The 102084-nt window shown below is 60.4% G+C and carries 100 protein-coding genes and 1 pseudogene; 58 read left to right on the forward strand and 43 right to left on the reverse strand.

Going from position 1 to position 102084, the window contains the following annotated elements:
- Positions 1 to 96: 96 nt before the first annotated feature.
- The 3 genes from gatB to gatC are packed head-to-tail and all read right to left on the reverse strand — an operon-like array spanning position 97 to position 3308.
- On the reverse strand, positions 97 to 1542 hold the full coding sequence (gatB, locus tag J1D76_RS20230) for an Asp-tRNA(Asn)/Glu-tRNA(Gln) amidotransferase subunit GatB (RefSeq protein ID WP_421140115.1): 1446 nt from the start codon (positions 1540 to 1542) through the stop codon (positions 97 to 99).
- Between the two features lie 10 nt (positions 1543 to 1552).
- Entirely contained in the window at positions 1553 to 3004 is a 1452-nt protein-coding gene (gene gatA / locus J1D76_RS20235; protein WP_421140116.1) for an Asp-tRNA(Asn)/Glu-tRNA(Gln) amidotransferase subunit GatA, read from the reverse strand.
- Positions 3005 to 3020: 16 nt separating this feature from the next.
- Positions 3021 to 3308, reverse strand: coding sequence for an Asp-tRNA(Asn)/Glu-tRNA(Gln) amidotransferase subunit GatC (gene gatC / locus J1D76_RS20240; protein ID WP_007901429.1), 288 nt, complete (start codon positions 3306 to 3308; stop codon positions 3021 to 3023).
- Positions 3309 to 3519: 211 nt separating this feature from the next.
- Here gatC and mreB point away from each other — a divergent pair, with 211 nt between their 5' ends.
- The 8 genes from mreB to tldD all read left to right on the forward strand — a co-directional run bounded on the left by mreB (position 3520) and on the right by tldD (position 14705).
- Positions 3520 to 4557 carry a rod shape-determining protein MreB gene (mreB, locus tag J1D76_RS20245; protein WP_002555108.1) on the forward strand — a complete coding sequence of 346 codons (1038 nt, stop codon included), beginning with the start codon at positions 3520 to 3522 and terminating at the stop codon, positions 4555 to 4557.
- 143 nt (positions 4558 to 4700) lie between these two features.
- A complete protein-coding gene (gene mreC, locus J1D76_RS20250) occupies positions 4701 to 5810 on the forward strand; it encodes a rod shape-determining protein MreC (RefSeq protein WP_421140224.1) in 1110 nt (369 codons plus the stop codon).
- A complete protein-coding gene (gene mreD, locus J1D76_RS20255) occupies positions 5810 to 6301 on the forward strand; it encodes a rod shape-determining protein MreD (protein ID WP_421140117.1) in 492 nt (163 codons plus the stop codon). The genes mreC and mreD overlap by 1 nt, the downstream gene beginning before the upstream one ends.
- A gap of 32 nt (positions 6302 to 6333) precedes the next feature.
- Positions 6334 to 6930, forward strand: a complete 597-nt coding sequence (locus J1D76_RS20260; RefSeq protein ID WP_421140118.1) for a Maf family protein — start codon at positions 6334 to 6336, stop codon at positions 6928 to 6930.
- 57 nt (positions 6931 to 6987) lie between these two features.
- Complete coding sequence (rng, locus tag J1D76_RS20265) at positions 6988 to 8445, forward strand: ribonuclease G (RefSeq protein ID WP_007970246.1); 1458 nt, start codon at positions 6988 to 6990, stop codon at positions 8443 to 8445.
- A gap of 75 nt (positions 8446 to 8520) precedes the next feature.
- Positions 8521 to 12324 carry a YhdP family protein gene (locus J1D76_RS20270; protein WP_421140120.1) on the forward strand — a complete coding sequence of 1268 codons (3804 nt, stop codon included), beginning with the start codon at positions 8521 to 8523 and terminating at the stop codon, positions 12322 to 12324.
- Between the two features lie 71 nt (positions 12325 to 12395).
- Positions 12396 to 13250: a carbon-nitrogen hydrolase family protein gene (locus tag J1D76_RS20275; protein ID WP_421140225.1), complete on the forward strand. Its 855-nt coding sequence runs from the start codon at positions 12396 to 12398 to the stop codon at positions 13248 to 13250.
- Between the two features lie 12 nt (positions 13251 to 13262).
- Positions 13263 to 14705, forward strand: a complete 1443-nt coding sequence (gene tldD, locus J1D76_RS20280) for a metalloprotease TldD (protein ID WP_421140121.1) — start codon at positions 13263 to 13265, stop codon at positions 14703 to 14705.
- A 48-nt stretch (positions 14706 to 14753) separates the two neighbouring features.
- On the opposite strand, the gene yjgA is transcribed toward tldD, so the two are convergent.
- Positions 14754 to 15278 carry a ribosome biogenesis factor YjgA gene (gene yjgA, locus J1D76_RS20285; RefSeq protein WP_421140122.1) on the reverse strand — a complete coding sequence of 175 codons (525 nt, stop codon included), beginning with the start codon at positions 15276 to 15278 and terminating at the stop codon, positions 14754 to 14756.
- A gap of 108 nt (positions 15279 to 15386) precedes the next feature.
- Here yjgA and pmbA point away from each other — a divergent pair, with 108 nt between their 5' ends.
- Entirely contained in the window at positions 15387 to 16733 is a 1347-nt protein-coding gene (gene pmbA / locus J1D76_RS20290) for a metalloprotease PmbA (RefSeq protein WP_421140123.1), read from the forward strand.
- Between the two features lie 110 nt (positions 16734 to 16843).
- On the opposite strand, the gene J1D76_RS20295 is transcribed toward pmbA, so the two are convergent.
- The 10 genes from J1D76_RS20295 to J1D76_RS20340 all read right to left on the reverse strand — a co-directional run bounded on the left by J1D76_RS20295 (position 16844) and on the right by J1D76_RS20340 (position 23913).
- Complete coding sequence (locus tag J1D76_RS20295; RefSeq protein WP_421140125.1) at positions 16844 to 17116, reverse strand: HPr family phosphocarrier protein; 273 nt, start codon at positions 17114 to 17116, stop codon at positions 16844 to 16846.
- Positions 17117 to 17131: 15 nt separating this feature from the next.
- Positions 17132 to 17989 carry an RNase adapter RapZ gene (gene rapZ, locus J1D76_RS20300; protein ID WP_421140126.1) on the reverse strand — a complete coding sequence of 286 codons (858 nt, stop codon included), beginning with the start codon at positions 17987 to 17989 and terminating at the stop codon, positions 17132 to 17134.
- Positions 17990 to 17991: 2 nt separating this feature from the next.
- Positions 17992 to 18456: a PTS IIA-like nitrogen regulatory protein PtsN gene (gene ptsN / locus J1D76_RS20305; protein WP_421140127.1), complete on the reverse strand. Its 465-nt coding sequence runs from the start codon at positions 18454 to 18456 to the stop codon at positions 17992 to 17994.
- Between the two features lie 12 nt (positions 18457 to 18468).
- Positions 18469 to 18777: a ribosome hibernation-promoting factor, HPF/YfiA family gene (gene hpf, locus J1D76_RS20310; protein WP_007941242.1), complete on the reverse strand. Its 309-nt coding sequence runs from the start codon at positions 18775 to 18777 to the stop codon at positions 18469 to 18471.
- A 74-nt stretch (positions 18778 to 18851) separates the two neighbouring features.
- Positions 18852 to 20345, reverse strand: coding sequence for an RNA polymerase factor sigma-54 (locus tag J1D76_RS20315; protein WP_421140128.1), 1494 nt, complete (start codon positions 20343 to 20345; stop codon positions 18852 to 18854).
- Between the two features lie 229 nt (positions 20346 to 20574).
- On the reverse strand, positions 20575 to 21300 hold the full coding sequence (gene lptB / locus J1D76_RS20320; protein WP_421140130.1) for an LPS export ABC transporter ATP-binding protein: 726 nt from the start codon (positions 21298 to 21300) through the stop codon (positions 20575 to 20577).
- Positions 21300 to 21848: a lipopolysaccharide transport periplasmic protein LptA gene (gene lptA, locus J1D76_RS20325; protein ID WP_421140131.1), complete on the reverse strand. Its 549-nt coding sequence runs from the start codon at positions 21846 to 21848 to the stop codon at positions 21300 to 21302. Before lptA ends, lptB begins: the two co-directional genes overlap by 1 nt.
- On the reverse strand, positions 21835 to 22407 hold the full coding sequence (gene lptC, locus J1D76_RS20330; protein WP_421140132.1) for an LPS export ABC transporter periplasmic protein LptC: 573 nt from the start codon (positions 22405 to 22407) through the stop codon (positions 21835 to 21837). The genes lptA and lptC overlap by 14 nt, the downstream gene beginning before the upstream one ends.
- A 7-nt stretch (positions 22408 to 22414) precedes the next feature.
- Positions 22415 to 22939: a KdsC family phosphatase gene (locus J1D76_RS20335; RefSeq protein WP_421140133.1), complete on the reverse strand. Its 525-nt coding sequence runs from the start codon at positions 22937 to 22939 to the stop codon at positions 22415 to 22417.
- Positions 22939 to 23913: a KpsF/GutQ family sugar-phosphate isomerase gene (locus J1D76_RS20340; protein WP_421140134.1), complete on the reverse strand. Its 975-nt coding sequence runs from the start codon at positions 23911 to 23913 to the stop codon at positions 22939 to 22941. Before J1D76_RS20340 ends, J1D76_RS20335 begins: the two co-directional genes overlap by 1 nt.
- 274 nt (positions 23914 to 24187) lie before the next feature.
- Between J1D76_RS20340 and J1D76_RS20345 the strand changes: the two genes are divergently transcribed.
- The 10 genes from J1D76_RS20345 (at position 24188) to hisC (ending at position 32130) form a co-directional block, all read left to right on the forward strand.
- Positions 24188 to 24997, forward strand: a complete 810-nt coding sequence (locus J1D76_RS20345; RefSeq protein ID WP_008001295.1) for an ATP-binding cassette domain-containing protein — start codon at positions 24188 to 24190, stop codon at positions 24995 to 24997.
- Complete coding sequence (gene mlaE, locus J1D76_RS20350; RefSeq protein ID WP_421140135.1) at positions 24997 to 25794, forward strand: lipid asymmetry maintenance ABC transporter permease subunit MlaE; 798 nt, start codon at positions 24997 to 24999, stop codon at positions 25792 to 25794. The genes J1D76_RS20345 and mlaE overlap by 1 nt, the downstream gene beginning before the upstream one ends.
- Entirely contained in the window at positions 25794 to 26261 is a 468-nt protein-coding gene (gene mlaD, locus J1D76_RS20355) for an outer membrane lipid asymmetry maintenance protein MlaD (RefSeq protein WP_421140136.1), read from the forward strand. Before mlaE ends, mlaD begins: the two co-directional genes overlap by 1 nt.
- 11 nt (positions 26262 to 26272) lie before the next feature.
- Positions 26273 to 26914, forward strand: coding sequence for an MlaC/ttg2D family ABC transporter substrate-binding protein (locus J1D76_RS20360; protein WP_421140137.1), 642 nt, complete (start codon positions 26273 to 26275; stop codon positions 26912 to 26914).
- Positions 26911 to 27216 carry an STAS domain-containing protein gene (locus J1D76_RS20365; RefSeq protein WP_421140138.1) on the forward strand — a complete coding sequence of 102 codons (306 nt, stop codon included), beginning with the start codon at positions 26911 to 26913 and terminating at the stop codon, positions 27214 to 27216. The genes J1D76_RS20360 and J1D76_RS20365 overlap by 4 nt, the downstream gene beginning before the upstream one ends.
- Before the next feature lie 114 nt (positions 27217 to 27330).
- On the forward strand, positions 27331 to 27570 hold the full coding sequence (locus J1D76_RS20370) for a BolA family protein (RefSeq protein ID WP_421140140.1): 240 nt from the start codon (positions 27331 to 27333) through the stop codon (positions 27568 to 27570).
- 22 nt (positions 27571 to 27592) lie between these two features.
- A complete protein-coding gene (gene murA / locus J1D76_RS20375) occupies positions 27593 to 28858 on the forward strand; it encodes a UDP-N-acetylglucosamine 1-carboxyvinyltransferase (protein ID WP_421140141.1) in 1266 nt (421 codons plus the stop codon).
- Positions 28859 to 28986: 128 nt separating this feature from the next.
- Complete coding sequence (gene hisG, locus J1D76_RS20380) at positions 28987 to 29622, forward strand: ATP phosphoribosyltransferase (RefSeq protein ID WP_007970278.1); 636 nt, start codon at positions 28987 to 28989, stop codon at positions 29620 to 29622.
- A gap of 127 nt (positions 29623 to 29749) precedes the next feature.
- A complete protein-coding gene (gene hisD / locus J1D76_RS20385; protein ID WP_421140143.1) occupies positions 29750 to 31075 on the forward strand; it encodes a histidinol dehydrogenase in 1326 nt (441 codons plus the stop codon).
- Positions 31076 to 31077: 2 nt separating this feature from the next.
- Positions 31078 to 32130: a histidinol-phosphate transaminase gene (hisC, locus tag J1D76_RS20390; RefSeq protein WP_421140144.1), complete on the forward strand. Its 1053-nt coding sequence runs from the start codon at positions 31078 to 31080 to the stop codon at positions 32128 to 32130.
- Between the two features lie 84 nt (positions 32131 to 32214).
- Here hisC and algW read toward each other — a convergent pair whose 3' ends face one another.
- On the reverse strand, positions 32215 to 33375 hold the full coding sequence (gene algW, locus J1D76_RS20395; RefSeq protein ID WP_421140145.1) for a Do family serine endopeptidase AlgW: 1161 nt from the start codon (positions 33373 to 33375) through the stop codon (positions 32215 to 32217).
- Between the two features lie 103 nt (positions 33376 to 33478).
- On the opposite strand from algW, the gene J1D76_RS20400 reads away from it, so the two are divergent.
- The 3 genes from J1D76_RS20400 to cysN all read left to right on the forward strand — a co-directional run bounded on the left by J1D76_RS20400 (position 33479) and on the right by cysN (position 37318).
- The gene (locus tag J1D76_RS20400; RefSeq protein WP_421140146.1) at positions 33479 to 34237 is read left to right on the forward strand and encodes a Nif3-like dinuclear metal center hexameric protein; all 759 of its coding nucleotides are present in this window, start codon (positions 33479 to 33481) and stop codon (positions 34235 to 34237) included.
- A gap of 255 nt (positions 34238 to 34492) precedes the next feature.
- Positions 34493 to 35410 (forward strand): sulfate adenylyltransferase subunit CysD, encoded by a 918-nt coding sequence (gene cysD, locus J1D76_RS20405; protein WP_007970286.1) that lies wholly within the window; start codon positions 34493 to 34495, stop codon positions 35408 to 35410.
- A 9-nt stretch (positions 35411 to 35419) separates the two neighbouring features.
- On the forward strand, positions 35420 to 37318 hold the full coding sequence (cysN, locus tag J1D76_RS20410; RefSeq protein WP_421140148.1) for a sulfate adenylyltransferase subunit CysN: 1899 nt from the start codon (positions 35420 to 35422) through the stop codon (positions 37316 to 37318).
- A gap of 154 nt (positions 37319 to 37472) precedes the next feature.
- Here cysN and J1D76_RS20415 read toward each other — a convergent pair whose 3' ends face one another.
- The 3 genes from J1D76_RS20415 to J1D76_RS20425 all read right to left on the reverse strand — a co-directional run bounded on the left by J1D76_RS20415 (position 37473) and on the right by J1D76_RS20425 (position 40866).
- Positions 37473 to 38378 (reverse strand): acyltransferase, encoded by a 906-nt coding sequence (locus tag J1D76_RS20415; RefSeq protein ID WP_421140149.1) that lies wholly within the window; start codon positions 38376 to 38378, stop codon positions 37473 to 37475.
- Complete coding sequence (gene pta / locus J1D76_RS20420) at positions 38379 to 40478, reverse strand: phosphate acetyltransferase (RefSeq protein WP_421140150.1); 2100 nt, start codon at positions 40476 to 40478, stop codon at positions 38379 to 38381. It lies immediately after the preceding gene.
- A 61-nt stretch (positions 40479 to 40539) separates the two neighbouring features.
- A complete protein-coding gene (locus J1D76_RS20425) occupies positions 40540 to 40866 on the reverse strand; it encodes a DUF3565 domain-containing protein (RefSeq protein WP_421140151.1) in 327 nt (108 codons plus the stop codon).
- Here J1D76_RS20425 and J1D76_RS20430 point away from each other — a divergent pair.
- The 3 genes from J1D76_RS20430 to J1D76_RS20440 all read left to right on the forward strand — a co-directional run bounded on the left by J1D76_RS20430 (position 40835) and on the right by J1D76_RS20440 (position 43223).
- Positions 40835 to 41320 carry an FKBP-type peptidyl-prolyl cis-trans isomerase gene (locus tag J1D76_RS20430; protein ID WP_007942189.1) on the forward strand — a complete coding sequence of 162 codons (486 nt, stop codon included), beginning with the start codon at positions 40835 to 40837 and terminating at the stop codon, positions 41318 to 41320. The genes J1D76_RS20425 and J1D76_RS20430 overlap by 32 nt on opposite strands.
- A 124-nt stretch (positions 41321 to 41444) precedes the next feature.
- Positions 41445 to 41927 carry a glutathione peroxidase gene (locus J1D76_RS20435; protein ID WP_421140153.1) on the forward strand — a complete coding sequence of 161 codons (483 nt, stop codon included), beginning with the start codon at positions 41445 to 41447 and terminating at the stop codon, positions 41925 to 41927.
- Positions 41928 to 42119: 192 nt separating this feature from the next.
- A complete protein-coding gene (locus J1D76_RS20440) occupies positions 42120 to 43223 on the forward strand; it encodes an NADH:flavin oxidoreductase (protein WP_421140154.1) in 1104 nt (367 codons plus the stop codon).
- A 99-nt stretch (positions 43224 to 43322) separates the two neighbouring features.
- On the opposite strand, the gene J1D76_RS20445 is transcribed toward J1D76_RS20440, so the two are convergent.
- On the reverse strand, positions 43323 to 44522 hold the full coding sequence (locus tag J1D76_RS20445; protein ID WP_421140156.1) for a glycosyltransferase family 4 protein: 1200 nt from the start codon (positions 44520 to 44522) through the stop codon (positions 43323 to 43325).
- A gap of 37 nt (positions 44523 to 44559) precedes the next feature.
- Positions 44560 to 45312, reverse strand: coding sequence for a sulfate transporter CysZ (gene cysZ, locus J1D76_RS20450; protein WP_421140157.1), 753 nt, complete (start codon positions 45310 to 45312; stop codon positions 44560 to 44562).
- Between the two features lie 314 nt (positions 45313 to 45626).
- Between cysZ and trxB the strand changes: the two genes are divergently transcribed.
- A complete protein-coding gene (gene trxB / locus J1D76_RS20455; protein ID WP_421140159.1) occupies positions 45627 to 46583 on the forward strand; it encodes a thioredoxin-disulfide reductase in 957 nt (318 codons plus the stop codon).
- A 166-nt stretch (positions 46584 to 46749) separates the two neighbouring features.
- On the opposite strand, the gene J1D76_RS20460 is transcribed toward trxB, so the two are convergent.
- The 7 genes from J1D76_RS20460 to J1D76_RS20490 form a co-directional block, all read right to left on the reverse strand.
- Positions 46750 to 48000 (reverse strand): aspartate aminotransferase family protein, encoded by a 1251-nt coding sequence (locus J1D76_RS20460; protein WP_421140160.1) that lies wholly within the window; start codon positions 47998 to 48000, stop codon positions 46750 to 46752.
- Between the two features lie 222 nt (positions 48001 to 48222).
- Positions 48223 to 48561: a HopJ type III effector protein gene (locus J1D76_RS20465; RefSeq protein WP_421140162.1), complete on the reverse strand. Its 339-nt coding sequence runs from the start codon at positions 48559 to 48561 to the stop codon at positions 48223 to 48225.
- Entirely contained in the window at positions 48554 to 48850 is a 297-nt protein-coding gene (locus J1D76_RS20470; protein WP_421140163.1) for a DUF1244 domain-containing protein, read from the reverse strand. The genes J1D76_RS20465 and J1D76_RS20470 overlap by 8 nt, the downstream gene beginning before the upstream one ends.
- 98 nt (positions 48851 to 48948) lie before the next feature.
- A complete protein-coding gene (gene folX, locus J1D76_RS20475; protein WP_421140164.1) occupies positions 48949 to 49320 on the reverse strand; it encodes a dihydroneopterin triphosphate 2'-epimerase in 372 nt (123 codons plus the stop codon).
- Positions 49321 to 49322: 2 nt separating this feature from the next.
- The gene (gene folE / locus J1D76_RS20480; protein WP_421140166.1) at positions 49323 to 49883 is read right to left on the reverse strand and encodes a GTP cyclohydrolase I FolE; all 561 of its coding nucleotides are present in this window, start codon (positions 49881 to 49883) and stop codon (positions 49323 to 49325) included.
- Between the two features lie 20 nt (positions 49884 to 49903).
- A complete protein-coding gene (folM, locus tag J1D76_RS20485; RefSeq protein WP_421140167.1) occupies positions 49904 to 50614 on the reverse strand; it encodes a dihydromonapterin reductase in 711 nt (236 codons plus the stop codon).
- 178 nt (positions 50615 to 50792) lie between these two features.
- Positions 50793 to 51362, reverse strand: coding sequence for an antibiotic biosynthesis monooxygenase (locus tag J1D76_RS20490; RefSeq protein WP_421140168.1), 570 nt, complete (start codon positions 51360 to 51362; stop codon positions 50793 to 50795).
- A gap of 227 nt (positions 51363 to 51589) precedes the next feature.
- Here J1D76_RS20490 and J1D76_RS20495 point away from each other — a divergent pair, with 227 nt between their 5' ends.
- Complete coding sequence (locus tag J1D76_RS20495; RefSeq protein WP_421140169.1) at positions 51590 to 52543, forward strand: MerR family transcriptional regulator; 954 nt, start codon at positions 51590 to 51592, stop codon at positions 52541 to 52543.
- Positions 52544 to 52546: 3 nt separating this feature from the next.
- Here J1D76_RS20495 and J1D76_RS20500 read toward each other — a convergent pair whose 3' ends face one another.
- Both J1D76_RS20500 and J1D76_RS20505 read right to left on the reverse strand, forming a co-directional pair.
- A complete protein-coding gene (locus J1D76_RS20500; RefSeq protein WP_421140170.1) occupies positions 52547 to 53152 on the reverse strand; it encodes a hypothetical protein in 606 nt (201 codons plus the stop codon).
- A 72-nt stretch (positions 53153 to 53224) separates the two neighbouring features.
- A complete protein-coding gene (locus J1D76_RS20505) occupies positions 53225 to 53683 on the reverse strand; it encodes a PAS domain-containing protein (RefSeq protein WP_421140171.1) in 459 nt (152 codons plus the stop codon).
- 101 nt (positions 53684 to 53784) lie between these two features.
- Between J1D76_RS20505 and J1D76_RS20510 the strand changes: the two genes are divergently transcribed.
- The 8 genes from J1D76_RS20510 to J1D76_RS20545 all read left to right on the forward strand — a co-directional run bounded on the left by J1D76_RS20510 (position 53785) and on the right by J1D76_RS20545 (position 64170).
- Entirely contained in the window at positions 53785 to 54240 is a 456-nt protein-coding gene (locus tag J1D76_RS20510) for a flavodoxin (protein ID WP_421140172.1), read from the forward strand.
- A 228-nt stretch (positions 54241 to 54468) separates the two neighbouring features.
- Positions 54469 to 55251 (forward strand): class II aldolase/adducin family protein, encoded by a 783-nt coding sequence (locus J1D76_RS20515; protein ID WP_421140173.1) that lies wholly within the window; start codon positions 54469 to 54471, stop codon positions 55249 to 55251.
- Positions 55251 to 56153 carry an alpha/beta fold hydrolase gene (locus tag J1D76_RS20520; protein ID WP_421140174.1) on the forward strand — a complete coding sequence of 301 codons (903 nt, stop codon included), beginning with the start codon at positions 55251 to 55253 and terminating at the stop codon, positions 56151 to 56153. The genes J1D76_RS20515 and J1D76_RS20520 overlap by 1 nt, the downstream gene beginning before the upstream one ends.
- Positions 56154 to 56435: 282 nt before the next feature.
- Complete coding sequence (locus tag J1D76_RS20525; RefSeq protein ID WP_421140175.1) at positions 56436 to 57347, forward strand: SDR family oxidoreductase; 912 nt, start codon at positions 56436 to 56438, stop codon at positions 57345 to 57347.
- A gap of 465 nt (positions 57348 to 57812) precedes the next feature.
- A complete protein-coding gene (locus J1D76_RS20530; RefSeq protein WP_421140177.1) occupies positions 57813 to 59603 on the forward strand; it encodes a DUF1302 domain-containing protein in 1791 nt (596 codons plus the stop codon).
- A 23-nt stretch (positions 59604 to 59626) separates the two neighbouring features.
- A complete protein-coding gene (locus J1D76_RS20535) occupies positions 59627 to 60997 on the forward strand; it encodes a DUF1329 domain-containing protein (RefSeq protein ID WP_421140178.1) in 1371 nt (456 codons plus the stop codon).
- Positions 60998 to 61138: 141 nt separating this feature from the next.
- Positions 61139 to 63694, forward strand: a complete 2556-nt coding sequence (locus J1D76_RS20540; protein ID WP_421140179.1) for a LuxR C-terminal-related transcriptional regulator — start codon at positions 61139 to 61141, stop codon at positions 63692 to 63694.
- A 152-nt stretch (positions 63695 to 63846) separates the two neighbouring features.
- On the forward strand, positions 63847 to 64170 hold the full coding sequence (locus J1D76_RS20545; RefSeq protein WP_421140180.1) for a hypothetical protein: 324 nt from the start codon (positions 63847 to 63849) through the stop codon (positions 64168 to 64170).
- 175 nt (positions 64171 to 64345) lie between these two features.
- Here J1D76_RS20545 and J1D76_RS20550 read toward each other — a convergent pair whose 3' ends face one another.
- Positions 64346 to 65140: an IclR family transcriptional regulator gene (locus tag J1D76_RS20550; RefSeq protein WP_421140182.1), complete on the reverse strand. Its 795-nt coding sequence runs from the start codon at positions 65138 to 65140 to the stop codon at positions 64346 to 64348.
- A gap of 165 nt (positions 65141 to 65305) precedes the next feature.
- On the opposite strand from J1D76_RS20550, the gene hmgA reads away from it, so the two are divergent.
- From hmgA to maiA, 3 genes are read left to right on the forward strand one after another with little or no spacing between them, the layout of a single operon-like run.
- Positions 65306 to 66610: a homogentisate 1,2-dioxygenase gene (gene hmgA, locus J1D76_RS20555; RefSeq protein ID WP_421140183.1), complete on the forward strand. Its 1305-nt coding sequence runs from the start codon at positions 65306 to 65308 to the stop codon at positions 66608 to 66610.
- Positions 66611 to 66613: 3 nt separating this feature from the next.
- A complete protein-coding gene (gene fahA, locus J1D76_RS20560) occupies positions 66614 to 67918 on the forward strand; it encodes a fumarylacetoacetase (RefSeq protein WP_421140185.1) in 1305 nt (434 codons plus the stop codon).
- Positions 67919 to 67930: 12 nt separating this feature from the next.
- Entirely contained in the window at positions 67931 to 68566 is a 636-nt protein-coding gene (maiA, locus tag J1D76_RS20565) for a maleylacetoacetate isomerase (RefSeq protein WP_421140186.1), read from the forward strand.
- Between the two features lie 115 nt (positions 68567 to 68681).
- Here the strand turns inward: maiA and J1D76_RS20570 are convergent, their stop codons facing one another.
- Positions 68682 to 69485 carry a SirB1 family protein gene (locus J1D76_RS20570; RefSeq protein WP_421140187.1) on the reverse strand — a complete coding sequence of 268 codons (804 nt, stop codon included), beginning with the start codon at positions 69483 to 69485 and terminating at the stop codon, positions 68682 to 68684.
- 182 nt (positions 69486 to 69667) lie between these two features.
- Between J1D76_RS20570 and J1D76_RS20575 the strand changes: the two genes are divergently transcribed.
- Positions 69668 to 70687, forward strand: a complete 1020-nt coding sequence (locus tag J1D76_RS20575; RefSeq protein ID WP_421140188.1) for a Glu/Leu/Phe/Val dehydrogenase dimerization domain-containing protein — start codon at positions 69668 to 69670, stop codon at positions 70685 to 70687.
- A gap of 165 nt (positions 70688 to 70852) precedes the next feature.
- Here J1D76_RS20575 and J1D76_RS20580 read toward each other — a convergent pair.
- A pseudogene (locus J1D76_RS20580) lies at positions 70853 to 71110 on the reverse strand (YebG family protein); the annotation flags it as partial.
- Between the two features lie 306 nt (positions 71111 to 71416).
- Between J1D76_RS20580 and J1D76_RS20585 the strand changes: the two are divergent.
- Entirely contained in the window at positions 71417 to 71917 is a 501-nt protein-coding gene (locus J1D76_RS20585; protein WP_421140189.1) for a phosphate-starvation-inducible protein PsiE, read from the forward strand.
- Here J1D76_RS20585 and J1D76_RS20590 read toward each other — a convergent pair.
- Together J1D76_RS20590 and J1D76_RS20595 are read right to left on the reverse strand one after the other, a co-directional pair.
- Complete coding sequence (locus J1D76_RS20590) at positions 71914 to 72231, reverse strand: DUF3509 domain-containing protein (protein WP_421140190.1); 318 nt, start codon at positions 72229 to 72231, stop codon at positions 71914 to 71916. The genes J1D76_RS20585 and J1D76_RS20590 overlap by 4 nt on opposite strands.
- Before the next feature lie 309 nt (positions 72232 to 72540).
- Complete coding sequence (locus J1D76_RS20595) at positions 72541 to 73917, reverse strand: L-serine ammonia-lyase (protein WP_421140192.1); 1377 nt, start codon at positions 73915 to 73917, stop codon at positions 72541 to 72543.
- A 136-nt stretch (positions 73918 to 74053) separates the two neighbouring features.
- Here J1D76_RS20595 and J1D76_RS20600 point away from each other — a divergent pair, with 136 nt between their 5' ends.
- The 5 genes from J1D76_RS20600 to J1D76_RS20620 all read left to right on the forward strand — a co-directional run bounded on the left by J1D76_RS20600 (position 74054) and on the right by J1D76_RS20620 (position 80023).
- Complete coding sequence (locus J1D76_RS20600; RefSeq protein WP_421140193.1) at positions 74054 to 75001, forward strand: LysR substrate-binding domain-containing protein; 948 nt, start codon at positions 74054 to 74056, stop codon at positions 74999 to 75001.
- 213 nt (positions 75002 to 75214) lie between these two features.
- Positions 75215 to 75622 carry an HPF/RaiA family ribosome-associated protein gene (locus tag J1D76_RS20605; protein WP_421140194.1) on the forward strand — a complete coding sequence of 136 codons (408 nt, stop codon included), beginning with the start codon at positions 75215 to 75217 and terminating at the stop codon, positions 75620 to 75622.
- Between the two features lie 183 nt (positions 75623 to 75805).
- Positions 75806 to 76390, forward strand: a complete 585-nt coding sequence (locus J1D76_RS20610; protein ID WP_421140196.1) for an RNA polymerase sigma factor — start codon at positions 75806 to 75808, stop codon at positions 76388 to 76390.
- Positions 76387 to 77376, forward strand: coding sequence for a FecR family protein (locus tag J1D76_RS20615; RefSeq protein WP_421140197.1), 990 nt, complete (start codon positions 76387 to 76389; stop codon positions 77374 to 77376). The genes J1D76_RS20610 and J1D76_RS20615 overlap by 4 nt, the downstream gene beginning before the upstream one ends.
- Before the next feature lie 217 nt (positions 77377 to 77593).
- On the forward strand, positions 77594 to 80023 hold the full coding sequence (locus tag J1D76_RS20620; protein WP_421140199.1) for a TonB-dependent siderophore receptor: 2430 nt from the start codon (positions 77594 to 77596) through the stop codon (positions 80021 to 80023).
- Between the two features lie 117 nt (positions 80024 to 80140).
- Here the strand turns inward: J1D76_RS20620 and J1D76_RS20625 are convergent, their stop codons facing one another.
- The gene (locus tag J1D76_RS20625) at positions 80141 to 81016 is read right to left on the reverse strand and encodes a helix-turn-helix domain-containing protein (protein ID WP_421140200.1); all 876 of its coding nucleotides are present in this window, start codon (positions 81014 to 81016) and stop codon (positions 80141 to 80143) included.
- 151 nt (positions 81017 to 81167) lie between these two features.
- Between J1D76_RS20625 and J1D76_RS20630 the strand changes: the two genes are divergently transcribed.
- A complete protein-coding gene (locus tag J1D76_RS20630; RefSeq protein ID WP_421140201.1) occupies positions 81168 to 82070 on the forward strand; it encodes a DMT family transporter in 903 nt (300 codons plus the stop codon).
- 23 nt (positions 82071 to 82093) lie between these two features.
- Here J1D76_RS20630 and J1D76_RS20635 read toward each other — a convergent pair whose 3' ends face one another.
- Both J1D76_RS20635 and J1D76_RS20640 read right to left on the reverse strand, forming a co-directional pair.
- A complete protein-coding gene (locus J1D76_RS20635; protein ID WP_421140202.1) occupies positions 82094 to 82603 on the reverse strand; it encodes a DUF2165 family protein in 510 nt (169 codons plus the stop codon).
- Between the two features lie 185 nt (positions 82604 to 82788).
- The gene (locus J1D76_RS20640; RefSeq protein WP_421140203.1) at positions 82789 to 83763 is read right to left on the reverse strand and encodes a 2-hydroxyacid dehydrogenase; all 975 of its coding nucleotides are present in this window, start codon (positions 83761 to 83763) and stop codon (positions 82789 to 82791) included.
- 194 nt (positions 83764 to 83957) lie between these two features.
- Between J1D76_RS20640 and J1D76_RS20645 the strand changes: the two genes are divergently transcribed.
- The gene (locus J1D76_RS20645) at positions 83958 to 84197 is read left to right on the forward strand and encodes a hypothetical protein (protein ID WP_421140204.1); all 240 of its coding nucleotides are present in this window, start codon (positions 83958 to 83960) and stop codon (positions 84195 to 84197) included.
- 145 nt (positions 84198 to 84342) lie between these two features.
- On the opposite strand, the gene J1D76_RS20650 is transcribed toward J1D76_RS20645, so the two are convergent.
- The 5 genes from J1D76_RS20650 to norR form a co-directional block, all read right to left on the reverse strand.
- A complete protein-coding gene (locus tag J1D76_RS20650; RefSeq protein WP_421140205.1) occupies positions 84343 to 85092 on the reverse strand; it encodes a YkgJ family cysteine cluster protein in 750 nt (249 codons plus the stop codon).
- Between the two features lie 83 nt (positions 85093 to 85175).
- Positions 85176 to 85502 (reverse strand): hypothetical protein, encoded by a 327-nt coding sequence (locus J1D76_RS20655; protein ID WP_421140206.1) that lies wholly within the window; start codon positions 85500 to 85502, stop codon positions 85176 to 85178.
- Between the two features lie 135 nt (positions 85503 to 85637).
- A complete protein-coding gene (locus J1D76_RS20660; RefSeq protein ID WP_421140226.1) occupies positions 85638 to 86096 on the reverse strand; it encodes a GNAT family N-acetyltransferase in 459 nt (152 codons plus the stop codon).
- 27 nt (positions 86097 to 86123) lie between these two features.
- Positions 86124 to 87026, reverse strand: coding sequence for a chemotaxis protein CheV (locus J1D76_RS20665; protein ID WP_421140208.1), 903 nt, complete (start codon positions 87024 to 87026; stop codon positions 86124 to 86126).
- Positions 87027 to 87299: 273 nt separating this feature from the next.
- Entirely contained in the window at positions 87300 to 88850 is a 1551-nt protein-coding gene (gene norR / locus J1D76_RS20670; protein ID WP_421140209.1) for a nitric oxide reductase transcriptional regulator NorR, read from the reverse strand.
- 156 nt (positions 88851 to 89006) lie between these two features.
- Between norR and hmpA the strand changes: the two genes are divergently transcribed.
- The 7 genes from hmpA to cyoE all read left to right on the forward strand — a co-directional run bounded on the left by hmpA (position 89007) and on the right by cyoE (position 96654).
- A complete protein-coding gene (gene hmpA, locus J1D76_RS20675) occupies positions 89007 to 90188 on the forward strand; it encodes an NO-inducible flavohemoprotein (protein ID WP_421140210.1) in 1182 nt (393 codons plus the stop codon).
- 265 nt (positions 90189 to 90453) lie between these two features.
- Positions 90454 to 90963 (forward strand): disulfide bond formation protein B, encoded by a 510-nt coding sequence (locus J1D76_RS20680; protein WP_421140211.1) that lies wholly within the window; start codon positions 90454 to 90456, stop codon positions 90961 to 90963.
- An 841-nt stretch (positions 90964 to 91804) separates the two neighbouring features.
- A complete protein-coding gene (cyoA, locus tag J1D76_RS20685; protein ID WP_421140213.1) occupies positions 91805 to 92749 on the forward strand; it encodes a ubiquinol oxidase subunit II in 945 nt (314 codons plus the stop codon).
- Between the two features lie 3 nt (positions 92750 to 92752).
- Entirely contained in the window at positions 92753 to 94783 is a 2031-nt protein-coding gene (cyoB, locus tag J1D76_RS20690) for a cytochrome o ubiquinol oxidase subunit I (protein ID WP_421140214.1), read from the forward strand.
- A gap of 3 nt (positions 94784 to 94786) precedes the next feature.
- Positions 94787 to 95413 carry a cytochrome o ubiquinol oxidase subunit III gene (locus tag J1D76_RS20695; RefSeq protein WP_421140215.1) on the forward strand — a complete coding sequence of 209 codons (627 nt, stop codon included), beginning with the start codon at positions 94787 to 94789 and terminating at the stop codon, positions 95411 to 95413.
- Positions 95414 to 95755: a cytochrome o ubiquinol oxidase subunit IV gene (cyoD, locus tag J1D76_RS20700; RefSeq protein WP_421140216.1), complete on the forward strand. Its 342-nt coding sequence runs from the start codon at positions 95414 to 95416 to the stop codon at positions 95753 to 95755. It begins immediately after the preceding gene.
- A gap of 11 nt (positions 95756 to 95766) precedes the next feature.
- A complete protein-coding gene (cyoE, locus tag J1D76_RS20705; protein ID WP_421140217.1) occupies positions 95767 to 96654 on the forward strand; it encodes a heme o synthase in 888 nt (295 codons plus the stop codon).
- A 262-nt stretch (positions 96655 to 96916) separates the two neighbouring features.
- Here the strand turns inward: cyoE and J1D76_RS20710 are convergent, their stop codons facing one another.
- Positions 96917 to 98335 carry a PLP-dependent aminotransferase family protein gene (locus tag J1D76_RS20710; protein WP_421140218.1) on the reverse strand — a complete coding sequence of 473 codons (1419 nt, stop codon included), beginning with the start codon at positions 98333 to 98335 and terminating at the stop codon, positions 96917 to 96919.
- 148 nt (positions 98336 to 98483) lie between these two features.
- On the opposite strand from J1D76_RS20710, the gene J1D76_RS20715 reads away from it, so the two are divergent.
- The 4 genes from J1D76_RS20715 to J1D76_RS20730 all read left to right on the forward strand — a co-directional run bounded on the left by J1D76_RS20715 (position 98484) and on the right by J1D76_RS20730 (position 102017).
- Positions 98484 to 99584 (forward strand): hypothetical protein, encoded by a 1101-nt coding sequence (locus J1D76_RS20715; protein ID WP_421140219.1) that lies wholly within the window; start codon positions 98484 to 98486, stop codon positions 99582 to 99584.
- Between the two features lie 42 nt (positions 99585 to 99626).
- Complete coding sequence (locus tag J1D76_RS20720; RefSeq protein ID WP_421140220.1) at positions 99627 to 100907, forward strand: ATP-grasp domain-containing protein; 1281 nt, start codon at positions 99627 to 99629, stop codon at positions 100905 to 100907.
- A 48-nt stretch (positions 100908 to 100955) separates the two neighbouring features.
- Positions 100956 to 101450 (forward strand): RidA family protein, encoded by a 495-nt coding sequence (locus tag J1D76_RS20725; RefSeq protein ID WP_421140221.1) that lies wholly within the window; start codon positions 100956 to 100958, stop codon positions 101448 to 101450.
- Positions 101451 to 101531: 81 nt separating this feature from the next.
- On the forward strand, positions 101532 to 102017 hold the full coding sequence (locus J1D76_RS20730) for a cupin domain-containing protein (RefSeq protein WP_421140222.1): 486 nt from the start codon (positions 101532 to 101534) through the stop codon (positions 102015 to 102017).
- The last annotated feature ends 67 nt before the right edge of the window (positions 102018 to 102084 follow it).

The following is a 102084-nucleotide window of genomic DNA, read 5'->3' on the forward strand; positions in this document are numbered from 1 at the left end:
GTGTGTCAGCTGCACCGATGTCGACTGACACTCCATCGCGAGCAGGCTCGCTCCTACAAGGTTTTGAGCCAGGCTTAAAAACCGGCTCCATTTCTATCAGCCTTCGAGCTTGCTTTTCAGCAATTCGTTCACTTGCTGCGGGTTGGCCTTGCCTTTGGAGGCTTTCATGGCCTGGCCGACGAAGAAGCCGAACATCTTGCCGCGCTTGGCTTCGTCTGCGGCGCGGTATTGCTCGACTTGCTCAGCGTTGGCCGCAAGCATTTCGTCCAGCACCGCCGAGATGGCGCCGGTGTCGGTCACTTGCTTGAGGCCACGCTTGTCGATGATCTCGTCCGCGCTGCCTTCGCCGTTGGCCATGGCTTCAAACACCACCTTGGCGATCTTGCCAGAGATGGTGTTGTCCTTGATGCGCAGCAGCATGCCGCCCAGAAGGTCTGCGGAAACTGGCGACTGTTCGATGTCCAGGCCTTGCTTGTTGAGCAGGCTGCCCAACTCGACCATCACCCAGTTCGCCGCCAGTTTCGCGTCGCCGCTGATGCTCGCGACCTGTTCGAAGTAATCGGCTTGCTCGCGGCTGGTGGCCAGCACGTTGGCGTCGTACGCCGACAGGCCGAACTGGTCCTGGAAGCGCTCACGTTTTTGCGGTGGCAGTTCCGGCAGGGTGCCACGCACGTCGTCGAGGAAACTGTTCTCGATGACCACCGGCAGCAGGTCCGGATCGGGGAAGTAACGGTAGTCGTTGGCTTCCTCTTTGCTGCGCATCGGACGGGTCTCGTCCTTGTTCGGATCGTACAGGCGAGTCTGCTGGATCACCTTGCCGCCGTCTTCGATCAGTTCGATCTGACGCTGGATTTCGCTGTTGATCGCCTTCTCGATGAAGCGGAACGAGTTGACGTTCTTGATCTCGCAGCGGGTGCCGAACTCGACCTGGCCTTTCGGACGGATCGATACGTTGCAGTCGCAACGCAGCGAGCCTTCGGCCATGTTGCCGTCGCAGATGCCCAAGTAACGCACCAGCGCATGGATCGCCTTGACGTAGGCCACGGCTTCCTTGGCGCTGCGCATGTCCGGCTCGGAAACGATTTCCAGCAACGGCGTGCCTGCACGGTTCAGGTCGATGCCAGTGGCGCCGTTGAACTCTTCGTGCAGGCTCTTGCCAGCGTCTTCTTCCAAGTGCGCGCGGGTGATGCCGACGCGTTTGACCGTGCCGTCTTCGAGGGCGATGTCCAGGTGGCCCTTGCCGACGATCGGCAATTCCATCTGGCTGATCTGGTAGCCCTTCGGAAGATCCGGGTAGAAGTAGTTTTTGCGGGCGAACACGTTGTGCTGGCCGATCTCGGCGTCAATCGCCAGGCCGAACATCACCGCCATACGCACCGCTTCCTGGTTCAGCACCGGCAGCACGCCGGGCATGCCCAGGTCGATCAGGCTGGCCTGGGTGTTTGGCTCGGAGCCGAACGTGGTGGAACTACCGGAAAAGATTTTCGACCGGGTGGTGAGCTGGGTATGAATCTCCAGCCCGATCACGACTTCCCATTGCATGTGTGTCTCCTCAGAAGCCGGTTGGGGTGCGGGTGTGCCAGTCAGTGTTCAACTGATACTGGTGCGCAACGTTGAGCAAGCGGCCTTCCTGGAAGTACGGGGCGAGCAGTTGCACGCCCACCGGCAAACCGTCGACAAAACCGGCCGGCATCGACAGGCCCGGCAGGCCCGCGAGATTGGCGGTGATGGTGTAGACGTCTTCCAGGTACGCAGCGACCGGGTCGCTGTTCTTGGCGCCCAGCTTCCAGGCCGGGTTCGGCGTGGTTGGGCCGAGGATGATGTCGACCTCTTTGAAGGCGGCCATGAAGTCGTTCTTGATCAAGCGACGGATCTTCTGCGCCTTGAGGTAGTAGGCATCGTAGTAACCGGCGGACAGCGCATAGGCACCGACCATGATCCGGCGCTGCACTTCCGCGCCGAAGCCTTCACCACGGGAACGCTTGTACAGGTCGATCAGGTTGACCGGGTTTTCGCAGCGATAGCCAAAACGCACGCCGTCAAAACGCGACAGGTTGGACGAGGCTTCCGCTGGCGCGATCACGTAGTACGCAGGAATCGCGTGCTGCATGTTCGGCAGGCTGATTTCCTTGATCACGGCGCCGAGCTTTTCCAGCGCCTTGACGCTGTTGTGGATCAGCTCGGCGATGCGTGGATCAAGACCGGCGCTGAAATATTCCTTCGGCACGCCGATGCGCAGGCCTTGCAGCGAGCCGTTGAGGCTGGCGCTGTAGTCCGGCACGGGCTCGTCGATGCTGGTGGAGTCGTTCGGGTCGAAGCCGGCCATGCCTTGCAACAGGATGGCGCAGTCTTCGGCGGTGCGCGCCATTGGGCCGCCCTGGTCGAGACTGGAGGCATAGGCAATCATGCCCCAGCGCGAAACACGACCGTACGTCGGTTTCAGGCCGGTCAGGTTGGTCAGGGCCGCGGGCTGACGAATGGAGCCGCCGGTGTCCGTGCCGGTGGCCGCTGGCAACAGACGAGCGGCAACCGCCGCCGCCGAACCGCCGGACGAACCGCCCGGCACGTGTTCCAGGTTCCACGGGTTTTTCACCGCGCCGTAGTAGCTCGACTCGTTGGCCGAACCCATGGCGAATTCGTCCATGTTGGTCTTGCCCAGGGTCACGGCGCCGGCAGCGGCCAGCTTGGCAACCACGGTGGCGTCGTACGGAGCTTTGAAGTTGTCGAGCATCTTCGAGCCGCAGCTGGTGCGAATGCCCTGGGTGCAGAACAGGTCTTTGTGGGCGATCGGCGCGCCAAGCAGGGCGCCGCTCTCACCGTTGGCCCGGCGGGCGTCAGCGGCTTTCGCCTGCGTCAGCGCCAGGTCTTCAGTGAGGCTGATGAAACTGTTGAGCTGCGGATCGAGCTGGGCGATGCGCGCCAGCAGGACTTTGGTCAGCTCTTCGGAGGAAAACTTTTTATCGGCGAGTCCGCGGGCGATCTCGGCCAGAGTCAATTGATGCATTGCAGGCTCTTTCCCTTTAGTCGATGACTTTCGGAACCAGGTACAGGCCGTTTTCGACCGCTGGTGCGATGGACTGGTAGGCCTCGCGGTGATTGGTCTCGGTCACGACGTCTGCGCGCAGGCGCTGGCTGGCTTCCAGTGGGTGGGCCAGCGGCTCGATACCGTCGGTATTGACCGCCTGCATTTCGTCGACCAGCCCGAGAATGCTGTTGAGGGCCGAAGTGATGTGTGGAAGATCGGCATCATTGAGGCCAAGACAGGCCAGATGAGCGATTTTTTCCACGTCGGAGCGTTCTAGCGCCATTGGGATTCTCCAGTGGAAAACAAAACGGACGGCGTCCGTGTGTTAGATTGTCGGAACACTACCGCACTTCTACGGTCATAAGGCCGCGATTGTGGGGCTTGGTGCACAGAAAAGCGGCCAATTTAACATATTGGCGCCTTGCCCAAAATCCCTGTCGTTGTTAGAGTTTGCCGCACTTTTTTACCCACGCGTTGCCTAGGGTCCCTTTCCCATGTTCAAGAAACTGCGTGGCATGTTTTCCAGCGATCTTTCCATTGACCTGGGCACTGCCAACACCCTTATTTACGTGCGCGAGCGCGGTATCGTCCTGAATGAGCCCTCCGTTGTGGCCATTCGGACACACGGTAACCAGAAAAGTGTCGTTGCTGTCGGCACCGAAGCCAAGCGCATGCTCGGCCGTACACCGGGCAACATTGCTGCCATTCGTCCGATGAAGGACGGCGTGATCGCCGACTTCAGCGTGTGCGAAAAGATGCTGCAGTACTTTATCAACAAGGTTCACGAAAACAGCTTCCTGCAGCCTAGCCCTCGCGTGTTGATCTGCGTTCCGTGCAAATCCACCCAGGTTGAGCGTCGTGCCATCCGTGAATCGGCCCTGGGCGCCGGTGCCCGTGAAGTGTTCCTGATCGAGGAGCCAATGGCCGCTGCGATCGGTGCCGGCCTGCCAGTTGAAGAAGCTCGCGGTTCGATGGTCGTCGATATCGGTGGCGGTACTACGGAAATCGCGCTGATCTCCCTGAACGGTGTGGTTTATGCCGAATCCGTGCGCGTTGGCGGTGACCGCTTCGACGAAGCGATCATCACCTACGTGCGTCGCAACTACGGCAGCCTGATCGGTGAATCCACCGCCGAGCGCATCAAGCAGGAAATCGGCACCGCCTACCCGGGCGGCGAAGTTCGCGAAGTCGACGTTCGTGGCCGTAACCTGGCCGAAGGCGTTCCACGCGCATTCACCCTGAACTCCAATGAAGTGCTGGAAGCTCTGCAAGAGTCCCTGGCCACCATCGTTCAGGCCGTGAAAAGCGCCCTGGAGCAGTCGCCGCCGGAACTGGCGTCCGACATCGCCGAGCGTGGCCTGGTCCTGACCGGTGGTGGTGCATTGCTGCGTGACCTCGACAAGTTGCTGGCCCAGGAGACTGGTCTGCCGGTGATCGTTGCCGAAGACCCGCTGACCTGCGTTGCTCGCGGCGGTGGCCGTGCATTGGAAATGATGGATAAACACACCATGGACCTGCTTTCCAGCGAATAAGTCGCCGGAATGCCTCTATGCTGTTGAGCGCGCAGGCGGCACTTTGCAGTGCTGCCTGTTCGCGTTTATCTTCTGTCAGTCTGCATCCAGGCCGGTTTGCTGCCGTATGAAAAAACACAACATTTGCCTGGGAGGAGCGGCTTATTAAACCGCTTTTCACCAAGGGCCCTTCATTGGGCGTGCGCCTGTTGGTGCTGGTCGTGCTATCGGTCGCGCTGATGGTGGTCGATGCCCGCTTCAGTCTGCTCAAGCCTGCACGCAGCCAGATGTCGCTGGTGCTGATGGATGCCTACTGGATCACTGACCTGCCCGGTCGTTTGTGGGAAGGCGTTGCCAGCCAGTTTGGCAGCCGGACCGAACTCGTCGCCGAAAACGAAAAACTCAAGAGTGAAAACCTGCTGTTGCAGGGGCGCATGCAGAAGCTTGCCTCCCTCACCGAGCAGAACGTTCGGCTGCGCGAGTTGCTCAACTCCTCGGCACTGGTCAACGAAAAGGTCGAAGTGGCCGAGTTGATCGGCATGGACCCGAACCCCTTCACCCATCGCATCATCATCAACAAGGGTGAGCGTGACGGCGTGGTCCTCGGCCAGCCGGTACTCGATGCCCGTGGCCTGATGGGGCAGGTGGTGGAGCTGATGCCTTATACCTCCCGTGTCCTGTTGCTGACCGACTCCACCCACAGCATTCCGGTCCAGGTGAATCGTAACGGTCTGCGCGCGATTGCCAGCGGCACCGGCAACCCGGAGCGCCTGGAACTGCGTCACGTGGCGGACACCGCCGACATCAAGGAAGGTGACTTGCTGGTCAGCTCCGGTCTCGGTCAGCGTTTCCCGGCGGGTTACCCGGTGGCGACGGTCAAGGAAGTGATCCACGATTCCGGCCAGCCTTTTGCCATCGTCCGCGCGGTACCGACGGCTGCCTTGAATCGCAGCCGTTACCTGCTGCTGGTGTTCAGCGACACCCGAACCCCGGAAGAACGCGCCAACGATGCAGCCCAGGCCCAGGAAAGCCTGGATGCGCAGGGCGGTGGGCCGATCATTCCGGCCACGGTGCCGAAACTGGTCAACCCGGTAGCCCCGGCTGTACCGGCCGCTGCCCCGGCGGCGCCTGTCCCGGCAACCGCTGCGCCGGCAAAACCAGCTGCCACGCCAAAGCCCGCGGCCACTAAACCGCCAGCCACCAAGCCCGCTGCTGCGAAGCCTGCCGCCAAGCCGCCGGCCTCCGCGCCGGCCACTCCTGTGGGAAGAGAATAATGGCCGGTGTAAAAGCCTCCCGAAACGGCTGGATGGTCTGGCTGACGTTTGTCATCGGCTTGCTGCTGAGCGTTTCTCCCTTGCCGCAATTCATGGAAATCCTGCGTCCGCTGTGGCTCGGCCTGCTGCTGGCCTTCTGGGCGCTGGCCATGCCGCAAAAGGTCGGCATGGTCACCGCGTGGTGCCTGGGCCTGGCCGAGGACGTGCTCTACGGTACGTTGCTGGGGCAGAACGCGTTGATCCTGACCCTCATCACCTACCTGGTACTAGCGCTGCAGCAACGCCTGCGGATGTTTCCGATGTGGCAGCAGAGCCTGGTGATCCTGGTGATTTTCGGTCTCGCCCAGTTGGTCCAGCTATGGCTCAGCGCCTTGACCGGTAATCGTCAACCGACGTTGGCGCTGGTCTTGCCGGCGCTAGTCAGTGCGCTGCTCTGGCCTTGGGTCAGCTATGGTTTGCGTGGATTGCGTCGGCGCTACAAAATCAATTAAATCGCTCAAGCATTAGACAGGGAGAGGTCTTGATGAAACGGTTGTACCTCGCCTCTGGCTCGCCACGCCGGCGTGAATTGCTCACGCAGATCGGCGTTCCGTTCTGCGCCGTCAGTGCGGACATCGACGAAACCCCTTCACCTCAAGAATCCCCATCGGCCTATGTCGAGCGTCTGGCGCGCGGCAAGGCCGAGGCCGGGCGCGGCGCTGTCGTGTCCGATGTACCGTTTTGCGTGCTCGGCGCCGATACCGCCGTGGTCCTCGGCGGAAAAATTCTCGGCAAACCGGTTGATCAAGCTGACGCGTGCGCCATGCTGATGATGTTGTCCGGTGGCGAGCATGACGTCCTGACGGCGATTGCCGTACTCGATGGCGAACGTTGCGAGTCCCGGGTGGTGACCAGTCGGGTGCGCTTTCGGGATATCGCCCGTGAAGAGGCCGTGGCCTACTGGGCCAGTGGCGAGCCACGGGACAAGGCGGGTGGATACGGAATTCAAGGACTGGGTGCGGTGTTTGTCGCCGGGCTCAATGGAAGTTATTCGGCGGTGGTTGGACTGCCGCTTTGCGAAACCGCGGAACTGCTCGGCCATTTCGGCATACCCTGTTGGCAACCCCGGAACGCAGACTAAGCAACGTTCTGAACAGATGCGGCCATTATCGTGAACATGCCTGAACGAGACCCTGCCATGAGTGAAGAGATCCTGATCAACATCACGCCGATGGAATCGCGCGTGGCGGTGGTCGAAAACGGTGTGCTGCAAGAGGTCCATGTCGAGCGCACGCAAAAGCGCGGGATCGTCGGCAACATCTATAAAGGCAAAGTCGTGCGGGTATTGCCCGGGATGCAGGCGGCCTTCGTCGACATCGGCCTGGACCGTGCCGCGTTCATTCATGCTTCGGAGATTTCCCTGCGCGAGGGCCCGGCGGTCGAGAGCATCAGTGCCCTGGTGCACGAGGGCCAGAGCCTGGTGGTGCAAGTGACCAAGGACCCCATCGGTTCCAAGGGCGCACGCCTGACCACTCAGTTGTCGATCCCTTCGCGCTACCTGGTGTACATGCCACGCACGGCGCATGTCGGCATTTCCCTGAAGATCGAAGACGAAGCCGAGCGCGAACGCCTCAAGCAAGTGGTCACCGATTGCGTGGCCAAGGAAGGCATCAAGGAAGCCGGCGGTTTCATTCTGCGTACTGCGGCCGAAGGTGCCGGTGCTGATGAAATCCTCATGGACATCCGCTACCTGCGCAGGCTGTGGGATCAGATCAGCGCCCAGATCAAAACCATCAGCGCGCCCAGCGTGATCTACGAAGACCTCGGCCTGGCATTGCGCACCCTGCGTGACCTGGTCAGCCCGAAAATCGAAAAGATCCGCATCGATTCCCGGGAAACGTTCCAGAAAACAACGCAGTTCGTCGCCGAATTGATGCCGGAGATTGCCGATCGTCTGGAACATTACCCGGGTGAACGGCCGATTTTCGACCTGTATGGCGTCGAGGACGAAATCCAGAAAGCCCTTGAACGAAAGGTCCCGCTGAAGTCCGGCGGTTATCTGGTGGTCGATCCGGCGGAAGCCATGAGCACCATCGACGTCAATACCGGTGCGTTCGTCGGCCATCGCAACCTCGAAGAAACCATCTTCAAGACCAACCTCGAAGCTGCGACGGCCATCGCTCGTCAACTGCGCCTGCGCAACCTCGGCGGGATCATCATCATCGACTTCATCGACATGGAAGATGAAGAGCACCAGCGCCAGGTGCTGCGCACGCTCGAGAAGCAACTGGAGCGCGATCACGCCAAGACCAACATCATTGGTATCACCGAGCTGGGCCTGGTGCAGATGACCCGCAAGCGCACCCGCGAAAGCCTTGAGCAGGTGCTGTGCGAGCCATGCAATGCCTGCCAGGGGCGTGGCAAGCTGAAGACGCCGGAAACCGTTTGCTACGAAATCTTCCGCGAAATCCTGCGTGAGGCTCGCGCCTATCAGGCGGAAGGCTATCGTGTATTGGCGAACCAGAAAGTCGTCGACCGCCTGCTCGATGAAGAGTCGGGTAACGTCGCCGAGCTGGAAGGGTTTATCGGGCGCACCATTCGGTTCCAGGTGGAAACCATGTATTCCCAGGAACAATACGACGTGGTGTTGCTCTGATTCGCCACGGTTTGCTTGTTCCTGAACGGCTGGCCTCAGCTTTTTGCATGATTTTTACCATGGGAGCCACCTGACATGGACCGTCTGACACGCATTCTGGCCGCACTGATCCGTTGGGGTCTGGGCCTGTGCGCGTTGGTTTTGGTACTGATGGCGCTCTATGTCAGCCTGGGTCGGGAGCTGGCGCCGCTGGTGGCCGAGTACCGTGCCGATATCGAGACCAAGGCCAGCGAAGCCTTGGGCATGCCGTTGCAGATCGGCGAACTCGAAGGCAGCTGGAGTGGTTTCGCCCCTATCCTGAGGGTGCATGACGTGACCCTCGGAGAAGGTGCCAATGCCTTGCACCTGGAACAGGTGCGCGTGGTGCCAGACCTTTGGGCCAGCCTGTTGGCTCGACAGGTGCGCATCGCTCATCTGCAACTCAGTGGCCTGAGGATCAGCCTCAAGGAAGGCGACGACGGTCAATGGGTGCTCGAAGGCTTGCCGGTGCAAGAGGATCAACCGACCGATCCGGAACAGTTGCTCAATCGCATGCAGATGATCCAGCAATTGTCGGTGCTCGACAGCCAGGTGACCTTGCAGCCGTTTGCACAGTCGCCGCTGACCCTGACCTACGTTGGCCTGAACCTGCAAACCGGGGCAACCCGGCAGCGCCTCGATGCGCGGCTGACCCTGCCTGACGGCCAGCCGGTGGCCATGAGCCTGCGCACGCGAATCCGTGCCAGCGAATGGAAGGATGCGAAAGCCGAGGTGTACCTGAGCCTGCCGCAAAGCGACTGGTCGAAATGGTTGCCCGAGCGCGTCAGCCAGGAGTGGAATTTCTCAGAGATCAAGGCGGGTGGCGAACTGTGGGCGACCTGGGACAAGGGCACCTTGCAAAGCGCGGCGGTGCGCTTGAATGCGCCAGAACTCAAGGGTGCCTATGCCGACCGCAAGCCGGTGCAGATCAACAACCTGGCATTGAACGGCTACTTCCAGCGCAGCGCCAAAGGCATGCAGGTGACCCTCGATTCGCTGGCGATGAACCTTGGCGAAACCCGCTGGGAGACGCATCTGCAGGCCACGCAAAGTGCGGCCACCGAGAAATCCGAAGCGCTCTGGCACCTGCAAGCCGACCGCATCGATCTCACGCCGCTGACCCCGTTGCTCAATGCGCTGGCACCGTTGCCGGAAGGCTTTGCCACGGTCGTCGAGCGGCTGAAAGTCAGGGGTGGCCTGCGTAACGTGCTGGTGGACTTTCGCCCCAACGCCACCGACGACAGCAAGTTCGGCTTTGCCGCCAACCTCGACCAGGTCGGCTTCGACGCCTATCACGGGGCGCCGGCGGCGCGAAATGTCAGCGGCAGCATCAGCGGCGACCTGGGCCACGGCGAACTGCGCATGGACAGCAAGGATTTCTTGTTGCACCTGGATCCGATCTTCGCCAAGCCGTGGCAGTACCTGCAGGCCAATGCACGGCTGACGTGGAAGCTCGACAAGCAGGGCTTCACCCTGATCGCGCCGTACCTGAAGGTGCTGGGTGAAGAAGGCAAGATTGCCGGCGACTTCCTGATTCGCCTGCACTTCGATCACACCCAGGAAGACTACATGGACCTGCGGGTCGGCATGGTCGATGGCGATGGTCGGTACACCGCCAAGTACCTGCCGGCGGTCCTCAGCCCGGCGCTGGACGAATGGTTGCGCACCGCGATCCTCAAGGGCGCCGTCGACCAGGGCTTCTTCCAGTATCAAGGCTCACTGAGCCACGATGCCAAGGACGTTGATCGCAGCATCAGCCTGTTCTTCAAGGTTCACGATGCCGAACTGGCCTTCCAGCCGGGCTGGCCTCATGTCAGCAAGGTCAGCGGCGACGTGTTTGTCGAAGACAGCGGCGTGCGCATCCTGGCGAGCACGGGCCAATTGCTCGACACCCAGGTCAGCGATGTCTACGTCAACATTCCCCATGTGCCTGCCGGGCAAAACGTGCACTTGTTCCTCGATGGCGGCTTTGCCGGCGGTCTGGGCGACGGCCTGAAAATCCTCCAGGATGCGCCGATCGGCACTGGGCCTACTTTTGCCGGTTGGGAAGGCGAGGGTGAGTTGCAAGGCAAGTTGAAACTGGATATCCCACTGGCAAAAGGCGAGGAGCCGAAGATTCTCGTTGACTTCAAGACCGCCAAGGCACGCTTGAAGCTGGCCGATCCCGTGCTGGAACTGACCCAGCTCAAAGGTGATTTCCGTTTCGACAGCGCCAAGGGCCTGAGCGGGCAAAACATTAGCGCCCGGGCGTTCGACAAGCCGGTTACCGCGCAGATTTTTGCCGATGGCAGCCCGGGTAAACTGAACACTCGCGTCAATGCGTCGGGACAGGTCGAGGTCAAGAAGCTGACCGACTGGCTGAAAGTGACGCAGCCGCTGCCGGTGAGCGGCGTGATCCCGTATCAACTGCAACTGACATTAAATGGTGCCGACAGCCAATTGCAGGTCAACTCCAACCTCAGGGGCGTGGCCATCGATTTGCCTGCACCGTTCGGCATGACCGCCGATACCGGGCGCGACACGACGTTTCGCATGACCTTGCAGGGCGACGAGCGGCGCTATTGGGTCAACTATGGGGATTTGGCGAACTTCACGTTCGCAGCGCCCGCCAACAACTTTGCCGACGGTCGCGGTGAGTTGTTCCTCGGTAATGGCGAGGCCGTGTTGCCGGGCGCCAAAGGCCTGCGGGTGCGCGGACTGCTGTCGGAACTGGACGTTGGCCCATGGAAGGATCTGGTGGATAAATACGCCGGCCAGGATCCGGGTGGCAGTGCCAAACAGTTGCTCAGCAGCGCCGATTTCCAGGTGGGCAAGCTCAGCGGTATTGGCACCACCCTCGATAAAGTCTCGATCCAGTTGGCGCGCAAGCCTTCCGCCTGGTCGCTTCAACTCGACAGCCAGCAGATCAAGGGCAGTGCCAACCTGCCCGATTCCAAAGCCACCCCGATCACCATCAACCTGCAAACCGTGCGCCTGCCCGCACCGGACCCGGCAGTGCAGGCCGATGAAAATGCGCCGGACCCGCTGGCGTCGGTGGACCCGACAAAAATCCCGGCCGTGGACCTCACCATCAACCAGCTGTTCCAGGGCAAGGACCTGGTGGGTGGCTGGTCGCTGAAGATACGTCCGACGGCCAAGGGCATCGTGTTCAATTCGCTGGACCTGGGGCTCAAGGGCATGCTGCTGGTGGGCAGCGGTGGCTGGGAAGGCGTGCCCGGCGCCAGCAACAGCTGGTACAAGGGGCGCATCAGCGGCAAGAACCTGGCCGATGTGCTCAAGGGCTGGGGGTTTGCGCCGAGCGTGACCAGCCAGAACTTCTACATGGATGTCGATGGACGCTGGCCGGGGTCTCCAGCGTGGGTCGCGACCAAGCGTTTCTCCGGTACGCTCGATGCGACGCTCAATCAGGGCCAGTTCGTCGAGGTCGAGGGCAGTGCCCAGGCATTGCGAGTGTTTGGATTGCTCAACTTCAACTCCATAGGCCGGCGCCTGCGCCTGGACTTCTCCGATTTGTTCGGCAAAGGCCTGAGCTATGACCAGGTCAAAGGGCTGCTGGTCGCGACCAATGGCGTGTATGTCACCCGTGAGCCGATTCGGTTGACCGGGCCGTCGAGCACCATTGAACTGGACGGCACCCTGAACATGGTGGCCGACCAGATCGACGCGAAACTGATGGTGACCTTGCCGGTGACCAATAACCTGCCGATTGCCGCGTTGATCGTCGGCGCGCCGGCAGTCGGTGGGGCGCTGTTCCTGATCGACAAGCTGATCGGTGACCGGGTCTCCCGTTTCGCCAGCGTGAAGTACACCGTCAAAGGGCCGTGGAAAGAACCGAAGATCACCTTCGACAAGGCTTTTTGAGAACCTTTTTGAAAAGGCACTCGGCAAGCCTATGGAGTAGCATGGCCCGCATACGATTCCAGGAGTGCGCCATGTCTGTAGCGGTGATTCAAATGGTCAGCCAGAGCGATGTACTGGCCAATCTGGCCCAGGCCCGTCGATTGCTCGAACAAGCGGCCGCTGGCGGTGCGAAGCTAGCGGTCTTGCCGGAAAACTTCGCCGCCATGGGCCGGCGCGACATTGCCGACATCGGGCGCGCCGAGGCATTGGGCGAAGGGCCGATCCTGCCGTGGTTGAAACAGACCGCACGCGACCTCAAGTTATGGATTGTGGCCGGCACCTTGCCGCTGCCACCGGCAGATCAGCCGACGGCGAAAGTGCATGCCTGTTCGTTGCTGGTCGATGACCAGGGCGAAACGGTGGCGCGCTACGACAAGCTGCACTTGTTTGACGTCGACGTGGCGGACAATCGTGGCCGTTATCGTGAATCCGATGACTATGCTTATGGCAACGGTGTGGTGGTGGCGGATACGCCGGTCGGCCGGGTTGGCCTGACAGTCTGCTATGACCTGCGCTTCCCCGAGCTGTACAGCGAGTTGCGCGTAGCGGGTGCGGAACTGATTACCGCCCCTTCGGCCTTCACGGCGGTGACCGGCGCGGCGCACTGGGACGTGCTGATTCGTGCGCGGGCCATCGAGACGCAATGCTACGTGCTTGCGGCGGCCCAGGGCGGGACGCATCCGGGACCGCGGGAAACCTTCGGGCATGCCGCCATCGTCGACCCGTGGGGTCGCGTGCTGGCGCAACAGGATCAAGGCGAGGCCGTGCTGCTGGCCGAACGCGATAGCAGCGAACAGGCGTCCATCCGGGCGCGGATGCCGGTGTCCAGTCACCGGCGCTTTTTCTCGCAGGGCGCCCAGCGACCTGCATCAGAAACACGAATTTAAGGCGTAAAGCATATGAGCGAGTTGTTGTCCTCAGTCAGTGAACACCTGTTGGCGCCCGGTGGCGTCACGATCGAGAGCCTGCAAGGCGTGCTCGGTGATTTGGCCGGGCCGGGCATCGATGCCGCCGACCTGTATTTCCAGGGGCAGATTTCCGAGTCCTGGGCGCTCGAAGACGGCATCGTCAAGGAAGGCAGCTTTAACCTGGACCAGGGCGTGGGCGTGCGTGCGCAGTCGGGCGAAAAAACCGGGTTCGCCTACAGCAATGCCATCACCCTGGAAGCCCTGGGTGCGGCGGCACGTGCCGCTCGTTCGATTTCCCGGGCCGGACAGAACGGCACCGTCCAGGCTTTCACCAGCCAGGATGTCGCGCAGCTGTATGCGCCGGACAATCCCCTGGAAGTCCTGACCCGTGCCGAGAAAGTCGACTTGCTCAAGCGCGTCGACGCCGCCACCCGTGCCCTCGACCCGCGCATCCAGCAAGTCACCGTGAGCATGGCCGGTGTCTGGGAGCGAATTCTGGTGGCATCCACCGACGGTGGCCTGGCGGCGGATGTGCGCCCGCTGGTGCGTTTCAACGTCAGCGTGATCGTCGAGCAGAACGGTCGTCGCGAGCGCGGCGGTCACGGCGGTGGTGGTCGGACCGATTACCGTTATTTCCTCGGCGAAGATCGCGCCATGGGCTATGCCCGTGAAGCGTTGCGCCAGGCCCTGGTCAATCTTGAAGCGATTCCGGCGCCGGCCGGTACGCTGCCGGTGGTGCTCGGTTCGGGCTGGTCGGGCGTGCTGCTGCACGAAGCGGTCGGTCATGGCCTGGAAGGCGATTTCAACCGCAAGGGCAGTTCGGCCTACAGCGGGCGCATGGGCGAGATGGTCGCCTCCAAGCTGTGCACCATCGTCGATGACGGCACACTGGCCGGTCGTCGTGGCTCGTTGAGCGTCGATGACGAAGGCACGCCGACCGAATGCACCACGCTGATCGAAAACGGTGTCCTCAAGGGCTACATGCAGGACAAGCTCAACGCCCGCTTGATGGGCGTGGCGCGTACCGGTAACGGCCGTCGCGAATCCTACGCACACCTGCCGATGCCGCGCATGACCAACACCTACATGCTGGCCGGCGAAAGCGATCCGCAAGAAATCATTGCCTCGGTGAAACGCGGCATCTACTGCGCCAACCTCGGCGGCGGTCAGGTCGATATCACCAGCGGCAAGTTCGTGTTTTCCACCAGCGAAGCGTACCTGATCGAGGACGGCAAGATCACCGCGCCGGTCAAGGGTGCGACCCTGATCGGTAACGGGCCGGAAGCCATGAGCAAGGTGTCGATGGTCGGTAACGACCTGTCACTGGACAGCGGCGTGGGCACGTGCGGCAAGGATGGGCAGTCGGTGCCGGTGGGTGTCGGCCAGCCAACGTTGAAGATTGATGCGATCACCGTGGGTGGCACGGGGTCGTAAGAGGTGAAGCTGCGGGTGAGCTGCGAGGCAGCTCACCCGATTCGAGAATTAACGCAGACCGCGTTGAGTCTCGTCCAGCTCACGGATGTACTTGAAGATTTTACGGCTGGAAGCAGGAGGCTTGTTTTGCGCAACCTCGTGCTGGGCCTGACGGATCAGGGAGCGCAATTGCTGGCGGTCCGCGTCCGGGTATTCGGTGACGAATTTTTCCAGGGTTGCATCGTCGCCACCGATCAGACGGTCGCGCCAGCGTTCCAGGTTGTGGAAGCGTTCGTTGTATTGACGGGTGGAGGCATCGAGTTGATCGAGCAGAACCAGAATCGCGTCAGTGTCCTGATCGCGCATCAGTTTGCCGATGAACTGCAGGTGCCGTTTACGCGCGATGTTCGCGGTGTGCTTGGGCGCTTCGGCCAGGGCCCGGCGCATGGCGTCGGTTAAAGGCAGTTTTGCCAGCAAGTCAGGCTTGAGTGTTGTGAGGCGCTCGCCAAGGTCAACCAGAGCATGCAGCTCGCGTTTGACCTGGGATTTGCTTTTTTCTCCCGTATCGAGGGAGTCGTCGTAAGAATCAACCATGGTGGCAGTCCGCTAAGAAACGCCGCCATGATAACCAGTCGGGGGCCGCTTGTCCGGCCCGGTCGCTCGATGACCGTTACCGAAAGCAGAATTTGAGTGGAGAACAGCATGAGTGCAGTTGAAAGCGTCGGCCCACAAGCGTTGCCGGCACTGCAGGAACAAGTCGAGCAGATCATCGCTGAAGCCAAGCGCCAGGGCGCGAGTGCCTGTGAAGTGGCGGTGTCGCTGGAGCAGGGCCTGTCGACGTCGGTGCGCCAGCGTGAAGTCGAAACCGTCGAATTCAACCGCGACCAGGGTTTTGGCATCACCTTGTACGTTGGCCAGCGCAAAGGCTCGGCCAGCACCTCGGCCAGCGGTCCGGACGCCATTCGCGAAACCGTCGCCGCGGCACTGGCCATCGCCAAGCACACCTCGGAAGATGAAGCGTCGGGCCTGGCAGATGCCGCGCTGATGGCGCGCGATCTCCAGGATTTCGACCTGTTCCACGAATGGGACATCACCCCGGAGCAAGCCATCGAACAGGCGCTGGCCTGTGAGGCGGCAGCGTTTGCCGCTGACAGCCGGATCAAGAATGCCGACGGCACCACCCTCAGCACCCATCAGGGTTGCCGCGTGTATGGCAACAGCCACGGGTTTATCGGTGGTTACGCCTCGACGCGTCACAGCCTGAGCTGCGTGATGATCGCCGAAGCGGACGGCCAGATGCAGCGCGATTACTGGTACGACGTGAACCGCCAGGGCAATTTGCTGGCCGACCCGGTGAGCATCGGCCAGCGTGCGGCGCAACGGGCAGCGAGCCGTCTGGGCGCGCGTCCGGTGCCGACGTGCGAGGTGCCGGTGCTGTTTTCCGCGGAGTTGGCGGGTGGCTTGTTCGGCAGTTTCCTCTCGGCGATTTCCGGCGGCAGCCTGTATCGCAAGTCGTCATTCCTTGAAGGCACGCTGGGGCAAAAGTTGTTTCCGGAGTGGCTGACCATCGACGAGCGCCCTCACTTGATGAAAGCGATGGGCAGTGCGGCGTTCGATGGCGATGGCTTGGCGACCTACGCCAAACCGTTCGTCGAAAAAGGCGAGTTGGTGTCGTATATCCTCGGCACTTACTCCGGTCGCAAGCTCGGGATGCCGAGCACGGCCAACGCTGGCGGTGTGCACAACCTGTTCGTCACCCATGGGGATGAAGACCAGGCGGCCTTGCTGCGACGCATGGGGCGCGGGCTTTTGGTCACCGAGTTGATGGGGCAGGGGCTGAACATGGTCACCGGCGATTACTCCCGGGGTGCGGCGGGTTTCTGGGTCGAGAATGGCGAAATCCAGTTTGCGGTCCAGGAAGTGACCATCGCCGGCAACATGCGCGACATGTTCAAGCAGATCGTCGCCGTGGGTAATGACCTGGAACTGCGCAGCAACATTCGCACGGGTTCGGTGTTGATCGAGCGGATGACTGTAGCGGGCAGCTGATTCTCGGGGCTACACAAAAAAGGCGCGCCACCCATTGGGTGGCACGCCTTTTTTATTGGCTAAAACACAGTGCCTGTAGGAGCGAGCCACAAAAGCTCCCTCGGCAGCTGTTACTCGCCCTCGTCGAAGAAGTTGTTGATCAACGCCACCAGTGCATCCAGCGCTTCCTGTTCCTGCTCGCCTTCTGTGCTCAAGTGGATCGTGGTGCCCTTGCCCGCAGCCAGCATCATCATGGCCATGATGCTTTTACCGTCGACCATGGTCTCTGGTGTACGACCCGCGCGGATCTGGCAGGGGAACTGGCCCGCCACCCCAACGAATTTTGCAGAAGCACGGGCGTGCAGGCCCAGCTTGTTGATGATTTCGATTTCCAGAGCAGGCATCGCGGTGTGAATCCTTTAGCTGAGGTCGCGGTGGCGAACCTGGACGTTCTTCAGGGATTGTTGCAGCGTCCGCCCCAGACGTTCGGTCAGGTACACGGAGCGGTGATGGCCGCCGGTGCACCCGATGGCGATGGTGACATAGGCGCGGTTGCTGGCGGCAAAACGAGGCAGCCACTTTAGCAGGTATGAGGAAATGTCCTGGAACATCTCTTCGACGTCCGGCTGTGCCGCCAGATAATCGGCAACCGGTTGATCGAGCCCGGACTGCTCACGCAATTCCGGTTTCCAGTAGGGATTGGGCAGGCAGCGCACATCGAACACCAGGTCGGCGTCGACCGGCATGCCACGCTTGAAGCCGAAGGACTCCACGAGGAACGCCGTGCCCGGTTCAGGCTGATTCAGCAGGCGCAGCTTGATGGTGTCGCGCAATTGATACAGGTTCAGGCTGGTGGTGTTGATCTTCAGGTCGGCGAGGTCGGCAATCGGTCCGAGCAGGACGCTTTCGACGTTGATGGCCTCGGCCAGCGAGCGGTTGGCGTTGCTCAGCGGGTGGCGGCGACGGGTTTCCGAAAAGCGCTTGAGCAGGGTTTCTTCGTCGGCGTCCAAGTACAGGACATCGCACTGGATGTGCCGGGCGCGGACTTCTTCGAGCAGTTCGGGAAAGCGTGACAGATGGCTGGGCAGGTTGCGCGCGTCGATGGAAACGGCGACCAGCGGCTGCATCATTTCGGTATGGATCAACGCGCGTTCGGCCAGCTCGGGAAGCAGGCCGGCAGGCAGGTTGTCGATGCAGTAGTAGCCGTTGTCCTCAAGTACATTGAGGGCGGTACTTTTACCGGAGCCGGAGCGGCCACTGACGATGATCAAGCGCATGATTACTGACCGTTTTGCTCGTCCAGGACAACCTGATACAGGGCTTCATTGCTTTTGGCGCTACGCAGTTTGTCGCGTACATCCTTACGGTCGAGCATGCTGGCGATCTGGCGCAGCAGCTCAAGGTGCGCATCGGTAGCGGCTTGCGGGACCAGCAGGACAAACAGCAGGTCAACCGGTGCGCCGTCGATGGCGTCGAAATCGATAGGGGCGTCCAGGTGCATCAAGGCACTGATGGGCGACTCACAGCCTTTAAGGCGGCAGTGTGGAATGGCGATGCCGTTACCAAAACCGGTCGAGCCGAGTTTTTCACGGGCAATCAGCGCCTCGAAGACATCTTGCATCTCCAGCCCCGGCACTTCGCGGGCGATCAGATTGGCAATTTGTTCGAGGGCTTTCTTTTTACTGCCGCCCGGCACGTTCACGAGGGAACGGCCGGGGGTCAGGATACTTTCAAGTCGGATCATGGGTTGGGGGTGTTAACGACCGGTCGCGCCCTGAAGGAGGCTCTGGGTCTTTTCCTTATGCTTTTTGAGTTGTTTATCCAGCTTGTCGGTGAGTGCGTCGATGGCGGCATACATGTCGGTATGTTCCGCGTTGGCGACCACTTCATTCCCGGGAATATGCAGCGTGGCTTCGATTTTCTGCTTCAGCTTCTCGACGGTCATCGTGACCTGCACGTTGGTGATCTTGTCGAAATGTCGCTCCAATCGTTCGAGTTTTTCGCCGATGTAGGTGCGAAGAGGTTCGGTCACTTCCAGTTGGTGTCCACTGATGTTGACTTGCATACAGCTTCTCCTTCGTTGCCAGTGCATAAAGCGGCAGATCAGATGATCTGCCACTGGAACGCTGTGGCGTGGCCCTACATCAACCGCTTGCGTTCGCTCGAAGGCGCGATCCCGAGGGATTCGCGGTACTTGGCGACGGTGCGGCGAGCCACCTGAATGCCTTGTGCCTCCAGTAAACCAGCGATCTTGCTGTCACTCAACGGCTTTTTCTGATTTTCCGCGGCAACCAGTTTTTTGATGATCGCGCGGATCGCCGTGGACGAGCATTCGCCGCCTTCGGAGGTACTGACGTGACTGGAGAAAAAATATTTCAGTTCATAAATACCCCGGGGGGTGTGCATGAACTTTTGGGTGGTCACCCTCGAAATCGTCGATTCATGCATGCCGACTGCTTCGGCGATGTCATGCAGGACCAGCGGCTTCATGGCTTCGTCGCCATATTCGAGGAATCCGCGCTGATGCTCGACGATCTGGGTGGCCACTTTCATCAGGGTTTCGTTGCGGCTCTGCAGGCTCTTGATGAACCAGCGGGCCTCCTGCAACTGATTGCGCATGAACGTGTTGTCGGCGCTGGTGTCGGCGCGGCGCACGAAGCCGGCGTACTGGGCGTTGACCCGCAGCCGTGGCACCGACTCCTGGTTCAGCTCTACCAGCCAGCGTTCGTTGTCCTTGCGCACGATCACGTCGGGCACGACATATTCGGCTTCGGTGGACTCGATTTGCGAGCCTGGGCGCGGGTTGAGGCTCTGGACCAGCTCGATGACCTGGCGCAGCTCGTCTTCCTTGAGTTTCATGCGGCGCATCAACTGGCTGTAGTCGCGGCCGCCCAGCAGGTCGATGTAATCGGTGACCAGGCGCTTGGCCTCGGCCAGCCAAGGAGTCTTGGCTGGCAGCTGCCGCAGTTGCAGCAGCAGGCATTCACCCAGGTTGCGGGCGCCAATGCCGGCAGGCTCGAATTGCTGGATGCGGTGCAGGACGGCTTCGATTTCGTCCAGCTCGATGTCCAGTTCCGGGTCGAAGGCTTCGAGGATTTCCTCAAGGGTTTCGTCCAGGTAGCCCTGATTGTTGATGCAATCGATCAGGGTCACGGCGATCAGGCGATCGGTGTCGGACATCGGGGCCAGGTTCAGTTGCCACAGTAAGTGGCTCTGCAGGCTTTCGCCGGCCGAGGTGCGGGTGGTGAAGTCCCACTCGTCGTCATCGTTGCTGGGCAGGCTGCTGGCGCTGGTCTGGTAAACGTCTTCCCAGGCGGTGTCGACCGGGAGCTCGTTGGGAATGCGCTCGTTCCAGTCGCCTTCCTCGAGGTTATCGACCGTCGGGGCGCTTTCCTGGTAGGAGGGTTCCTGGATATCGGTATTGGGCTTTTGTTCGGCGTTGTCGGCCAGGGGGTCGGAATTGTCGAAGTCGTCGCCTTCTTCCTGGCGTTCGAGCATCGGATTGGACTCCAGGGCCTCCTGGATTTCCTGTTGCAGGTCCAGGGTCGACAATTGGAGCAGGCGGATGGCCTGTTGCAGCTGCGGTGTCATCGTCAGCTGCTGGCCCATTCTCAAGACTAGCGATGGTTTCATGGCAGGGGCTTAACACCTTATTCGCCGGCGCACATGCGCCATCCACTACAGGGCGCCGAAGCGCCAAACTTAAGCAAGTTATATGCCTGAAACTGAGGGGTTTGCCTAGACCGCTGTAACAATAAAAAGCTATAAAACTTTGTTGACACAAGGCCGTCATCGGCGGCGATGGATGTGCAGCGGGTACTCAAGGCGCGGCGTTCGGGCGATTGCCTGGACACCGTTGCACTTACAGGCGGAATTCGTGGCCCAGATACACTTCCTTCACCAGTTCATTGGCAAGGATGGTTTCCGCGTCGCCTTCGGCAATCAGTTGGCCGTCGTTGACGATGTAGGCGGTCTCGCAGATATCCAGGGTTTCACGAACGTTGTGGTCAGTGATCAACACGCCAATGCCTTTGGCCTTGAGGTGGTGGATGATCTGCTTGATGTCGCCGACTGAAATCGGGTCCACGCCGGCGAAGGGTTCGTCGAGGAGGATGAATTTCGGGTTGGTGGCCAGGGCCCGGGCGATTTCCACACGACGACGCTCGCCGCCGGACAGGCTCATGCCGAGGTTGTCGCGGATGTGGCTGATGTGGAATTCCTGCAATAGGCTTTCCAGTTCCTTGCGGCGGCCGGCCTTGTCGAGTTCCTTGCGGGTCTCGAGGATGGCCATGATGTTGTCGGCCACCGACAGCTTGCGGAAGATCGAGGCTTCCTGCGGCAAATAGCCGATACCGGCCTTGGCGCGGCCGTGCATCGGCTGGTGGCTGACGTCCAGGTCGTCGATCAGCACGCGGCCCTGATCTGCCTGCACCAGGCCGACGATCATGTAGAAGCAGGTGGTCTTGCCGGCGCCGTTCGGGCCGAGCAGGCCGACGATCTGACCGCTGTCGATGGACAGGCTGACGTCACGCACGACCTGGCGGCTCTTGTAGCTCTTGGCCAGATGCTGAGCTTTCAGGGTTGCCATTACTGCGCCTTTTTCTCGTCGGTTTTGCTTTTTGGCTGGATCACCATGTCGATACGCGGACGCGATTCCGTGACCTTGCTGCCCGTAGCGCGACCGGCGCTGGCGAGCTTCTTGACGGTGTCATAGACGATTTTCTCGCCCTGGGTGGTGTTGTTGTCCTTGTCGACAACCTTTGCCTTGTCGATCAGCACGACGCGGTTTTGCGTGGCGTGGTACTGGATGGTCACGCCCCAGCCCTGAACCGGTTTGGTGTCGCCAGCCGTTTGCAGTTGCTCGAAATAGGCGAGGTTGCCTACCGACGTGACAACGTCGATGTCGCCCGCCGGCGTACGGGTGATCGTGACGGTATTGCCTTTGACGATCATCGACCCCTGGGTAATGATCACGTCGCCTTTATAGGTGGCAATGCCTTGCTTGTCGTCCAGTTGGGCGTCGTCGGCTTGAATGCGGATAGGCTGCTCTTGATCGTTCGGCAGAGCCCAGGCGCTCACGCTTCCCAGTGCTGCGCCCAGACTGAGCAAAATCGGGAGGGTTTTAACGAGCCTCATACTGTCCTCTTACGTTCGATAGCAGGTGTATCCTGCTTTCTTTCAAATACGCCTTCATTCCCTTGCCAGTCGATACGCCGCCAGCGCCGTCGATTCTAACGTCTTGCTCGGTCTGCGCATATTGCTGCTGGGGGAACACGGTCATACGGGTACTGGTGATCAGGGTCTTGCGGTTTTTTTCGTCGAAGCGGGTGATGCGCACGTCGTCGATCAACTCGACTTGCGTGCCGTCCGGGTTGACCTCGCCACGCAGGCTCTGCACGTGCCACGGGAATTCGGTGCCGCGGAACACGTTCAGGTCAGGGTTGGTCAGCAAGGTCACTTCAGTGGCCTTGAGGTGCTCGACCTTGTCCGACGTCAAATCGTATTGCAGCCTGCCATCGGGCAGGTACTGCACGCTATGGGCGTTGGTGGCGTAGTAGTCGATCGCGCTCTCATCTACCACGGCAGCAGGCTTGTCGAGAAAGCGTTCCGGGCTGATGTTCCAGTAGCCGACCGCCGCGAATATCGCCGCGATGCAGGTGAACAGTAGTGTGTTGCGAAACTTTTTGCTCAGCATAGTGGGCTCACAGGTACGCTGCATTGGCCGCGTCGAGGCGGTCCTGGGCGCGCAGGATCAATTCGCAGAACTCGCGAGCGGCACCTTCGCCACCACGGGCGACGGTGATGCCGTGGGCGTGTTCGCGCACGAAGCTGGCGGCATTGGCCACGGCCATGCCCAGGCCGACGCGGCGAATCACCGGCAGGTCCGGCAGGTCGTCGCCGAGGTAGGCAACCTGTTCATAGCTTAGGTTGAGTTCGGCGAGCAGGCCGTCGAGTACCACCAGTTTGTCTTCGCGACCCTGAAAAAGATGCGCGATGCCGAGGTTCTTCGCCCGGCGTTCGACCACCGGGGTTTTGCGGCCGCTGATGATTGCGGTCTGTACGCCGGCCGCCATCAGCATCTTGATGCCCTGGCCGTCGAGTGTGTTGAAGGTCTTGAATTCGCTGCCGTCTTCGAGGAAGTACAGGCGGCCATCGGTCAGGACGCCGTCAACGTCGAATACTGCCAGCTTGATGTGTTTGCCGCGTTGCATCAGATCAGTGTTCATTACATTACTCCCGCACGCAGCAAGTCGTGCATGTTCAGGGCGCCGACGGGGCGGTCTTCGTTGTCGACCACCACCAGTGCGCTGATTTTGTGGTCTTCCATGATTTTCAGCGCTTCGGCGGCAAGCATCTCGGCGCGGGCGGTCTTGCCGTGGGCGGTCATGACCTCGTCGATGGTGGCGCTGTGGATGTCAATGCTGCGGTCCAGGGTGCGGCGCAAGTCGCCGTCGGTGAAGATCCCGGCCAGCTTGCCATCGGCTTCCAGGACAACGGTCATGCCCAGGCCCTTGCGGGTCATTTCCATCAGTGCATCTTTAAGCAGTGTGCCGCGCTGCACCTGAGGCAGATCTTTACCTTCGTGCATGACATTTTCCACCTTCAGCAGCAGGCGTCGGCCAAGGGCGCCACCGGGGTGGGAAAAGGCGAAGTCTTCGGCGGTGAAGCCGCGGGCTTCCAGCAGCGCCACGGCCAGGGCGTCGCCCATCACCAGCGCAGCCGTGGTCGAGGAGGTCGGTGCCAGGTTCAGCGGGCAGGCTTCGTGCTCGACGTGAACGTTGAGGTTGACCTCGGCGGCCTTGGCCAGCGCCGAACCCGGGTTGCCGGTCACGCTGATCAACTGGATGCCCAGGCGCTTGATCAGCGGCAGCAGGGTAATGATTTCATGGGTGGAGCCGGAGTTCGAGAGCGCCAGGATGATGTCGTCACGGGTGATCATGCCCATGTCGCCATGGCTGGCTTCTGCCGGGTGCACAAAAAAAGCCGTGGTGCCGGTGCTGGCCAGGGTCGCGGCGATCTTGTTGCCGATGTGCCCCGACTTGCCCATGCCGACCACGACAACGCGGCCCTTGCTGGCCAGAATCATCTCGCAAGCGCGTACGAAATCTGCGTCGATATGGGGCAGCAGGCCTTGTACGGCTTCTACCTCGAGGCGGATGGTGCGTTGTGCTGATTGAATCAGGTCGCTGGTTTGGCTCATGTCGGATCGTATAGCCCGGTGAAAAGGCGGCGATTATAGCGGTTATGATCGAATCCCTCACGCTAGTTCGTCGTGCATTGTCATTACTTGTTACCCGAAACCCTCTAGCCGGAGCTTTCAACCTGTAAAGCAGTTGAACATGCCTTGGCTTTGGCCTTGGGCGCGCAGCCTTTGCAGTGATATAGTTCGCCGCCAGTTCGGCCTGCCCGGGAGGGATGTGCTTTCGTCAGAAAGTCAGGCGTCCGAGTGAGAGGCTGCATCGCAAGGAGTTTAGATGAGTGCCGATAACGCCTACGCGGTCGAGCTGAAGGGACTGTCCTTCAAGCGCGGTGCGCGCAGCATTTTCAACAATGTCGATATCCGTATCCCGCGTGGCAAGGTCACCGGCATCATGGGGCCATCCGGGTGCGGCAAGACCACGCTCTTGCGCCTGATGGGTGCCCAGTTGCGGCCGACCAAGGGCGAAGTCTGGGTCAATGGACAGAACCTGCCCAAGCTATCGCGCAGCGATCTGTTCGATGCTCGCAAGCACATGGGTGTGCTGTTTCAGAGCGGCGCCCTGTTTACCGACCTCGATGTCTTCGAGAACGTCGCGTTTCCGCTGCGCGTCCACACGCAACTGCCCGAAGAAATGATCCGCGACATCGTCCTGCTCAAATTGCAGGCCGTTGGCTTGCGCGGCGCGATCGAGCTGATGCCCGACGAGCTGTCCGGCGGCATGAAGCGCCGTGTGGCCCTGGCCCGGGCGATTGCGCTCGACCCCCAGATCCTCATGTATGACGAGCCCTTCGTTGGCCAGGACCCCATCGCCATGGGCGTTCTGGTGCGCCTGATCCGTTTGCTCAACGATGCGCTGGGCATCACCAGCATCGTGGTCTCTCACGACCTGGCCGAGACCGCGAGCATTGCCGACTACATCTACGTAGTGGGCGACGGCCAGGTATTGGGGCAGGGCACGCCGGACGAACTGATGAATTCGGATGAGCCGCGTATCCGTCAGTTCATGACCGGTGAGCCTGACGGCCCGGTGCCGTATCACTTTCCAGCGACGGATTACCGCGCAGATCTTCTGGGGAAGCGCTGATGCGCAGAATTTCATTGATAGAGCGCGTGCGTCGCTTTGGCCAGGCCGCCATCGATGCGGTGGCGGTGTTCGGGCGTTCGACGCTGTTCCTGTTTCATGCCTTGCTCGGCCGTGGCGGCATCGGTGGCGGTTTCGGGTTGCTGGTCAAGCAGTTGCATTCGGTGGGCGTGATGTCCCTGGTGATCATCGTGGTCTCCGGGGTGTTCATCGGAATGGTGCTGGCCTTGCAGGGCTTCAACATTCTTTCCAGCTATGGTTCCGAGCAGGCTGTTGGGCAGATGGTTGCGCTGACCTTGCTGCGTGAGCTGGGGCCGGTGGTGACCGCGTTGCTGTTCGCCGGGCGTGCGGGTTCGGCGTTGACCGCCGAAATCGGCAACATGAAGTCCACCGAGCAGTTGTCCAGTCTCGAAATGATCGGTGTCGACCCGCTCAAGTACATCATCGCGCCCCGCTTGTGGGCCGGTTTCATTTCCCTGCCGGTGCTGGCGATGATTTTCAGCGTGGTGGGGATCTGGGGCGGCTCGTGGGTGGCAGTCGACTGGCTGGGGGTCTACGAAGGTTCCTACTGGTCGAACATGCAGAACAGCGTGACGTTCACCGACGATGTGCTCAACGGGATCATCAAAAGCGTCGTCTTTGCCTTTGTCGTGACCTGGATTGCCGTATTCCAAGGCTATGACTGCGAACCCACTTCCGAGGGGATCAGTCGTGCCACCACCAAGACCGTTGTGTATGCCTCGTTGGCTGTACTCGGCCTGGACTTTATTCTGACCGCCTTGATGTTTGGAGATTTCTGATGCAAAACCGCACCCTGGAAATCGGTGTCGGCCTTTTCTTGCTGGCTGGCATCCTGGCTTTGCTGTTGTTGGCGTTGCGGGTCAGTGGCCTGTCCCCGAGCCCGAGCACCGACACCTATAAACTTTACGCCTACTTCGACAATATCGCCGGTTTGACGGTCAGAGCCAAGGTGACCATGGCCGGTGTGACCATCGGCAAGGTCACGGCCATCGATCTGGATCGCGACAGCTTCACTGGTCGGGTAACCATGCAACTGGAAAAACGCGTCGATAATCTGCCGGTCGACTCCACTGCATCTATCCTCACCGCGGGCCTGTTGGGCGAGAAGTACATTGGTATCAGCGTGGGTGGGGAGGAGACCCTGCTCAAGGATGGTGGAACCATCCATGACACCCAGTCGTCGCTGGTCCTTGAAGACCTGATCGGTAAATTCCTGCTCAATACCGTTAGCAAAGACGCCAAATGAGGAGCTGTTAAATGATCTCTACCTTGCGACGTGGCCTGTTGGTACTGCTTGCGACGCTGCCGTTGGTGGCTAACGCCGTAGCGGCGCCTTCGGCGCATGACCTGGTCCAGGACACTACCAACCGGTTGCTCGACGACCTGAAGGCCAACAAAGAGAAGTACAAGCAGGATCCGGCCGATTTCTACGTCGCGCTCAATACCATCGTCGGGCCTGTCGTGGATGCCGAGGGTATTTCCAAGAGCATCATGACGGTCAAGTATTCGCACAAGGCTACGCCGGCGCAGATGAAGACCTTCGAAGAGAACTTCAAGAAGGGCCTGTTCCAGTTCTATGGCAATGCCTTGCTCGAATACAACAATCAGGGCATCACCGTGGATCCGGCCAAGGATGAGTCGGGCAACCGCACCAGCGTTGGCATGACGGTCAAGGGCAGCAATGGTGCGATCTATCCGGTGTCCTACACCATGGAAAAGATCAACGGCGAGTGGAAGCTGCGTAACGTGATCATCAACGGCATCAACATCGGCAAGCTGTTCCGCGATCAGTTCGCCGATGCCATGCAGCGCAATGGCAATGACCTGGACAAGACCATCAATGGTTGGGCCGGGGAAGTGGCCAAGGCCAAGGAATCCACCGAGAAACAAACCCAATGAGTGACTCGGCAGTCCGGATGGACGAATCTGGCGAGTTGCTCCTCAGCGGCGTGCTGGATTACCGCACCGGCCCTGGCCTGCGTGAGCAGGGCCGGGCGCTGATCAAGGCCAGCCAGGCTACGTCGCTGGTGGTCGATTGTTCGGCGGTGACCAAGTCCAGCAGTGTCGGTTTGTCGCTGTTGCTGTGCTTTATCCGCGATGCGCAGACGGCCGGCAAGGCCCTGAGCATCCGCGGGATGCCGGAAGACATGCGCGAAATCGCCCAGGTCAGCGAGCTGACCGAGCTGTTGGCGCATCCCTAATCCACATCTATACAGAAGCCCCCCGTCAGAGTCCTGCTTCGCGGGGTTCGCAGGCGCGGGGCTTTTTTGTATGATGTCCGACCCGTGCGCACAGGGCGCCGATTGAGGTTGAGCATGCAGGCCGTAGAAGTTAAGAGCTTTCTCGAAGGAAAGCTGCCCGGAACGAAAGTAGAAGTCGAGGGCGAAGGCTGCAATTTCCAGCTGAACGTGATTAGCGATGAACTGGCGGCATTGAGCCCGGTGAAGCGTCAGCAGCAGGTCTATGCCCATTTGAACCCGTGGATTACCGATGGCAGCATCCACGCGGTCACAATGAAATTTTTCAGCAGCGCGGCCTGGGCCGAGCGCACCTGAGCCCAAGGGCGTCGAGATTCTTATGGATAAACTGATTATTACCGGTGGCGTTCGTCTTGATGGCGAAATCCGCATCTCCGGGGCAAAGAACTCTGCCCTGCCGATCCTGGCCGCCACTTTGCTGTGCGATGGCCCGGTGACCGTGGCCAATCTGCCGCACCTGCACGACATCACCACCATGATCGAGCTGTTCGGCCGCATGGGCATTGAGCCGGTGATCGACGAGAAGCTCGCCGTCGAAATCGATCCGCGCACCATCAAGACCCTGATCGCACCGTACGAACTGGTTAAAACCATGCGTGCGTCGATCCTGGTGCTCGGCCCGATGGTTGCCCGTTTCGGCGAAGCCGAAGTCGCCTTGCCTGGTGGTTGCGCCATCGGTTCGCGTCCGGTTGACCTGCACATCCGTGGCCTGGAAGCCATGGGCGCGATCATCGACGTCGAAGGTGGCTACATCAAGGCCAAGGCGCCTGAAGGCGGCCTGCGCGGTGCGCAATTCTTCTTCGATACCGTCAGCGTGACCGGTACCGAGAACATCATGATGGCCGCGGCCCTGGCCAAGGGTCGCAGCGTCCTGCAAAACGCCGCGCGCGAACCGGAAGTGGTCGACCTGGCGAACTTCCTCAACGCCATGGGCGCCAAGGTTTCCGGCGCCGGCACCGACACCATCACCATCGATGGCGTCGAGCGTCTGCACACCACCACTTACAAAGTGATGCCAGACCGTATCGAAACCGGCACCTACCTGGTGGCCGCGGCAGTGACCGGCGGCCGTGTGAAGGTCAAGGACACCGATCCGACGATCCTCGAAGCCGTCCTGGAAAAACTCCGTGAGTCGGGTGCCGAAATCACCTGCGGCGAAGACTGGATCGAGCTGAACATGCACGGCAAGCGACCGAAAGCCGTCAACGTGCGCACCGCGCCGTACCCGGCGTTCCCGACCGACATGCAGGCGCAGTTCATCTCCCTCAACGCCATTGCCGAAGGCACGGGCGCTGTGATCGAGACGATCTTCGAAAACCGTTTCATGCACGTGTACGAACTGCACCGCATGGGCGCCAGGATCCAGGTCGAAGGCAACACCGCCATCGTCACCGGCACCGAGAAACTCAAGGGCGCGCCAGTGATGGCAACCGACCTGCGTGCGTCGGCCAGCCTGGTGATCTCGGCCCTGATCGCCGACGGCGACACCCTGATCGACCGCATCTACCACATAGACCGTGGCTACGAGTGCATCGAAGAGAAACTGCAAATGCTGGGCGCCAAGATCCGTCGCGTTCCGGGCTAGTTATTGCAGAGGGGGCACAGGGACGTGCCCATTGGTTTTGTTTCAAGTCGAGCCGGTTTCCGGCTCGATGTGTGTCCGGCGCCATTTGCGACCGGGCATGAGTACCTTGATAAGGACTGACGTTTCCCATGTTGACCATCGCACTGTCCAAGGGCCGCATCCTTGACGACACCTTGCCGCTTCTGGCTGAAGCGGGCATCGTGCCGACCGAGAATCCGGACAAGAGCCGCAAGCTGATCATCCCCACGACCCAGGACGACGTTCGCCTGCTGATCGTGCGTGCCACCGATGTGCCGACCTATGTCGAGCATGGCGCCGCTGACCTGGGCGTTGCCGGCAAAGATGTGCTGATGGAATACGGCGGCCAGGGCCTGTACGAGCCACTGGACCTGCAGATCGCCCAGTGCAAGCTGATGACCGCCGGTAAAGTCGGCGCGGTCGAGCCCAAGGGCCGCCTGCGCATCGCCACCAAGTTCGTCAACGTTGCCAAGCGCTACTACGCCGAACAGGGTCGTCAGGTCGACATCATCAAGCTGTATGGTTCGATGGAACTGGCACCGCTGATCGGACTGGCAGACAAGATCATCGACGTGGTCGACACCGGTAACACGCTACGGGCCAACGGCCTGGAGCCACAGGATTTCATCGCCGCCATCAGCTCCCGGCTGATCGTCAACAAGGCTTCGATGAAAATGCAGCACGCCCGTATCCAGGCGTTGATCGACACCCTGCGCAAGGCAGTGGAGTCTCGACACCGCGGCTGATTCACCTGCGCGACGTTGAGTCGCGCCCGTCTATCCGCCTCATAGCCAGAATTCTCAGGTGCCCAAGCGGAAACGACTGCTACGTTAGGGCGCCTGAGTTTTTTGCCAATCCTATGAGGCTCTCGCTATGACCGCACTGACTGCAATTCGCCGACTCAACGCTGCTGACCCGGATTTCGCGCATCATCTGGATCATCTGCTGAGCTGGGAAAGTGTGTCTGACGACTCGGTCAATCAGCGAGTGCTGGACATCATCAAGGCCGTGCGCGAGCGTGGCGATGCGGCATTGGTGGACTTCACCCGTCAGTTCGATGGCCTGGACGTGAAGTCCATGGCTGACCTGATCCTGCCGCGCGAGCGCCTGGAGCTGGCACTGACGCGCATTTCCGTCGAGCAGCGCGAAGCGCTGGAAGTTGCCGCTGCCCGTGTGCGCAGCTACCACGAAAAGCAGAAACAGGATTCCTGGAGCTACACCGAGGCCGACGGCACCGTGCTGGGCCAGAAAGTCACGCCGCTGGACCGCGCCGGCCTGTACGTACCGGGCGGCAAGGCGTCGTACCCGTCGTCGGTGTTGATGAACGCGATTCCGGCCAAGGTCGCTGGCGTCACCGAAGTGGTCATGGTCGTGCCGACCCCGCGCGGTGAAATCAACGAACTGGTATTGGCGGCAGCATGCATCGCCGGTGTCGACCGCGTGTTCACCATCGGTGGTGCCCAGGCCGTTGCCGCACTGGCTTATGGCACCGAAAGCGTGCCGCAGGTCGACAAAGTCGTCGGCCCGGGCAACATCTATGTCGCGACCGCCAAGCGCCACGTGTTTGGCCAGGTCGGTATCGACATGATCGCCGGCCCGTCCGAGATCCTCGTGGTGTGCGACGGCCAGACCGATCCGGACTGGATCGCCATGGACCTGTTCTCCCAGGCCGAGCACGACGAAGACGCCCAGGCGATCCTGGTCAGCCCGGACGCCGAGTTCCTCGACAAGGTCGCCGCGAGCATCGCCAAGCTGATGCCGACCATGGAGCGTGCCGCGATCATCGAAACCTCGATCAACGGCCGTGGTGCCCTGATCAAGGTGCGTGACATGGAGCAGGCCATCGAAGTGGCCAACCGCATCGCGCCAGAACACCTTGAATTGTCGGTTGCCGATCCACAGGCCTGGCTGCCGAAAATCCGCCACGCCGGGGCGATCTTCATGGGCCGTCACACTAGCGAGGCATTGGGTGATTACTGCGCAGGGCCCAACCACGTGTTGCCGACTTCCGGCACCGCGCGGTTCTCCTCGCCGCTGGGTGTGTATGACTTCCAGAAACGCTCGTCGATCATCTTCTGCTCCGAGCAGGGTGCGTCCGTTCTGGGCAAGACCGCTTCCGTGCTGGCCCGTGGCGAGTCGCTGACCGCCCACGCCCGCAGCGCCGAATACCGCATCGTTGACGACAAGCAGGTGAAATGAACATGAGTAAATTCTGGAGCCCATTCGTCAAGGATCTGGTGCCTTACGTGCCGGGCGAGCAGCCGAAACTGACCAAGCTGGTCAAGCTCAACACCAACGAAAACCCGTACGGCCCGTCGCCCAAAGCGCTGGCCGCCATGCAAACCGAACTGAACGACAACCTGCGCCTGTACCCGGACCCCAACAGCGACCTGCTCAAGCAGGCCGTCGCCACCTACTATGGCGTGCAGGGCAACCAGGTGTTCCTCGGCAACGGTTCCGATGAAGTGCTGGCGCACATCTTCCACGGTTTGCTGCAACACGATCAGCCGCTGCTGTTCCCGGACATCAGCTACAGCTTCTATCCGGTGTACTGCGGCTTGTACGGCATCCACTTTGACGCCGTGCCGCTGGACGAGCAATTCCAGATCAACCCGGCGGACTACGCCAAGCCGAACGGCGGGATCATTTTCCCCAACCCGAACGCACCGACCGGTTGCCTGCTGGCGCTGGAAGCGGTCGAGCAGATTCTCCAGGCCAGCCCGGATTCGGTGGTCGTGGTGGACGAGGCCTACATCGATTTCGGTGGTGAAACGGCGATCAGCCTGGTGGACCGTTACCCTAACCTGCTGGTCACCCAGACCCTGTCCAAGTCCCGCTCCCTGGCCGGTCTGCGGGTGGGCCTGGCGGTTGGCCATCCGGATCTGATCGAAGCGCTGGAGCGCATCAAGAACAGCTTCAACTCCTATCCGCTGGATCGCCTGGCGATTGTGGGGGCAGCGGCGGCATTCGAAGATCGCGAATACTTCGACAAGACTTGCCAATTGGTGATCGACAATCGCGAGAAGGTGATCGGGCAGTTGCAGGCCAAGGGCTTTGAAGTGCTGCCATCAGCGGCCAACTTCATTTTCGCCCGTCATCCCAAGCATGACGCGGCGGGCCTGGCGGCCAAGTTGCGCGAGCAGGGTGTGATCGTGCGTCACTTCAAGCAGGAACGGATTGCCCAGTTCCTGCGGATTTCCATCGGCACCCCCGAGCAGAACCAGGCGCTGATCGACGGCCTCGGCGATCTCTAAATCACCTCTATCCCCTTGTGGGGGATTTTATGCCTGGGGGTTTCCCCCAAACATGGAATCTCCCCCAGGACAGGTGACGTCTGTTTAGTTTTCTTCCTTGTCCTTGACCGGTGCCGGCGGCGGACGCAAGCCGATCTCTGCGGTCAATTTAAGCTCCTTGCCATTGCGCATCACCTGGATCGTGACCTTGTCGGTCGGCTTGATCCGTGCCACCTGATTCATCGAGCGACGGCCATCGCCAGCCGGCTCGCCATCGATCGCAAGAATCACATCACCCAGTTGCAGGCCAGCCTTTTGCGCCGGACCATCGCGGAAGACCCCGGCCACGACAATGCCCGGGCGCCCGGACAAGCCGAACGACTCGGCCAGCTCCTGGGTCAGCGGCTGTACTTCAATGCCCAGCCAGCCACGAATCACCTGGCCGTGCTCGATGATCGACTTCATCACTTCCATCGCCAGCTTCACCGGGATCGCGAAGCCGATGCCCTGGGAGCCGCCGGACTTGGAGAAGATTGCCGTGTTGATGCCGGTGAGGTTGCCGCTGGCATCGACCAATGCGCCGCCGGAATTGCCGGGGTTGATCGCGGCGTCGGTCTGGATGAAATCTTCGTAGTTGTTCAGGCCCAGTTGATTGCGCCCGGTGGCGCTGATGATGCCCATGGTCACGGTCTGGCCGACGCCGAACGGGTTGCCGATGGCCAGCGCGACGTCGCCGATGCGGATGTTGTCGGAGCGCCCCACAGTGATCGCTGGCAGGTTTTTCAGGTCAATCTTCAAAACTGCGAGGTCGGTTTCCGGGTCGCTGCCGATCACCCGCGCCAGGGTTTCGCGGCCGTCCTTGAGCGCGACCACGATCTGGTCGGCGCCGCTGGTCACGTGATTGTTGGTCAGGATGTAGCCTTCCGGACTCATGATCACGCCGGAGCCGAGGCTCGATTCCATGCGTTTTTGTTTGGGCGAGTTGTCGCCGAAGAAGCGGCGGAACTGCGGATCTTCAAACAGCGGGTGCGCCGGTTTGTTGATGACCTTGGTGGTGTAGAGGTTCACCACCGACGGCGCGGCAGTGGTCACCGCATCGGCATACGACACCGGGCCCTGCTGCACGCTGGTGGTTTGCGGTGCTTGTTGCAGGTTCACGTCGAGGCTCGGAAGCCCGACCCACTGCGGGTAACGCTGGATTATCAAAAGAGCGACAAGCACGCCGGCCAACAGCGGCCAGCCGGAAAAACGCAGCGCCTTGAGCATTAAGCACGTCCTGAGAGAGTTGCAGGCGGAATGAGACCGCTCATAATGACGCGCATTATACGAGGCCGCACGCGCCTCTGAACGGGATATTTAGGAGTCTTTTATGGCCGTCGCCCTGACCACCCTGGTCGAAGAAGCCGACCGTTACCTCAACAGCGCCAAAATCGCCGATTACTGCCCCAACGGCCTGCAAGTCGAAGGCCGTCCGCAAGTGAGCCGCATTGTCAGTGGCGTTACCGCGAGCCAGGCTTTACTGGATGCGGCAGTGGAGGCCAACGCCGACCTGGTGCTGGTGCACCACGGTTATTTCTGGAAAGGCGAGAACCCGTGCATCACCGGCATGAAGCAGCGTCGCTTGAAGACGTTGCTCAAGCACGACATCAGCCTGCTGTCCTATCACCTGCCGCTGGACCTGCACCCGGACGTGGGCAACAACGTGCAGCTCGCGCGCCAGCTCGACATCACCGTCGAAGGCCCGCTGGATCCGGATAACCTGAAGGTCGTCGGCCTGGTTGGCTCGTTGAATGAACCGGCGACCCCGCGGGATTTCGCCCGCCGCGTGCAGGAAGTCATGGGGCGTGAGCCGCTGTTGATCGAAGGCAGCGCGATGATCCGTCGCGTCGGCTGGTGCACCGGTGGCGGCCAGGGGTACATCGATCAGGCGATACAGGCCGGGGTCGACCTGTACCTCAGCGGCGAGGCGTCCGAGCAAACCTTCCACAGCGCCCGGGAAAACGACGTCAGCTTCATCGCCGCCGGTCACCACGCCACCGAGCGTTATGGCGTCCAGGCGCTGGGCGACTACCTGGCGCGCCGCTTTGCGCTGGAGCACATCTTTATCGATTGCCCAAACCCGATCTGATACGCATCCCTGTAGGAGCGAGCCTGCTCGCGATGGTCGTCAACGATAACGCTGGGAGCCTGACACCCCGCGGTGTTCTCAGGCTCATCGCGAGCAGGCTCGCTCCTACAGGGAACGCGTTTGGCCCAAACGCGGGGGCATATTCATATGCTCTTTCGATCTAGTTGGCGTCCTGATTAGAAGTAGGCGCTGTGCTAGGATCCCCGCTCGAACACGGCCCGCTGGCCGTTCATAAGAAAGCTTTCGTGAGTAGCCATGGTCGACAAACTGACGCATCTGAAACAGCTGGAGGCGGAAAGCATCCACATCATCCGCGAGGTAGCCGCCGAGTTCGACAACCCGGTGATGCTGTACTCCATCGGTAAAGACTCCGCCGTGATGCTGCATCTGGCACGCAAGGCGTTCTTCCCGGGCAAGCTGCCGTTTCCGGTGATGCACGTCGACACTCGCTGGAAATTCCAGGAGATGTACGCCTTCCGCGACAAGATGGTTGCCGAGCTGGGCCTGGACCTGATCACCCACGTCAATCCGGACGGCGTGGCGCAGAACATCAACCCGTTCACCCATGGCAGCGCCAAGCACACCGACATCATGAAGACCGAGGGCCTGAAGCAGGCACTCGACAAGCATGGTTTCGACGCAGCCTTTGGCGGCGCCCGTCGCGATGAAGAGAAATCCCGCGCCAAGGAGCGCGTGTACTCGTTCCGCGACAGCAAGCACCGCTGGGACCCGAAGAACCAGCGTCCCGAGCTGTGGAACGTGTACAACGGCAAGGTCAACAAGGGCGAGTCGATTCGCGTATTCCCTTTGTCGAACTGGACCGAGCTGGACATCTGGCAGTACATCTACCTGGAAGGCATCCCGATCGTTCCGCTGTACTTCGCCGCCGAGCGTGAAGTCATCGAGAAGAACGGCACGCTGATCATGATCGACGACGAGCGCATCCTCGAACACCTGAGCGATGAAGACAAAGCGCGGATCGTCAAAAAGAAAGTGCGTTTCCGTACCCTTGGCTGCTACCCGTTGACGGGCGCGGTGGAGTCCGAGGCCGAAAGCCTGACGGATATCATCCAGGAAATGCTCCTGACGCGAACTTCCGAGCGCCAGGGCCGTGTCATCGACCACGATGGCGCAGGCTCCATGGAAGACAAAAAACGTCAGGGTTATTTCTAAGGGGTTGTCATGTCGCACGTATCTGATTTGATCAGCGAGGACATCCTCGCCTACCTGGGCCAGCACGAACGTAAAGAGCTGCTGCGCTTTTTGACCTGCGGTAACGTCGATGACGGCAAGAGCACCCTGATCGGGCGCCTGCTGCACGATTCCAAGATGATCTACGAGGATCACCTGGAAGCGATTACCCGCGATTCGAAAAAAGTCGGCACCACCGGCGAAGACATCGACCTGGCGTTGCTGGTCGACGGCCTGCAGGCCGAACGTGAGCAAGGCATCACCATCGATGTTGCGTATCGCTATTTCTCCACCGCCAAACGCAAATTCATCATCGCCGATACCCCAGGCCATGAGCAGTACACCCGCAACATGGCCACCGGTGCCTCTACCTGTGACCTGGCGATCATCCTGGTCGACGCCCGCTACGGCGTGCAAACCCAGACCCGTCGCCACAGCTTCATCGCCTCGTTGCTGGGCATCAAGCACATCGTCGTGGCCATCAACAAGATGGACCTCAAGGGCTTTGACCAGGGCGTGTTCGAGTCGATCAAGGCCGACTACCTGCAGTTCGCCGAAGGCTTGAAGCTCAAGCCGACCAGCATGCATTTCGTGCCGATGTCCGCCCTCAAGGGCGACAACGTGGTAAACAAATCCGAGCGCTCGCCGTGGTACACCGGCCAGTCGCTCATGGAAATCCTCGAGACAGTGGAAGTGGCGGGCGACCGCAACTTCACCGACCTGCGTTTCCCGGTGCAGTACGTCAACCGTCCGAACCTGAACTTCCGTGGCTTCGCCGGTACGCTGGCCAGCGGCATCGTCAAGAAAGGCGACGAAGTCGTGGTGCTGCCGTCGGGTAAGAGCAGCCGCGTGAAGTCCATCGTCACCTTCGAAGGTGAGCTGGAGCACGCAGGTCCTGGTCAAGCGGTGACGCTGACCATGGAAGACGAAATCGACATCTCCCGTGGCGACCTGTTGGTGCATGCCGACAACGTGCCGCCGGTGACCGACAGCTTCGAAGCCATGCTGGTGTGGATGGCTGAAGAACCGATGCTGCCGGGCAAGAAATACGACATCAAGCGCGCCACCAGCTACGTGCCAGGCTCCATCGCCAGCATCGTCAACAAGGTCGACGTCAACACGCTGGAAGAAGGCCCGGCCAGCGCGTTGCAGCTCAACGAAATCGGCAAGGTCAGGATCGCGCTCGATGCGCCGATTGCCCTCGACGGTTACGACAGCAACCGCACCACCGGCGCGTTCATCATCATCGACCGCTTGACCAACGGCACCGTTGGCGCCGGCATGATCGTCGCCCAGCCATTGGCTCACGGCAGCGCCACGCACCACGGCAAACTGGCCCATGTGGCTACCGAAGAACGTGCACTGCGCTTCGGCCAGCAGCCGGCCACCGTGTTGTTCAGCGGTTTGTCGGGCGCGGGCAAAAGCACCTTGGCGTATGCCGTTGAACGCAAGCTGTTCGACCTGGGCCGTGCGGTGTTCGTGCTCGATGGCCAGAACCTGCGTCACGACCTGAACAAAGGCCTGCCACAGGATCGCGCCGGGCGTACCGAGAACTGGCGTCGTGCCGCGCACGTAGCGCGTCAGTTCAACGAAGCCGGTCTGCTGACATTGGCCGCTTTCGTAGCACCAAGTGCAGAAGGACGCGAGCAGGCCAAGGACTTGATCGGCAGCGATCGTTTGCTGACCGTGTACGTCCAGGCTTCGCCAGCCGTGTGCGCCGAGCGTGATCCGCAAGGTCTGTACGCGGCCGGTGGCGACAACATCCCGGGCGAATCCTTCCCGTACGATGTGCCGCTCAATGCCGACCTGGTGATCGACACCCAGTCGCTGTCGCTGGAAGACAGCGTCAAGCAAGTGCTGGATCTGCTGCGCAAGCGTGGCGCGATCTAAGCGTTAGGCGGAAACGAAAAACCCGCCGATGAGTGATCATCGGCGGGTTTTTTTGTGCCTGTTCGGACGCCTTCGCTGGCAAGCCAGCTCCTACAGTTGATGGTGGTGTCCTTGTAGGAGCTGGCTTGCCAGCGAAGAGGGCAGTCCAGCCACCTCAAGACTTAACTGGATACTCGCGATGCATCTGTTCGAGCAACGCATCCTTGTCCTGCCACAGCTGGTTGATCCAGCCCTGGAATTGCAGGCGGTACTCACCGTCCTGGTCGTAGTTCTTGCCGATAAACTGCGGTGGAATCTTCAGCTCTTCAAAGTGCACCACGACGTCTGCAACGTTTCCACACAGCAAATCCCAGAAACCCGGGCGCCCGGCCGGGTAGTGGATGGTCACGTTGACGATGGATTCGAGTTGTTCGCCCATCGCATCCAGCACAAAGGCAATGCCGCCGGCCTTGGGCTTGAGCAAGTACTTGAAGGGTGACTGCTGTTGCTTGTGCTTGCCCTCGGTGAAGCGCGTGCCTTCGACGAAGTTGAAAATGCCCACCGGGTTGTTGCGGAATTTCGCGCAGGTCTTGCGCGTGGTTTGCAGGTCCTTGCCTTTCTTTTCCGGGTGCTTCTCCAGGTAGGCCTTGGAGTAGCGCTTCATGAACGGAAAGCCCAGCGCCCACCAGGCCAGGCCGATCACCGGGACCCAGATCAGCTCCTGCTTGAGAAAGAACTTCAGCGGTTGAATGCGTCGGTTGAGCACGTATTGCAACACCAGGATGTCGACCCAGCTCTGGTGGTTGCTGGTGATCAGGTACGAGTGCTGGTAGTCGAGGCCTTGCAGGCCGCTGAGGTGCCAGCGGGTGCGGCGTACCAGGTTCATCCAGCCTTTGTTGAGGCTGATCCAGGCTTCGTGGGTATGGCTCATCAGCCAGCCCGCTAGGCGCTGGGTGAGGGCGAACGGCAAGACCTTGACCAGCGCCACGCAGAACAGGAACGAGCAAAGCAAAATCGTATTCAATGCCAATAGCAGCGAGGCGATCACGCCCCGCAGCGGGGCGGGTAGGAAGTCCAGCATTTACACATCCATAGGTCGGTTGGCGGCTTGAATCGCAGTCAGGGCGATGGTGTAGACGATGTCATCGACCTGCGCGCCGCGCGGCAAATCGTTCACCGGTTTGCGCAGGCCTTGCAGCATCGGCCCGAGGCTGACGCAGTCGGCACTGCGCTGCACGGCTTTGTGCGTGGTATTGCCGGTGTTGAGGTCGGGGAACACGAACACCGTGGCACGACCGGCCACCTGGCTGTTGGGCGCCAGTTGCCGGGCGACGCTTTCGTTGGCGGCGGCGTCGTACTGCAACGGGCCGTCGATCAGCAGCGAGTGCTGTTGTTCGTGGGCCAGCAGGGTCGCTTCGCGGACCTTCTCGACTTCTTCGCCGCTGGCCGATTCGCCGCTGGAGTAACTGATCATCGCCACCCGCGGCGTAATGCCGAAAGCCGCCGCCGAGTCGGCGCTTTGCAGGGCGATCTCGGCCAGTTCGCTGGCGCTCGGGTGCGGGTTCATCACGCAGTCGCCGTAGACCAGCACTTCCTCGGGGAACAGCATGAAGAACACCGACGACACCAACGTGCAGCCCGGCGCGGTTTTAATCAGCTGCAAGGCCGGGCGAATGGTGTTGGCGGTGGTGTTGATCACGCCCGAGACGAGGCCGTCGACTTCATCCAGCGCCAGCATCATGGTGCCGATCACCACGGTGTCTTCCAGTTGTTGCTCGGCCATCGGCGCGTTGAGGCTTTTGCTTTTGCGCAGCGCGACCATCGGCTCGACGTAGCGTTCGCGGATCGAGTCCGGATCGATAATTTCCAGCCCCGGCGGCAGTTCGATGCCCTGGGCGCGGGCAACGGCTTGCACGTCCTCGGGCTTGGCCAGCAACACGCAACGAGCAATGCCCCGGGCCTGGCAGATTGCGGCAGCTTGCACGGTCAGCGGCTCGCTGCCTTCGGGCAAGACGATGCGCTTGTTGGCAGCCTGGGCACGCTGGATCAATCGATAACGGAACACCGCCGGCGACAGGCGCATCTCGCGCGGTGTACCGCAGCGCTGGTGCAGCCAGTTGGCATCGAGGTGGCTGGCGATGAAGTCGGTGATGATTTCGGCGCGCTCGCGGTCGTCGATGGGGATTTCCTTGTTCAAGCCGTTGAGCAGGTTGGCGGTGTCGTAGGAACCGGTACTCACCGACAACACCGGCAAACCTGCCTGCAGGGCACCGCGGCACAGGTCCATGATGCGCGGGTCGGGCAGGGTGTCGCTGGTCAGCAGCAGGCCAGCCAGCGGTACGCCGTTCAAGGCCGCGAGGCTGACGGCGAGGATGATGTCGTCGCGGTCGCCGGGGGTCACCACCAGCACGCCGGGCTTGAGCAGCTCCACGGTGTTGCGCATGGTGCGGGCGCAGATGATGATCTTGGTCATGCGCCGGGTTTCGTAATCACCGGCGTTGAGCACTTGCGCGCCCATCAGGTCGGCGACATCGCGTGTGCGCGGGGCGTTGAGTTCCGGCTGGAACGGAATGCAGCCGAGCAAGCGGAAATCACCACTGCGCAACAGCGGCGAATGCTCCTTCAGGCGCGTGGCGAAAGCCTCCATGCTTTCCTCGGTCTTGACCTTGTTGAGGATCACGCCAAGGACTTTCGGGTCTTTCGGGCCGCCAAACAATTGCGCCTGCAATTCGACGCGACCGGAGAGTTCGGTCAGCACTTCGTTTTCCGGGGCCGAGACCAGGATCACTTCGGCGTCGAGGCTCTTGGCCAGGTGCAGATTGACCCTTGCGGCGTAGCTGGCGCTGCGGGTCGGCACCATGCCTTCGACGATCAGCACGTCCTTGCCGATGGCGGCCTGCTGATACAGGGTGATGATTTCTTCGAGCAACTCATCGAGCTGGCCGTCGCCGAGCATGCGCTCGACATGAGCCAGGCCCAGCGGCTGGGGCGGTTTCAAGCCGTGGGTGCGGGCCACCAGTTCGGTGGAACGTTCCGGGCCAGTGTCGCCCGGATGCGGCTGGGCAATCGGTTTGAAAAAGCCGACCTTGAGCCCGGCCCGCTCAAGGGTGCGCACCAGCCCGAGGCTGATGGAGGTCAGACCCACGCCAAAATCGGTGGGTGCGATAAAAAAAGTTTGCATGCGGATTCTCTGAAGGAGCAGGCAAAGGTGATCGTCTATTGAAATGGCGATCTACCGAAATTCAGTCGACAAGGTTATCGCTTACCGAGCCTTGTGCACACCAACCGCAATCGAAGGGTCGGCCTATTTTTTCCTGGCGTTGCGCAGAGTCCATGACCCAGGCGCGCGATTGCCAGGGCGGCTGGTGCCGCAGGTGTTGGGTATGGCCGCAGGAAAGCTCGACCACCCAGTGGCCGTCCTCGTCCTGATGAAAGCCTGTGACCGTTGAATTCCGTCTGTCCGGGTTGTGTTCGCTTTCAGACGATTGCTTCGCTAAACTTGGCCTTTCAATCTTCTTATGCAAAAGGTCTCGCCCCATGCTGATCGCCGCCAATAAGGCTGTCTCCATCGACTATACCCTGACCAACGACGCTGGTGAGGTCATCGACAGCTCCGCCGGCGGCGCGCCGCTGGTCTACCTGCAAGGCGCAGGCAACATCATCCCGGGCCTGGAAAAAGCCCTGGAAGGCAAGGCTGTCGGCGACGAGCTGACCGTAGCCGTTGAACCTGAAGACGCTTATGGCGAATACGCTGCCGAACTGGTCAGCACCCTGAGCCGCAGCATGTTCGAGGGCGTTGATGAACTGGAAGTGGGCATGCAGTTCCACGCTTCCGCGCCGGACGGCCAAATGCAGATCGTGACCATCCGTGATCTGGACGGCGACGACGTCACCGTTGACGGCAACCACCCATTGGCCGGTCAGCGCCTGAATTTCCAGGTCAAGATCGTTGCCATTCGTGACGCCAGCCAGGAAGAAATCGCGCATGGCCACGTCCATGGCGAAGGTGGCCATCACCACTGATTTCTGCGCTAAGCTCAGAGATAACTGGAGAGGCGCCCTGTGGGCGCCTTTTTAGTCTGCGGTTGTCCCTGACGACACCGCCAAGTAGCTGTTTCGAAAAGAACACGGGAATCTGGAGTACGTCATGAGTGCTTTTCACGACCTTAAATTGACAGCCCTGGATGGTCAGGAGCTACCTCTGGCGCCTTTCAAAGGCCAAGTCGTGCTGGTGGTCAACGTCGCCTCCAAATGCGGCCTGACTTCGCAGTACGCGGCGCTGGAAAACCTCTATCAGCAATACAAGGCAAAAGGTTTCAGCGTGCTGGGCTTGCCGTGCAACCAGTTTGCCGGGCAAGAGCCAGGGACCGAGCAAGAGATCAAAGACTTCTGCAGCCTCAACTATGGCGTGACCTTTCCGTTGTCCAGCAAGCTGGAAGTCAACGGCCATGACCGTCATCAGTTGTATCGCCTGCTGGCGGGCGAGGGTGCGGAGTTTCCCGGGGACATCACCTGGAACTTCGAGAAATTCCTGCTGGGCAAGGACGGCCGGGTCCTGGCGCGTTTCTCGCCTCGCACCGCACCGGATGATCCAACCATCGTCCACGCCATCGAAAAAGCATTGAGCTGATTCCCCCTGTAGGAGTTGGCTTGCCAGCGAATTCGGTGTCCCTGACACACCGCGTCGCCTGATTCGCCAGCAAGCCGGCTCCTACATCATTTACTATCTTTTGCTGCTTAATCACTGCAATCAATAATGCTGTTCAAACCGACGCCCACTCCATATTATCGCCGTCATAAAGTTAACCCTGTGGAGCGTCCCATGCCTGTCAAAGCCCTGTTCAAACCGTTCCAGCTCGGCACTCTCGAGCTGCCGACTCGCGTCGTCATGGCGCCGATGACCCGCTCCTTTTCGCCGGGCGGCGTGCCTAACTCCAAAGTGATCGAATACTACCGTCGCCGTGCCGCGGCAGGTGTCGGCCTGATCATCACCGAAGGCACCACCGTCGGTCACAAGGCTTCCAACGGCTACCCGAACGTTCCACATTTCTACGGTGAAGCGGCCCTGGCCGGCTGGAAGAAAGTCGTCGACGCGGTGCACGCCGAAGGTGGCAAGATCGTGCCGCAGTTGTGGCACGTGGGCAGCGTGCGCCGTATCGGCACCGAGCCGGACGCCAGTGTCCCGGGTTATGGTCCGTCGGAAAAACTCAAAGACGGTCAGGTCGTGGTGCACGGCATGAGCAAGCAGGATATCCAGGACGTAATCGTCGCGTTCGCCCAGGCCGCCAAGGATGCCCAGAGCATCGGCATGGATGGCGTGGAAATCCACGGCGCCCACGGTTACCTGGTCGACCAGTTCTTCTGGGAGGGCAGCAACCAGCGCACCGACGAATACGGCGGCAGCCTGGCCAATCGTTCGCGTTTCGCCATTGAATTGATTCAGGCCGTGCGGGCCGCGGTCGGTGAAGGGTTCCCGATCATCTTCCGTTTCTCCCAGTGGAAGCAGCAGGACTACACCGCGCGACTGGTACAAACCTCGCAAGCACTGGGCGAGTTCCTCAAGCCGTTGTCTGACGCCGGCGTAGATATTTTCCACTGCTCGACTCGCCGTTTCTGGGAACCGGAATTCGACGGCTCCGAGCTGAACCTGGCCGGCTGGACCCGCCAGCTCACCGGCAAGCCAACCATCACCGTGGGCAGCGTCGGCCTGGATGGCGAGTTCCTGCAATTCATGGTCAACACCGACAAGGTCGCGCAACCAGCCAGCCTGGAAAAACTGCTGGAACGCCTGAACAACGAAGAGTTCGACCTGGTGGCGGTGGGGCGTGCGTTGCTGGTGGACCCAGACTGGGCGCAGAAAGTGCGTGATGGTCGTGAGGAAGACATCCTGCCGTTCAGCCGCGAGGCGTTGATGTCGCTGGTTTAAGCGACGTCTGGAAGGGCCCCTTCGCTGGCAAGCCAGCTCCTACAATTTTAATTTCAGCGCCGTCTGATCCTGTAGGAGCTGGCTTGCCAGCGAAGCTTTTCAAGGCAACAACGCAACATCCGGTAATATTTGTCGCTGCATGCAAGCCCCGCGCAACTGCCCCTCGAACTGCTCGATGATCGTCGCCCAGCCCTGGCGACTGGCATGCTGGCGTGCGTTGAGCCGCACGCTGCGCAAGGTTTCCCTGTCCTCCAGCAGCCATGCCGCTGCATCGCAAAACGCCCCTTCGTCCCCCGGCATCGCCAATACGCCGTTGTAGCCATGGCGAATATGCTGGGCCGCTGCTGCCTGGTCGTAGGCCACCACCCCGAGCCCCGAGGCCAGGGCTTCAAGCACCACGTTGCCAAAGGTTTCCGTCAGGCTGGGAAACAAAAAAACGTCGCCCGACGCATAGTGGCAAGCCAAGGCTTCGCCCCGTTGCGTGCCGCAGAAAATCGCCTCGGGCATTTGGTTCTGCAGTTCCTGGCGCTGCGGGCCGTCGCCGACCACGATCAGTTTCAGGCTGCGCTGGGGATAACTCGCCTTGAGGGTATTGAAGGTGCGCTCGAGCAGCCCGAGATTTTTTTCCGGGGCCAGGCGTCCGACGTGAATCACGGCGATGTCGTCTTCGGCCAATCCCCATTGCTCGCGCAGGGCATTCAGGCGTTTGGCCGGGTGAAACAGTTCACTGTCGACGCCGCGGGACAGCAGCGCCAGTCTCTCGAAATGCCGTCGCTCCAACTCCATGCGCTGACTGACGCTAGGCACCAGGGTCATGGTCGAGCGGTTATGGAACCAACGCAGATAGTGAGTCAGCAGGCGCGTGAGCAGCCCGAGCCCGTACTGGTGGGAGTACTGCTGGAAATTGGTGTGGAAACCGCTGACCACGCAAATCCCCAGGCGCCGTGCCGCACGCAAGGCCGACAGGCCCAGTGGCCCTTCGGTGGCGATGTAGAGCACGTCCGGGCGATGACGTGTCCAGCGCCGCAGCAACTTGTGCATCGACGACTGGCCCCATTGCAGGCCGGGATAGCCCGGAAGCGGCCAACCGCGGCACAGCAGCAATTCGTCGTCGCTGCCCAGTTGCTGGTCGCAACCCTGACGCGGCCGCACCAGTTCCACCTGATGCCCGCGCGAGCGCAAACCGTCGCACAAGCGACCCAGGGTATTGGCCACGCCGTTGATTTCCGGTGGGAAGGTTTCGGTGATCAGGGTGATATGCAGAGCTGTCGTCATGACCCCAGTGTCGACTGGGGCCATGTCGTCAGTGTGACGTGCGGATGATGGATTTATGACGCTAGCGTTGGGTCACCAGGTTTTCCGCGCCGCGTTCGCGCACCCAGAACAGCGTCGCCCCGGCCACGGCGGCCGGCATCATCAGGATGTTGACCACCGGGATCAGCAGCACCAGGTAGACGATCCCGCCGAAACTCATGCTCTGCCAGCGCTTCTGGCGCAGCCAGGCGAGCATCTCGTTCCAGCCCAGTTTATGGTTGTCGGCCGGGTAGTCGATGTACTGAATCGCCATCATCCATACGCCGAACAACAGCCACAGCGGCGCGGCGACGATGTTGACCACCGGGATGAACGAGAGGATGAACAAGCCGATGGCTCGAGGCAGGAAGTAGCCGAGCTTGCGCATCTCCCGAGCCAGGGTGCGCGGGATCATCGCGATCAACTCGCCCCAGCTGAAGGCCGGGAAGTCGTCGGTGCCACGCACTACCACTTCAACCTTCTCCGCGAGGAAACCGTTGAACGGTGCGGCAATGACGTTGGCCAGCATGGTGAAAGTGAAGAACACCATCAGTACGACGAGGACCACGAACAGCGGCCAGAGGATGTAGCTGAGAAAACTCAGCCAGTCGGGCAGCGACGGCATCAACGTGTCGACCCACAGGCTGAATTGGTGACCAGCCAGGTAGATCAATCCGACGAACAGCACCAGGTTGATCGCCAGCGGTAACAGGACGAATAAACGCAAGCCGGGGCTCAGGACCAGCTTGAGGCCTTCGCGCAGGTATTGCGGGCCGGACAGAACAGGGGCGGGCATAAGGTGCTCCGGACAAAGGGAAAACGCGCCGACCTTACCGACTTTGCCTGACAGGCGAAAGCACGGCGGTGGTATCGACATTCACTGTAACAAAGACGTCTATAAACTCGCTTGGATGGCATAGAGACCACCTATGAGCTGGATTGTTAAACCGTATTTCCTTAATCTTCGCCCCCTCGATACGCTTCACCCATCTTTTTACAGGACGGTCGGGTTCAAGCCTTCCCCAAGCGCGTTCAACCGTTCTTTTTTATTCCCGCCGGCAATCCGGCGTTCCGCGCCAGGTGTTCCGGGCCGGTCAACAGGAGCAGGTCATGTCTGAAGTCCGTCATTCGCGAGTGATTATTCTCGGTTCCGGCCCTGCCGGTTACAGCGCTGCGGTCTACGCCGCCCGTGCCAACCTCAAGCCACTGCTGATCACCGGCATGCAGGCCGGCGGTCAACTGACCACCACCACCGAAGTCGACAACTGGCCGGGCGACGTGCACGGCCTGACCGGCCCGGCGCTGATGGAGCGGATGCGCGAGCACGCCGAGCGCTTTGAAACCGAGATCGTATTCGATCACATCAATGCCGTGGACTTCGCTGCCAAGCCTTACACCCTGACCGGCGACAGCGCGACCTACACCTGCGACGCCCTGATCATCGCCACCGGCGCCAGCGCTCGTTACCTGGGCCTGCCATCGGAAGAAGCGTTCATGGGCAAAGGTGTTTCGGCCTGCGCGACCTGCGACGGTTTCTTCTACCGCAACAAGCCTGTGGCTGTGGTCGGTGGCGGCAACACCGCGGTTGAAGAAGCCCTGTACCTGGCCAACATCGCCAGCAAGGTGACCCTGATCCACCGTCGCGAAACCTTCCGCGCCGAGAAGATCCTGATCGACAAGCTCAACGCCCGTGTTGCCGAAGGCAAGATCGAACTGAAGCTGAACGCGACCCTGGACGAAGTACTGGGCGACAACATGGGCGTGACCGGTGCGCGCCTGAAGAACAACGACGGCAGCTTCGACGAAGTGAAAGTCGACGGCGTGTTCATCGCCATCGGCCACACCCCGAACACCTCGCTGTTCGAAGGCCAGTTGAGCCTGAAAGACGGTTACCTGGTGGTGCAGGGCGGTCGTGACGGCAACGCCACTGCCACCAACCTGGAAGGCATCTTCGCTGCCGGTGACGTGGCTGATCACGTGTACCGTCAGGCCATCACCTCGGCCGGCGCAGGCTGCATGGCGGCACTGGATGCCGAGCGCTACCTCGACAACCTGCAGAACGCTTGATGCGGCGGTCGTCGAAATGAAAAAACCGGCTTCGGCCGGTTTTTTTGTGCGCGCGAAAATGTGATTAACCCTGTAGGAGCGAGCCTGCTCGCGATGGTCTATCAGACACATTGATATCGACTGACACGCCATCGCGAGCAGGCTCGCTCCTACAGGGGTTGGGGGTTCAGGTCAGTTTTGCCAGGCACGCCTCGAGGATATCCAGCCCTTCCTCCAGCACCACCGCTTCGATGGTCAATGGCGCCAGCAAGCGAATGATGTGTCGCGACTTGCCGCTGGGCATCAACAGCAAACCGGCGTTCCGTGCCAGGGCCAGCAGTTGGGTCAGTTGCGCCGCCGCGGGCGAGCCGTCGGTGTTGATCAACTCGATGCCACGCATGGCGCCGACCCCGGTCAGGCGTCCGAGGTACGGCGTCAGGTTGTTCGCACGCCAGGTGGCATGGCGGCCGACGATCGCCTCCTCCTGCTGGACCCCCCAGGCGTGCAGATTGGCATCGGTCATTTCATCCAGCGTCGCCAATGCAGCCGCGCAGGCGATGGGATTGCCAGAGTAAGTGCCACCCAGTCCGCCCTTGGGCAGGTTGTCCAGCAGCGCTTTGCGCCCGACCACCGCACCCAGCGGCACGCCGCCGGCGATGCTTTTGCCGAGCAGGATCAGGTCCGGTTCGATGCCCAGTCGCGAGAACGCGAACCGCTGGCCGGTGCGACCGAAGCCAGACTGGATTTCATCGGCAATCAGCACAATGCCCTTGTCATCGCAGAACGTGCGCAGCGCCTGGGCGAACTCGATGTCCATGGCCAGGAAACCCGCTTCGCCCTGCACCGGCTCAACGATAAAGCAGGCGACGTCGTCGACATCGATCTCGACGCTGAACAGGCGCTCCATGGCTTTGAGGGCCTCGGCGCAATTGATGCCGTTGTCCGGGCTGGGGAAGGGCAGGTGATACACCGGCCCCGGCAGTACGCCGACTTTCTGTTTGTAGGGCGCGACTTTGCCGTTGAGGTTGAGGGTGGCCAGTGTGCGGCCATGGAAGGCGCCATCGAAAGCAACGACCGCCGTGCGACCGGTGGCGCCACGCACGATTTTCAGGGCGTTTTCCGCCGCTTCCGCGCCACTGTTGGTGAGCATGCCGCTGACCGGATAATCCACTGGCATGAACGCGCTGAGGCGATCCATCAGTTCGAGGTAAGGCACATGGGGCGCCGCGTTGAACGCATAATGGGTCAGCCGGGTGGCCTGTTCGCGAATGGCCTCGACGATGCGCGGGTGGCAATGGCCCAGGTTCAGCACGCCGATACCGCCGACAAAGTCGATGTAGCGTTTGCCAGCGGTGTCCCAGACCTCGGCGTTTTTGCCGTGGCTGAGGGTGACGGGGTGAACGATGTTGATCGACTGGCTGATGGTTTCGCTGTGCATGAAGGGCCGGCTCGGTAGAAGAAGGACTTCTTTTATCTAAGCCGTGAGCAGTGGTGCCGGGCAAACGAATTAAAGTGCTCGGGTCAATCTTAAAAGTCGGGTTGTGCTGTTTAAGCACAACCGACCCTGTAGGAGTTGGCTTGCCAGCGAAGGCGTCCGCAAGAACGCTGCAAGGCTCAATGGCGCCTTCGCCGGCAAGCCGGCTCCTACAGGGTTCGCGGTTTATTTGCGGGTCAGCGGTGGCTGGGTGAATTTCACGCCGGCCAGACCATGAGCAATCAGCGCGCGGATATTGCCGTGGTCGCTGCCGTCCGGTGTTGCCAGTACCGAGCGGTAATGTTCGCCGAATGCCAGCAGGGCTTCTTCATCGCTCAATCCTTCGAGCAATGCCAGGCCGAGGGTCTTGCACGAGCCTTCGTTCTGCCCGGCCGCGTTTTCCACGCCGCCGTTGTTGAAGGCCTGAGGCTGGTAGTCGTAGCCGGCGGCAATGAACGCCAGGGTGTCGGCGAAGGCGTGTTCGCCGCTCTTGAGGCTGGCGCGCAGGGTATTCAGATCACTCATTGGGTTTTCCTTTGGCGAACGCCGCTTGTTGTTCGGCGCTGGCTTCTTGCTGGTATAGGGCTTTCCATTCGGCGTACGGCATGCCGTAAACCACTTCGCGGGCGTCGTCGAGGCTTACCTCGATCTGGCGTTCGTCGGCGGCTGCCTTGTACCACTTGGACAGGCAGTTGCGACAGAAACCCGAGAGGTTCATCAGGTCGATGTTCTGCACATCCTTGCGGTTGTCCAGGTGGGCCACGAGCCGGCGGAAAGCAGCGGCTTCGAGTTCCAGGCGTTGTTGATCGTTCATGGCGGTCTCGGCGATACAGCTTCAAGCGGCAAGGCTTGAAGCTGCAAGAAGGTTTGCGTTGGGGCGAATTCTACCGCTTGCGCCTGCAAGCTTGAAGCTCAGCGACTTGCCGCAAGCGTAATCGACACCGACTCGGCGAAGCGCAGTGCGTGTGGCTTGTCGACTTCGACTTCGGCGTAGAGCACCGAAACGTTGGCCATCACCAGGTCGAGGATTTCCTGGGTCAGGCGTTCGAGCAGGGCAAAGCGGTTGCCTTCCACGTGGGCGATGATCGCCTTGGTGATGGTCCGGTAGTTCAACGCGTGATCGATGTCGTTGTCGCGCACGGCTTCCTGGGCGGCGTACAGGATGGTCAGGTTGATCAACACATCCTGCTTGTTGAGGATTTCATCCTCGTTGATCCCGATGTAGGTGCGCAGGCACAGGTCCTTGACCCGGATGCGTGCCATGCCTGGTTGAAGTTGTGGCATTACTACTTGCTCCGTCCAATCAATTGCAGGAACTCCTGGCGGGTATTGCTCGACTCGCGGAAGGCGCCGAGCATCACCGAGGTGTTCATGGTCGAATTCTGTTTCTCGACGCCGCGCATCATCATGCACATGTGCCTGGCCTCGATGACCACGCCGACACCGGCCGCGCCGGTCACCTGCTGCACCGCGTCGGCGATTTGCCGGGTGAGGTTTTCCTGGATCTGCAGGCGCCGGGCGAACATGTCCACCAGCCGCGCGATCTTCGACAGGCCCAGCACCTTGCCCGTTGGAATATAAGCCACATGTGCCTTGCCGATGAAGGGCAGCATGTGGTGTTCGCACAGCGAGTACAACTCGATGTTGTCGACGATGACCATTTCATCGTTGTCGGAGGCGAACAGCGCGCCATTGACGATCTCTTCGACACTTTGCTCATAGCCATGGCAAAGGTACTGCATGGCCTTGGCCGCGCGCATTGGTGTATCGAGCAAACCTTCGCGGTCGGGGTTTTCGCCGAGGCCGATGAGGATTTCACGGTAATTCTGGGGCAGGGATAACGTCATGGAAAATCCTCGCGGGACACTTATTTGATGTGCCTTCCGCCGTTGACGGTCAGGGTGGTGCCGGTGACATAAGGGTTGTCGAGCAGGTAGCGCAGGCTCTGGTAGATCACTTCGCTGCCGGGCTCGATGGCCAGCGCAGACTTGGCCAGCGCCTCGGCGCGGTAGGCCGCGTCGTCCTCAGGGTTGAACAGTAGCAGGGCCGGCGCGATCCCGTTGACCTTGATGGCTGGCGCGTACCGGGCCGCAAACGACAGGGTCAGGCTATCGAGCCCGGCTTTGCTGGCGCAATAGCCGATGTGCTTGCTGCTGCCCTTGCGGGTCACGTCATCGCTGATGTGCACGATGTCTGCAGGGCGCGAGCGTTGCAGCAGGTCGGCGCAATGCAGGTTGATCAGGTAGGGCGCCAGCATGTGTACGTTGAACATGCGGGTGAAGGCGGTGGCGTCGGTGTCCGGTGTTTCGGCCAGCCACTCGGAGGCGTTGTGGACAATCGCCCTGAGGCTGTCGGTGTGGGTCCTCAGTTCGCTGATGAAGGCGAGGATCCCGGTTTCACTGGCGAAGTCCGCGAACACCGCCGTGGCGCCGAGATCGCGCAAGGCTTGCACCCCGGGTCGTTCGCTGCGGTAGCTGAATATCAGGCGGTGGCCGTCCTCCAACAATCGCCGGGCGCAGTGCAGGCCGACACGCTGGCCGGCGCCGGTGATGAGGATTGGGGCTGCGGAAGAAGTCATGGACGGCTCGCATCGCGGTAAGTGCAAAACTATACCAGCGACGGGCGCGCACTATCTATTGCCGGTTTCGACGACTGTAGGAGCGAGCCTGCTCGCGAAAGCGGTGTGTCAGGCGGCATAGGTGTTGTCTGTTCTGACACCTCGCGAGCAGGCTCGCTCCTACAGGGAATAAATGTGGTCAGTGGTTTTGTTGGGCGGGTTCGACAGGCAAACGCCGCGCTGGCGCGCTGTTCAACCAGTTGGCCAACAGCCGGGTCGACAGCGGAATGAAGACATACACCATCAACGGGGTCAGGCACAGGGTGCTGATGAACACGCGGGGAAGCAGCGCCATGTCGCCCAGCAGCGGGCCAAGCACAAAGTTGAACAGCAGCGAGACCGGGAAGAATGCCAGCCAGATCGCCACGGCCTGTTTCCAGCGCGGCGGACGATGGCCGGCGGCGCCGAACCAGCCTTCGATACCGCTGACGCGGTGTTCCGTCGGGTGTGCGAACAGCTCGCTGCCGCGTGTGAGCCACGCGCTGCGCGAGGCGCAGTGCTCCCAGGCATGCAGGGTCTGCTCGTTGGCAAAGCGGAAGATAATCTGGAATTCGTCATCGCCGGGTGGTGGTTCGAGGACGCCGGAGCCCAGATAACCGGAAAAGTCCGTGGCCAGTTGTTCGCCTTCGCGCAGCCAGGCGATCAGGTCGTGATAACGCCCGTTGGCAACACGGCGGGCAACCATCAGCGTGACGGGAGGGGTAGACATTGTGTATCTCCGTAAGGCATTTGCGGCGTTCCGGGTAGGAACTTCGCCAGGCACAGCGCCGGGGTGGTGGGCTGCGGCTTGAAACAGGCAAGGATTATTCCTGATTCGTCCATTCGCGTCTGCGACGTTTACCTGCTCAATCGCGGCATGGAAGTATTTTTTTACGGAATCTTTACGGGACAGGGGCGTTAGAATGTAGCCCGGACGATACAAGGATGTTGCACAGGATGCCCCTACCTACAGACGTTGACTCTACAAAGGCTGCTTCTCTCGAACAGGAACAGCTTTTTCCCATTCGCGAAGTAGCGCGCCTGACCGGCGTCAATCCGGTCACGCTGCGAGCCTGGGAACGACGTTATGGCCTGATTGTGCCAACGCGCACCGAAAGTGGGCATCGTCTCTACTCGCTGTCCGATATCGAGCGCGTGCGCAGCATCCTCGACTGGATCAAGCGTGGCGTTGCCGTCAGCAAGATTGGCAAGATCCTGGCCAAGACCGCGCCGCTCCAGGCGTTGTCACACATCATCCCGAACCACCTCGTACAAGCCGATTACGCGCAATGGCAGCAGCAGGTGCTGGCGGCGGTCAACGGCTTTGACGACCTACGGCTGGAACAGGTCTACGGGCAAATTTTTTCCAGCTATGCCCTGCCGGAGGTGTTCCAGGACATCTTGATGCCTGTCTGGAAGCAACTGCAGCAAAACCAGGACCAGTTCGGCGGCGCCAGCGAGTGGTTGTTCCTGGATGGTTTCCTGCGTTCGCGGGTGGTGCAACGTCTGTTGCTGACGCGTGATAAGCAGCCGCGTCGTGTGGTCATCTGCGCCCTGGTCGGCCATTGTCGGGAACTGGAGTTACTGGTCGCCGCGCTGTTCCTGAGTGCGGGGCCTACGGCCGTTCGCGTGTTGAACATGGGCCAGCCGTTCGATGAACTGGCCCTGATGTGCGAACGGATCAAACCCCTGGCGCTGGTGCTGTTTTCCAATCACGTGCCGACGCCCGAGTTACCGCGGCGCCTGAATCGTCTGGCCATGAGCCTGGAGTGTCGATTGCTGCTGGCTGGCGATGCTTGCGATCTGGCGCAGGAGAGCCTGGCCGGGTCGTCGATCGGTTGCCTGGGCAATGAAGGAGATGTCATGAGCCAGCGTCTGAAACAGTTCCTGGCGGGCAGTCTGGATACTTGAGATTCAGAGGTGCAGGGCGGGATGGGTCAATCGATGCTGTTGCAGGATGAACTGGCGCAGGCGCTCGGTTTCATCGGTATCTGTCTGGCTCAGCTGATAGGCGTAGAAGCCGTGTTCATTTTCTCTTTCGAAGGTGCCGCGCAAGGCAATCCGTTCATAGCCTGACGGGCTGAACCACAGGGCGAAATGCTTCGGCGGTTTGGTCTTGTTGCGAACTTCCAGCAACACCCCTTTGCAGGACACTTCGTGCACCCACAGTGTGCCGGGTTGACCCTTGGCGTTTTCCAGGGCTACCGGCTCGTCCAGCACCAGGCGCCATGGGCGCACATTCGGCCCGTCTTCGTAGATGCTGGGGACGCCGACGCGCAGATGCATCGCATGAAACTCATCCTCCACCAGGTGCAGGGGGAAGGTCATTTGCTGGTTTTCGAAGCTGGCCTGGATGGTGACCTGCTCATGGGCCGCCAGGCGGGTGAGCAGGTCACGGATCTGCGACCCACCGTTGACGAGCAGGCTCGACGTCGCGTCCCGCACATTGAGCTGCGGGTTGTGTTGCATGGTCTGGATAAAATCCAGCTCGTCCTGGGTCAGGAGTGCGTCGCGGTGCATGGCCGGCTCGAAAGATATAGTTACAAAGTCATTGGTGATTGTAGTTACTGACAATTAATTCTGGATTTCGTTTTAACCGTTCGTCGCTTTGAGTGCCGCGAGTTCAGCCTGAAGTTCCGCCAGTTGCGCTTCAAGCGCAATGACGCGCTGTTGCGCCTTGACCTGCACCGTGACGTCCTTCTGCACGCCAACAAAATAAGTTTGTCCGTCAGCCGGGTTCTTCACCGTTGAAAGGGACAGTTCGTTCCAGAACGGTGTGCCGTCCTTGCGGTAGTTGCGAAGGATTTCCCGGCAAGCGCCTTCATTGTTCAGCGCATCGCGAATCAAGGGCAGGGCTTCCTGGTCGCGGTCCCCCGACTGGAGGAAGCGGCAATCCTGATAGAGGATTTCTTCGCGGGTGTAACCGGTCAGGCGTTCAAAGGCGGGGTTGACGTAGATGAGGATTTTGTCCTGTTCGCCTTCCTTTTCGGCGATCACGATGCCGTCGTTGGAGGCGTTGATCACCATTTGCAGCAGTTGTGCGTTAATCATCGAAGCGTCCTTTGCTGATTGATTGCTGATTGCATTCTAAAAGAATAATCACCCCCGTGCTGTTAATATCCGGGTCTTTCATACGGTTCAGGATCAGATTGATGAAAGTCGCCATCATTTCCGGCTCGGTCTATGGCACGGCCGAAGAAGTTGCCCGCCATGCCGCCAGCCTGTTGAAAGCCGCCGGTTTCGAAACCTTGCTCAACCCGCGCGCGACCCTCGCCGATCTCCAGGCGTTTGGTCCTGAGGCTCTATTGGCGGTGACCTCGACCACCGGCATGGGCGAGTTGCCGGACAACCTGCAACCCCTGTACTCGACCCTTCGTGACCAATTGCCTGCCGCCTGGCGCGGTTTGCCGGGTGCGGTGATCGGCTTGGGTGATGCCAGTTACGGCGATACGTTTTGTGGCGGTGGCGAGCAGATGCATGAATTGTTCGGTGAACTGGGCGTGCGCGAAGTCCTGCCGATGCTGCGCCTGGATGCCAGCGAAAGCGTCACCCCCGAGACGGATGCCGAGCCTTGGCTCGCGGACCTGATCAGCGCGTTGCGCGACTGATCGTCAGGCCCCCGCCAAAAAGGCTCGCCAGGGTTCTGACAGCGCAGCAAGACCTGCCTGTCAGCCCCTTGTTGGCGCCGGCGGGTTGACGCCCGACCTGATCCGCCTGGCCACTGACTCGCTAGGCCATCAAGCTGGCTGCCAATGCAACTACACGAACCGCAAGGCGTGACTAGACTCGGTATTTATTGGAAACACTCCATAATAAAAACACCGAGGTTCCGTGCCGTGACTGTAGCTCCTGTCCAATCGCCGCAGAGTGTCAAAGATCAGGTCAGTGCCGCTGAATGGCAGACGCGCGTCGATCTCGCTGCCTGCTATCGACTGGTTGCCCAACACGGTTGGGATGACCTGATCTTCACCCATATCTCCGCCAAGGTGCCCGGCACCGAAGACTTCCTGATCAACCCGTTCGGCTTGATGTTTCACGAAATTACCGCATCGAGCCTGGTCAAGGTGGATCAGGCCGGCAACAAGTTGATGGACAGTCCCTACGAGATCAACCCGGCGGGTTACACCATCCACAGCGCCGTGCATGAAGTGCGTCACGATGTCGTTTGCGTCCTGCACACTCACACCGCTTCGGGGGTGGCCGTGTCGGCGCAGAAACAGGGTATTTTGCCAATCAGCCAACAGTCGTTATTCGTACTGTCCAGCCTGGCCTACCACGCCTATGAAGGGGTGGCGCTCAACCATGAAGAAAAAGTGCGGTTGCAGGCCGACCTCGGCGAAAACAACTTCCTGGTGCTGCACAACCACGGCCTGTTGACCTGCGGCAGCAGTATCGCCGACACGTTCCTGATGATGTTTACCTTTCAGCGGGCCTGCGACATTCAGGTCATGGCGCAGAACGGTGCTGCCGAACTGATTGCCATCGAACCGCAGATCCTGGCTGGCGCCAAAGCCATGATCGCGGGTGTTACCAGAAGTGCTCAAGGAATGGGCGGAGCGCTGGCCTGGCCGGCGCTGCTGCGCAAACTCGATAAACTGGACCCGGGTTATAAACTCTGATGGCACTCGCCGAGATCCCTCTGTGTGTCTGGCGCAAACGCAGCCAGACGTTCGTGTTCCAAGGCCATAGTATTCGCTACTGGACCGCAGGCCAGGGCGAGCCCTTGCTGCTCATCCACGGCTTTCCGACCGCCAGCTGGGACTGGCATTACCTGTGGCAGCCCTTGACCCAGCGCTTTCGCGTGATTGCCTGCGACATGCTCGGCTTCGGCGATTCGGCAAAACCTTCGAATCATGAATACAGCCTGCTCGAACAAGCAGACCTGCAACAGGCGCTGCTCGAACATCTGGAAGTCGAGCAACCGGTTCACCTGTTCGCTCACGACTACGGCGACAGCGTGGCCCAGGAGCTGCTGGCCCGGCACTACGAGAATCGGCTGGAACTGGCCAGTTGTGTGTTTCTCAACGGCGGGTTGTTTCCGGAAACCCATCGCCCGGTGCTGATGCAAAAACTCCTGCTCAGTCCGTTGGGCTGGATGATTGGCCGGGCGTTCAGCCGCGATGGCCTGGTGAAAAGCTTTCAGCAGATTTTCGGCCCGCAGACCCGTCCCAGCGAAAGCGAAATAGATGACTTCTGGAGCCTGGTCGCCAGCCACCGCGGACCACGGATCATGCACAAGTTGATCGCTTATATCCCGCAGCGACGTGTCTGGCGCGACCGCTGGGTGAGCGCGATGCAGCGCGGCGAGGTGCCATTGCGGCTGATCGATGGCGCGGTCGACCCGATCTCCGGCGAGCACATGGTCGATCGTTATTGCGAGCTGATCCCGGAGGCGGACGCGGTGCTGTTGCCCGGCATCGGCCATTACCCGCAGATTGAAGCGCCGTGCGAGGTGCTCAAGCATTACCTGGCGTTTCGCGACCAATTGCTCTCGCCGCCGCGCAAAGTCGCCTGCTCCTGATTCGGCATCGAACCTGCGCTGCTGTTTTTGTGGCGAGGGAGCTTGCTCCCGCTCGGCTGTGAAGCAGTCGCAATACTTGTGCCCCGATCGATTGCCTCAGGGCCGCTTCGCGTCCCAACGGGAGCAAGCTCCCTCGCCACAGGCGCGGCGTGTAACCTGTCGATCTGATCATCATCCCCCAGCCTTATCGCGCACCATTCAGCCTCCCCCCTGTTCATTGTGACCCGCCGCGCCCTGCCTGAAACTCAGGTTCATTGTCCCTTGGCCTGCTGGAGTCCCCCCATGAATGAGTCTGTGCGCTTCGAAGATAAAGTCGTGATCATCACCGGTGCCGGTGGTGGCCTGGGACGGGCGCATGCACTGTTGTTCGCCAAACAGGGCGCCAGGGTGCTGGTCAATGACCTGGGCGGTTCGACTCAGGGCGAGGGGGCCAACGCCTCGGCGGCTGATCGCGTGGTGGCCCAAATCCGCGAGGCCGGTGGTATCGCCGAGGCCAACCATGATTCGGTCACCGACGGTGACAAAATCGTCCAGAACGCCCTCGACGTCTTCGGGCGTGTCGACGTGGTGGTCAACAACGCCGGGATCCTGCGCGACAAGACCTTCCACAAAATGGAAGACGCTGACTGGGACCTGGTTTACCGCGTCCACGTCGAAGGCGCCTACAAAGTTACCCGCGCCGCCTGGCCGCACCTGCGCGAGCAAAACTACGGGCGGATTATCTTCACTGCATCGACCTCGGGCATCTACGGCAACTTCGGCCAGTCCAACTACGGCATGGCCAAGCTCGGTCTCTATGGCCTGACCCGCACCCTGGCCATCGAAGGCCGCAAGAACAACATCCTGGTCAACGCCATCGCCCCTACAGGTGGGACGCGCATGACCGAAGGCCTGATCCCGCCGCAAGTCTTCGAGCAGCTCAAGCCGGAACTGGTCAGCCCGCTGGTGGTGTACCTGGCCAGCGAGAACTGCCAGGAATCCTCCGGCCTGTTCGAGGTCGGCGGCGGCTGGATGGGCAAGGTCCGCTGGGAGCGCAGCCTCGGCGTCGGTTTTGATCCCCGGGCGGGGTTTTCCCCGGAAGACGTGGCGGCGAACTGGCAACAGATTTGCGACTTCGAGGGGGCGGCGCATCCGAAGGACAACATCGATGCGCTTAAGGAAATGATGGGGAACCTGCAGAAGTATTCGATCTGATCACCACTCTCGGCAGCGCCTGTCCGGGCGCTGCCTCTTCCAGGCTTGCGCCTGCGCTTGATAACACCGCCCATAAAAAAGGCCGCTGCAAACGCAGCGGCCAAGTAAGACGTTGGATCAAGGAGCTACAAATCAACGTCAGTGAACACGGGGCGGTCAATCGAATGGTTCAATTCACCTGAAATCTTTCAGTCACGGCACGGGCCGCTACTTTTTGCCTTGCTGCGATGTTTAGCGTAGCAGCCAGGCAAGAATATGCTCTTGGTGTTGTAGGAAAAATACCAATTCCGGACATGCACTGTTGCAGCGCGGGCAACAGTCGGTATTTGCCTGTGTGTCTCCTGGATGATGACGCCGTGCCAGTCATTCTTTGGAGGTACACAACGAATACCCCTTTGGTGCGCTTATCGGCCCCCGATACCCGGCAGTAGGGTGACGCCTTCTGTCACTCACCGGGGAAGACGCATGACAAAAACAACACTGCGCGCCATCTTCACACCGCCGGCGCTGGCGGCGGTCGCACTCGGCTGCTGCACCCACGCGCAGGCCCTTTCATTCAACATCGGGGAAATCGAGGGGACGTTCGACTCCTCGTTGTCGGTCGGCGCGAGCTGGGGCATGCGTGATGCGGACAACGCCCTGGTGGGCACGGTCAACGGCGGTTCCGGTCAGGCTTCGACCGGGGACGACGGACGATTGAATTTCGGCAAAGGCGAAACCTTCTCGAAGATCTTCAAGGGCATCCACGACCTGGAACTGAAGTACGGCGACACCGGCATGTTCGTGCGGGGCAAGTACTGGTACGACTTCGAACTCAAGGATGAAAGCCGCCCTTTCAAGGACATCAGCGATCACAATCGCAAGGAAGGCGCCAAGTCTTCAGGCGGGCAAATCCTCGATGCCTTCGTCTATCACAACTACTCCCTCGTCGATCAGCCCGGCACCGTGCGTGCAGGCAAACAGGTGGTCAGCTGGGGTGAAAGCACCTTCATCGGCAACTCGATCAACAGCATCAACCCGGTCGACGTCTCCGCGTTCCGCCGCCCGGGTGCCGAGATCAAGGAGGGCCTGATCCCGGTGAACATGCTGTTCGCTTCACAAGGGCTGACGGACAAGCTGACCGTGGAAGGTTTTTATCAACTGGAATGGGATCAGACGGTCGTCGATAACTGCGGCACCTTCTTTGGTGTCGATGTGGTGGCGGACGGTTGCACCACTGGCTACACCGTCGCCAGCCCGGCGATTGCACCGTTGCAGCCGATTGCGGCGGCCTTTGGCCAAGGCTTCGAGGTGAGCAAGGAGGGCGTGATCGTCCCCCGTGGTGGCGACCGCGATGCCCGGGATTCCGGGCAGTGGGGAACGGCATTGCGCTGGCTCGGGGATGACACCGAGTACGGCCTGTACTTCATGAATTACCACAGCCGCACGCCGAATGTCGGCACCACCACCGCCGGGCTCGGTACGCTCGCCAGCCTTCCAGGGATCATCGCGGCCGCCAACCGCATTGCCCCCGGCAGCGGTTCGGGCCTCGCCCAAAGCGTGATGCTCGGCCGCGGCCAGTATTACCTCGAATACCCGGAGGACATCCGTCTTTACGGCGCGAGTTTCTCCACCACGTTATCCACCGGCACGGCGTGGAGCGGGGAAATCAGCTACCGCCCCAACGCCCCGGTGCAGGTCAACAGCAACGACCTGACCCTGGCCATGCTCAATCCGATTGCCGGCGGTGCGGCGTCGCCGATCGCCACGACACCCGGGGCCGACAACAAAGGTTATCGCCGCAAGGAAATGACCCAAGTCCAGAGCACCCTGACGCACTTCATCGACCAGGTCGCCGGTGCGGATCGCCTGACCCTGGTCGGTGAAGCGGCGGTGGTTCGGGTCGGTGGGTTGGAGTCGCGTACCAAGCTGCGTTATGGCCGCGACTCGTTGTATGGCCAGTATGGCTTCAACGGCGATACCGGCGGCTTCGTGACCTCGACGTCATGGGGGTATCGCGGCCGGGCGATCCTCGACTACAACAACCTGATCGCCGGGATCAACGTCAGGCCCAACCTCTCGTGGTCTCACGATGTCTCCGGCTACGGCCCCAACGGCCTGTTCAACGAAGGCGCCAAGGCCATCAGCCTCGGGGTCGATGCGGACTATCGCAACACCTACACCGCGAGCCTCAGCTACACCGACTTTTTTGGCGGCGACTACAACGTCCTCACCGACCGTGACTTTCTGGCGCTGAGCTTCGGCGTCAACTTCTGACCTGGCTGAAAAGGATGATTTCCATGCGCAAGACGATTCTGCAATTCGGTACCGTTCTGGCCTTGAGTCTGCTGGCCGCCAACGTGATGGCCGCGGTGTCGCCGGAAGTGGCCAACCAGCTCGGCACCCGCCTGACCCCGCTCGGGGCCGAAAAGGCCGGTAATGCCGATGGCTCGATTCCAGCCTGGACCGGTGGCCTGGCGAAAAGCGCCGGGGCGGTGGACAGCAAAGGTTTCCTCGCCGACCCGTTCGCCAACGAAAAGCCGTTGTTCGTGATCACCGCGTCGAACGTCGACCAGTACAAGGACAAACTCTCCGACGGCCAGGTCGCGATGTTCAAACGCTACCCCAAGACTTACAAAATTCCGGTTTATCCAACCCACCGCACCGTGGCGCTACCGGATGAAATCTATCAGTCGGCCAAGCGCAGCGCGCTGAACGTCACCCCGGTCAACGACGGCAACGGGCTGGCCAACTTCACGGGTAATCGCTACTACGCCTTCCCCATTCCGAAGAATGGCGTGGAGGTGATCTGGAACCACATCACCCGCTATCACGGCGGCAATCTGCGCCGCACTATTACCCAGGCCACTCCCCAGTCCAATGGCGATTTCACGGTGATCCGCTTCAAGGACGAAGTCGCCGTGCCGTCGTTGCTCAGCGATTTGAAACCGGGCAGCGACGATAATGTCCTCAACTACTTCAAGCAGGAGGTGACCGCCCCGGCGCGTCTGGCCGGCAGTGTATTGCTGGTTCACGAGACCCTCGACCAGGTCAAGGAGCCGCGCAAGGCCTGGATCTACAACGCTGGCCAGCGTCGCGTGCGACGTGCGCCGCAGGTGGCCTATGACGGTGTCGGCACCTCGTCCGACGGCCTGCGCACCACCGACAACTTCGACATGTTTTCCGGCGCGCCGGATCGCTACGACTGGAAACTGGTCGGCAAGAAGGAGATGTACATTCCCTATAACAGCTACAAACTCGATTCGCCCACCCTCAAGTACACCGATGTGATCAAGGCCGGGCACATCAATCAGGACTTGACCCGCTATGAGTTGCACCGGGTCTGGGAAGTGGTCGCCACGGTCAAGCCGAATGAGCGACACGTCTACGCCAAGCGTCACATGTACATCGACGAAGACACCTGGCAAGTGGCGCTGGCCGACCACTACGACGGTCGCGGTCAGCTCTGGCGCGTCGCCGAAGGGCATGCCCAGTTCTACTACGATCACCAGGTGCCGGCCTACACCGTTGAAGCGCTGTATGACGTGATTGCCGGCCGCTACATCGCCCTTGGGATGAAGAACGAAGAGAAGCGCAGCTTCGAGTTCAACGTCGAGGCAAAGGCAGCGGACTACACGCCGGCAGCCTTACGGAGTACGGGGGTCCGGTAGGTTTCCTACAGGCACCTACACAAAAAGGTGACTTTGCGGTCACCTGTTTTATAAGGGTCGATCAGTGTGTTGAATACTTCTTCAAGAAGCGCTCGAGTGGGGTCTACGGTGGCGCCAGCATTATAAAAAAGGCGCATCACCATGACTGCAATGACGCACTGTCCGGACAGCCCTGGCTTCCTGCCCCGATTGTCGCCCCATCATCAATCCCGTGAACGCTTGAGTGATCCCTTGCTGACCTCGCCGGCTCGGGTCAAATTGCTGTGCGCGCCAGCCGGCAGCGGCAAGAGCGCATTGCTCATCGAGTGCCTGTTGCGTGCGCCGCAGCCTTGTCGGCTCTGCTGGTTGCCGTTGGCGGGCCAAGTGTTGGGTGTTACCGAGTTCCGGCAACGCCTGGCGCAAACGCTAGGGTTGACAGCGTCGGACGAGTCCACGTTGTTGGCGTATCTGGCCTGCCTGCAAACGCCCACCTGGTTGTTCCTTGATGATTATTGCCGCACCCCGAACCCGGAAATGGACCTGTTGCTGGACCGACTATTGGCCATTAACAGTCCGATGATGACCTGGTGGCTGAGTACGCGTCGTCGACCGCCCTGTAATTGGCCACGACTATTGCTTGATGGCGAGTTGCATGACTGCGAGCCGGATTCGCTGGCGTTCCATCAGGCCGAAGTCGCACAACTGCTGCATGACCTGGCGCCTGAGCAAGCGCGCCACATTGCCAGCAGAATCATCGAGCGCAGCGGGGGCTGGTGCGCCGGTGTACGAATGGCGTTGCTGGAAAAATGTGATTGGGCACGCAACGACCCTGTGCTCGGGCGAGCGGATACCCTGCGCGATTACCTCGAGCACGAATTGTTTGCCGGCCTGCCTCCGGAGCTTGCCGAAGCCTGGCGGGTGCTGGCGCAACTGCCTCGCTTTAACGACCGATTGTGTGACCATCTGTTCGGTGCCGGGGAAGGCAGCGAACGTCTGAAGGCGTTACAGGCGCTAGGCTGTTTCATTGAGCCTTGGCAGGGTTCGACGCAATGGCTGCAGGTGGCAATTCCCCTCTCGCAACTTATGCGCGAAGAGCCGTGGCCGACGGGGCGTTCCTGGCACCGTCACGCGTGCCAGTGGTTTACCGTCGAAATGGATTGGAAGGCGGCTTTCGAACAGGCATTGCTGGCTAAAGAGTTCGAAGCCGCGTTCAGCCTGTTGCAGCACTTCAGCTTTGAGCATTTGTTCGAAGAGCAAACGGTGGTGCTTTTACTGCGCCTGCACGAGGAGCACGACGAGGAACTGATGTTCAGCTCGCCACAATTGGTGGGTCTGATCTGCGCCGCCTTGCTGTTTGCAGGGCGCTTCGACGATGCGGCTCAATGCATCGGGCAAATGTCGCGCTTCATGCCCCAGCCCACGGCGCACCAGCAACGGCAACTGATCGCACGCTGGCAGGCGCAGCAGGGATGGCTATTGCATTTGCAGGGGCGCATGGACAGCGCCCGTCAGCACTTTATCGATGCCTTGGGCGAGCTCGGTCCCGACCTCTGGACCGCTCGCTTGATGTGCTTGTCAGGGTTGGCCCAGCAGGCGTTGTTGCGGGGTGAACTTGATGTTGCACAGACGCTCAACCGAGAGGCGCTGTGCCTGGCCAGGGCGCAGGGCTCGCTGGTGTTAGAGGGCCTGATGGAGCTCGATCATGGGCAATTGCTTGAGCAGCGAGGTGCTGCGGGCAGGGCTGAAAAGCTGCTCGCCGGCATGTACGAACAACTGGCCGGGCTGCAACCGCTTCCGGAACCCCTATTGGGACGCATCGCCTTGCAGCTTGGGCGGGCAAGCCTGAGTCAGGGTCGTGACGCCGAGGCGCAAGTACGCTTTGAGGACGGTTTGCGCCTGTGCCTGCGCAGCCACGATAAGCGGGCGTTGTATGGCTTTCTCGGTCTGGCGCAGTTGGCGGCTAATCGTTCGGATTACGCCCAGGCCTTCGTCCAGTTGCGCGACGCCGAGCGATTGATGCAGCAGCGGCGGATTCCGGACACCGTGTATCGCGGCGTTTTACTGCACTACAGCTGTCGCTTCTGGCTGCAACAAGGGCGTACGAAGTTGGCCCATGACGCGTTGCACCGCGTTCTGCGCCACTACCACGGGCCACATGCAAGGCAGGCGCCGCCGGCAACACTGGAATTGATCCCGGGCCTGGACTGTTTGCTGGTACTGGCCGAGGTGCAACTGGGCCGGGCGAAATCTCCGCTGGAGCGGCTCGAAAGCCAATTGCAGTGGGCCTCGCAGCAGGGGATGTCCGGCTTGCAAGCACAGTTGCATCTGGTGCTCGCCGAGGTCGCCTGGCTGATGGGCGACTCGTCTCTTTCCAGACAGTCACTGCTAACGGGGTTGGCGATGGTCGAGCGCTGCAACCTGCAACAGATCCTGCACGAGGTACGTATGCGCCAGCCACGATTGCTGGGGGCCATGGGGGAAGGCGGATCGGATCATGCTCCGCAGGCGACGTCCGGTGCTGAGAACTGCCTGAGCCAACGTGAGATAGAAGTGTTGACGCTCGTGGCCCAAGGCCACTCCAACCAACAGATCGCCGATTTGTTGTTTATCTCGCTGCACACTGTAAAAACCCATGCACGGCGGATCCATGGGAAGTTAGGCGTTGAACGCCGAACGCAGGCCGTGGCCAAGGCCAAGCAGATTCGCTTGATTACTTAGTTTTTTATCGAGTAACGATATGTCTGATTTACGAATGCATACAGGTTTAGAGTGTACTTGGAGTGCAAGGGTGTTTATAAGTTTTCTTCGGTCCGGTGTGTTGTCTTTGATAAAACGGGCCAAGTCTTAACTTATTGAAAAGGATGCCGGTCATGACAAATGATTTATTGAAGGAAGTTAGCAAGAGGCTAGCCGAGGTCTACAGGAATATGGGTTTTACAATCGACGTGGACGACACATACCTCACGTCGTGGGTAGTCAATGATCAGGGAAAGCAGGTGATTGATTACTCGGAAAGTCTGAGCTGGGCGATCATGGAGAAAGTGCAAATAAACGAGGTGCCGCATTTTGAAGAGGCGTTTGCGGGTGTTTATTCAAAACGCTGGACGATGGATCGTGCTTATCAACTTGTCGTTATTGATCTGATTGATGTCAATAATGTGGGTCGCGTTGTCGTTGAGTCGTTTCGGCGCTAGAAAAATTTGGCGTGAGCCGGAAGTGCTGCGTAGTTATATTGATCTTGAGTGATTTTTCAGGCATGACTCAATCAATCGGCCTGCTCGGATATATGCCTGCTACAGATATTTGTCTTGTTGGATTGCGTATTAAATACGCATGCCGTACGTAGCCGGTTAGTTCACAACTTGGCATTCACAAGGCTACAGTCGGTTCATACCCCATGCGCCAGCTAACGGCCCGCGTCGCCGCCAACAGTCGCGTAGCGGCCGGGCCGTTTTCATCGGCATGGAACAACGAGGTCGGCCCCACGATGGTCAGCACCGCCGCGACATTACCCATCGCGTTGAATACCGGGGCGGACAGCGCATCCACGCCGGGCATCAACAACCCATGCACATGGTGCAGGCCCCGTTCGCGGATCTGTTTGCACAACGTTGCATACGCCTCATCGTTGGCCAGGGCGTGAGCGGTGCTGTTTTGCAACTCTTGCTCTCGCAAGTCCAAGGTTTCACGCGGGGGCAAATAGGCGCCGAAAACCAGCCCTGTCGATGAGCTGAGCAATGGCAACACCGAGCCCAGTTGTGTCACCACCGTCACCGCGCGCACCGCCGGTTCGATATGCACCACGGTCGCGCCCTGATTGCCCCACACCGCCAGGAAGCAGGTTTCGTTCAAGTCGTCGCGCAACTCGGCCAGCGGCAGGGCGGCGACTTTCAGCACGTCCATACTGTTGAGAGCCGACAAACCGACGCGCAACGCTTCGCGGCCCAGGCCGTAATGGTTGGTGGCGGGGTTCTGTTCGGCGAAGCCGCTGGCAATCAGCGCCTGCAGATAGCGATGGACCTTGCTCGCCGGCATCTGCACGTGTTCGGCCAATCGCGACAGAGACGTGGAAGGCGACAACTCGGCCAACGCCTTGAGGATGTCGGTACCGACCTCGGCCGAGCGGACTTTCTGTTTGCCGTTGCTGTCGCTGTTCTTTTCCATGGTGGTGCTGTTATCCCGGGACGAATGGGCGTCTTTATAGCTTGACGGTCAATACCAATCAAATTACGTTATGCGTAATCAAATTACGATAAAAACAACCCTGGCGTGCCTCGACCTCTGCAACAGAGCGAGCGGCCACTGCCGACTCCCTGTTCAGGAGGCTCCATGAACCCCGATTCAACGATGCCAACGCTGGCCTACCTGTCCGGCTTCGGCAACGAATTCAACAGCGAAGCCTTGCCCGGCGCACTGCCCGTGGGCCAGAACTCTCCGCAAAAAGCCCCATATGGCCTCTACACCGAATTGTTCTCCGGCACGGCGTTCACCATGCCGCGTAGCGAGGCTCGGCGGACCTGGATGTACCGGATCCAGCCGTCCGCCAATCATCCAGCGTTCGTCAAACTCGATCGGCAACTGGCCGGCGGTTCACTGGGTGAGGTGACCCCCAATCGCCTGCGATGGAACCCGCTGGAGATCCCCACTGAGCCGACCGATTTCATCGACGGACTGGTGAGCATGGCGGCCAACTCGGGCGCCGAAAAACCGGCCGGGGTCAGCATCTACACCTACCGCGCCAACCGCTCAATGGAGCGGGTGTTCTTCAATGCCGACGGTGAATGGTTGTTGGTGCCGGAACTGGGGCGCCTGCGCATCGTTACCGAGTTGGGCGTGCTGGAGCTTGCGCCGCTGGAAATTGCCGTGCTGCCGCGCGGCCTGAAATTGCGCATCGAATTGCTCGACCCGCAAGCTCGTGGGTACCTCGCGGAAAACCACGGCGCGCCGCTGCGCCTGCCGGACCTGGGACCGATTGGCAGCAATGGCCTGGCCAACGCGCGGGACTTCCTGACCCCGGTGGCGGCCTACGAAAACCTGCAACAACCCACCACGCTGGTGCAGAAGTTCCTCGGCCAATTGTGGGCTTGCGAGCTCGATCACTCGCCGCTCAACGTGGTCGCCTGGCACGGCAATAACGTGCCGTACAAGTATGACTTGCGCCGGTTCAACACCATCGGCACGGTCAGCTTCGATCACCCCGATCCGTCGATCTTCACCGTGTTGACCTCGCCGACCAGCGTCCATGGCCTGGCCAACCTCGACTTCGTGATCTTCCCGCCGCGCTGGATGGTGGCCGAGAAGACCTTCCGTCCGCCGTGGTTCCATCGCAACCTGATGAACGAATACATGGGCCTGATCCAGGGCGCCTACGATGCCAAGGCTGAAGGTTTCGTGCCCGGCGGTGCTTCCCTGCACAGCTGCATGAGCGCCCACGGCCCGGACGGCGAAACCTGCACCAAGGCGATCAACGCCGAGCTGGCGCCGGCAAAAATCGACAACACCATGGCCTTCATGTTCGAGACCAGCCAGGTGCTGCGCCCAAGCCGTTTCGCCCTCGATTGCCCACAACTGCAAAACACCTACGATGCCTGCTGGGCCACATTGCCCGCCACTTTCGACCCGACCCGGAGATAACCCATGACGCAGACTTCCCTCACTCGCAGCTGGGTTGCATCCGCCAATGATCACGCGGATTTCCCCCTGCAAAACCTGCCGCTGGGTGTGTTCAGCATCAACGGCTCTGCACCGCGCAGCGGCGTGGCCATCGGCGAACATATCTTTGATCTGCAAGCGGCCCTGGATGCGGGGTTGTTCGACGGCGCCGCGAAAACTGCGGTCGAAGCGACCCGTGGCGGCCAGTTGAATGCGTTCTTTGAACTGGGCCGCGAGGCTCGTGTGGCGCTGCGTGAGCGCTTGCTGGAACTGTTCGCCGAAGGCAGCACCCTGCACGGCAAGATCGAAGCCCAGGGCGCGAAACTGCTGCCGCTGGCGGCGGACTGTCAGATGCAGCTGCCGGCGAAAATCAACGACTACACCGACTTCTACGTCGGCATCGAGCACGCGCAAAACGTTGGCAAACTGTTCCGCCCCGACAACCCGTTACTGCCGAACTACAAGTACGTGCCAATCGGTTACCACGGCCGTGCGTCGACCGTTCGCCCGTCCGGCACCGACGTCCGTCGTCCGAAAGGCCAGACCTTGCCAGCCGGCCAGACCGAGCCGACCTTTGGTCCGTGCGCACGCCTGGACTACGAACTGGAACTGGGCATCTGGATCGGCCAGGGCAACGACATGGGCGACTCGATTGCCATTGGCGACGCCGCCGATCACATCGCCGGTTTTTGCCTGCTCAACGACTGGTCGGCCCGCGACATCCAGGCCTGGGAGTACCAGCCGCTCGGGCCTTTCCTGTCGAAAAGCTTTATCACCAGCGTCTCCCCGTGGGTGGTCACCGCCGAAGCGCTGGAGCCATTCCGTCGCGCCCAGCCTGAGCGTCCGCAGGGCGATCCACAACCGCTGCCGTACCTGCTCGACAAGCGCGACCAGGCCGCTGGCGCATTCGACATCGAACTGGAAGTGCTGCTGCTCACCGAAGCCATGCGCGAACAGAACCTGCCGGCGCATCGCCTGACCTTGAGCAACACGCAACACATGTACTGGACCGTGGCGCAAATGGTTGCTCACCACAGCGTCAATGGTTGCCAATTGCAGGCCGGCGACCTGTTCGGTTCGGGCACCTTGTCGGGGCCGCAGAACGGTCAGTTCGGCAGCCTGCTGGAAATGACCGACGGCGGGAAAAAGCCGATCGAACTGGCCTCGGGTGAGGTGCGTAAATTCCTCGAGGACGGCGACGAAATCATCCTGCGCGGTCGTTGCCGCCGTGAGGGTTTCGCGTCCATCGGTTTCGGCGAGTGCCGCGGCAAAGTGCTGCCGGCGCGCTAACAGGAGCGGGGCATGGAACTCTATACCTACTACCGTTCGACATCGTCGTACCGGGTGCGGATCGCATTGGCGCTCAAGGGCATGGATTATCAAGCCCTGCCGGTCAACCTGATCGCAGCACAGGGCGGCGAGCATCGACAGCCGCCGTACCTGGGCATCAACCCGCAGGGCCGTGTGCCGGCCCTGCGCACCGACGAGGGTGAATTACTGATCCAGTCTCCGGCGATCATCGAATACCTGGAGGAACGTTATCCACAGGTGCCCTTGTTATCCAAAGACCTCGCTGCTCGCGCTCACGAGCGCGGCGTGGCGGCGCTGATCGGTTGCGATGTGCACCCGCTGCACAACGTCAGTGTGCTCAATCGGCTGCGGCAGTTGGGTCATGACGAACCGCAGGTGGTGGAGTGGATCGGCCACTGGATCGGCCAGGGGTTGGCTGCGGTCGAGCAGTTGATCGGCGATGACGGTTACTGCTTCGGCCCCGAACCGGGGTTGGCGGATGTCTACCTGATCCCACAGCTGTATGCGGCCGAGCGCTTCAACATTTCCCTCGAGGCTTGTCCGCGAATTCGCCGCGTGGCCGCGCTGGCGTTGGCGCATCCGGCATTCATCAAGGCGCATCCGACGAATCAGCCCGATACCCCTTGACGCGTCATCTGTCCCTGTAGGAGCGGGCTTGCCCGCGAAAAGGCCATGTCAGCCAACAAAAATTGAGCTGACACACCGCTTTCGCGAGCAAGCTTGCTCCTACAAAGGTTTGTGATCAATGGACGATGGCGTTCGGCGGCAGATGCCCCAGTCGTTCGGTCAGGCGAATCCGCTGGATCGGGTCATCACTGAGCAGCAGGGCGTGTTCGAGGTCGAAGCGCTCGGCGTTCGGGCACTCCAGCCGTTGGTACAGACTGGCCCGGGCCAGGTAGTCGGCGGCGTTTGCATCGCCCAGTTCGAGTACGCGCCCGGCATCGACCAAGGCATTGATGAAGTCGTCGTGGGACAAGTGCAACTGGCGCAGGTTGCGCGATAGCCGTTGCAGCATCTGAACCGGTTGGGCGGTCGCCAGGTGCTCGGCGCTGAGCTTCATGTTCGGGCCGTATTGGCGATGCAGCAATTCCCGGCAATCGTTCGGGTACAGGCGACGGCCACCGCAGGGGTCGAGCAAATGATCGGCGCCCGGCACCCGTAGCAGGAAATGCCCGGGAAAGTTGACCCCGACCAGCGGAATCTCTAGCCCCCTGGCCAGTTCCAGCGCTATCAACCCCAGTGCCAAGGGTTGCCCGCGTCGGCGCTCCATCACCCTGTTGAGCAACGCCGCTTGTGGGCGTAACGGCGTGAAATCATCCTGTGCAAAACCCAGGTCATTCATGCGCCGCAGCAGCGGCTGGGCCAATTCGCTGACCGGCAACATAGGCAAGCCGCCGCTGACCCGTTGTTGCAACGCTCGAAACTCAGCCAGCAGGGCTACCGGCTTCACCTCGCTGTCGTGTTCGGCGGCAATCCATAGCGCCGCCTCGAACAATTCGGGCGGTGAACGTTGCAGGCAGGCGAAAAACGATTGGCGCGGGGTCATCGAAATCTCCGGGCAATGCCTCGTTTTAGCCCCCTCGCCGGCATTCGTCCAGTGCCACCGTCGGGCGAAACAGGTTATTTCCGAAAGCCTGCATCGGGGCCGTGCTTATTCCGCTGCGCTTCTGCAATTTTTGAGCGCAAGCCTATACTGGCGACTACAAGAAGTGATTCGGGAGCCTTACGATGTTCGCTCTCATGCAAAGCACTCGCCTTGAATCGCTGCATCTGAGCGTTGACCCGGTCACCGGGTTGAAGGCGGTCATTGCCATTCATAACAGCCGACTGGGGCCTGCCCTGGGGGGCTGTCGTTACCTTGCCTACCCCAACGACGAATCGGCGGTCGAGGATGCGGTGCGCCTGGCCCAGGGCATGAGCTACAAGGCGGCGTTGGCCGGTCTGGCCCAGGGCGGCGGCGTGGCGGTCATCGTGCGCCCGGCCCATGTGGAAAACCGCGCGGCATTGTTCGAAGCCTTCGGGCGCTGCATCGATCAGCTCGAAGGCCGTTACATCACGGCCATCGACAGCGGCACGTCAGTCGCGGACATGGACTGCATCGCCCAGCAAACCCAGCATGTCACCAGCACCACCTCGGCGGGCGACCCCGCGCCGCACGCGGCGATGGGCGTGTTCACCGGCATCCGTAGCACCGCCATGGCCCGGCTCGGCAGCGACAACCTCGAAGGCCTGCGCGTGGCGATCCAGGGTCTGGGCAATGTCGGCTATGCACTGGCCGAACAGCTGCACGCGGCCGGTGCCGAACTGCTGGTCAGCGACATCGATCACGGCAAGGTGCAACTGGCCATGGAGCAACTCGGCGCGCACCCGATAGCCAACGACGCGCTGCTCAGCACGCCGTGCGACATCCTCGCGCCCTGCGGCTTGGGCGGTATGCTCAATAGCAATACCGTGACGCAGTTGCGCTGTTCGGCGGTGGCCGGTTCGGCGAACAATCAGCTGACGCACCTGGATGTCGCTGACCAACTGGAGCGCCGTGGCATCCTGTACGCGCCGGACTACGTGATCAACGCCGGCGGGCTGATCTACGTGTCGCTCAAGCACCGAGGCGAGGAATTGCCGACCATCACCGCTCACCTGTCGAAAATCAGCTCACGTCTGACCGAAGTATTCGCCCACGCCCAGGCGGAAAAACGCTCCCCTGCACGGGTAGCGGATGAGTTGGCGGAGAAAGTGCTGTACCGGTGAAACGGATGGGTTTACGCATGAAAAAGGCCCTGAGCCATTTGACTCAGGGCCTATTCAATTGTTGGGCTTTGCTTACTTCGCGGCTTTGGGCGCCTTGGCAGGCTTGGCCGGTGCTACGAGCTCGGCGGCTTCAACCACGTCGACTTCGTCGACCGGTTCTGCCACGGCGACCGATGCGCTGAGCAGTTCGTTCAGGGCGTCCGGTTGGCTCTTGAATGCCTTGGCGAACACATCGCGATTCTTCGCCATGTAGATCCCGGCTTCTTCCACTTGCTGCTCGGTCAGCGACGGAACGGCTTTTTGCAACACGTCAGCCAGCAATTCGGCCAGCTCGAGCATTTTGTCATGACGGTCAGCTTCGGCTTTATCCATGAACAAGCGCTCCAGATCTCGGCTGCTGCGGTATACCACTTCGACGGCCATTCACCACCTCACATGCCTTCACATTGGTTGTCGATTTCGACTACTGTATCTATATACAGCGAAAAGGATAAGCGAAACCCGATCTTTTGGGTAGTGGCTTTTTAATGTAGACCGCGCAGGCGGATTTGCACGGTCCCCTGTAGGAGCAGGCTTGCCCGCGAAGTGGCCAGGCAATTCGCCACAAAAGTGTCCAGCAGCAGACCACTTTCATCTCACTCAACAGTCACTGGCCTTTTTTCTGCATGCAGAAAAACCGTCACGTCCAACCCGCATCATCCGGTCGAGCCGACCTAAGGAAGCAGCATCGTGAAAATCAACTGGGCCGAAAAACTGCGGCAGAACGTGCATGAGCTGGCCGAGTCGCTGGGCAATCTGTTCGTCGAGACCTTTCACTACATGGCGTTGTTCGCCATTGGTGCGGTGACCGCCTGGGCGGCGGTGATGGAGTTTCTCGGGATGATCGAGGAGGGGCACATCAAGATCGATGACATCCTGCTGCTGTTCATCTACTTGGAGCTGGGGGCGATGGTCGGGATTTATTTCAAGACCAATCACATGCCGGTGCGGTTCCTGATCTACGTGGCGATCACCGCGCTGACGCGGCTGCTGATTTCCAACGTGTCGCACCACAACCCGCCCGACCTGGGAATCATCTACCTGTGCGGCGGGATCCTGCTGTTGGCGTTTGCGATTTTGGTGGTGCGTTACGCGTCGTCGCAATTCCCCTCGGTGAAGATCGAAAACCCGCAACGCAAGATCGGTGCGGGCTCCAGTGAACATCCAGAGGTCGAGAAGGGCGAAATCTAGAGCGCGAGCGTGGGGCGCGGCTGCCCTTTGACGGAGGATGGCGGCAAGGGCCGGCCGCTGCCGCTGGTCATGGATTCGAGGATGGCCACGGCGCTGTGGCCCTGTTCGATGGCAATGCCGAATTGAATGCTTTGTACCAGCCGTTTGAGGCGCTGCAGATCGTTGCGTTGTTCGGCGCTGATCATGCGCTTGGCCACTACGCGGCCGCTGTTGGAGAGGGTCAGCATGATGCTGCCGTCCAGGCCCTGAATGCTCAGGTTGATCTGGTAATCCGCTGCAAAGGCATCGGTAATGAGCTGGAAAGGGTTGTCCATGATGCGTCACCGCCTGATTGAACGTGCAGTTGTTGACCGGCCGTGATCAGGTTGGTTCGCCATGCCGGACCATCGGCCATCTCGTCAGCTTGTTCCAACACAGGATGTAGCAAGGCTCATGCCGACAAAATTGTCGGACAAAAATCACGCTCTGTAGGAGCAAGCTTGCTCGCGATGGTCGTCAACGATAACGTGTAAACCCTGACACCCACGGTGCCTTTGGGTTTTTCGCGAGCAAGCTTGCTCCTACGGAGGGCCGCGATTTCTGCACGTTTCGGGGCAATAGCGGTGGGCGTGCAACCAAAACGGTCAGCATTCCACCCAGTTCACTGCCAGTCCGCCCCGTGATGTTTCCTTGTATTTGTCGTGCATGTCGGCGCCGGTGTCGCGCATGGTGCGGATCACCCGGTCCAGGGAAATGAAGTGTTGGCCGTTGCCGCGCAGGGCCATTTGCGTGGCGTTGATGGCTTTCACCGCGGCGATGGCGTTGCGCTCGATGCACGGCACCTGCACCAGTCCGCCCACCGGGTCGCAGGTAAGGCCGAGGTTGTGTTCCAGGCCGATTTCGGCGGCGTTTTCCAACTGCTCAGGCGTTGCGCCCAGCACTTCAGCCAAGCCGGCGGCGGCCATGGCACACGCGGAGCCGACCTCACCCTGGCAGCCGACTTCGGCGCCGGAAATCGAAGCGTTTTTCTTGCACAGGATGCCGACGGCGGCGGCGCCCAGGAAGAACGCGACTACGTCGTCGTCAGACGCATCGGCATTGAATTTCATGTAGTAGTGCAGCACCGCGGGAATGATCCCCGCCGCGCCGTTGGTCGGCGCGGTGACCATGCGCCCGCCGGCGGCGTTTTCCTCGTTCACCGCGAGGGCGTAGAGATTGACCCACTCCATGGCCGATAATGTGGAGGTGATGACATTCGGCTTGCCGATTTCCTGCAGGCTGCGATGCAGGTTCGCCGCTCGACGTGGAACATTCAGACCACCGGGCAGGATGCCTTCGTGGCGTAAACCCTGTTCGACGCATTCGCGCATCACCGACCAGATATGCAGCAGGCCCTGGCGAATTTCGGCATCGCTGCGCCAGGCTCGTTCGTTGGCCATCATGAGTTCGCTCACTCGCAGCCCATGCTCGTTACACAGCTTGAGCAATTCGGCGGCGCTGGAGAAATCGTAAGGCAGCACTACGTCGCCAGTGAGTGCGATCCCGGACTCGGCTTCGGCCGCTTCGATGATGAAACCGCCCCCCACCGAGTAATAGGTTTGCTCGAACAGTTCGCCGGTATCGCCAAAGGCGGTAAGGGACATGGCGTTAGGGTGGTAGGGCAGGCTCTCGTCGAGTAGCAGCAGATCGCGTTGCCAGTCGAAGGCAATTTGCGTTGCACCTGCCAGACACAACTTGCCCGTTTCGTGCAGGGTCTGAAGGCGGCTGTCGATGGTGTCCGGATCAATGCTGTCCGGCCATTCGCCCATCAGGCCCATGACGCAGGCTCGATCCGTTGCATGACCCACACCGGTCGCGGAAAGCGAGCCGTATAGGCGCACTTGCACACGCCGCACATTGGCCAGAAAACCTCGATCGGACAGCGCTTGTGCGAAGGTCGCGGCGGCACGCATCGGACCGACGGTATGTGAGCTGGACGGGCCGATGCCGACTTTGAAGAGATCGAAAACACTGATAGCCATGCTAAAGCCTATACACCTAATGGAAGAGGAAATTGCCGCCATTTTTGTAGGACTAGCGCAATGTCAGCGATACTGCCCGGCAAGGTCCTACGTGACCAACGAAAATTCCTAAGACATCCTTTAGCAGGACTAAACGATGAGTCGTCAATTGCACGCCCAGACCTACGTCTGGCTGAACGTGTTTGCCTGTGCCGCCCGGCACCTGTCGTTCACCCGTTGCGCCGAAGAACTGCACATCACGCCGGGGGCAGTCAGCCAGCAGATTCGCCAGTTGGAAGAACGCCTGGGGTTTCGCTTGTTTCACCGTCGCGCCCGCGGTGTGGAACTGAGCGCCGAGGGCCAGCGCCTGGCGGTGACCGTCAACGAGGCCTTTGGTAGCATCGACGCGGAATTGCGGCGGCTGGACGCTGGCATGATCAGCGGGATTCTGCGGGTGCGGTCGATTCCGTCCTTCCTGAGTAAATGGCTGACCCCGCGCCTGCCGCGTTTGCAGCAGCGTTTTCCGGACATCCAATTGCGGCTGGTGGCCGAGGACAGCAGCGTGCCGTTGCATGAAGGTGACTTCGACCTGGCGATCGACCTCAACGACGGTAGCTATCCGGGCCTGTTATCCACAGCCTTGCTCGACGAACAGATTTTCCCTGTGTGCGCGCCGAGCTTGCTGCGCGGGCGTCCGCCGCTGCATGGTCCGGCAGACCTGGTGCACTTTCCCTTGTTGCATGACATCACCGCCTGGCGCGGCAGTTATGAATATGCCGAATGGGAGTTCTACCTCCACGCCATCGGCTTCGAAGGTGCGGATGTGCGACGCGGGCATACCTTCAATCGCAATCACCTGACCATCGAAGCGGCCATTGCCGGGATGGGCGTGGCGATTGCCCGGCGAACATTGCTCAACGACGAACTGGAACGTGGGGCGCTGATCGTGCCATTCGGCCTGGCGGTACCCAACCACAAGCGCTACATGCTGCTTTATGCGCCGGGTGCGCTGAGCCATCCGGGCGTGCGGGCGGTGCATGACTGGCTGGTGGAAGAGGCGGGGGTTTTTCGCGATCTGCACCCCTTGGGAGAGCGGCAGATGTAAGGAATTCGGACAGGGAAGCAGGGCGACCCAACTCCCGACCTTAACAGCGCTTTTGCTCGTTGTCCGACTTTTTTTGCGTATGAATATTTATCTTTTTTCAGGGGTTGAATTGTTCAGCGTACAGACCGATTGTGTAAGTAAGAGGTCACGGTGACGACGCCCAAGGGCTCACTGACCGGCCTCTCGCGAGCTAGCTGAAATAAGGGATGAACTATGCAAATCCAAGTCAATAGCGATAACCATATTCAAGGCAGTAAACGACTGGAGGAGTGGGTACGTACGACCATTGAGAGCACGCTCGAACGCTACGAAGAGGACCTGACCCGAGTCGAGGTTCACCTGCGGGACGAGAACGGCGACAAGCCCGGTCCCCACGATATGCGCTGCCAACTGGAGGCGCGGCCAAAAGGCCATCAACCGATTTCCGTCACCCATAAAGCCTCCACCATGGAGCAGGCGATCGACGGAGCGGCGACCAAACTTGAACATGCGCTGGAGCATATGTTCGGCAAATTACGCGGCAAACGAGCCAATGTGGTGCCCATCGAGACTGGCGCCCATGCCGACCAGCTGCTGGAAGAAGAGTTTCTGGAAAACGAACAGGCAGCGCGTAACGGCTAACACCTGATTCACTTTTTACCTTCCCACGAAAACGGGCCTGCATTGCAGGCCCGTTTTGGTTTCTGCTGAACGAAATCTGCCTGTGCGTTCGATCATTTTTGCGTATGAGAATATTTATCATTAGTATTGCGCGCATGCCGGTCCTGACGCTGATGTGGCTTCAGCCGGTTTCCAGGTCGAAACATGAACGCCAAGTCCCGAACACTTCCTCCGGAACCCCACCCGATCGAACGCGCTGAACTGCGCGGCGACCGCGCGCACTTTCTTCAGGTTTTCCTTTCCCAGCGCTCTCAAATGGAAGCACTGGTGAGTCGACGCGTCGGTTGTCAGGCGACGGCGGCGGACCTGATACAAGACTTGTTTCTGCGTTTCTGGCGGCGGCCGCTGGTACAGGTCGAGGAACTCAGCACCTACTTGCTGCGCTGCGCCGGCAACATCGCCATCGATCATTTGCGCAGTGAAGGCACGCGCGTGCGGGCCAGCGAAGGCTTGATGGTCGAGCCTGCGGACAGCCATGGCAGCGGACCGCAAGCGGCGCTGGAGGCGGGCAACGATTTGCGTCACGTCGAAGCGGCGTTGCGCGCGTTACCGGAACGCACGCGGCAGATTTTTTTGCTCAATCGCATCCATGGCCGTAAATACGCCGAGATCGCCAAGGTCATGGGCCTGTCCCAAAGTGCCGTGGAAAAACATATGATGCGCGCCCTCGAAGCCTGCAAGGCCAGCCTTCGGCAGCCCGACACACGATCGCCAGGGAAAGCACCGTGAATCACGTCGAACGCGTCATTGCGACGCCCGCTCAGGAACAGGCCGCGCTGGCCTGGCTGAGTTTGTTGCATGACCAGCCCAGCAACGGCGACCAGGCGATCTTCAGCCAATGGCTGCAGGCCGACGCCGCCCATGCCGAGGCATACGCCCAGGCCCAAGTGCTTTGGGAACTGAGCGAAGGACCGGCACGCACGCTCGCCGATGAAGACGCCTTTGCCTTGCAGGACTATTTGAATGCGATGAAAGGTTCACGGCGCAGCAGGTTCGGACGCTGGTCGGGTGGCTTGGCCATGGCAGCCTGCCTGTTGTTGATGGTGAGCCTCGGCACAGGCTGGCAGCCGATGCGCTGGATCGACGACCTGGGTGCCGATTACGTCTCGGCGCCGGGGGAGATCCGTACCGTGACCCTGGCCGATCAATCGCAGGTAACACTGGATGCCGACAGCGCCATCACCGTGGATTTCAGTCGCGGGGAGCGGCATGTGCAACTGCGCCGCGGTGCCGGGTTTTTCAGCGTGACGCACACGGGGGAACCGTTTGTGGTCGACGCGCAAAAAGGCCAGGCGCGGGTCTTGGGCACACAGTTCGAGGTTCGCCTGCAGCCTCGCGGTGTGCAGGTCACGGTGCTGTCTGGGCGAGTCGGCGTCACGGCGCAGCAGGACGCCGAACAACAGATCCTCACAGCCGGCCAGCAAGTGGCCTACGGCGAAGGCTCGGCAGAAAAACTCTACGCAGTGGACAGCGAGGCGCAACTGGCTTGGCGCCAGGGTTGGCTCAATTACTACAAGGCGACGCTGGCCGACGTCGTAAATGACCTCAGTCGCTATTACCCGGGACGGATCGTGCTGCTCAACGATGAACTGGCGACGCGCCGGGTCAGTGGCAGCTTTCCGAGCCGGAACCCACAGGCGGTGTTGAGTTCGTTGCAGGGTGTGTTGGGGTTTGAGCAGCATCAGGTGTTGGGGCATCTGATTATTTTGCGTTGAGGCGGGCGGCCTCTTCGCTGGCAAGCCAGCTCCTACAGGGGAATGCATTGCAAATTGTAGGAGCTGGCTTGCCAGCGATGGGGCCCGTTCAAACACCCCATCACCCTGAATAAAAATATTTTCCAGATTGTTGTGAGGTAATCCCGAGCGCCATTCGTGTAGTGACTGAAACTGCGATTCATTCGCATCCGTTGCGGTTCTACACAGGTCATGAGCAATGAAGTCCAGGGCAAAATCGGGTTCGGTCAAACAATGGTTGGGCATGTCAGCGTTGAGCTTTTCGGCATTCGCCTTGCTGCCGTTGAGCGTGGCGCTGGCTGCTGAAGCCGGCACCAGCCAGCCACGTGAGCAGTTCAGTTTTTCCTTGGCCGCCAAACCGCTACCGCAGGCCCTGAGTGATTTCAGCCGGGTGACCGGCATCAGTGTCGTCTACACCGATGAAGCCCCGTATGGCCTCAATGCCCCGGCAGTCAATGGCCAGATGAGCGCCGAGCAGGCTTTGCAGCGTTTGCTCACCGGTTCTGGACTGACCTTGCGCCGCACCAACGGCCATACCATTGCCCTGGAACCGCGGCCGACCGAAGGTGCATTGAACCTGGGTGCGACCACCATTTCGTCGGTAATGGATGACTCCCTGAGCTATCAACCGCCGCCTTCCAGTTCGGTCATGCGCTCCAAGGCTTTGCTTCAGGAAGTCCCGCAGACCGTCAACGTCGTCTCGGCCCAGGTTATCCGCGATCAGGTACCGCGCAATCTCGATGAAGCGTTGGCCAACGTCAGTGGCATTACTCAGGGCAACACACTGGCAAGCACCCAGGATTCTGTGATGGTCCGCGGTTTTGGCGACAACCGTAATGGCTCGATCATGCGTGATGGCATGCCACTCGTGCAGGGTCGCAGCCTGAACGAGAGTGTCGATCACGTTGAGGTGCTCAAGGGGCCGGCCTCGCTGCTTTACGGCATCCAGGACCCGGGTGGTGTGATCAACCTAGTCAGCAAGAAGCCGCAACTGGAACAGCATAACGCCCTGACCCTGCGTGGTTCGACTTACGACGATGGCAAAAATGGCAGCGGTGGCAGCTTCGACAGCACCGGCGCCCTCGGAACGTCCAGCTTCGCCTACCGCATGGTGATGGACTACGAAGACGAAGATTATTGGCGTAACTTCGGTGTCCACCGCGAGTCGCTGGTTGCGCCTTCGCTGTCCTGGGTCGGTGAAAGCACCACGCTGTTGTTCTCCTATGAACATCGCGAGTTCCTGACGCCGTTCGACCGTGGCACGGTCATCGATCCGAACACCAAGCACCCGCTGGATATCTCGCGCAATGTGCGCCTGGACGAACCGTTCAACAATATGGAAGGCCGCTCCGACCTGTACCACGTCGAGGCCGATCACGAACTCAACGACAACTGGAACGCTCACTTCGGCTACAGCTGGAACCGTGAAACCTACGACGCCAGCCAGGTGCGCGTTACTGGCATCGACACCGATAAAGGCACGTTGACCCGCAGCATGGACGGCACGCAAAACGCTATCAGCACCGACCGCTTCACCACCGTCAGCCTCGAAGGCAATACCGAACTCGCCGGAATGAAACACGACGTGGTGTTTGGCATCGATGACGAGTACCGCAAGATCTTCCGCGAAGACATGATCCGCCAGAAAAGCCGCTCGATCTTCAGCTACGTCGACCCGATCTATGGCCTTGAAGTGCCAGGCAGCACCGTCAGCGCGACCGACAGTGCGCAAACCGATGAATTGCGCAGCAACTCGATCTTCCTTCAGGACTCGATGTACCTCACCGATCAATGGATTCTGGTAACCGGTGGGCGTTTCCAGACATACGACCAGTACGCCGGCAAAGGTGTGCCCTTCAAGGCCAACACCGACAACAACGGCCAGAAATGGGTGCCGCGTGCGGGCCTGGTGTACCGCTACACCGACGAACTTTCTTTCTACGGCAGCTACACCGAATCGTTCAAACCCAACTCGACCATCGCGCCATTGAGCGGCAGCAGCACCGTGCTCGACGGCAGCATTGCACCTGAAGAAGCCAAATCCTGGGAGGTCGGCGCCAAGCTGGATATCCCGGGGCGTGTGACCGGCAACATTGCGCTGTTCGACATTAAGAAACGCAACGTTTTAGTGTCGAACGCCGAAGGTCCGGTGACGGTTTACAGTGCCGCTGGCGAAGTGCGCTCCCGAGGTCTGGAAGTGGATCTGAGCGGCCAACTGACGGACCGCTGGAGCATGATTGGCAGCTATGCCTACACCGACGCCGAAGTGACCGAAGACCCGGACTACGAAGGCAATCAACTGCAAAACGTGGCCAGGAACAGCGGCTCACTGTCAGCGGTCTACGACTTCGGCAATATCGTGGGTGGCGATCAGTTACGCGTCGGGGGCGGCGCTCGCTATGTGGGTGAGCGCGCGGGTAACGCCGTGAATGACTTTGACCTGCCGAGTTATACCGTGGCCGATGTATTCGCCACGTATGACACCCAATTCGACGGGCAGAAGGTCAAGTTCCAGTTCAATGTGAAGAACCTGTTTGATCGCACCTACTACACGTCGGCGGTTAGCCAGCTTGCTGTGTCGATGGGTGATGCACGGCAGGTATTGCTTTCCAGCACTTTGGAGTTCTGACGATAGACAGCGTCATCGTTCATCGCGAGCAGGCTCACTCCCACAGGAAAAAGCAGTCCAAGGTGGGAGTGGGCCTGCTCGCGATGGCAGCGTGAAAGAACGCCGAAATTCCCACCCCTAGCGCAAAAACGCCTGGCGATAGTCGCCGGGCGTGCCACCCAACACTTGGCGGAAGCGATTGGTGAAGTGGCTGGCGCTGGAAAAACCGCACGCCAGGGCAATCTCGCCCAGCGGCTGCGACGTCGAACGCAGCAACTCCCGCGCCCGGTTCAGGCGCCGCGCCAACAGGTACTGGTGGGGCGGCAGGCCGAAGCTCTCGCGGAACATCCGCGCGAAGTGGTATTCCGACAATGCACACAGCGCCGCCAATTGACCGAGGCTGATCGCGTCGTCCAGATGGCTGTCGATGAACTCCACTAGATGCCGACGCTGATGCGCGGCCAAGCCACCCTTGAGGCGCAAGCCCTGCCGCGCATTGACCTGGCTGAGCAGGGCATGGCTGAGCAGTTCGTGGGCCAGGCTGCTGGTGAGCAGTCGTTCGCCCGGCTCGTTCCAGTTCAGGCCGACCAATTGGCGAAAGCGCAGCGCTTGCTGCGGATCATCAAGGAAGGTCTGTTCACGCAGCTGCATTTCCCGTGGCTCGCGGTCGAGCAGGGTGACGCAGCCGAGGGCAAATTGTTCGGGGCTGAAATACAGGTGCGCCAGGCGAATGTCGCCGTTGATCACCCAGCCTGACTGGTGATCGGCCGGCAGCACGCACAGTTTGTCCGGGCCGCCCTTGTTGCCGGGTTGATCGCGGCGGAAGGTGCCGGTGCCTCCGGCGATGTAGCAGGACAACGTGTGGTGGCTGGGCGCCTCGTATTCCTGGGCGTCGTGGTGATTGCTCCACAAGGCTGCAGACAAGCCGTCACCGAGTTCGGCGCTGTGCTCCAGGCGAGCATTGGGCGAGCGGTTGAGGGCTTGAAAAACTTGTAGGGTATTGAGTGCAGCCATGATCGTTGTTCTCTGACACCGGCATCCAACGCCTTGCATCCTACTCCGTAGGCGTGCGCCTGCCAGCCCGCGGCCGGACAAAAGCGCAAGTTTATGCAAGTGCGCCCAGGCGCGACGCCGGACACTGGGCACCTATCGAGGAGCCTTTGCCATGAACCTTTCTTTGTACCTGCTGACCGTGTTGATCTGGGGCACCACCTGGATTGCCTTGAAATGGCAACTGGGCGTGGTGGCCATTCCGGTATCGATCGTCTATCGCTTCGGCCTCGCTGCGCTGGTGCTGTTCGTGATCCTATTGCTCAGCCGACGCCTGCAAGTGATGAACCGTCGCGGGCACTTGATCTGCCTGGCTCAGGGATTGTGTCTGTTCTGCGTCAACTTCATGTGTTTCCTCACAGCGAGCCAGTGGATCCCCAGCGGTCTGGTGGCGGTAGTATTTTCCACCGCGACCCTGTGGAACGCCCTGAATGCGCGGGTGTTCTTCGGCCAGAAAATCGCTCGCAATGTGCTGATGGGTGGCGCGTTGGGCCTGCTCGGGCTGGGGCTGTTGTTCTGGCCGGAACTGGCCGGGCATACGGCCAGCCCGGAAAGCTTGCTCGGCCTAGGCCTGGCCCTGTGCGGCACCTTGTGTTTCTCGGCGGGCAACATGCTGTCGAGCCTGCAACAGAAGGCCGGGCTCAAGCCGCTGACCACCAATGCCTGGGGTATGGCGTACGGTGCGGCAATGCTCTGGGTGTGGTGCCTGGTCAAGGGCATCCCCTTCGATATGGAGATGAGCGCACGTTACATCGGCTCACTGCTGTACCTGGTGATCCCGGGGTCGGTGATCGGCTTTACCGCCTACCTGACACTGGTCGGGCGCATGGGGCCTGAGCGCGCGGCGTATTGCACGGTGCTGTTTCCGGTGGTGGCGCTGAACGTGTCGGCGTTTGCCGAGGGGTATCAGTGGACCACGCCGGCGCTGATCGGGTTAGTGATGGTGATGTTGGGCAACGTCCTGGTATTTCGCAAACCCAAAACGCCAATCGTCCTGAGCAGTGGCAAGTTAGCCTGACATAAGGTCGAGCTCTGATATTTTCAGCGCTCGACTTTCATGGCGATGAATATCAAAAGCGGAAAAATAAAGTCGACAATATGTCGCGCCCAATCCTTGTAATTCCAACTTTCCGATTTATCCATGTTGAACCATTCCACACCAATGACCTGGAAGCCGACGTAATAGAGAAAAAGCGCGATCAGCAAGCCGATTAGCGCTGGTTTTTTTGCTTCGTGAAAAGTCTCCGCGCGGGCATTGATGTTTTTATAAAGGTGATAGGTGCCGAGCAGGCAGAACAAGGTGAAGACCACTTCAAGGGTGATGATCAGCCAGTAGATACGGTGATGCAGCATGGTCGAGGTAATGGCCCTGTAGCTGTACTTATGGCCGTCGCTGGTGGTGTCCATGCTGAGGATGTGGCCGAGGTATTCAAAGTTGGTCGTGTAGTCGGTGAGGTTGCTGTACAGCATCAGTAATCCAAAAATACTGATAAACAGCATTAGAGTGGCTTTGCTGAATCGAATGGTTTGACTGGTTGTGATTGGGTTCAATTGATTGATCTCCGTTATTATCCCCGTTTAGTTAGGGCAAGTAAGGAGAGTCTATAGCGGAGTTTTATTATTGGGTGGCTGACTGAATTGCAGCGTGTGTATTCAGTGAGGTCCTTAATAGGTTTGGATTAACTTTCAATGTATAAATTAAACGGGCAGGCGCTATGACGCCTGCCCGTTTTTCATCAGCCTTTCCACACTTGCGGGTTGACCAGGTCCTGCGGTCGCTCGCCCAACAGGGCGCTGCGCAAGTTGGCCAGGGCACGGTTGGCCATGGCATCGCGGGTTTCATGGGTGGCCGAGCCGATGTGCGGCAAGGTCACGGCGTTTTTCAATTGGAACAGTGGCGACTCGGCCAGCGGTTCTTTTTCGTACACATCCAGGCCTGCACCGCGAATGCGGTTGTTTTGCAGCGCTTCGATCAGCGCGGGCTCATCCACCACCGGACCACGAGCAATGTTCACCAGGATCGCGCTCGGTTTCATCAGTGCCAGTTCGCGATGGCTGATCAGGTGTTTGGTCTTCTCGCTGAGCGGCACCACCAGGCAAACGAAATCGGCCTCGGCCAACAACTGGTCAAGGCTGCGCCACTGCGCGCCGAGTGCCTGTTCCAGTTCAGTCTTGCGGCTGTTGCCGCTGTAGATGACCGGCATGTTGAAACCCAGGCGCCCGCGACGGGCGATGGCCGCGCCGATGTTGCCCATGCCGACGATGCCCAGCGTCTTGCCATGCACATCGCACCCGAACAACGGCGCACCAACGCTGGCCTGCCACTGGCCGGCCTTGGTCCAGGCATCCAGTTCGGCGACGCGTCGGGCGCTGCTCATCAACAACGCGAACGCCAGGTCGGCGGTGCTTTCGGTGAGCACGTCTGGGGTGTTGGTCAGCATGATCCCGCGTTCATTGAAGTAGGACACGTCATAGTTGTCGTAGCCCACCGAGACGCTGGAGACCACTTCCAGTTTGGCGGCGTTCTCCAGTTGGGCGCGGCCCAGTTTGCGACCGACACCGATCAAGCCGTGGGCATGGGGCAGGGCTTCGTTGAATTGGGCGTTGATATCGCCGTTTTTCGGGTTAGGTACGATCACGTCGAAGTCTTGTTGCAGGCGTTCGATCATTGGCGGGGTGACGCGGCTGAAGGCCAGGACAGTCTTTTTCATGGGAGGCGGGCTCGTCGGGCGGTGAAGAATGATGAGCACGCTATCATTCTTCGCGGGATTTGTGCGAGTCGCCAGACGGTCAATGCAAGCTTGCAGCTTGCGCGGCGTCATCCAGTTATACTGCCGCCCTACTTATACTGTGGCAGGCGGCTCGCTCATCGGGCCCGACACTTCATGCACCACCCGGAGCTTTCATGACTTCCCCGAAACAACCGCCGGTCGCCGACTCCCTGAGCGACGCACAGGCAGAGCTGGCAGACAGCGGCGAAACCAAAGCCGAGATCCCGGCGTTCAAGTTCCCGTTCAAACCGGGCGAGCTGGCAGCCGCCAAGGGTTCGAACCAGCCGTGGTACAAGAACGGCGCCAAGAATGGCCACACCAAGACCCCGGGCATGGCGCCGCCGGGGACTCGGCGGTCGATGGGCAAGCGCTGAGGCATCTGTTTTGTAGTGCCTCGCCTACCGTCATCGCGAGCAGGCTCGCTCCTACAGTTGATCGCATTCCCATGAAAGAACGCGGTGCCCTTGTAGGAGCGAGCCTGCTCGCGAAGGGTCCATTACTGGCGACGAAGCATTCGGATCAAGCCGTCCGCAACGAAATAAACGCATAGTTCGCTGGCGCATCCGTCGCCACCTGTGCGCCCGCCGCCTGCAATTGCTCGGCAATGTCCTCACCCGACACATGAAACAGCCATTCGCTGCCCCACGCTGGCAGCGTTTGCCCACTCAGTTCGTCGATGATCCTGGCGAATTCTGGCATGTCCGGCAGGTACGCGGTAAACCCGTCGCCCTTCAGCGCTGTCGTGCGAATGCCCAGCAACGCGCAAATCGCATCCTTGGTCGGGATCTCGTCGCGATCGGCCTGGCGCGAGCGCTCAATCAGTTGCGTCAGTTCCTGATCGACCAATTGCCCGCCGACGATCAGCGCCGGGCCGGTTTCCCATGACTGCGGCGGGCATTCCTTGGCGGCCGTGTTCAGGGGAATGTGCGGGTTGATTTCCATCGGATAGATACGGCACACCAAGGGCCGGCGTTCGTAGATGCGACAAAGCTTGTCTTCATCAAGGTTTCGGCAAGGGCCGACATTGTAGGCGGCGAAGGTAATGGCCACGTGCGCCGCGCAATTACCGCTGCGCACGGCGGCCGAACGGCGTTCGGCGTGTTCGCGTTGGTACGGCGGCAGGCCCAGGCCGTTCTCCAGGAACGCTTCCACCAGCACGATCACCTGGCCGCCATCGGCCGCCCACATCCGGGCTTCGTCGAGGGTCAGGGGCACATGGTGGTCGTTGCAGCATTTGCCACAGCCTACGCAGGAAAACGTCGTATTCATTGAGCGGTCAATCGCATCCCGAAGCATGAAACGGCGACAAAATGCCGCCGCAGTGGCCGCTTTCGAAGCAAGTTATGCGCCAGTCAGTTTGCCTGGGCGGCCGGGCGGATCGAATCCCATTCGGTGACGTACGCGGCTTTGCTTTTTTTGTTATAGAGGCACAGCTCGGTGCCTTGGGCGCCTTTCATGTGTTTTTGCGGGTACTGGCCCTGCTGCAACAAGGCGGTGTAGCCGACCCGATCATCGAACTGCGCGGGGCTACCGACCGGTTTGGCGTCTTTGAGGGCGCTGGCCTTGGTGCAACTGGCGAGCACGGTTTTGTCGTAGGCGGCCCAGGCATCGGGGCTGGAGGCGTGGACCTGGAGGGTGAGAGCGGCGAGGCAGAAGAGGGTGAGGCGCGCAGTCTTCATGGCTTGGGTTTCCTTGGTATCGAGTGGCCAAGGCGGGAGTATGCCTGAAAGGTTGATGGCGCCTTGGCCGGCCTCTTCGCTGGCAAGCCAGCTCCTACAGGGCTGCGTAGGTTATGTATGAGCCGGCTTGCTGTGTCAGAGCGGAACCGGCTCCCGGCGAACGGCGTGCATCCCGATACTTTTATATAAGTGCCGCGCCCGCAGATTGTCTTCTCGAACCTTGAGGTCCACGAAGCCTTCACGCCGCTGCTGGAACACCTTGAACGCCTGCAACAACAACGCCCGGCCCAAGCCCTGGCCCTGAAAGCGCGGATGCACCACCAGGTTCTTGATGTAGGCGCTGGTCCAGCACTGGCAGACGCCCACCACTTCATCGCCATCCAGGGCAATCAGGCACAGGGCCGGGTCATGTTCAGGATCGGTTTCCAGTTGTCGTTGCCACATCTGCAGTGCGGCGACGCGGCCACCGCCATCCAGATAGCCGAGCTCCATCAACCGGTGCACGGCGGCGCCCAGTTCCGGGCGATATTCACTCAATTGCAGGCCGGCTGGCCAAGCCGGGGACGGCACGACGACACTGAGGTCGCGCCGCATCAGCCAGCAGTAGTCTTCGGTCAATACTCAATAACCTTGTTCGGCAACCGCCTTGGCAGCGGTGATCAGGCACTGGGTCAATTCCGGCGAGGAGAATTTTGTCAGCACCGCGTTTGCCCCGGCCAGCCGCGCCTTCTCGGCGTTCATCGCACTGTCGAGCGAGGTGTGCAGCAGCACATATAAATGCGCGAAGTCCGGGGTTTCGCGCAGTGTACGGGTAAACGCGAAGCCATCCATCTCGGACATTTCGATGTCAGAGACGATCAGGTTGATCTGCTGCGCGGTGCCTTGCAGGTCCAGCAGGCAGTCGATGGCTTCCTTGGCGCTGCGGGCGGTATGGCATTGCAGGCCGAGGTTGCGCAGGGTGTGCACCGATTGCTGCAAGGCGACCTGGCTGTCATCGACCACCAGGATGCGTGCGTTGCCGAGCAGTTCGGCGTCTTCCATGCTCAACTCGGTCGGCGCCATTTCGATTTGTGCCGGGGCAATGCCGTGGATGACTTTTTCGATGTCCAGCACTTGCACCAGGGTGCCATCGACCGAGGTCACGCCGGTGATGTAGGCGCGCAAACCACCGGAGCCGAAGGGCGGCGGGCGGATGTCGGTGGTCAGGCAATGGACAATCTTGCTCACGGCCTGCACGTGCAGGCCCTGCTTGGAGCGGCTGACGTCGGTGACGATCAGGCAGCCACCGTTAGGGTCTTCCAATGGCCGCTCGCCAATGGCGCGGCTGAGGTCGATCACCGACAGCGAGGCGCCGCGCAAGGTGGCGATGCCTTTGACGTGGGGGTGTGACTCCGGCAGCTTGGTCAATGTCGGGCAGGGAATGATTTCACTGACCTTGAGCAGGTTGATCGCCATCAGCTTGCCGCTGCGCAAGGTAAACAGCAGAAGCGAAAGTGAGTCTGCGCGGGCTTTGGTGGAGGACATGGGAACCTTCTCTGGAAAAAGGTGGCAGGCAATCGCGGGATCGCCAATGACTTCGATGCCGGGTTATCGACTTGTCGGAGGCAGGCTTTAGGGGCAATACCTCTCTCAGGTCAAACACAGGACTATTGTGGCGAGGGGGCTTGCCCCCGTTCGGCCGCGAAGCGGTCGTAAATCCGGCGACTCGGTTTGATTGGCGCAAAGCTGGGGCCGCTTCGCGACCCAACGGGGGCAAGCCCCCTCGCCACAGGATTTTCACGCGCTACCGTAAGATCGCTATTTCATGCCGAGCCTTTTGGCCATCCGCCCCAGGTTCGCCCGATCCAAGCCTAGCTCACGGGCCGCGCTGGCCCAGTTGTTATTGTGCCGCTCCAGGCAGGCACCAATCATTTGTCGCTGATACCGCTCGGTGGCCTCGCGCAAATCGCCGGTTACCGTGTGCGTGACGGTCGCGACAGGTTGCTCGGTCGTGGCTTCAACGCGGGCATTGGGCAAGTCCAGGTCGGCTGCGCTCAAGCTGAGAATCTTCGGCCGTTCCTTGCAATTGCCCAAGGCCTTCAAGGCGCTGCGGCCGATCAAATGCTCAAGCTCGCGCACGTTGCCGGGCCAGTCGTAGGCCAACAGTGCGGCCTGGGCGTCGCTGTTCAGGCGCAGGCTGTTGAGGCCCATGCGCGATCGGTTCTGCTCCAGGAAGTAACCGCTGAGCAACAGCACATCGCGCCCGCGATCACGCAGGGCCGGTACCAATAACGGATAAACACTGAGGCGATGGTAGAAGTCGGCGCGATAACGGCCGCTGCGCACCTCTTCGGCGAGGTCGCGGTTGGTCGCCGCGATCAGGCGCACATCCACCTGATGCTCCTTGTCCGACCCCAGTCGCTGCAACTGACCGCTCTGCAATACCCGCAACAGCTTGGCCTGCACGGTCAGCGATAACTCGCCGACTTCATCCAGAAACAGCGTGCCACCATTGGCCAGTTCGAACTTGCCACGGCGGTCGTTCATCGCCCCGGTGAAGGCGCCGCGGACATGACCGAACAACTCGCTTTCCACCAGGGTGTCGGGCAGTGCGGCGCAGTTGAGGCTGATGATCGGTTTGTCGGCACGGGGCGAGGCCGCATGGATGGCCTGGGCCACCAGCTCCTTGCCGACCCCGGTTTCCCCGGTGATCAGCACGGTCAGGTCGCTGCCGCCCACCAGGTTGATTTCTTCGACCAGGCGCTTGTGGGTCTTGCTCTGGCCGATCATCTCGCGATTTTGCTGGCCGCTGGCCTGGCGGTAGACCTCGGCGCGCTGATGTTCGTCTTCAACACGGATGTTCAATCGCTCAATGCGCTCGGCGGCATTGACCGTGGCGGCAGCGAGGCTGGCAAAGGCTTGCAGGGCATCCAGTTCGATCGGTTCGAAGCGCTCCGGGTCGAGGGCGTCGAGGGTGAGCAGACCCCACGGGCGCTCGTCGATGAACAGCGGGCAACCCATGCAGTCGTGGACTTCCAGGTGATCATCGAGGCCGTCGACCAAGCCGTCATACGGATCCGGCAAGCCGCTGTCGGCCGCAAACCTGGTCGGGCCGGGGCTGCTGAGCAGCGCTTCGAAACGCGGATGCTCGCTGACCTTGAAGCGCCGTCCGAGAGTGTCGGTGCTCAAGCCGTCGACGGCCAGCGGCACCAGCCACTCGCCATCGAGGCGCAGCAGGGCGGCAGCGTCGCACGGCAGCAGGGCGCGCATGGCTTCGAGCAAGCGTCGATAACGCTCGCCCTCGGGCAATTCGCGGGACAGGTCGGAGACCAGGGGCAGCAGGGCGGTGAGTAGGGATTTTGCAGTCATAGTGACTCCATGTAGTCGACATGACTATAAAGCAGACTGTGTCTAAATGACTATTTCGTTCTTAAAGCACTGATTTATAACGAATAAATAGTTGGCATGAAAGGTGATAAGTCTTAGTTAATTCGTTAGCAACCCAGTCGACCAGGAGTCACCCCTATGCTGAGCGTCCAAGACCGTGCCATCGTCAAATCCACTGTGCCGCTGCTCGAAAGCGGTGGTGAAGCACTGATCACGCACTTCTACCGCATGCTGCTCTCTGAATACCCGCAAGTGCGCCCATTGTTCAACCAGGCCCACCAGGCCAGCGGTGACCAGCCGCGTGCCCTGGCCAACGGCGTATTGATGTATGCGCGCCACATCGACCAGCTCGACCAGTTGGGCGACCTGGTGGCCAAGATCATTAACAAACACGTTGCCTTGCAGATCCTGCCGGAGCACTACCCGATTGTCGGCACCTGCCTGCTGCGCGCCATCGCCGAAGTGCTGGGCGACGAGATCGCCACCCCGGAAGTGATCGCGGCGTGGGGTGCGGCCTACGGTCAACTGGCGGACATCCTGATCGGTGCCGAAACCAGCATTTATGACCAAAAGGAACAGGCACCGGGCGGCTGGCGCGGGGCGCGGGAATTCATCGTGGCCGGCAAGGTCGAGGAGAGCGCCGAAATCACCTCGTTCTACTTCGAACCGGCGGACAAAGGCTCGATCCTGGCCGCAGAACCCGGCCAGTACATTGGTATGACATTGATCCTCGATGGCGAGGAGATCCGCCGTAACTACTCGCTGTCGGCGTTGGCCAACAACGGTCAGTACCGCATCAGCGTCAAGCGCGAAGCCGGCGGCCGTGCCTCGAACTACCTGCACGACCAGATGCATGTCGGCGCCAGCATCCAGTTGTTCCCGCCATCGGGCGAGTTCACCTTGAGCGCGAGCGACAAACCGTTGGTGCTGATCAGTGGCGGCGTCGGCATCACCCCGACCCTGGCCATGCTCGAAGCGGCGCTGGAGACCCAGCGTCCGGTGCATTTTATCCACTGTGCGCGCAACGGCCGTGTCCACGCCTTCCGCGACTGGATCGATGGCCTGGCCGCACGTCATCCGCAACTCAAGCACTTCTATTGCTACGCCGAGGATGACGGTGTGAGCCCAGCGGCGCACAAGGTCGGTTTGCTGAGCCAGCAGCAGTTGCACGAATGGTTGCCTGAGCAACGTGACCTGGATGCGTACTTCCTGGGGCCAAAAGGTTTCATGGCAGCCATCAAGCGCCACCTCAAGGCATTGGGTGTGCCGGAGAAGCAAAGTCGTTATGAGTTCTTCGGGCCGGCGGCCGCACTGGAGTAAGAGCGAGTCGCCTTCATCGCGGGCAAGCCGCGCTCCCACAGGTTTTGTGTCGTTCACATCCCTTAGGATCGACACAAGCCCCTGTGGGAGCGGGCTTGCCCGCGATTGCTTCACCTCGATCCGGAGCTGAAAAAGTCAGAAAGTTAATCCCTTCTTAACCGCCCTATCGTCTATTCCCCCCGAATCCCCCGATACGCTCCAGACTCTCAAAGGTCTGGGCCAGCGTGTAGACTGGCGGGCAATCGAAATCTTGAAGGGAAACGCGATGAGCGATGAATCCATGCGGTTGGGGCGTGAGCGGCGCTACCTGGTGTTGTTGGGCATTATTTGCCTGGCGCTGATCGGCGGTGCGCTGTACATGCAAATTGTCCTGGGTGAGGCGCCTTGCCCACTGTGCATCCTGCAACGTTATGCGTTGTTGTTGATCGCGATCTTCGCCTTCATCGGTGCCGCCATGCGCAGCCGTCGCAGCATCACGGTGTTCGAGACGCTGGTGGTGATCTGTGCCCTGGCCGGAGCCGGCGTCGCCGGGCACCACGTCTTTACGCAGTTCTATCCGGCAGTCAGTTGCGGCATCGATGTGCTGCAACCGATTGTCGATGACTTGCCGCTGGCGAAGATCTTCCCGCTGGGTTTCCAGGTCGACGGTTTCTGCTCCACGCCGTACCCGCCGATTCTCGGCCTGTCGCTGGCACAATGGGCGCTGGTGTCCTTCGTGCTGATCGTGGTGCTGGTGCCGCTGCTGACCTCGCGTAACCGCAAGGCGCTGCGCTGAGGCACCTTGCCGCCCCACATTGTCGGACAAGAAAACGCCCCGTGCCTCGATGAGAGGGACGGGGTGTTTTTGTTCTGGCAGAGCGCCTTTCAGAGGCCAGGTAAAAAGACCGTGATGAACGGCAACGCAGGGTGCGACACGCGTGCGACATGTTGTCACACAGCCTGTGTCGCAGGGCATTCGTGCGAGCCGGATTGACACCTGGATACGTAACGAAATTGGCCTGTTTTGGCGCGTTGCGGTTTTTTCCGCTCCCCACGCAAGCAGGCAGTTTTAACAAGCTCTGGCGAATGGCCAGAGCCCCCGTCATATCGGGCCTCGGGCAATGTCCAACCCAGGGAAAAGGGCCGCGATACTGTCTGAACTGCGGGTGGAACACCTACTTATTTTGGTGTTTTTGTTGAGAATTAATTTCGATAAGATGCGCGACTTTTGCGAAAACGGTTAATGATTGTTGCTGCTTCGGATAAAAATTATTTCGGGATGAGACATGGTTTATAGATCGCTACCTAACTACAATCGCCCGCACTGAATTCCCGACGCTGCTCAAATCTTAACCAGAGATGAGCTGAAACAGGGTGTCGAGAGGTCTGGTGGCTTCATGCGATTCCCTGGTGTCGGTGCCTCAAACTATCCGCACCAAATGGAATTGGTCTGTAACAAGGCCTTTGACCATGAATTCGAATAAGAACTCACCGCAGGCCCGGGATTTGTCGTAAAGCGTCTGACGCACGACGGGCAGGCCCTTATTCAATCCAAGAAAAATGCCAACCCTTGGCAGGGTGAAGTGTTGGCGATCAAAACCCAACTGCATTGCGCAAGCTGCTTTAGAGGTCGTGAGATGAGTAAAAACAGGTACCCCAGACTACTAGGCTTATTGCCCCTGATCGGCACGTTGCTGCTGTCAGGCTGCAACATGACCTTGCTCAATCCCAAGGGCCAGGTCGGTCTGGATGAGCGAAACCTGATCATCACCGCAACGCTGCTGATGCTGTTGGTCGTGGTGCCGGTCATTGTCATGACCTTCCTGTTCGCCTGGAAATACCGCGCGTCCAACACCAACGCCACCTACACCCCGAAATGGAACCACTCCACCAAGATCGAGATCGCGGTGTGGGCTGTTCCAGTACTGATCATCATTGCCCTGGGTTATGTCACCTACAAGTCGACCCACGCGCTGGATCCGTACAAGCCGCTGGAGTCCGACGTTAAGCCTGTGACCATCGAAGTGGTCGCGCTGGACTGGAAGTGGCTGTTCATCTACCCGGAACAAGGCATCGCCACGGTCAACAAGATCGTGTTCCCGGCGCACACGCCAATCAACTTCAAGATCACTTCCGACGCCGTGATGAACTCGTTCTTCATCCCTGCGCTGGGCGGCCAGATCTACGCGATGGCGGGCATGCAGACCAAGCTGCACCTGATCGCCAACGAGAACGCTGAAATGGACGGTATCTCCGCCAACTACAGCGGCGCGGGTTTCACCGGTATGAAATTCAAAGCGATCGCAACTTCCCAGGAAGATTTCGACGCCTGGGTAAGTGAAGTCAAAAAGGCACCTAAACAGCTTGAACAAGCTGAATACGCAGCCCTTGCCAAGCCAAGCCAGAACAACCCAGTCGAGCTCTACAACTCGGTTACCCCAGGCATGTTCCAGTCCATCGTCGACAAGTACGAAGGGATGAAACCAGGTCCTAAGGTCAAGCACGAGAAAGAAGAGAAAGAAGTGGCCCAAATGGAAGGGATGGACTCGAGTTCGCATTCAGCTGCCGGGGCAGAGGAGTAAACGATGTTTGGTAAATTAAGTTGGGAAGCGGTCCCGTTCCACGAGCCGATCGTGATGGTGACCATCGCCATGATCGCGCTCGGTGGTCTGGCACTGTTCGCGGGTATCACTTACTTCAAGAAGTGGACCTACCTGTGGACCGAATGGCTGACGTCGGTCGACCACAAGAAAATCGGCGTGATGTACATCATCGTCGCCATGGTCATGCTGCTGCGCGGCTTTGCCGACGCCATCATGATGCGTACCCAGCTGGCCATGGCCACCGAGGGTTCGCCGGGCTACCTGCCACCTGAACACTATGACCAGATCTTCACCGCCCACGGTGTGATCATGATCATCTTCATGGCGATGCCCTTCTTCACCGGCCTGATGAACCTTGCAGTGCCGCTGCAGATCGGCGCGCGTGACGTTGCGTTCCCGTTCCTGAACTCCCTGAGCTTCTGGCTGCTGGTGTCCGGCGTCGTGCTGATCAACCTGTCCCTGGGCGTCGGCGAATTCGCCAAGACCGGCTGGGTTGCCTATCCGCCGCTGTCGGGCCTGCAATACAGCCCTGGCGTGGGGATGGACTACTACATCTGGGCGCTACAGCTATCGGGTCTAGGGACAACGCTAACGGGGGTCAACTTCCTGGCCACCGTGCTGAAAATGCGTACCCCGGGCATGAAGCTGATGGACATGCCGATCTTCACCTGGACCTGCACCTGGGCCAACGTCCTGATCGTGGCTTCGTTCCCGATCCTGACCGCTACCCTGGCACTGCTGACGCTTGACCGTTACATGGATTTCCACATCTTCACCAACGAACTTGGTGGCAATCCAATGATGTACGTGAACCTGTTCTGGGCATGGGGTCACCCTGAGGTGTACATCCTGATCCTGCCAGCGTTCGGTATCTTCTCTGAAGTCATCTCGACCTTCACTGGCAAGAAACTGTTCGGCCACCACTCCATGGTCTACGCATCGGGCGCCATCTCGATCCTGGGCTTCATGGTCTGGCTGCACCACTTCTTCACCATGGGTTCGGGTGCCAGCGTCAACGCCTTCTTCGGTCTGGCGACAATGCTGATTTCCATCCCGACGGGTGTGAAGCTATTCAACTGGCTGTTCACCATCTACCAGGGCCGTCTGCGTTTCACCAGCCAGGTGCTGTGGACACTGGGCTTCATGGTGACCTTCGCCATCGGCGGCATGACCGGCGTACTGCTGGCCATCCCGGGTGCTGACTTCGTACTGCACAACAGCCTGTTCGTGATCGCGCACTTCCATAACGTGATCATCGGCGGCGCGGTATTCGGTTACATCGCAGGCTTCGCGTTCTACTTCCCGAAAGCGTTCGGCTTCAAGCTGCACGAAGGTTGGGGCAAGGCCGCGTTCTGGTTCTGGATCTCGGGCTTCTTCGTCGCTTTCATGCCGCTGTACGCGCTGGGCTTCATGGGCATGACCCGTCGTCTGAACGCCACCACCAACCCTGAGTGGGTGCCGTACCTGTACGTCGCCTGGATCGGTGCGGTGATGATCGCGGTAGGTATCGCCTGCCAGCTGATCCAGCTGTACGTCAGCGTGCGTGACCGCAACAAGCCAGAGAACGTTTGCGATCACGGTGACCCGTGGAATGCACACACCCTGGAATGGTCGACCTCCTCGCCACCTCCGTTCTACAACTTCGCCGTGCTGCCAAAAGCCGACGTTGTCGATCCGTTCACCGAAGCCAAGGAAAACGGCACCGCGTACCAGGCACCGACCAAGTACGAGCCGATCCACATGCCGAACAACACCGCCACCGGTGTGGTGATGGGCGCACTGCTGACCGTGTTCGGTTTCGCGATGATCTGGCACATCTGGTGGCTGGCAATCGCTGGCCTGGCCGGCACCGTGATCTACTTCGCGATCCACGCCGCTCGTGATGATCAAGGCTATTACGTGCCGGTCGACGTGATCGAGCGTATCGAAGCCGAGCAGCACAAGCGTCTGGTTGCGGCAGGGAAAATCCCGGCCACTGCCACCCGTGTTGAAACCTCGTTGGAACAGGCTTAAACCATGTCGAACTTAGTGACCAATGCTGGACACACCCATGTCGATGGACATGGGCATGATGACCATCACCACGACTCGGGCGAGATGACCGTATTCGGTTTCTGGCTCTACCTGATGACCGACTGCATTCTGTTTGCGTCGATCTTCGCGGCGTACGCGGTACTGGTTAACAACGTAGCGGGTGGCCCGTCGGGCCACGACATCTTCGAACTGCCATACGTACTGGGCGAAACCGCTCTGCTGCTGTTCAGTTCGATCACCTACGGCTTCGCCATGCTGGCCTTCTTCAAGGGCAACAAGAAGCAGGTCCTGGGCTGGCTGGCCATGACTTTCCTGTTCGGTGCCGGCTTCATCGGCATGGAGATCAACGAGTTCCACATGCTGATCTCCGAGGGCTACGGCCCTAACCGTTCGGGCTTCCTGTCCGGGTTCTTCACCCTGGTTGGTACCCACGGTCTGCACGTGACCAGCGGTCTGATCTGGATGGCGATCATGATGTATCAGGTGCAGAAAAACGGCCTGACGGCGACCAACAAGACCCGTCTGAGCTGCCTGAGCCTGTTCTGGCACTTCCTGGACGTTGTGTGGATCTGTGTATTCACCGTTGTTTACCTGATGGGGACTATGTAAATGGCTAACGCAGCTCATTCCCACAATGGCCATGACGACGCCGGTCACGGCAGCGTCAAGTCCTACGGCATCGGCTTCATCCTGTCGGTGATCCTGACCCTGATCCCGTTCGGTCTGGTCATGTTCCCGACGCTGCCGAAGTCGATGACCCTGATGATCGTCGTCGCGATGGCCGTCATCCAGGTGCTGGTGCACTTGGTGTACTTCCTCCACCTGGACCGTTCGGCCGCGCAGCGTAACAACGTGATTGCGTTTGTCTTCGCCGCGATCGTGATTGTCCTGCTGGTTGGCTTGTCGCTGTGGATCATGTTCAGCATCCACACGTTCATGATGGCGAAGTGAGGTAGATCCGCATGTCCCTTAAGCACTTTATCCAAATCACCAAACCGGGGATCATTTTCGGTAACGTGCTTTCTGTGGCAGGCGGATTTTTCCTGGCCTCCAAAGGGCATGTCGATCTGGCCATCTTCCTGGCCGCGATGATCGGCACGTCCCTGGTGGTTGCCTCCGGTTGCGTGTTCAACAACTGCATCGACCGCGACATCGACCTGAAGATGGAACGCACCAAGAACCGTGTGCTGGTCCAGGGCTTGATCTCCCTGAAACTGGCACTGATCTATGCGACCGTCCTGGGTGTCGCCGGCGTTGCGCTGTTGTACGAGGTGGCCAATCCGTTGGCCGCGTTGTTCGCAGTCATCGGCTTCATCATCTACGTCGGTTTCTACAGCCTGTACCTCAAGCGCAAGTCGGTTCACGGCACGCTGGTGGGCAGTCTGTCGGGCGCCATGCCGCCGGTGATTGGCTACGTCGCAGTCAGCAACACCTTCGACATGGCCGCGCTGACCCTGCTGGTGATGTTCAGCCTGTGGCAGATGCCGCATTCCTACGCCATCGCGATCTTCCGCTTCAACGATTACCTCGCCGCATCGATTCCGGTGCTGCCAGTGAAGCGCGGTATCCAAGTGGCCAAGAAGCACATCCTGATCTACATCCTGGCCTTCCTCGTGGCGACCTTGATGCTGACCTTCAGCGGCTACGCCGGCATGAGCTACCTCGCCGTCGCTGCGGCCATGGGCATGTACTGGCTGTACATGGCCTGGACCGGCTACAAGGCAGTGGATGACACGGTCTGGGCACGTAAGCTGTTCGTGTTCTCGATCTTCACCATTACCGCGTTGAGCGTGATGATGTCCCTGGACTTCAAAGTGCCGACCGAGCTGCTGCTGACGTACGCGCCTTAAGCGTCGGATGCTGTAAAGAAAAGCCCCGCCTTCGAGAGAAGAGCGGGGTTTTTTGTTGAGGTCATTTCGATGAACCGTGCTGCCGCCATCGCGAGCAGGCTCGCTCCTACAATGGAGGGTGGTTATCGCGAATACCGGGCACGACGCGGGTCCCCTGTAGGAGCTGGCTTGCCAGCGAAGGCGGTGTGTCAGGCAACATCAATGTTGAAGGTAATGGCCTCTTTTCTGGCAAGCCAGCTCCTACGGGATTGTGGGCCGTCAGTTATTTAAGTGGTTTATCGAGCAACCGGAAAAACCGTTCCCGCACCTGCAAGCTGTCACTGTGCGCCACATTGAATCGCAGGAACTGGCTGGCATTCGGTGCTTTGCTCAGCAAGGTGCCCGGCGCCAATACCATGTTGTTCTCCAGTCCCTGGCGAGCCAGGTTTTCGGCGTGCAGGCCCTCAGGCAACCGCGCCCAGATAAACACGCCTTCGCCGGGCAGCGAGGAAAGCGAACACCCGGCCTCCGCCAGCCAACCCGCCACACGGCTATTGGACTCATACAACCGGTCCACCGTACGCCGCGCATGCTTGGCATAGCTGCCATCACTGAGCATGGTGCACGTAATCTGCTCCGCCAGCTCCGACGTCACCCCGCCGCAAGCCATTTTCAGCGCGACCATCCGTGCCGCCAGTTGCTGCGAGAGTACGGTGTAGCTGACCCGGCTGTTGGCCGTCAGGGTCTTGGAGAAACCGGAGATGTAACTCACGTTGTCCAACCCGCTCGCGGCCAGACGCGGAGTGCGGCGTTGCTGGATGTCGCAGTACAGATCGTCTTCGACAATGTGGAAGCCATGGCGATGGCTCAGTTCCAGCAAACGGTAAACCTGAGTCGGCGTAAACGAATGGCCGGTCGGGTTATGCAGCGTGCTGTTGGTCATGTACAGAACGGGTTTGTGGGCGACCAGTAGTTGCTCGAACGCGTCGAGGTCCATGCCGTCGCAGTCCCGGGCAATGGTGATCACTTTCGCCCCGTGCAGCGCCAGGTTGGCGTGCATGTTGAAGTAGCAAGGGTCGTCGAGCAGCACGGTGTCGCCGGGTTTGACCAGCAGGCGCATCAGCAGGTCGATGGCCTGCATGGTGTTGGCGGTGGTGATGATCTGGTCCACCGGCGCCTCGATGCCGAAGGTCGCCAGCTTGACCCGCAAGGCCTGGCGCAGCGGCATGTAGCCGCCAGCCACGCCGTACTCGCCCATGCGCAACGACGTCGCCCGCAGGGTGCCGCGCACGGCTTTCTGCAATTCTTCGGCGGGCAGCCAAGAGGTCGGCAGGAAACCGCAGCCGGGGCGCAGGGCGCCGTTGTCCAGCAGCAGGGCGCGGCGTACCACACTGAGGGTGTCCTGGGGTTGCAGGTCCGGGCCGGTGCCGCTTTTCAGCGCTGCTTCAGAGCGATGCACGTAATGCCCGGAGCCCTGGCGAGACACCACCAGCCCCTTGGCCCGCATGCGGTCCAGGGCATCGACCACCGTGGATTTACCCACGTTCATCAAGTCGGAGAGCTCGCGAATCGGCGGCAGCTTGGCGCCGTGGGGCAGGCCACCCGTGCGGATCGCCAGGGTCAGTTGATCAACGATCTGCTGCACCAGCGGCACACCGGGCTGGAATTCAATGGCGGCAATGACAGCACGTTGAACCTGCATTTTACTGGTCTCTCCGGCAGTAAAGTTCGTTGGATTCTATACGAACTTGCCCTGATCAGGACACGCCTCTCTCTCTACCATGCCCTTACAGACTTTTCTGAAGGCCGGCCTTTATTGGCGGGCGTTCACCCGGTTCTTGAGGTGCTGCATGAGTGTCGAAACAACGGTCGCGGTCGCCAAGCCGGTCATTAACCTGCGGTTATTCACGATCCGGATCATCACCGCCGTCTCGCTGTTCGCGGTGCTGGGCAAGGCCAACGTCTGGCTCGACACCGCCACCAACAGCATCCTTGCCCTCGGTTATCGCGCCCTCTTGCTGCTGTTGCCCCTGACTTTACTGGTGCTGGGGCGCCGTTCCCTGAGCGTGACATTGCTGTGTGCCGGGCTCGGGTTGATCCTGCTGGCGCTGACCAGCAATCAAGGCATGGTGATGTTCGCTGCCGCGCTGTTTGCCTACGGCATTGCCATCGCCGGTTACCTGATCAAGAGCGAAGCGGCGCAGACCAAGGAAGGCGCAGCCTATAACCGTGTGGCGATGAACATGGGCAGCCTGGTGGCCGGTTTGATCCTGCTGTCGCCGCTGCTCACGCCTACGATGTTTTTCCTCGGTGCAGCGGCCTTCGTGTTGCTGTGCCTGCCGATTGCCCACGGCGCGACCTTCAGCACCGAACCGGTGGTGGCCCGGCCCGCCAATCAAGTTGGCAGCAGCTGGGGCAACAAACTGCCTTGGGTGATTGCCGGCATCATCATGGGCATCAAGCTGTTCGGGGTGTTCTCGATCCTGCCGCAAGCCATCCTGCTCAAGACCGGCGAACTGCCGGCGTGGTACGGCTTGATGCTGATCCTCAACAGCGCCGTGGTGGTCTTCGCCCAAGTGCCGGTGATGAAGCTGATCGAGCGCACCGGGCGCTTCAAGGTCGTGACGGTGATCGGGATCATCGTCGGCGGCTTTGCGGTGCTGTCTTCGCCCGCCGCATTCCACGTCGAAACCCTCGCCGGCGCGCTGGTCTGGGTAGCGCTGCTGTCCATCGCCGAATGCGCCTTCAGCTACCTCGATTATTTCTCGGTCAAGCAGAACAACATGTTCGTCAAGGAAGTGTCCCTGGGCGTGGGGGCCGGGTTGACCGTGTTGATCATGCGGGTGGTGCCGGCGCCGTACAACGCGCTGGTGCTGGCCGCCATCGGTGCCGGCGGGATCCTGGCCTGGTACTGGCTCAACCGTAACTCCAATGCGTCGTTGCATGACTGAGTCATCGCCGTTGCGGTTTTCACTTTGCAGGTCGGGGGCATTATGAATACGACGTCATGCGTAGTAGTGGTCGGGTACAACGGCAGTCGGGTTCACGACATCCATAAGCTTCGGACCCTGTGCAAATCCTTGTACAACGCCAGGCTCATCTTGTTGGTCGAACAGATTCAGCCCCATGACGACCAGGTGGCCGATCACGTTTGCAGCACCTCGCTGGCCGAGAAAGACGTGGCGACTTCACTTGAGTTGGTGGTGGGCTGCCTGAATGCCGACCGCTGGAAGTTGATCGGCGTGCTGCCCTTTTCCGATCGTGGCGTGTTGCTCGGTGCGGCGCTGGCCAGTCATTTCGGGCTGCCCGGCATTACCCCGGACGAAGCGCGGGCGGGCCTGGACAAGCAAATATTGCGCAGCCTCGAAGCGGCTGCCGACCAGTCACCTGCAGACTACCGCCCGGTGTTTTCCGTGCGCGTCGAGAGCCTGCCGGCGTTGCGTCAGCGTGTCGTCGAGCTGGGTGGCAAGGCCTTCATCAAGCCGGCCTGCGAAGGCGCGAGCCGCGGCTGCCGGGTGATCAATCATCCCGCCGAATGCGATGACGCCTGGCTGGCGCTCAAGCCCTACCGCGACGGCGGCATCGTGCTCGAAGAACTGGTGCAGAGCGCCCGGGAATACAGCTGGGATTGCGTGGCGGGCAGCACCTGGATCACGGAAAAAACCACCACCGAAGGTGCCTACCGCGCCGAGATCCAGCAAGTGGTGCCCGCGCCGTTACCCGCAGATGTGCAGGCGCGATTGATGGCAGCCGGCCGACATATGTCCACGTTGGTGTCCCAGGACAACGGCGCCTGGCACAACGAAGTCTTCCTGCGCAGCGACGGCCTGACGTCCGCCGTGGAAACCAACATGCGCCCCGGCGGCATGCACATCTGGGACCTGGCCAAACGTGCCTTCATCGACTTCGATCCGTGGGAGCGCTGGGTGCGCTGGGCGGTGGAAGGCAAGACCGAAGCGCATGCACCGGTCGCCCGCGGTTATTGCGGCATCCGCCTGCTCAGGGCACCGGCCGGGGGCCTCCTGCGGGCGACCCCCGACATCGCCACCGTGGCCTGTTCCCTGCGCATCGACCTGGTTGAAGGCCAGTACACCCGGCGCGTTGGCGATTCGGTCAGCGCCCTGGTGAAAGACAACTTCTCGTTCATCGGCCACATCGTGTTGTTCAACGAACACTACGGGCAACTCAGCAACGATCTGCTGCGCCTGGCCGAGGTCATCGAGTCACGTATTGAAGTCACTTGCCTGGCCCCGGCCGCTTGCGCCGTGGGTTGAACCGGCAGGTGACAAGGTTTTTGAATTCCTGATCAAGAGGTTCGATCAATGATCCAGCACATGACTTGCGATGAACGCTTCATCGCCCTGGCCAAGGAGTTTGGTTATGACATCTACGGCGAAAACACCGCGGGCGGGCACTATGCGCCGCTGATCCGTCATCACGACGAGGTGTACATCAGCGGCCTGGTGCCGCGCATGAACGGCAAGATCCACTACCCCGGCCGCGTCGGGCTGGACCTGACCATGGCCGATGCGCAAGCGGCCGCCAGCATCAGTGCCATGCGTGGGCTGGCGTTGATCGTCGATGCCATCGGTTCGCTGGACAAGATCAAGTCGTTGATCCGGGTTACGGTCTATGTGAAGTCCACCGCGGACTTCGTCGACTTGAGCGAGGTGGCCAACGGTGCCTCGGATGTGTTCAGCCATGTGCTGGGCGATGCCGGCAAACATACACGCACCACGGTGGGTGTTTATCAATTGCCCAAGAATGCTGCCATTGAAGTAGACATGATCGCCGCCTTGCGCCCATCGGTTTTATAAACTATTCCACTGCTTTACAGCGCTGAACCGTTAACTTAAGGTTTAACGCTAAAGTATGGGAATAGCAAAAAGGACGTAGGAATGAATAACGTTCGTGGTGCGTTTTTTTCATATAAGGACTTTCGCCAAAGTCTGCATCATCAACAGCAAAGTCCAAAAGTGTGGAAAGACGCTGAACTTGCCGGTCTACGGCAAACCCTCGAAGCCAGCGACGTTGATATTGTCGCGCTGGCGCATGACAAGAGCCTGGAAGGCTGTGAGGTGACGCCTGGAATGGCGATCGCCATGCAATGGCTGAACCCGGGTGTGACGCTCAACGGCCATGCCCATTCCTGGTGGCATCTGTTTGTCATCCAGTGCGGCAGCGGCGTGTTGACCCTCGGTGATGCCGAGGGGGTCGATGTCAGTCGTGGCGACGTGTTGCTGGTGCCGGCCTGGACCCGGCATGGCTTCGCCAACACTAGCAAACATGAGCCTCTGGCGATGCTGAACGTGAGCAATATGCCGCAAATGGCCTTGCTGTCGAACTTCGCCGACAGCCATGGCCTGATCACCACCCGCCCGTAATTCCCCCACCCCGCATTTTTGTAGGAGCCGGCTTGCCGGCGAAGGCATTCTTGAGATCGCCTTCGCC

It is taken from the genome of Pseudomonas sp. NFX15 (assembly GCF_049132105.1).
GTDB lineage: Bacteria > Pseudomonadota > Gammaproteobacteria > Pseudomonadales > Pseudomonadaceae > Aquipseudomonas.

Bases quoted from the DNA above. Each gene is read 5' to 3' on its own strand.
- gatB (WP_421140115.1), bottom strand. From the start codon at position 1,542: ATGCAATGGGAAGTCGTGATCGGGCTGGAGATTCATACCCAGCTCACC.
- gatA (WP_421140116.1), bottom strand. From the start codon at position 3,004: ATGCATCAATTGACTCTGGCCGAGATCGCCCGCGGACTCGCCGATAAA.
- gatC (WP_007901429.1), bottom strand. From the start codon at position 3,308: ATGGCGCTAGAACGCTCCGACGTGGAAAAAATCGCTCATCTGGCCTGT.
- mreB (WP_002555108.1), top strand. From the start codon at position 3,520: ATGTTCAAGAAACTGCGTGGCATGTTTTCCAGCGATCTTTCCATTGAC.
- mreD (WP_421140117.1), top strand. From the start codon at position 5,810: ATGGCCGGTGTAAAAGCCTCCCGAAACGGCTGGATGGTCTGGCTGACG.
- J1D76_RS20260 (WP_421140118.1), top strand. From the start codon at position 6,334: ATGAAACGGTTGTACCTCGCCTCTGGCTCGCCACGCCGGCGTGAATTG.
- rng (WP_007970246.1), top strand. From the start codon at position 6,988: ATGAGTGAAGAGATCCTGATCAACATCACGCCGATGGAATCGCGCGTG.
- J1D76_RS20270 (WP_421140120.1), top strand. From the start codon at position 8,521: ATGGACCGTCTGACACGCATTCTGGCCGCACTGATCCGTTGGGGTCTG.
- J1D76_RS20275 (WP_421140225.1), top strand. From the start codon at position 12,396: ATGTCTGTAGCGGTGATTCAAATGGTCAGCCAGAGCGATGTACTGGCC.
- tldD (WP_421140121.1), top strand. From the start codon at position 13,263: ATGAGCGAGTTGTTGTCCTCAGTCAGTGAACACCTGTTGGCGCCCGGT.
- yjgA (WP_421140122.1), bottom strand. From the start codon at position 15,278: ATGGTTGATTCTTACGACGACTCCCTCGATACGGGAGAAAAAAGCAAA.
- pmbA (WP_421140123.1), top strand. From the start codon at position 15,387: ATGAGTGCAGTTGAAAGCGTCGGCCCACAAGCGTTGCCGGCACTGCAG.
- J1D76_RS20295 (WP_421140125.1), bottom strand. From the start codon at position 17,116: ATGCCTGCTCTGGAAATCGAAATCATCAACAAGCTGGGCCTGCACGCC.
- rapZ (WP_421140126.1), bottom strand. From the start codon at position 17,989: ATGCGCTTGATCATCGTCAGTGGCCGCTCCGGCTCCGGTAAAAGTACC.
- ptsN (WP_421140127.1), bottom strand. From the start codon at position 18,456: ATGATCCGACTTGAAAGTATCCTGACCCCCGGCCGTTCCCTCGTGAAC.
- hpf (WP_007941242.1), bottom strand. From the start codon at position 18,777: ATGCAAGTCAACATCAGTGGACACCAACTGGAAGTGACCGAACCTCTT.
- J1D76_RS20315 (WP_421140128.1), bottom strand. From the start codon at position 20,345: ATGAAACCATCGCTAGTCTTGAGAATGGGCCAGCAGCTGACGATGACA.
- lptB (WP_421140130.1), bottom strand. From the start codon at position 21,300: ATGGCAACCCTGAAAGCTCAGCATCTGGCCAAGAGCTACAAGAGCCGC.
- lptA (WP_421140131.1), bottom strand. From the start codon at position 21,848: ATGAGGCTCGTTAAAACCCTCCCGATTTTGCTCAGTCTGGGCGCAGCA.
- lptC (WP_421140132.1), bottom strand. From the start codon at position 22,407: ATGCTGAGCAAAAAGTTTCGCAACACACTACTGTTCACCTGCATCGCG.
- J1D76_RS20335 (WP_421140133.1), bottom strand. From the start codon at position 22,939: ATGAACACTGATCTGATGCAACGCGGCAAACACATCAAGCTGGCAGTA.
- J1D76_RS20340 (WP_421140134.1), bottom strand. From the start codon at position 23,913: ATGAGCCAAACCAGCGACCTGATTCAATCAGCACAACGCACCATCCGC.
- J1D76_RS20345 (WP_008001295.1), top strand. From the start codon at position 24,188: ATGAGTGCCGATAACGCCTACGCGGTCGAGCTGAAGGGACTGTCCTTC.
- mlaE (WP_421140135.1), top strand. From the start codon at position 24,997: ATGCGCAGAATTTCATTGATAGAGCGCGTGCGTCGCTTTGGCCAGGCC.
- mlaD (WP_421140136.1), top strand. From the start codon at position 25,794: ATGCAAAACCGCACCCTGGAAATCGGTGTCGGCCTTTTCTTGCTGGCT.
- J1D76_RS20360 (WP_421140137.1), top strand. From the start codon at position 26,273: ATGATCTCTACCTTGCGACGTGGCCTGTTGGTACTGCTTGCGACGCTG.
- J1D76_RS20365 (WP_421140138.1), top strand. From the start codon at position 26,911: ATGAGTGACTCGGCAGTCCGGATGGACGAATCTGGCGAGTTGCTCCTC.
- J1D76_RS20370 (WP_421140140.1), top strand. From the start codon at position 27,331: ATGCAGGCCGTAGAAGTTAAGAGCTTTCTCGAAGGAAAGCTGCCCGGA.
- murA (WP_421140141.1), top strand. From the start codon at position 27,593: ATGGATAAACTGATTATTACCGGTGGCGTTCGTCTTGATGGCGAAATC.
- hisG (WP_007970278.1), top strand. From the start codon at position 28,987: ATGTTGACCATCGCACTGTCCAAGGGCCGCATCCTTGACGACACCTTG.
- hisD (WP_421140143.1), top strand. From the start codon at position 29,750: ATGACCGCACTGACTGCAATTCGCCGACTCAACGCTGCTGACCCGGAT.
- hisC (WP_421140144.1), top strand. From the start codon at position 31,078: ATGAGTAAATTCTGGAGCCCATTCGTCAAGGATCTGGTGCCTTACGTG.
- algW (WP_421140145.1), bottom strand. From the start codon at position 33,375: ATGCTCAAGGCGCTGCGTTTTTCCGGCTGGCCGCTGTTGGCCGGCGTG.
- J1D76_RS20400 (WP_421140146.1), top strand. From the start codon at position 33,479: ATGGCCGTCGCCCTGACCACCCTGGTCGAAGAAGCCGACCGTTACCTC.
- cysD (WP_007970286.1), top strand. From the start codon at position 34,493: ATGGTCGACAAACTGACGCATCTGAAACAGCTGGAGGCGGAAAGCATC.
- cysN (WP_421140148.1), top strand. From the start codon at position 35,420: ATGTCGCACGTATCTGATTTGATCAGCGAGGACATCCTCGCCTACCTG.
- J1D76_RS20415 (WP_421140149.1), bottom strand. From the start codon at position 38,378: ATGCTGGACTTCCTACCCGCCCCGCTGCGGGGCGTGATCGCCTCGCTG.
- pta (WP_421140150.1), bottom strand. From the start codon at position 40,478: ATGCAAACTTTTTTTATCGCACCCACCGATTTTGGCGTGGGTCTGACC.
- J1D76_RS20430 (WP_007942189.1), top strand. From the start codon at position 40,835: ATGCTGATCGCCGCCAATAAGGCTGTCTCCATCGACTATACCCTGACC.
- J1D76_RS20425 (WP_421140151.1), bottom strand. From the start codon at position 40,866: ATGGAGACAGCCTTATTGGCGGCGATCAGCATGGGGCGAGACCTTTTG.
- J1D76_RS20435 (WP_421140153.1), top strand. From the start codon at position 41,445: ATGAGTGCTTTTCACGACCTTAAATTGACAGCCCTGGATGGTCAGGAG.
- J1D76_RS20440 (WP_421140154.1), top strand. From the start codon at position 42,120: ATGCCTGTCAAAGCCCTGTTCAAACCGTTCCAGCTCGGCACTCTCGAG.
- J1D76_RS20445 (WP_421140156.1), bottom strand. From the start codon at position 44,522: ATGGCCCCAGTCGACACTGGGGTCATGACGACAGCTCTGCATATCACC.
- cysZ (WP_421140157.1), bottom strand. From the start codon at position 45,312: ATGCCCGCCCCTGTTCTGTCCGGCCCGCAATACCTGCGCGAAGGCCTC.
- trxB (WP_421140159.1), top strand. From the start codon at position 45,627: ATGTCTGAAGTCCGTCATTCGCGAGTGATTATTCTCGGTTCCGGCCCT.
- J1D76_RS20460 (WP_421140160.1), bottom strand. From the start codon at position 48,000: ATGCACAGCGAAACCATCAGCCAGTCGATCAACATCGTTCACCCCGTC.
- J1D76_RS20465 (WP_421140162.1), bottom strand. From the start codon at position 48,561: ATGAGTGATCTGAATACCCTGCGCGCCAGCCTCAAGAGCGGCGAACAC.
- J1D76_RS20470 (WP_421140163.1), bottom strand. From the start codon at position 48,850: ATGAACGATCAACAACGCCTGGAACTCGAAGCCGCTGCTTTCCGCCGG.
- folX (WP_421140164.1), bottom strand. From the start codon at position 49,320: ATGCCACAACTTCAACCAGGCATGGCACGCATCCGGGTCAAGGACCTG.
- folE (WP_421140166.1), bottom strand. From the start codon at position 49,883: ATGACGTTATCCCTGCCCCAGAATTACCGTGAAATCCTCATCGGCCTC.
- folM (WP_421140167.1), bottom strand. From the start codon at position 50,614: ATGACTTCTTCCGCAGCCCCAATCCTCATCACCGGCGCCGGCCAGCGT.
- J1D76_RS20490 (WP_421140168.1), bottom strand. From the start codon at position 51,362: ATGTCTACCCCTCCCGTCACGCTGATGGTTGCCCGCCGTGTTGCCAAC.
- J1D76_RS20495 (WP_421140169.1), top strand. From the start codon at position 51,590: ATGCCCCTACCTACAGACGTTGACTCTACAAAGGCTGCTTCTCTCGAA.
- J1D76_RS20500 (WP_421140170.1), bottom strand. From the start codon at position 53,152: ATGCACCGCGACGCACTCCTGACCCAGGACGAGCTGGATTTTATCCAG.
- J1D76_RS20505 (WP_421140171.1), bottom strand. From the start codon at position 53,683: ATGATTAACGCACAACTGCTGCAAATGGTGATCAACGCCTCCAACGAC.
- J1D76_RS20510 (WP_421140172.1), top strand. From the start codon at position 53,785: ATGAAAGTCGCCATCATTTCCGGCTCGGTCTATGGCACGGCCGAAGAA.
- J1D76_RS20520 (WP_421140174.1), top strand. From the start codon at position 55,251: ATGGCACTCGCCGAGATCCCTCTGTGTGTCTGGCGCAAACGCAGCCAG.
- J1D76_RS20525 (WP_421140175.1), top strand. From the start codon at position 56,436: ATGAATGAGTCTGTGCGCTTCGAAGATAAAGTCGTGATCATCACCGGT.
- J1D76_RS20530 (WP_421140177.1), top strand. From the start codon at position 57,813: ATGACAAAAACAACACTGCGCGCCATCTTCACACCGCCGGCGCTGGCG.
- J1D76_RS20535 (WP_421140178.1), top strand. From the start codon at position 59,627: ATGCGCAAGACGATTCTGCAATTCGGTACCGTTCTGGCCTTGAGTCTG.
- J1D76_RS20540 (WP_421140179.1), top strand. From the start codon at position 61,139: ATGACTGCAATGACGCACTGTCCGGACAGCCCTGGCTTCCTGCCCCGA.
- J1D76_RS20545 (WP_421140180.1), top strand. From the start codon at position 63,847: ATGACAAATGATTTATTGAAGGAAGTTAGCAAGAGGCTAGCCGAGGTC.
- J1D76_RS20550 (WP_421140182.1), bottom strand. From the start codon at position 65,140: ATGGAAAAGAACAGCGACAGCAACGGCAAACAGAAAGTCCGCTCGGCC.
- hmgA (WP_421140183.1), top strand. From the start codon at position 65,306: ATGAACCCCGATTCAACGATGCCAACGCTGGCCTACCTGTCCGGCTTC.
- fahA (WP_421140185.1), top strand. From the start codon at position 66,614: ATGACGCAGACTTCCCTCACTCGCAGCTGGGTTGCATCCGCCAATGAT.
- maiA (WP_421140186.1), top strand. From the start codon at position 67,931: ATGGAACTCTATACCTACTACCGTTCGACATCGTCGTACCGGGTGCGG.
- J1D76_RS20570 (WP_421140187.1), bottom strand. From the start codon at position 69,485: ATGACCCCGCGCCAATCGTTTTTCGCCTGCCTGCAACGTTCACCGCCC.
- J1D76_RS20575 (WP_421140188.1), top strand. From the start codon at position 69,668: ATGTTCGCTCTCATGCAAAGCACTCGCCTTGAATCGCTGCATCTGAGC.
- J1D76_RS20590 (WP_421140190.1), bottom strand. From the start codon at position 72,231: ATGGACAACCCTTTCCAGCTCATTACCGATGCCTTTGCAGCGGATTAC.
- J1D76_RS20595 (WP_421140192.1), bottom strand. From the start codon at position 73,917: ATGGCTATCAGTGTTTTCGATCTCTTCAAAGTCGGCATCGGCCCGTCC.
- J1D76_RS20600 (WP_421140193.1), top strand. From the start codon at position 74,054: ATGAGTCGTCAATTGCACGCCCAGACCTACGTCTGGCTGAACGTGTTT.
- J1D76_RS20605 (WP_421140194.1), top strand. From the start codon at position 75,215: ATGCAAATCCAAGTCAATAGCGATAACCATATTCAAGGCAGTAAACGA.
- J1D76_RS20610 (WP_421140196.1), top strand. From the start codon at position 75,806: ATGAACGCCAAGTCCCGAACACTTCCTCCGGAACCCCACCCGATCGAA.
- J1D76_RS20620 (WP_421140199.1), top strand. From the start codon at position 77,594: ATGAAGTCCAGGGCAAAATCGGGTTCGGTCAAACAATGGTTGGGCATG.
- J1D76_RS20625 (WP_421140200.1), bottom strand. From the start codon at position 81,016: ATGGCTGCACTCAATACCCTACAAGTTTTTCAAGCCCTCAACCGCTCG.
- J1D76_RS20630 (WP_421140201.1), top strand. From the start codon at position 81,168: ATGAACCTTTCTTTGTACCTGCTGACCGTGTTGATCTGGGGCACCACC.
- J1D76_RS20640 (WP_421140203.1), bottom strand. From the start codon at position 83,763: ATGAAAAAGACTGTCCTGGCCTTCAGCCGCGTCACCCCGCCAATGATC.
- J1D76_RS20645 (WP_421140204.1), top strand. From the start codon at position 83,958: ATGACTTCCCCGAAACAACCGCCGGTCGCCGACTCCCTGAGCGACGCA.
- J1D76_RS20650 (WP_421140205.1), bottom strand. From the start codon at position 85,092: ATGAATACGACGTTTTCCTGCGTAGGCTGTGGCAAATGCTGCAACGAC.
- J1D76_RS20655 (WP_421140206.1), bottom strand. From the start codon at position 85,502: ATGAAGACTGCGCGCCTCACCCTCTTCTGCCTCGCCGCTCTCACCCTC.
- J1D76_RS20660 (WP_421140226.1), bottom strand. From the start codon at position 86,096: ATGCGGCGCGACCTCAGTGTCGTCGTGCCGTCCCCGGCTTGGCCAGCC.
- J1D76_RS20665 (WP_421140208.1), bottom strand. From the start codon at position 87,026: ATGTCCTCCACCAAAGCCCGCGCAGACTCACTTTCGCTTCTGCTGTTT.
- norR (WP_421140209.1), bottom strand. From the start codon at position 88,850: ATGACTGCAAAATCCCTACTCACCGCCCTGCTGCCCCTGGTCTCCGAC.
- hmpA (WP_421140210.1), top strand. From the start codon at position 89,007: ATGCTGAGCGTCCAAGACCGTGCCATCGTCAAATCCACTGTGCCGCTG.
- J1D76_RS20680 (WP_421140211.1), top strand. From the start codon at position 90,454: ATGAGCGATGAATCCATGCGGTTGGGGCGTGAGCGGCGCTACCTGGTG.
- cyoA (WP_421140213.1), top strand. From the start codon at position 91,805: ATGAGTAAAAACAGGTACCCCAGACTACTAGGCTTATTGCCCCTGATC.
- cyoB (WP_421140214.1), top strand. From the start codon at position 92,753: ATGTTTGGTAAATTAAGTTGGGAAGCGGTCCCGTTCCACGAGCCGATC.
- J1D76_RS20695 (WP_421140215.1), top strand. From the start codon at position 94,787: ATGTCGAACTTAGTGACCAATGCTGGACACACCCATGTCGATGGACAT.
- cyoD (WP_421140216.1), top strand. From the start codon at position 95,414: ATGGCTAACGCAGCTCATTCCCACAATGGCCATGACGACGCCGGTCAC.
- cyoE (WP_421140217.1), top strand. From the start codon at position 95,767: ATGTCCCTTAAGCACTTTATCCAAATCACCAAACCGGGGATCATTTTC.
- J1D76_RS20710 (WP_421140218.1), bottom strand. From the start codon at position 98,335: ATGCAGGTTCAACGTGCTGTCATTGCCGCCATTGAATTCCAGCCCGGT.
- J1D76_RS20715 (WP_421140219.1), top strand. From the start codon at position 98,484: ATGAGTGTCGAAACAACGGTCGCGGTCGCCAAGCCGGTCATTAACCTG.
- J1D76_RS20720 (WP_421140220.1), top strand. From the start codon at position 99,627: ATGAATACGACGTCATGCGTAGTAGTGGTCGGGTACAACGGCAGTCGG.
- J1D76_RS20725 (WP_421140221.1), top strand. From the start codon at position 100,956: ATGATCCAGCACATGACTTGCGATGAACGCTTCATCGCCCTGGCCAAG.
- J1D76_RS20730 (WP_421140222.1), top strand. From the start codon at position 101,532: ATGAATAACGTTCGTGGTGCGTTTTTTTCATATAAGGACTTTCGCCAA.